Source organism: Xaviernesmea oryzae, from assembly GCF_900109605.1.
GTDB classification, from domain to species: Bacteria; Pseudomonadota; Alphaproteobacteria; order Rhizobiales; family Rhizobiaceae; genus Xaviernesmea; species Xaviernesmea oryzae.
Genome location: NZ_FOAM01000003.1, coordinates 1 through 115343 on the forward strand (window position 1 = coordinate 1; position 115343 = coordinate 115343).

104 protein-coding genes and 3 tRNA genes are annotated in these 115343 nt (G+C 63.2%); 40 read left to right on the forward strand and 67 right to left on the reverse strand.

All coding sequences use genetic code 11. From position 1 onward, the window contains the following. From BMX61_RS03625 to BMX61_RS03640, 4 genes are all read left to right on the forward strand, one after another. On the forward strand, positions 1-243 hold a 243-nt coding region (locus tag BMX61_RS03625), incomplete at its 5' end, for a chemotaxis protein CheW (protein ID WP_170854896.1). 21 nt (positions 244-264) lie between these two features. Beyond that, positions 265-1116 carry a CheR family methyltransferase gene (locus BMX61_RS03630; protein WP_075628898.1) on the forward strand — a complete coding sequence of 284 codons (852 nt, stop codon included), beginning with the start codon at positions 265-267 and terminating at the stop codon, positions 1114-1116. Positions 1117-1120: 4 nt separating this feature from the next. Then, complete coding sequence (locus BMX61_RS03635) at positions 1121-2221, forward strand: protein-glutamate methylesterase/protein-glutamine glutaminase (RefSeq protein ID WP_075628899.1); 1101 nt, start codon at positions 1121-1123, stop codon at positions 2219-2221. Between the two features lie 257 nt (positions 2222-2478). After that, entirely contained in the window at positions 2479-3171 is a 693-nt protein-coding gene (locus BMX61_RS03640) for a ParA family protein (RefSeq protein WP_075628900.1), read from the forward strand. A 136-nt stretch (positions 3172-3307) separates the two neighbouring features. Here BMX61_RS03640 and BMX61_RS03645 read toward each other — a convergent pair whose 3' ends face one another. From BMX61_RS03645 to BMX61_RS03770, 27 genes are all read right to left on the reverse strand, one after another. Beyond that, positions 3308-5041 (reverse strand): hypothetical protein, encoded by a 1734-nt coding sequence (locus tag BMX61_RS03645; protein ID WP_092742295.1) that lies wholly within the window; start codon positions 5039-5041, stop codon positions 3308-3310. 148 nt (positions 5042-5189) lie between these two features. Then, the gene (locus tag BMX61_RS03650; protein WP_075628901.1) at positions 5190-5876 is read right to left on the reverse strand and encodes an ABC transporter ATP-binding protein; all 687 of its coding nucleotides are present in this window, start codon (positions 5874-5876) and stop codon (positions 5190-5192) included. Between the two features lie 13 nt (positions 5877-5889). Further along, positions 5890-7197 carry a lipoprotein-releasing ABC transporter permease subunit gene (locus BMX61_RS03655; protein WP_075628902.1) on the reverse strand — a complete coding sequence of 436 codons (1308 nt, stop codon included), beginning with the start codon at positions 7195-7197 and terminating at the stop codon, positions 5890-5892. Between the two features lie 15 nt (positions 7198-7212). Further along, on the reverse strand, positions 7213-8541 hold the full coding sequence (proS, locus tag BMX61_RS03660; RefSeq protein ID WP_075628903.1) for a proline--tRNA ligase: 1329 nt from the start codon (positions 8539-8541) through the stop codon (positions 7213-7215). Between the two features lie 620 nt (positions 8542-9161). Continuing rightward, on the reverse strand, positions 9162-9431 hold the full coding sequence (locus BMX61_RS03665) for a DUF1467 family protein (RefSeq protein ID WP_075628904.1): 270 nt from the start codon (positions 9429-9431) through the stop codon (positions 9162-9164). Between the two features lie 67 nt (positions 9432-9498). Continuing rightward, positions 9499-9924 (reverse strand): methylmalonyl-CoA epimerase, encoded by a 426-nt coding sequence (mce, locus tag BMX61_RS03670; protein ID WP_075629189.1) that lies wholly within the window; start codon positions 9922-9924, stop codon positions 9499-9501. A 5-nt stretch (positions 9925-9929) separates the two neighbouring features. After that, positions 9930-11600, reverse strand: a complete 1671-nt coding sequence (locus tag BMX61_RS03675; protein ID WP_075628905.1) for a ribonuclease J — start codon at positions 11598-11600, stop codon at positions 9930-9932. A gap of 112 nt (positions 11601-11712) precedes the next feature. Then, a complete protein-coding gene (locus BMX61_RS03680; RefSeq protein WP_075629190.1) occupies positions 11713-12453 on the reverse strand; it encodes a biotin--[acetyl-CoA-carboxylase] ligase in 741 nt (246 codons plus the stop codon). A gap of 23 nt (positions 12454-12476) precedes the next feature. Continuing rightward, a complete protein-coding gene (gene nuoN, locus BMX61_RS03685) occupies positions 12477-13919 on the reverse strand; it encodes an NADH-quinone oxidoreductase subunit NuoN (RefSeq protein WP_075628906.1) in 1443 nt (480 codons plus the stop codon). A gap of 19 nt (positions 13920-13938) precedes the next feature. Beyond that, a complete protein-coding gene (locus BMX61_RS03690; RefSeq protein ID WP_075628907.1) occupies positions 13939-15453 on the reverse strand; it encodes an NADH-quinone oxidoreductase subunit M in 1515 nt (504 codons plus the stop codon). Continuing rightward, complete coding sequence (gene nuoL, locus BMX61_RS03695) at positions 15453-17450, reverse strand: NADH-quinone oxidoreductase subunit L (protein WP_075628908.1); 1998 nt, start codon at positions 17448-17450, stop codon at positions 15453-15455. The genes BMX61_RS03690 and nuoL overlap by 1 nt, the downstream gene beginning before the upstream one ends. Before the next feature lie 8 nt (positions 17451-17458). After that, positions 17459-17767 carry an NADH-quinone oxidoreductase subunit NuoK gene (gene nuoK, locus BMX61_RS03700; protein ID WP_075628909.1) on the reverse strand — a complete coding sequence of 103 codons (309 nt, stop codon included), beginning with the start codon at positions 17765-17767 and terminating at the stop codon, positions 17459-17461. Between the two features lie 27 nt (positions 17768-17794). Then, positions 17795-18409, reverse strand: a complete 615-nt coding sequence (locus tag BMX61_RS03705; protein WP_075628910.1) for an NADH-quinone oxidoreductase subunit J — start codon at positions 18407-18409, stop codon at positions 17795-17797. Positions 18410-18614: 205 nt separating this feature from the next. After that, complete coding sequence (gene nuoI, locus BMX61_RS03710) at positions 18615-19106, reverse strand: NADH-quinone oxidoreductase subunit NuoI (protein ID WP_075629191.1); 492 nt, start codon at positions 19104-19106, stop codon at positions 18615-18617. A 67-nt stretch (positions 19107-19173) separates the two neighbouring features. Next, positions 19174-20217: an NADH-quinone oxidoreductase subunit NuoH gene (nuoH, locus tag BMX61_RS03715; protein ID WP_075628911.1), complete on the reverse strand. Its 1044-nt coding sequence runs from the start codon at positions 20215-20217 to the stop codon at positions 19174-19176. A gap of 18 nt (positions 20218-20235) precedes the next feature. Beyond that, positions 20236-22314 (reverse strand): NADH-quinone oxidoreductase subunit NuoG, encoded by a 2079-nt coding sequence (gene nuoG / locus BMX61_RS03720; RefSeq protein ID WP_075628912.1) that lies wholly within the window; start codon positions 22312-22314, stop codon positions 20236-20238. Positions 22315-22400: 86 nt separating this feature from the next. Continuing rightward, positions 22401-23231, reverse strand: a complete 831-nt coding sequence (locus BMX61_RS03725; RefSeq protein WP_083639560.1) for a hypothetical protein — start codon at positions 23229-23231, stop codon at positions 22401-22403. A gap of 4 nt (positions 23232-23235) precedes the next feature. Continuing rightward, positions 23236-24540 carry an NADH-quinone oxidoreductase subunit NuoF gene (gene nuoF / locus BMX61_RS03730; RefSeq protein WP_075628913.1) on the reverse strand — a complete coding sequence of 435 codons (1305 nt, stop codon included), beginning with the start codon at positions 24538-24540 and terminating at the stop codon, positions 23236-23238. Positions 24541-24544: 4 nt separating this feature from the next. Beyond that, entirely contained in the window at positions 24545-25348 is an 804-nt protein-coding gene (nuoE, locus tag BMX61_RS03735; protein ID WP_075628914.1) for an NADH-quinone oxidoreductase subunit NuoE, read from the reverse strand. A gap of 16 nt (positions 25349-25364) precedes the next feature. Next, on the reverse strand, positions 25365-25535 hold the full coding sequence (locus BMX61_RS24590) for a hypothetical protein (protein ID WP_170854897.1): 171 nt from the start codon (positions 25533-25535) through the stop codon (positions 25365-25367). After that, positions 25535-26725 carry an NADH-quinone oxidoreductase subunit D gene (locus BMX61_RS03740; RefSeq protein ID WP_075628915.1) on the reverse strand — a complete coding sequence of 397 codons (1191 nt, stop codon included), beginning with the start codon at positions 26723-26725 and terminating at the stop codon, positions 25535-25537. The genes BMX61_RS24590 and BMX61_RS03740 overlap by 1 nt, the downstream gene beginning before the upstream one ends. Then, positions 26722-27177, reverse strand: a complete 456-nt coding sequence (locus BMX61_RS03745; RefSeq protein ID WP_075628916.1) for a GFA family protein — start codon at positions 27175-27177, stop codon at positions 26722-26724. The genes BMX61_RS03740 and BMX61_RS03745 overlap by 4 nt, the downstream gene beginning before the upstream one ends. After that, a complete protein-coding gene (locus BMX61_RS03750; RefSeq protein ID WP_075628917.1) occupies positions 27177-27782 on the reverse strand; it encodes an NADH-quinone oxidoreductase subunit C in 606 nt (201 codons plus the stop codon). The genes BMX61_RS03745 and BMX61_RS03750 overlap by 1 nt, the downstream gene beginning before the upstream one ends. Positions 27783-27793: 11 nt before the next feature. Next, positions 27794-28372: a NuoB/complex I 20 kDa subunit family protein gene (locus BMX61_RS03755; protein WP_075628918.1), complete on the reverse strand. Its 579-nt coding sequence runs from the start codon at positions 28370-28372 to the stop codon at positions 27794-27796. After that, entirely contained in the window at positions 28363-28728 is a 366-nt protein-coding gene (locus BMX61_RS03760) for an NADH-quinone oxidoreductase subunit A (protein ID WP_075628919.1), read from the reverse strand. The genes BMX61_RS03755 and BMX61_RS03760 overlap by 10 nt, the downstream gene beginning before the upstream one ends. Before the next feature lie 392 nt (positions 28729-29120). Beyond that, positions 29121-29197 (reverse strand) — tRNA-Asp (locus BMX61_RS03765). A 59-nt stretch (positions 29198-29256) separates the two neighbouring features. Further along, a tRNA-Asp gene (locus BMX61_RS03770) sits at positions 29257-29333 on the reverse strand. 459 nt (positions 29334-29792) lie between these two features. Here BMX61_RS03770 and BMX61_RS03775 point away from each other — a divergent pair. After that, positions 29793-29868: transfer RNA gene (locus BMX61_RS03775), tRNA-Val, on the forward strand. A 450-nt stretch (positions 29869-30318) separates the two neighbouring features. Here the strand turns inward: BMX61_RS03775 and BMX61_RS03785 are convergent. Together BMX61_RS03785 and BMX61_RS03790 are read right to left on the reverse strand one after the other, a co-directional pair. Continuing rightward, complete coding sequence (locus BMX61_RS03785) at positions 30319-30894, reverse strand: DUF4174 domain-containing protein (protein WP_234794591.1); 576 nt, start codon at positions 30892-30894, stop codon at positions 30319-30321. Positions 30895-30901: 7 nt separating this feature from the next. Continuing rightward, on the reverse strand, positions 30902-31168 hold the full coding sequence (locus BMX61_RS03790) for a hypothetical protein (protein ID WP_075628920.1): 267 nt from the start codon (positions 31166-31168) through the stop codon (positions 30902-30904). Positions 31169-31514: 346 nt separating this feature from the next. Here BMX61_RS03790 and BMX61_RS24245 point away from each other — a divergent pair, with 346 nt between their 5' ends. Next, entirely contained in the window at positions 31515-31940 is a 426-nt protein-coding gene (locus tag BMX61_RS24245; protein ID WP_139198872.1) for a hypothetical protein, read from the forward strand. Positions 31941-32011: 71 nt separating this feature from the next. Here BMX61_RS24245 and BMX61_RS03800 read toward each other — a convergent pair whose 3' ends face one another. Both BMX61_RS03800 and BMX61_RS03805 read right to left on the reverse strand, forming a co-directional pair. Beyond that, the gene (locus BMX61_RS03800; protein WP_075628922.1) at positions 32012-35542 is read right to left on the reverse strand and encodes an ATP-binding protein; all 3531 of its coding nucleotides are present in this window, start codon (positions 35540-35542) and stop codon (positions 32012-32014) included. Beyond that, a complete protein-coding gene (locus BMX61_RS03805) occupies positions 35542-36816 on the reverse strand; it encodes a metallophosphoesterase family protein (RefSeq protein ID WP_075628923.1) in 1275 nt (424 codons plus the stop codon). The genes BMX61_RS03800 and BMX61_RS03805 overlap by 1 nt, the downstream gene beginning before the upstream one ends. Positions 36817-37014: 198 nt before the next feature. On the opposite strand from BMX61_RS03805, the gene BMX61_RS03810 reads away from it, so the two are divergent. Then, on the forward strand, positions 37015-37479 hold the full coding sequence (locus BMX61_RS03810) for a MarR family winged helix-turn-helix transcriptional regulator (RefSeq protein WP_075628924.1): 465 nt from the start codon (positions 37015-37017) through the stop codon (positions 37477-37479). Between the two features lie 267 nt (positions 37480-37746). Here BMX61_RS03810 and hupB read toward each other — a convergent pair whose 3' ends face one another. From hupB to BMX61_RS03840, 6 genes are all read right to left on the reverse strand, one after another. After that, positions 37747-38019: a DNA-binding protein HupB gene (gene hupB / locus BMX61_RS03815; RefSeq protein ID WP_075628925.1), complete on the reverse strand. Its 273-nt coding sequence runs from the start codon at positions 38017-38019 to the stop codon at positions 37747-37749. Positions 38020-38334: 315 nt separating this feature from the next. Further along, a complete protein-coding gene (gene lon / locus BMX61_RS03820) occupies positions 38335-40755 on the reverse strand; it encodes an endopeptidase La (protein WP_075628926.1) in 2421 nt (806 codons plus the stop codon). A gap of 564 nt (positions 40756-41319) precedes the next feature. Continuing rightward, entirely contained in the window at positions 41320-42597 is a 1278-nt protein-coding gene (clpX, locus tag BMX61_RS03825; protein ID WP_075628927.1) for an ATP-dependent Clp protease ATP-binding subunit ClpX, read from the reverse strand. Positions 42598-42898: 301 nt separating this feature from the next. Further along, on the reverse strand, positions 42899-43534 hold the full coding sequence (gene clpP / locus BMX61_RS03830; protein WP_075628928.1) for an ATP-dependent Clp endopeptidase proteolytic subunit ClpP: 636 nt from the start codon (positions 43532-43534) through the stop codon (positions 42899-42901). A gap of 158 nt (positions 43535-43692) precedes the next feature. Then, positions 43693-45252 carry a phospholipase D family protein gene (locus BMX61_RS03835; protein ID WP_075628929.1) on the reverse strand — a complete coding sequence of 520 codons (1560 nt, stop codon included), beginning with the start codon at positions 45250-45252 and terminating at the stop codon, positions 43693-43695. Positions 45253-45291: 39 nt separating this feature from the next. Further along, on the reverse strand, positions 45292-46188 hold the full coding sequence (locus BMX61_RS03840; RefSeq protein ID WP_234794601.1) for an endonuclease/exonuclease/phosphatase family protein: 897 nt from the start codon (positions 46186-46188) through the stop codon (positions 45292-45294). Between the two features lie 208 nt (positions 46189-46396). Between BMX61_RS03840 and BMX61_RS03845 the strand changes: the two genes are divergently transcribed. Beyond that, the gene (locus BMX61_RS03845) at positions 46397-47650 is read left to right on the forward strand and encodes a cytochrome P450 (protein WP_075628930.1); all 1254 of its coding nucleotides are present in this window, start codon (positions 46397-46399) and stop codon (positions 47648-47650) included. Positions 47651-47819: 169 nt separating this feature from the next. Continuing rightward, entirely contained in the window at positions 47820-48194 is a 375-nt protein-coding gene (locus tag BMX61_RS03850; RefSeq protein WP_075628931.1) for a hypothetical protein, read from the forward strand. Here BMX61_RS03850 and BMX61_RS03855 read toward each other — a convergent pair. From BMX61_RS03855 to BMX61_RS03865, 3 genes are all read right to left on the reverse strand, one after another. After that, entirely contained in the window at positions 48184-48537 is a 354-nt protein-coding gene (locus tag BMX61_RS03855; protein ID WP_075628932.1) for a cupin domain-containing protein, read from the reverse strand. The two genes, BMX61_RS03850 and BMX61_RS03855, sit on opposite strands and share 11 nt — an antisense overlap. 10 nt (positions 48538-48547) lie before the next feature. Next, entirely contained in the window at positions 48548-49828 is a 1281-nt protein-coding gene (locus BMX61_RS03860; RefSeq protein WP_075628933.1) for an O-acetylhomoserine aminocarboxypropyltransferase, read from the reverse strand. Positions 49829-49946: 118 nt separating this feature from the next. After that, positions 49947-50375, reverse strand: a complete 429-nt coding sequence (locus BMX61_RS03865) for a CoA-binding protein (protein ID WP_075628934.1) — start codon at positions 50373-50375, stop codon at positions 49947-49949. Positions 50376-50761: 386 nt separating this feature from the next. Between BMX61_RS03865 and BMX61_RS03870 the strand changes: the two genes are divergently transcribed. Further along, on the forward strand, positions 50762-52123 hold the full coding sequence (locus BMX61_RS03870; protein ID WP_075628935.1) for an esterase-like activity of phytase family protein: 1362 nt from the start codon (positions 50762-50764) through the stop codon (positions 52121-52123). Between the two features lie 92 nt (positions 52124-52215). On the opposite strand, the gene BMX61_RS03875 is transcribed toward BMX61_RS03870, so the two are convergent. The 5 genes from BMX61_RS03875 to BMX61_RS03895 all read right to left on the reverse strand — a co-directional run bounded on the left by BMX61_RS03875 (position 52216) and on the right by BMX61_RS03895 (position 59782). Beyond that, a complete protein-coding gene (locus BMX61_RS03875) occupies positions 52216-53520 on the reverse strand; it encodes an MATE family efflux transporter (RefSeq protein ID WP_234794592.1) in 1305 nt (434 codons plus the stop codon). 414 nt (positions 53521-53934) lie between these two features. After that, the gene (gene ppx / locus BMX61_RS03880; protein WP_075628937.1) at positions 53935-55455 is read right to left on the reverse strand and encodes an exopolyphosphatase; all 1521 of its coding nucleotides are present in this window, start codon (positions 55453-55455) and stop codon (positions 53935-53937) included. Between the two features lie 12 nt (positions 55456-55467). Then, the gene (locus BMX61_RS03885) at positions 55468-57666 is read right to left on the reverse strand and encodes an RNA degradosome polyphosphate kinase (RefSeq protein ID WP_075628938.1); all 2199 of its coding nucleotides are present in this window, start codon (positions 57664-57666) and stop codon (positions 55468-55470) included. Positions 57667-57796: 130 nt separating this feature from the next. Beyond that, positions 57797-58477: a DnaA regulatory inactivator HdaA gene (hdaA, locus tag BMX61_RS03890; RefSeq protein ID WP_075628939.1), complete on the reverse strand. Its 681-nt coding sequence runs from the start codon at positions 58475-58477 to the stop codon at positions 57797-57799. Positions 58478-58627: 150 nt separating this feature from the next. Beyond that, on the reverse strand, positions 58628-59782 hold the full coding sequence (locus BMX61_RS03895) for an AI-2E family transporter (RefSeq protein ID WP_083639561.1): 1155 nt from the start codon (positions 59780-59782) through the stop codon (positions 58628-58630). A gap of 274 nt (positions 59783-60056) precedes the next feature. On the opposite strand from BMX61_RS03895, the gene purM reads away from it, so the two are divergent. From purM to BMX61_RS03910, 3 genes are all read left to right on the forward strand, one after another. Beyond that, positions 60057-61127 (forward strand): phosphoribosylformylglycinamidine cyclo-ligase, encoded by a 1071-nt coding sequence (gene purM / locus BMX61_RS03900; protein WP_075628940.1) that lies wholly within the window; start codon positions 60057-60059, stop codon positions 61125-61127. After that, on the forward strand, positions 61124-61738 hold the full coding sequence (gene purN / locus BMX61_RS03905; protein WP_075628941.1) for a phosphoribosylglycinamide formyltransferase: 615 nt from the start codon (positions 61124-61126) through the stop codon (positions 61736-61738). The genes purM and purN overlap by 4 nt, the downstream gene beginning before the upstream one ends. A gap of 267 nt (positions 61739-62005) precedes the next feature. Continuing rightward, positions 62006-62869, forward strand: coding sequence for an omptin family outer membrane protease (locus BMX61_RS03910; RefSeq protein WP_075629194.1), 864 nt, complete (start codon positions 62006-62008; stop codon positions 62867-62869). Between the two features lie 138 nt (positions 62870-63007). Here BMX61_RS03910 and BMX61_RS03915 read toward each other — a convergent pair whose 3' ends face one another. The 3 genes from BMX61_RS03915 to BMX61_RS03925 form a co-directional block, all read right to left on the reverse strand. Beyond that, positions 63008-63829: an alpha/beta fold hydrolase gene (locus BMX61_RS03915; RefSeq protein ID WP_075628942.1), complete on the reverse strand. Its 822-nt coding sequence runs from the start codon at positions 63827-63829 to the stop codon at positions 63008-63010. 89 nt (positions 63830-63918) lie between these two features. Further along, on the reverse strand, positions 63919-64515 hold the full coding sequence (locus BMX61_RS03920; protein ID WP_075628943.1) for an NUDIX domain-containing protein: 597 nt from the start codon (positions 64513-64515) through the stop codon (positions 63919-63921). After that, entirely contained in the window at positions 64512-66647 is a 2136-nt protein-coding gene (locus BMX61_RS03925; RefSeq protein ID WP_075628944.1) for a molybdopterin-containing oxidoreductase family protein, read from the reverse strand. The genes BMX61_RS03920 and BMX61_RS03925 overlap by 4 nt, the downstream gene beginning before the upstream one ends. A 68-nt stretch (positions 66648-66715) precedes the next feature. Between BMX61_RS03925 and BMX61_RS03930 the strand changes: the two genes are divergently transcribed. The 4 genes from BMX61_RS03930 to BMX61_RS03945 all read left to right on the forward strand — a co-directional run bounded on the left by BMX61_RS03930 (position 66716) and on the right by BMX61_RS03945 (position 69647). Then, positions 66716-67594 (forward strand): 23S rRNA (adenine(2030)-N(6))-methyltransferase RlmJ, encoded by an 879-nt coding sequence (locus BMX61_RS03930; RefSeq protein WP_075628945.1) that lies wholly within the window; start codon positions 66716-66718, stop codon positions 67592-67594. 158 nt (positions 67595-67752) lie between these two features. Next, entirely contained in the window at positions 67753-68163 is a 411-nt protein-coding gene (locus BMX61_RS03935; RefSeq protein WP_075628946.1) for a hypothetical protein, read from the forward strand. Further along, entirely contained in the window at positions 68160-68918 is a 759-nt protein-coding gene (locus BMX61_RS03940) for a ribonuclease T2 family protein (protein ID WP_075628947.1), read from the forward strand. The genes BMX61_RS03935 and BMX61_RS03940 overlap by 4 nt, the downstream gene beginning before the upstream one ends. A 138-nt stretch (positions 68919-69056) precedes the next feature. Then, on the forward strand, positions 69057-69647 hold the full coding sequence (locus tag BMX61_RS03945) for a glutathione S-transferase (protein ID WP_075628948.1): 591 nt from the start codon (positions 69057-69059) through the stop codon (positions 69645-69647). Positions 69648-69754: 107 nt separating this feature from the next. Here BMX61_RS03945 and BMX61_RS03950 read toward each other — a convergent pair whose 3' ends face one another. Next, the gene (locus BMX61_RS03950; protein ID WP_075628949.1) at positions 69755-70393 is read right to left on the reverse strand and encodes an outer membrane protein; all 639 of its coding nucleotides are present in this window, start codon (positions 70391-70393) and stop codon (positions 69755-69757) included. A gap of 445 nt (positions 70394-70838) precedes the next feature. On the opposite strand from BMX61_RS03950, the gene uvrC reads away from it, so the two are divergent. The 4 genes from uvrC to BMX61_RS03970 all read left to right on the forward strand — a co-directional run bounded on the left by uvrC (position 70839) and on the right by BMX61_RS03970 (position 74408). Beyond that, the gene (gene uvrC, locus BMX61_RS03955) at positions 70839-72872 is read left to right on the forward strand and encodes an excinuclease ABC subunit UvrC (protein ID WP_075628950.1); all 2034 of its coding nucleotides are present in this window, start codon (positions 70839-70841) and stop codon (positions 72870-72872) included. A gap of 204 nt (positions 72873-73076) precedes the next feature. Beyond that, entirely contained in the window at positions 73077-73667 is a 591-nt protein-coding gene (gene pgsA / locus BMX61_RS03960; RefSeq protein ID WP_092742336.1) for a CDP-diacylglycerol--glycerol-3-phosphate 3-phosphatidyltransferase, read from the forward strand. Continuing rightward, positions 73664-73924: a molybdopterin converting factor subunit 1 gene (moaD, locus tag BMX61_RS03965; RefSeq protein ID WP_075628951.1), complete on the forward strand. Its 261-nt coding sequence runs from the start codon at positions 73664-73666 to the stop codon at positions 73922-73924. The genes pgsA and moaD overlap by 4 nt, the downstream gene beginning before the upstream one ends. A gap of 16 nt (positions 73925-73940) precedes the next feature. Further along, positions 73941-74408 (forward strand): molybdenum cofactor biosynthesis protein MoaE, encoded by a 468-nt coding sequence (locus BMX61_RS03970; RefSeq protein ID WP_092742338.1) that lies wholly within the window; start codon positions 73941-73943, stop codon positions 74406-74408. Between the two features lie 551 nt (positions 74409-74959). Here the strand turns inward: BMX61_RS03970 and ndk are convergent. Next, positions 74960-75382 (reverse strand): nucleoside-diphosphate kinase, encoded by a 423-nt coding sequence (ndk, locus tag BMX61_RS03975; RefSeq protein WP_075628953.1) that lies wholly within the window; start codon positions 75380-75382, stop codon positions 74960-74962. A gap of 135 nt (positions 75383-75517) precedes the next feature. Next, entirely contained in the window at positions 75518-76207 is a 690-nt protein-coding gene (locus BMX61_RS03980; protein ID WP_075628954.1) for a glutathione S-transferase family protein, read from the reverse strand. Between the two features lie 148 nt (positions 76208-76355). Here BMX61_RS03980 and BMX61_RS03985 point away from each other — a divergent pair, with 148 nt between their 5' ends. The 3 genes from BMX61_RS03985 (at position 76356) to BMX61_RS03995 (ending at position 80105) form a co-directional block, all read left to right on the forward strand. Then, entirely contained in the window at positions 76356-76871 is a 516-nt protein-coding gene (locus BMX61_RS03985) for a DinB family protein (RefSeq protein ID WP_407703736.1), read from the forward strand. Between the two features lie 107 nt (positions 76872-76978). Continuing rightward, positions 76979-78076, forward strand: a complete 1098-nt coding sequence (locus tag BMX61_RS03990) for a GGDEF domain-containing protein (RefSeq protein WP_139198874.1) — start codon at positions 76979-76981, stop codon at positions 78074-78076. Positions 78077-78248: 172 nt separating this feature from the next. After that, complete coding sequence (locus tag BMX61_RS03995) at positions 78249-80105, forward strand: ABC-F family ATP-binding cassette domain-containing protein (RefSeq protein ID WP_075629197.1); 1857 nt, start codon at positions 78249-78251, stop codon at positions 80103-80105. 15 nt (positions 80106-80120) lie between these two features. Here BMX61_RS03995 and BMX61_RS04000 read toward each other — a convergent pair whose 3' ends face one another. Then, positions 80121-80963, reverse strand: coding sequence for a GNAT family N-acetyltransferase (locus tag BMX61_RS04000; protein WP_075628956.1), 843 nt, complete (start codon positions 80961-80963; stop codon positions 80121-80123). A 178-nt stretch (positions 80964-81141) separates the two neighbouring features. On the opposite strand from BMX61_RS04000, the gene BMX61_RS04005 reads away from it, so the two are divergent. Further along, positions 81142-82068 carry a Gfo/Idh/MocA family protein gene (locus BMX61_RS04005; protein WP_075628957.1) on the forward strand — a complete coding sequence of 309 codons (927 nt, stop codon included), beginning with the start codon at positions 81142-81144 and terminating at the stop codon, positions 82066-82068. Positions 82069-82316: 248 nt separating this feature from the next. Here BMX61_RS04005 and BMX61_RS04010 read toward each other — a convergent pair whose 3' ends face one another. Both BMX61_RS04010 and BMX61_RS04015 read right to left on the reverse strand, forming a co-directional pair. Continuing rightward, positions 82317-82766 carry a DNA polymerase III subunit chi gene (locus BMX61_RS04010; protein WP_075628958.1) on the reverse strand — a complete coding sequence of 150 codons (450 nt, stop codon included), beginning with the start codon at positions 82764-82766 and terminating at the stop codon, positions 82317-82319. A gap of 7 nt (positions 82767-82773) precedes the next feature. After that, positions 82774-84285 (reverse strand): leucyl aminopeptidase, encoded by a 1512-nt coding sequence (locus BMX61_RS04015; RefSeq protein WP_075628959.1) that lies wholly within the window; start codon positions 84283-84285, stop codon positions 82774-82776. A gap of 487 nt (positions 84286-84772) precedes the next feature. On the opposite strand from BMX61_RS04015, the gene BMX61_RS04020 reads away from it, so the two are divergent. The 7 genes from BMX61_RS04020 (at position 84773) to rsmA (ending at position 93332) form a co-directional block, all read left to right on the forward strand. Next, complete coding sequence (locus BMX61_RS04020) at positions 84773-85564, forward strand: phosphatase PAP2 family protein (protein ID WP_083639564.1); 792 nt, start codon at positions 84773-84775, stop codon at positions 85562-85564. Between the two features lie 194 nt (positions 85565-85758). Continuing rightward, a complete protein-coding gene (gene lptF / locus BMX61_RS04025; RefSeq protein ID WP_075628961.1) occupies positions 85759-86925 on the forward strand; it encodes an LPS export ABC transporter permease LptF in 1167 nt (388 codons plus the stop codon). Beyond that, a complete protein-coding gene (lptG, locus tag BMX61_RS04030; RefSeq protein ID WP_075628962.1) occupies positions 86922-88004 on the forward strand; it encodes an LPS export ABC transporter permease LptG in 1083 nt (360 codons plus the stop codon). The genes lptF and lptG overlap by 4 nt, the downstream gene beginning before the upstream one ends. Next, positions 88004-90328, forward strand: a complete 2325-nt coding sequence (locus BMX61_RS04035) for an LPS-assembly protein LptD (protein ID WP_075628963.1) — start codon at positions 88004-88006, stop codon at positions 90326-90328. The genes lptG and BMX61_RS04035 overlap by 1 nt, the downstream gene beginning before the upstream one ends. Before the next feature lie 171 nt (positions 90329-90499). After that, positions 90500-91444 (forward strand): SurA N-terminal domain-containing protein, encoded by a 945-nt coding sequence (locus tag BMX61_RS04040; protein WP_075628964.1) that lies wholly within the window; start codon positions 90500-90502, stop codon positions 91442-91444. A gap of 11 nt (positions 91445-91455) precedes the next feature. Next, complete coding sequence (pdxA, locus tag BMX61_RS04045) at positions 91456-92499, forward strand: 4-hydroxythreonine-4-phosphate dehydrogenase PdxA (protein WP_075628965.1); 1044 nt, start codon at positions 91456-91458, stop codon at positions 92497-92499. Next, positions 92499-93332 (forward strand): 16S rRNA (adenine(1518)-N(6)/adenine(1519)-N(6))-dimethyltransferase RsmA, encoded by an 834-nt coding sequence (gene rsmA, locus BMX61_RS04050; protein WP_075628966.1) that lies wholly within the window; start codon positions 92499-92501, stop codon positions 93330-93332. Before pdxA ends, rsmA begins: the two co-directional genes overlap by 1 nt. Before the next feature lie 77 nt (positions 93333-93409). Here rsmA and gmk read toward each other — a convergent pair whose 3' ends face one another. The 7 genes from gmk to fabD all read right to left on the reverse strand — a co-directional run bounded on the left by gmk (position 93410) and on the right by fabD (position 100727). Next, the gene (gene gmk / locus BMX61_RS04055; RefSeq protein WP_075628967.1) at positions 93410-94084 is read right to left on the reverse strand and encodes a guanylate kinase; all 675 of its coding nucleotides are present in this window, start codon (positions 94082-94084) and stop codon (positions 93410-93412) included. A 2-nt stretch (positions 94085-94086) separates the two neighbouring features. Next, positions 94087-94974, reverse strand: coding sequence for a YicC/YloC family endoribonuclease (locus BMX61_RS04060; RefSeq protein WP_075628968.1), 888 nt, complete (start codon positions 94972-94974; stop codon positions 94087-94089). 317 nt (positions 94975-95291) lie between these two features. After that, positions 95292-96470 carry an endolytic transglycosylase MltG gene (gene mltG / locus BMX61_RS04065; RefSeq protein ID WP_075628969.1) on the reverse strand — a complete coding sequence of 393 codons (1179 nt, stop codon included), beginning with the start codon at positions 96468-96470 and terminating at the stop codon, positions 95292-95294. 484 nt (positions 96471-96954) lie between these two features. Then, positions 96955-98217 carry a beta-ketoacyl-ACP synthase II gene (gene fabF, locus BMX61_RS04070; protein WP_075628970.1) on the reverse strand — a complete coding sequence of 421 codons (1263 nt, stop codon included), beginning with the start codon at positions 98215-98217 and terminating at the stop codon, positions 96955-96957. Positions 98218-98485: 268 nt separating this feature from the next. Further along, positions 98486-98722 carry an acyl carrier protein gene (locus BMX61_RS04075; RefSeq protein WP_075628971.1) on the reverse strand — a complete coding sequence of 79 codons (237 nt, stop codon included), beginning with the start codon at positions 98720-98722 and terminating at the stop codon, positions 98486-98488. A gap of 309 nt (positions 98723-99031) precedes the next feature. After that, entirely contained in the window at positions 99032-99769 is a 738-nt protein-coding gene (fabG, locus tag BMX61_RS04080; protein ID WP_075628972.1) for a 3-oxoacyl-[acyl-carrier-protein] reductase, read from the reverse strand. Between the two features lie 16 nt (positions 99770-99785). Then, a complete protein-coding gene (gene fabD, locus BMX61_RS04085) occupies positions 99786-100727 on the reverse strand; it encodes an ACP S-malonyltransferase (protein WP_075628973.1) in 942 nt (313 codons plus the stop codon). Positions 100728-101037: 310 nt separating this feature from the next. Between fabD and BMX61_RS04090 the strand changes: the two genes are divergently transcribed. The 5 genes from BMX61_RS04090 (at position 101038) to rplI (ending at position 104855) form a co-directional block, all read left to right on the forward strand. After that, on the forward strand, positions 101038-102081 hold the full coding sequence (locus tag BMX61_RS04090) for an aldo/keto reductase (RefSeq protein ID WP_075628974.1): 1044 nt from the start codon (positions 101038-101040) through the stop codon (positions 102079-102081). A gap of 334 nt (positions 102082-102415) precedes the next feature. Then, a complete protein-coding gene (gene rpsF, locus BMX61_RS04095; RefSeq protein ID WP_075628975.1) occupies positions 102416-102874 on the forward strand; it encodes a 30S ribosomal protein S6 in 459 nt (152 codons plus the stop codon). A 15-nt stretch (positions 102875-102889) separates the two neighbouring features. Next, a complete protein-coding gene (gene rpsR, locus BMX61_RS04100; protein WP_075628976.1) occupies positions 102890-103138 on the forward strand; it encodes a 30S ribosomal protein S18 in 249 nt (82 codons plus the stop codon). A 152-nt stretch (positions 103139-103290) separates the two neighbouring features. Beyond that, a complete protein-coding gene (locus BMX61_RS04105; protein WP_092742340.1) occupies positions 103291-104259 on the forward strand; it encodes a DUF2232 domain-containing protein in 969 nt (322 codons plus the stop codon). A gap of 17 nt (positions 104260-104276) precedes the next feature. Then, the gene (rplI, locus tag BMX61_RS04110) at positions 104277-104855 is read left to right on the forward strand and encodes a 50S ribosomal protein L9 (protein WP_075628978.1); all 579 of its coding nucleotides are present in this window, start codon (positions 104277-104279) and stop codon (positions 104853-104855) included. Positions 104856-104990: 135 nt separating this feature from the next. On the opposite strand, the gene BMX61_RS04115 is transcribed toward rplI, so the two are convergent. The 3 genes from BMX61_RS04115 to BMX61_RS04125 are packed head-to-tail and all read right to left on the reverse strand — an operon-like array spanning position 104991 to position 108317. After that, on the reverse strand, positions 104991-106106 hold the full coding sequence (locus BMX61_RS04115) for an HlyD family secretion protein (protein WP_075628979.1): 1116 nt from the start codon (positions 106104-106106) through the stop codon (positions 104991-104993). A 28-nt stretch (positions 106107-106134) separates the two neighbouring features. Then, positions 106135-107829, reverse strand: coding sequence for an MFS transporter (locus BMX61_RS04120; protein WP_075628980.1), 1695 nt, complete (start codon positions 107827-107829; stop codon positions 106135-106137). Continuing rightward, positions 107826-108317 (reverse strand): MarR family winged helix-turn-helix transcriptional regulator, encoded by a 492-nt coding sequence (locus tag BMX61_RS04125; protein ID WP_075628981.1) that lies wholly within the window; start codon positions 108315-108317, stop codon positions 107826-107828. The genes BMX61_RS04120 and BMX61_RS04125 overlap by 4 nt, the downstream gene beginning before the upstream one ends. A gap of 524 nt (positions 108318-108841) precedes the next feature. On the opposite strand from BMX61_RS04125, the gene BMX61_RS04130 reads away from it, so the two are divergent. Next, the gene (locus BMX61_RS04130) at positions 108842-110341 is read left to right on the forward strand and encodes a replicative DNA helicase (RefSeq protein ID WP_075628982.1); all 1500 of its coding nucleotides are present in this window, start codon (positions 108842-108844) and stop codon (positions 110339-110341) included. 94 nt (positions 110342-110435) lie between these two features. On the opposite strand, the gene BMX61_RS04135 is transcribed toward BMX61_RS04130, so the two are convergent. The 3 genes from BMX61_RS04135 to BMX61_RS04145 all read right to left on the reverse strand — a co-directional run bounded on the left by BMX61_RS04135 (position 110436) and on the right by BMX61_RS04145 (position 112447). Beyond that, positions 110436-110738: an AzlD family protein gene (locus BMX61_RS04135; RefSeq protein ID WP_075628983.1), complete on the reverse strand. Its 303-nt coding sequence runs from the start codon at positions 110736-110738 to the stop codon at positions 110436-110438. Then, the gene (locus BMX61_RS04140) at positions 110735-111433 is read right to left on the reverse strand and encodes an AzlC family ABC transporter permease (RefSeq protein ID WP_075628984.1); all 699 of its coding nucleotides are present in this window, start codon (positions 111431-111433) and stop codon (positions 110735-110737) included. The genes BMX61_RS04135 and BMX61_RS04140 overlap by 4 nt, the downstream gene beginning before the upstream one ends. A gap of 153 nt (positions 111434-111586) precedes the next feature. After that, positions 111587-112447, reverse strand: a complete 861-nt coding sequence (locus BMX61_RS04145; protein ID WP_075628985.1) for an AraC family transcriptional regulator — start codon at positions 112445-112447, stop codon at positions 111587-111589. A 104-nt stretch (positions 112448-112551) separates the two neighbouring features. On the opposite strand from BMX61_RS04145, the gene alr reads away from it, so the two are divergent. Further along, positions 112552-113724 carry an alanine racemase gene (alr, locus tag BMX61_RS04150; RefSeq protein WP_075629198.1) on the forward strand — a complete coding sequence of 391 codons (1173 nt, stop codon included), beginning with the start codon at positions 112552-112554 and terminating at the stop codon, positions 113722-113724. A gap of 174 nt (positions 113725-113898) precedes the next feature. Beyond that, positions 113899-115299, forward strand: a complete 1401-nt coding sequence (radA, locus tag BMX61_RS04155) for a DNA repair protein RadA (RefSeq protein WP_075628986.1) — start codon at positions 113899-113901, stop codon at positions 115297-115299. Positions 115300-115343 lie beyond the last annotated feature (44 nt).

A 115343-nucleotide genomic window follows, 5' to 3' on the forward strand; every position in this document is an offset into this window, starting at 1 on the left:
CCCATCGCCGACAAGATGCTGGCGCTGGGCCTCGTCGCCGACAAGGTCTTCGAGGTCACGCCCTTCCGTCACGATGCCATCGAGACGGCGCCCGATATCGGCGCCGCCTGGAACTGCGACTATATCCGCGGCGTCGTGCGCCGGCCGAGCGATTTCGTCATCATCATCGATCTCGCCCGCCTCTTTTCCGACAGCGCCCCCGCCATCACCGCCGCCGCCGCCCCGCAGCGCGCGGTTGCCTGATCCCGTTGAGAAAGTGCCACGGTGAGTGAAGCAGCAGTTCGTATCTCGGCCGACGACCGCTTGAGCCAACAGAATTTCAATCGGTTATCGACCTTCATCTTCAAATATAGCGGCATCAAGATGCCGCCGAGCAAGATCACCATGCTCGAAGGGCGTTTGCGCCGCCGTTTGAGGGCGACGGGCTATTCGAATTTCGACGCCTATTGCCAATATCTGTTCAAGGGCGACGGGCTGGAAAGCGAAACGATTCACCTGATCGATGCCGTCACCACGAACAAGACGGACTTCTTCCGGGAGTCGAACCACTTCGACTACATGGCCTCGGACGTTCTGCCGCATTTCAAGGCGCTCGGAACGCGCAAGCTGCGCGTCTGGAGTTCGGCCTGCTCGATCGGCGCCGAGCCCTATACGCTGGCCATGGTGCTGGAAGATTATCGCCAGCAGCAGCGCGGCCCCGACTATCAGATCCTCGCCACGGATCTGTCGACGGACGTTCTGCAGAGAGCGCGCAAGGGCATCTACAGCAGCGACATGGTGGTGCCTGTGCCACGCGCCATGCGCAGCCGCTATGTCATGACCGCGATCGACCCGGAACGGGACGAAGTGCGAATCGTGCCGCAGCTCAGGGCCAATGTCGGCTTCATGCGGCTGAACCTGATGGACGAGAGCTACCGCGTCGGCGAGCCGATGCACATCATCTTCTGCCGAAATGTGCTGATTTATTTCGACAAGAAAACCCAGCAACATGTGCTCTCGCAGCTCTGCGAATGTCTGGCGCCGGGCGGCTATCTGTTCATCGGTCATTCCGAAACAGTAGCAGGCTTGACCCTTCCCATTCGCCAGATCGCCAATACCATCTTCATTCGGGAGTAGACGCTTGGGCGGCAAAATCCGCGTTCTGATCATTGACGATTCGGCCAGCGTTCGGCAGACGCTGACCTCCGTCCTCCAGTCCGACCCCGCGATCGAAGTGATCGGCGCGGCGGCGGACCCCTTCATCGCCGCAAAGCGCATTCAGGACGAAGTGCCTGATGTCATCACGCTCGATGTCGAAATGCCGCGCATGGATGGCATCACCTTCCTGCGCAAGCTGATGTCGCAGCGCCCGATTCCGGTGGTCATGTGCTCGTCGCTGACGGAGGAAGGCACCGAAACGCTGATGCAGGCGCTCGAAGCGGGCGCTGTCGACGTGATCTTGAAGCCGAAGATCGGCGCGGCCGATCATCTGGCCGAACAGGGGATGCGCATCTGCGAGGTCGTCAAAAGCGCGGCGCATGCGCGCATCGGCACGCGGCGTTCCACAGTCTCCGCCCGGTCGAGCAGTGCATCTGCATCCGGCCCGGCCGAGAAGCTGACCGCCGACGTCATGCTGCCCCCACCAAGCGGCAAGGCCATGGCGCGCACGACGGAAATGGTCGTCTGCATCGGCGCCTCCACCGGCGGCACCGAGGCGCTTCGCGAGCTTCTCGAACGGCTTCCGGCCAATTCGCCGGGAATTGTCATCGTCCAGCACATGCCGGAGAAATTCACGGCCGCCTTTGCCAAGCGCTTGAACACGCTCTGCGAAGTCGAGGTGAAAGAGGCGCAGGACGGTGATCCCGTGCTGCGGGGCCATGTGCTGATCGCGCCCGGCGACCATCATCTCCTGTTGGAGCGCCAGGGCGCGCGCTATCATGTCTCCGTGCGTCAGGGTCCACTCGTGTCGCGCCATCGTCCATCCGTCGATGTGCTGTTCCGCTCGGCCGCCCGCTCTGCCGGCTCCAATGCCATGGCGGTGATCATGACCGGCATGGGCGACGACGGCGCGCGTGGCATGCTCGAGATGAAGCAGGCCGGCGCCTACACGGTTGCGCAGGACGAAGCGACCTCGATCGTCTTCGGCATGCCGAAGGAAGCCATTGCCCGTGGCGGCGTCGATAAGATCCTCGGCCTGCCACTTCTGGCCAGCGAAATCCTTGCCGAAGATCGTCGCCGCTGACTGAACGCTCCGGCCGGTACGCCCGAGAGGTGCGCCGGCCGGCCTTCTCCTGCCAACAGCGCTGCTCCATTCTGCCACACCTCCCCTGCTCCGCCCCCTCCCAAGCGACATGCCTTTGGCATTCCTTTTGCCATCGCTTCGCTGTGTTAAGCCTCAGGTAACCATCAGAGTCGACAATTGTGCACTAGCACCATCAGCCTGCATGCAGTGTGGCTGAGCAAGCGACGCAGGCTTGCGGGGATGCGCTGGAGAGTACGATGCCCGTCATTACCTTCGCCAATTCAAAAGGCGGCGCCGGCAAGACCACGGCGGTCCTGCTGCTGGCTACGGAATTCGTCCGGCGCGGCTACCGGATCTGCATCATCGACACCGACCCGCAGCGCTGGATCTCTCGCTGGTTCGAAATGTCCGAGCCGCAGCCCAATCTGACGGTTGCAACCTTCGTGTCCCTCGGTGCGCTTCAACGCACCATCGAGCAATATCGGTCGAGCTGCGATTACATCATCGTCGATCTCCCGGGCGCCCAGTCGCCTTTGCTGGCGACCGCGCTCGGCATGTCCGATCACGTGCTGATTCCGATTCAGGGCAGTTCGATGGACGCGCAGGGCGGCGCCCAGGTCATCGAGCTGCTGAGCTATCTCGACCGCAAGGCCAATATCCGCATACCGCATTCCGTGGTGCTGTCGCGCGTCAATCCGATGGTGACGACGCGCGCGCTGCTGGCCGTCAAGGCGCTTCTGGCCGAGCGGGAGGTCAATCTTCTGCAGACACCGATCATCGAGCGCTCGGCCTTCCGCGATATGTTCGAATACAGGGTGTTTCTGCATCAAATGCAGCCGGAGCGGGTCAGCAATCTCGCCAAGGCGATCCAGAATGCCGAAAGCTTCGCCAACGAGGTGGAGCTGCTTGTGCCCTTGCGCCGGCAAAGCCAGGCTGCCAGCGCAGCCTGACGGCTCTCGTCACAGACGCGATGTGCCAAGCGGCTAAAGCGTCTCGCGATCTTTTAGATTCGCGCTCGATGCCTAGGCACTCGTTTTGCCGTATGTCGATCTCGCAAAACTGCGACACGGCTTTGCGCGACATGCTTTAGAAAAGCGCATCGTCGAACAGCTCTTCATCCGTCTTGGCAGCCGTCTCGATATGCGCTTCCACCGCGCCACCCGGCAGCAGGCTGAGATGGATCTGCCGCTCCTGCACCATGGTGTAGATCGAGAAGATGCGGTTACCAAGCGCTTCGGCGGCAGGTGGCAGCGCCTCCGGTAGGCCGTTGCGCTCGACCACTCCGCGGGCAATCTCGGCCGAAGCGGCGAGAACTGCGCCGAGCTTGCTCTCGAAATCCAGCGAATTGACCGCGGACATGATGCGGGAGAACACCGCATCCCCCTGCCGCGTCACCTCCTGCAGCCCGCCATCCATTGCCTGGGAGGCAGCGCCGATCGAGACGAGCGCATCCTTCAAGGGCGACGCGACGTCGTGCGTTTCCGTTGCCGTCTGGCGCTCCAGCAGCGTCGATGCAACGGACTGGACGGCTTGCATGCAGGCCATGACCGCATCGGCGGGCTCTTCCAAGCGGCCGGCAAAGGTGCGCAGCTCGCCGCTGACGACGTTCACCGCACGGCCGGCATCACCGAGACGCGAGCAGCGGAGATTGGAGTTCAGTGCCATATAGTGAATGTCGGTCTTGATGCCGCGAACGACCTCGATGCCGCTCAAGAGCACGCGCACACCCTCGCTGACGCGGTGCACGAGCGTATCGGACTCCATGCCGCGTTTCTGGATATCGGTTGCGAGGCCAGCCGCATGGCCGATATCGCGCTCCATGGCCTTGAGGATGTTCTTCTCGGACTGAACGTTGAAGGCACCGAGCCGCTCGCGCTGCGACAACATCTGCGAGGCATCGGTGGCAAAGCTGGCAATGGTGGTGGCGATGCTCGCGCATTTGCCGCGAAAATCCTCCACCATCTCGTCCAGCTGGCCTTGCGCCAGCGCGAAGACGGCGCGCTCCAGATCATGACGCTCGTCGTCCGTCAGCCCGGCGCCGTCGGCAGAGCCGGTAAACTCATCCAGGATCGCAAAGGCTTCCTGGACATGCTCGATGCGCTGACGGGTGATGTCGCCAATCTGCAGCGCCGACAAGACGGTGGCAATCTTGCTCTGGACGATGTTTGCGATCGCGCGAACATCGTCGGCAATATCCGACATATCCTTGTGTTCCTGCGTCAGCAGGCCGGCGCTACGGTCAAGACTGGAGACGATCGCCGGCACGGTCGACCGGAAGTCGGTCAACACGCTGTCACTGAAGGATTTGGCCTTGTCGAGCTCTCCGCTCATAGTGCCGACCTGTCGGGCGAAACTGTCGATTTCGCTCGCACCAGACTGGATGCGCTCGCGGATCTCATCGGCGAACCCGGAAAATTCCTCGATGCCCGCACCCGTGATCTTCACGGAGATGGCGAAGGTCCTGAGATAGCGGAAGGTTTCGCGCATGTCCTCGACATGGCCCACCGTTTCTCCGCAGACGCGGGCAATTTCGTCAAACGCGTTCTGCCGCGACGCCGCCGTTTCCGGCAGGGCAGCGAGATCGGCAATGGCCTGGCGCAGATCGCGGATCGTGGCAGCCGTGGTTTCGCCGCCCAGCGTACCCGTGAATTGATCGAGCGTGGCGATCAGGCTGCCGACGATTTCCATCACGGAAACCAGCGTTTCGCCCGCTTTGAGGAAGCATTGCTCGATATGGGCCTGCGATGCGGACAGCTTGTCAAGAAGCGCCGCACGCGGACTGTAAGGGCTCAGGTCATCCCTGCGTGCTGCTAGAACCACGATGACACTCCGTCGTTAACGGTGCCATCCTAAAGGCCATTTCGAAATTCGAGGTAAATGCACAAACCGCAATCAAATCAGATGCCGAAGACGGTTACCCGTTTTTAAACCCGCCTCCCGACAGACGGGCAATTCCGCGTCGCGACCTTCAGTCCAGTTCGACCACCTGGCCATCCTCGATCGTCACACGGCGGTCCATCAGGCGGGCGAGATCATAATTATGCGTGGCGATCATGGCCGCAAGACCTGATTGCTTGACCAGGGCTTTGAGCGCCTCGAAGACGTAGCCTGCCGTTTCCGGATCGAGATTGCCGGTCGGCTCGTCGGCCAGCAGCACGAAGGGCGCATTGGCGACCGCGCGCGCAATGGCGACGCGCTGCTGCTCGCCGCCTGAGAGTTCCGAAGGGCGATGGTCGGCGCGGTGGCCGATGCGCATATAGTCGAGCAGCGCTGCGCCACGCTCGCGCGCCTCCGCCTTGGACAGGCCGCCGATCAGCTGCGGCATCATGATGTTCTCGATGGCCGTGAATTCCGGCAGGAGATGATGGAACTGATAGACAAAGCCGATCTCATGGCGGCGGACGCGCGTGCGCTCCTCGTCGCCAAGCGTGCCGCAGGAGCGGCCATTGATCAGCACATCGCCAGCATCCGGGCGTTCCAGCAGCCCGGCCAGATGCAGAAGCGTCGATTTGCCTGTTCCAGACGGCGCGACGAGCGCGACGGTTTGGCCGGCATTCAGGCGAAAGTCCGCCCCCTTGAGGATCGACAGAGCCTTGTCGCCCTGGCTGTAGTGCCTTTCGACGGCCGAAAGTTCGAGTACCACGCGCGCGGCCATGCTTCGTATCACCTTATTCGTACCGCAGCGCCTGGACCGGATCGAGCCGCGAGGCCCGCCAAGCCGGGAAGATGGTGGCCAGGAAAGACAGACCGATAGCCATGGCAACGACCGACAGGGTCTCGCCTGGGTTCATTTCGGCCGGCAACTGGCTGAGGAAATAGAGCTCCGGGTTGAAAAGTGTCGTGCCGGAGACCCAGGAAAAGAATTGGCGGATCGACTCGATGTTCAGACAGACGACAATGCCGAGCGCAACGCCCGCCAGCGTGCCGACAATGCCAATCGCCGCACCTGTCATGAAGAAGATGCGCATGACCGAACCGGCCGAAGCGCCCATCGTGCGCAGGATCGCGATATCGCTGCCCTTGTCCTTCACCAGCATGATCAGACCGGAGACGATGTTGAGCGCGGCCACCAAGACGATCAGGGTCAGGATCATGAACATGACGTTGCGCTCCACCTGGAGGGCGGAGAAGAAGGTCTTGTTGCGGTCGCGCCAGTCGGTGATCAGGATCGGCCGCCCTGCGGTATCCTCCACCGGCTTGCGCAGGCTATCGACCATATCGGGCTTCTCGACGAAGATCTCGATCGACTGGGCGATGCCCTCGGCGTTGAAATAGAGCTGAGCTTCAGAGAGCGGCATGAAGATGATCGAGGCATCATATTCCGACATGCCGATCTCGAAGATCGCCGAGACGGTGTAAGATTTCACGCGCGGATTGACACCCATCGGCGTGACATCGCCCTCCGGCGCCACCAGCGTGATGGTGCCACCTGCTTGCAAGCCCAGCTGATCGGCCATGCGCGAACCGATCGCCACGCCTGTGCCATCGGCATAGGCCTTGAGATCGCCGGAGCGGATATGGCCAGAGACGGCCGACATCTTGCCGAAATCCTCCGGCCGCACGCCGCGCACCAGCGCGCCGGTGCCCGCCCCGCCGGTGCCGGAGGCAAGCGTCTGCCCCTCAATCATCGGGATCGCCATGGTCACGCCCTTTATGCCCGAAAACTTGGCGGCGAGATCGGCGTAATTGTCGAGCGGGCCGTCGAGCGGCTGGACGATCATATGACCGTTGATGCCGAGAATGCGCGAAATCAGCTCGGTGCGGAAACCGTTCATCACCGCCATAACGATGATCAGCGTCGCCACACCGAGCATGATGCCGATGAAGGAAAAACCGGCGATAACCGAGATGAAGGCTTCCCGGCGGCGCGAGCGCAGATAGCGCCACGCCACCATGCGCTCGAAAGCGGAGAAGGGTCGGCTCGACGGTCGCTTGGCCGCCTCGTCCGCCGTGGTGTCTGCTGGGACAGCCGTCATCGCGTCATTGTCCTATTATCGTGTGGCGCCGAGTTTGGCGATGACCGCGTCGATCGGCAGGGTCTCGCGCTCGCCGGTGCGGCGGTTCTTCAGTTCCACCTCGCCGGCGGCAACACCGCGCGGCCCGACGATCACCTGCCACGGCACGCCGATCAGGTCGGCCGTCGCGAACTTGGCGCCGGCGCGGTCGTCGGTGTCGTCATAGAGCATGTCGAGGCCGGCGGTGCCGAGTTCGCCATAAATCTTGGTGCTGGCGGCATCGCAGCCGGCATCGCCCGCCTTCATGTTGATGACGACGGCATCGAACGGCGCGACGGATTGCGGCCAGATGATGCCGTTCTCGTCATGCGAGGCTTCGATGATCGCCGGCACCAAGCGGGTCGGCCCGATGCCGTAGGAGCCCATGTGAACCAGATGTTCCTTGCCATCGGGACCAAGCACCTTGGCGCCCATCGGCTCGGAATATTTCGTGCCGAAATAGAAGATATGGCCGACTTCGATGCCGCGCGCGCAGACGCGCTCGCCTTCGGCAATCGCGTCGAACGCAGCGGCATCATGCATTTCGGACGTTGCGGCATAGCGCGAGGTCCATTTTTCGAAGATGCCCTGAAGGGCTGCCACATCGTCGAAATCGGTGTCGATGCCGGGAATGTCGAAGTCGACGAAATCCTTGTGGCAGAAGACTTCCGATTCGCCGGTGTCGGCCAGGATGATGAACTCGTGGCTATGATTGCCGCCGATCGGGCCGGTATCGGCGCGCATCGGAATGGCGCGCATGCCCAGCCGGTCGAAGGTGCGCAGATAGGCTACGAACATCTTGTTGTAGGCATGCAGCGCCGCTTCGCGGGTGAGATCGAAGGAATAGGCGTCCTTCATCAGGAATTCGCGCGAGCGCATGGTGCCGAAACGCGGACGGATCTCGTCGCGGAACTTCAGCTGAATATGATAGAGATTGAGCGGCAGATCCTTGTAGGACTTGACCGAGGACCGGAAGATGTCGGTGATCATCTCCTCATTGGTCGGTCCATAGAGCATCGGCCGCTCCTGGCGGTCCTTGATGCGCAGCATTTCCTTGCCGTAATCGTCGTAGCGCCCGCTTTCCTGCCAGAGCTCGGCTGACTGAAGCGTGGGCATCAGAAGCTCGATGGCACCGGAGCGGTTCTGCTCTTCGCGGATGATGGCGTTGACCTTGTCGAGAACGCGCTTGCCGAGCGGCAGCCAGGAATAGATCCCCGCGGACTGCTGGCGGATCATGCCCGCGCGCAGCATCAGCCGGTGCGAGACGATTTCCGCTTCCTTCGGATTTTCCTTCAGGATCGGCATGAAGTAGCGGGACAGGCGCATGAACAGGGTTCCAAGGTTCTTCGGCAGCGGCCTGCGATCCCTCTTCATCGGATCGAAGCACGCTCAGACGGGTTTGCACGAGGTCGGCCGCCGAGAGGCTTCGGACGGCGACGCATCGGCGTTCTTAAACGGTTCGCGCGGCGAAGAAAACCCGCCAGGATGCGCCTTCGCTTGGTCCTTGCGTGGCATCCCCTCACGGCGTGCCGAAGCGCCTAGCTTGTTTCGGCACGCTGTCGAACCCTCGCGAAACGGCGAAATTACGGCGTTTTCCCGCTTGGGGAAATTTTTCCGAGGATGTCGCAATTTTGCAAAAAAGCGCGTGACAGAGCTTAATCTTTGGGCTAATTTCGGCTCACAAAACAGGCAGGGAGAACAATTTCTTGCCGACTTTCGCGGTCAAGTCTTGGGAGGATAAGATCTTAGGCGCGCTCGCCCGCTGCCGCCGGTAACGGAAACGGATCACGCGAAACTTAGAAAACAAGGCTTCTGGCCTTGTTTTTTTTTGCGCGTCTGACTGCGCTGTTTCATCCGGTGGAGCAACAGATCGACGAGGGTCGGCCCTCCGTAATTCTGGCTATGGCTCGCCCATCTCCCAGCTCGGAAAGTCGTCGCTGCGATGCTCAGTAAAACACGGGCGCGAAGCGGGGAATCGAATCGACGCTCAGTCCGTAGACATGCATCAGGACGTAGAAAACGGTCTGGATCAGCGCGGCCAAAATGGTGGTGGCGCCGAACACCTTCAGGGCGTTGAAGCGTGCCGGCGCGCTTTCGGCGCTCCCGCGCACCACCTCGTGCTCTTCGGCCTGGCTGCGCATGCCCACGGGAAGCACGACGAAAAGCGTCAGCCACCAGATCACGAAATAGATGGCGATGATCGAAAAGATCGGCACGGCACCCTCCCCGGCAGCGCGGCTTCTCCGCCTTTGAATGGCGGCTACGCGCCGAACCTATCCCGCTTCAAGCCTCTGCGGAAGTGGGCTTTACCTCTTCAAGCTCGATCAACACGCCGAAGAAATCCTTCGGGTGCAGGAAGAGAACAGGGCGCCCGTGGGCGCCGATCTTCGGCTTGCCATCGCCAAGAATGCGCGCCCCCTCAGAGACCAGACGGTCTCGCGCGGCCAGCAGATCGCCCACTTCGTGGCAGATGTGGTGCAGACCGCCTGTCGGGTTGCGGGCAAGAAAGGCGGCGATGGGCGAGGCATCGCCCCATGGCTCGAGAAGCTCGACTTTGGTTGGGCCGCATTCGACGAAGGCGACCGTGACCCCGTGGTCGGGAAGCACCTGCGGAGCGCTGACATGCGCACCGAGGCGATCGCGATAGCGCGCCATCGCCTCGGCAAGATCGGGCACGGCGAGCGCGATATGGTTCACCGGTCCCAGCATGGACATCAGCCGACCTTGTTGACGAAGACCGTGACGACTGGCTTCTTGCCCCAGACCTCATGGACGGTGCCACGCACAGCACGGCGCACCGCCTCCTGCACCAAAGCGAGATCCTTGCGCCTGACCTTCGGAATGCTTTCGACGGCGCTGACGACAGCGTCGTAAAGCGTGTCCTCCATGTCTTCGCCCTCATCGTCATATTCGGGCAGACCGATCGGCACGACGACGGGATCCACAGCAATATCCAGCCGCCCGTCCAGCATGAGATTGACGGAGACATGACCGGCGAAGGAGAGCTTGCGGCGGGCGCCGATGCCCATCTCTTCGAAATCGCCGATCAGTGATCCGTCCTTGAAGATGCGCCCATGTGGCGCCTCACCGACCACCGTGGCCGGACCTGGCGCCAGACGGAGGATTTCGCCGTTGCGCAAGCGCGGTACCTCGGCAATACCGGATTGCCGGGCAAGCTCGGCATGGGCGGTCAGATGCGCGGCTTCGCCATGCACCGGCACCAGCACCTTCGGCCGGACCCACTCATACATCTGACGCAGCTCGCTGCGGCGCGGGTGGCCCGATACGTGCACCAAAGCGTCCGAGTCCGTCAGGCAGATAATGCCCTGCTCGATCAGCCCGTTCTTGATATCGCTGATGGCCTTTTCGTTGCCCGGAATGGTGCGCGACGAAAAGATCACGGTATCGCCGGCGGAAAACGCCACATTGCGCATTTCGTCGCGCGACAGCTTCGCCAGTGCCGCACGTGGCTCACCCTGGCTGCCGGTGAGGATTACCACCACCTTCTCGCGTGGGATATAGCCGAAATCCTCCTCATCGATGAAGGGCCCGACCCCTTCCATCAAACCGACATCGCGGGCCACGGCAACAACGCGCTTCATCGAGGAGCCCATCAGCAGCACCTCGCGCCCAGCGGCCTCGGCGGCGCGGGCGACGGAGCGGATGCGGCCGACATTGGACGAGAAGGTGGTGATGGCCACGCGCCCCTCGGCCGCTTCGATCAGCTTCGTCAGGCTTGCGGCCACCTCTTCCTCGGAGGGCGACACGCCATCGCGCAGAGCATTGGTCGAATCGCACATCATCGCCAGAACGCCCTGATCGCCGAGCGCGCGCAGACGGACCTCGTCCGTCAGCGGACCGAGAGAGGGCTGAAGATCGATCTTCCAGTCGCCGGTGTGAACGACCGTGCCGAGCGGCGTGCGGATAGCCAGAGCCATGGGCTCGGGGATCGAGTGATTAACGCCGATCGCCTCGACCTCGAAGGAGCCGACCCTGATCGTATCGCCCTGCTTGAAAATCGTCACCGGGATTTCCGAGCGGCTGCGCTCGAATTGACGCTTGGCCTCCAGCATGCCTGCCGTGAACGGCGAGGCATAGACCGGCACGTTAAGCCCGGGCCAGAGGTCGTTCAAGGCGCCATAGTGATCCTCATGCGCGTGGGTGATGACGATACCCTTGAGCGTCTTGCGCTCCTCGGCCAGGAAGCGGATGTCCGGCAGCACCAGATCGACGCCCGGCAGTTCCGGGCCCGGAAAGGTGACGCCGCAATCCACCATCAGCCATTCGCGTTTGCTGGGCGGGCCAAAGCCGTAGAGCGCCAGATTCATGCCGATCTCGCCAACCCCGCCGAGCGGCAGGAAGACCAGTTCATCCTGTTTGGTCATGGTAACGTCTAAAACCTTTCTCAGCACCGCGGACGGCTTGGCCTATGCCCCGCCGAACGCGCCTGATGTCATTCCCATCTCTTTGCCTGCGCCGGGCGCCAAGCCATGTCTTTTAGTGGAAGAACACGTCGCCGGCCGAAATCAGCCTGTGCGCGCCGCCGTCGTCGCGCAGGACGAGTTGTCCTTCCTCGTCAATATTCTCAAAGGTCCCGGACAAAGAGCCGTTCGGCAGATTGACCGTGATGCGCTCGCCGATTCCGGCCGCGCGGCTGCGCCAGGCCGCCACGATGGCGCGAAGTCCTTCACCGCGATTCCAGAGCGAGAGACCTGCCGCCATGGAACGGTAAAGATGCGCAAAAACCTCGTCCGCCGACAGCGTACCACCAAGTTCGCGAATCGATGTCACGGGATAAAGGCCATGATCGGGCGCCTGCGCCACATTGATGCCGATCCCGGCGACCACGGCGCGCCGGCCATCGGGCAGTTCCTCGCTTTCCAGCAGGATGCCGACGGCCTTGCGTCCTTCGATCAAAATGTCATTGGGCCATTTGATGCGCGCTTCGATGCCGAGCGGGAGCGCGGACGCGACAGCTTCATGCGCGGCGAGCGCTGCCACAAGCGGCAACGACTGAAGGGCGAGGAGCGGCGCCGGCTCGATCAGCAGCAGCGACGCATAGAGATTGCCATCAACCGAAGTCCAGGCGCGGCCGCGCCGGCCACGGCCTGCGCTCTGCCGCCGCGCGGTGATCCACAGATGACCCGGATCGCCCGCGCGGGCAGCGGCCAAGGCCTCGCTGTTGGTCGAGGGGATCTCGTCAAACGCAAGATGGCGGAACCGGTCCAGCTCCGCCATCTTCAGGTTTCGGTCAAGGCGCGTCAAAAGAACGTCCGCGCTGCCGCTTCCGCTGCCGCACCCAGCGGCCCGCCGATCAGCAGGTAGCCGATCAGGAACAGGCCGGAGAGGCTGTAGACAAGACGCAGCGACGCTTCCGGACGTGCGAAGCTGCCCTTCGCGTCATCGAACCACATCAGCTTGACGACCCGCAGATAGTAGTAGGCACCAACCACGGAGGCGAGCACGCCGATGATCGCCAAGGCATAGAGATGCGCCTGGATCGCCGCCAGGAAGACGAAGTACTTGGCGAAGAAGCCGGCGAGCGGCGGAATGCCGGCAAGCGAGAACATCAGCGCGGTCAGCACCACGGCCATGAAGGGGTTGGTCTGCGACAGGCCGGCGAGATCGCTCACATTTTCGACATGCTCGCCATCCGGCCTGCGCATGGCCAGGATGCAGGCAAAGCTGCCCAGCGTCATGACCATGTAGATGACCATATAGAGGATCACGCCCTGGACACCCTGCAGCGAACCGGCGGCGAGACCGACAAGCGCATAGCCCATATGGCCGATCGACGAATAGGCCATCAGGCGCTTGATGTTCTTCTGACCGATGGCCGCGAAGGAGCCGAGCAACATCGACGCGATCGAAATGAAGACGATGACCTGTTGCCAGTCCGTGGTGATCGGCTGGAAGGCGATGATGACCACACGCACGATCATGGCGATGGCCGCGACCTTTGGTGCACTGGCGAGGAAGGTGGTCACCGGCGTCGGTGCACCCTGGTAGACATCCGGCGTCCACATATGGAACGGAACTGCGGAGATCTTGAAGGCGACACCCGCGAGGATGAAGACCAGGCCGAAGATGACGCCGAGCGAACGTCCGCCCGAGGACAGGAAGGCGGCGATCTCCGGGAAGCCTGTCTGGCCGGTGAAGCCGTAAACCAGCGACATGCCATAGAGCAGCATGCCTGATGACAGCGCGCCGAGCACGAAATACTTCAGGCCGGCTTCGGTCGAGCGTACGTCGTCACGGTTCATCGCGGCGACGACATAGGCCGCCAGCGACTGCAGTTCCAGCGCCATGTAGAGCGACATCATGTCATTGGCCGAGATCATCAGCATCATGCCGAGCGTGGCCAGCAGGATGAGCACCGGATATTCGAACCGGTTCATATTGTAGAGCTTGGCCTGTCCTGTGGTCATGAACAAGGCGATGGCTGAGCCAAGCAGCGCCACGAGCTTCATGAACCGGGCAAAGGGATCGGCCAGGAAGGCGCCGCCATAGGCCACGCCCGAACCGTTCATCGACAGCAGGACAATACCGGCCAGGGCGATCACGCCGATGGCCAGCCAGTTGACGAGGCCCGTGGCCTTCTCGCCGAGGAAGACGCCGACCATCAAGAGCGCGAGCGCGCCGATGGCCAGAATCAGCTCGGGCAGCGAAAGGCCAAGGCTGGCATAAAGTGCTTCAACAGTCATTGCGGTCCCTGCCCCGTCGTCAGTTCGTCGTCGCCGCGGCGACGGTGGGCGCTGCAGACAGCGCCGCATTATAGGTATTGACCAATTGCTCCACGGAGGCCGCCGTCGCGTCGAAAATCGGCGCGGGATAGACACCGTAGAAGATGGTGAGCACGACCAGCGGATAGAGGATGACCTTCTCGCGGGCCGACAGATCGAGCAGCGACTTCAGGCTATCCTTCTCCAGCGCGCCCCAGATCACGCGGCGATAGAGCCACAGCGCATAAGCCGCGGAGAGAATGACGCCCGTTGCGGCGAAGAGTGCCACCCAGGTGTTGGCGCGGAAGGCGCCGAGCAGCGTGGTGACTTCGCCGACGAAGCCGGAGGTGCCGGGCAGGCCGACATTGGCCATGGTGAAGACCATGAAGGCCACGGCATATTTCGGCATGTTGTTGACGAGACCGCCATAGGCCGAGATCTCGCGGGTATGCAACCGGTCATAGACCACGCCGACGCAGAGGAAGAGCGCCGAGGAAACGATGCCGTGCGACAGCATCTGGAACAGCGCGCCCTGCACGCCCTGCATGTTGGCCGCGAAGATGCCCATCGTAACATAGCCCATGTGGGCGACCGAGGAGTAGGCGATCAGTTTCTTGATGTCCTGCTGCATCATCGCCACCAGCGAGGTGTAGATGATGGCAACGACGGAGAGCGTGAAGACCAGCGGCGCGAGATGCGCGGAGGCCAGCGGCAGCATGCCGAGCGAGATGCGCACCATGCCGTAGCCGCCGAGCTTCAGCATGACGCCCGCCAGAATGACGGAGCCAGCGGTCGGTGCCTGTACGTGCGCGTCGGGCAACCAGGTGTGAACCGGCCACATCGGCATCTTCACGGCGAAGGCGGCGAAGCAGGCGAGCCACAACCAGGTCTGCATGCCGGCCGGGAAGCCGAACTTCAGAAGCTCGGTCATGTCGGTCGTGCCGGCCTGCCAATACATCGCCATGATGGCGAGCATCATCAGCACCGAGCCGAGCAGCGTGTAGAGGAAGAACTTGTAGCTCGCATAGACGCGATCCTTGCCGCCCCACACGCCGATGATCACGAACATCGGGATCAGCGTTGCTTCGAAGAAGACGTAGAACAGCACGATGTCGAGCGCGACGAAGACGCCGACCATGACGATTTCCAGAAGCAGGAAAGCGATCATGTAGGACTTGATGCGCTTTTCCACCGACTGCCAGCTCGCCAGCACGCAAAAGGGCATGAGGAAGGTGGTCAGGATGACGAAGAGCATCGAGATGCCGTCGACGCCAAGATGGTAGGAAATGCCGGTGCCGAGCCAGGCATGCTTTTCGACCATCTGGAAGCCGGGATTGCTGTTGTCGAAGCCGATCCAGACGAAGAGCGAGACGAGGAACGTGACCACTGTGGTGGCCAGCGCAATGTTCAGCACATTGCGACGGCCGGCCGGGCTCGCATCATTGGTCAGAAACAGCAGCGCGACGCCCACGAGCGGCAGGAAGGTGACCGTCGAGAGAATGGGCCAATCGGTCATCACAGGGAACTCCCCAGCATCATCCAGGTAACGAGGGCCGCGACGCCGATGAGCATCACGAAGGCATAGTGGTAGAGATAGCCGGTCTGCAGACGCACGACGCGGTCGGTGACGTCCAGGACACGCGCGGCAACGCCGTTCGGGCCGAAGCCATCGATGACGCGGCCATCGCCTTCCTTCCACAGGAAGGTGCCGATCCACTTGGCCGGACGAACGAAGATCCGGTCATAGAGCTCGTCGAAATACCACTTGTTGAGCAGGAATTCGTAGAGGCCGCGATGTTGGCGAGCGAGCGCCTTCGGGGTCTCGGGCGAGTGGATGTACATGTACCAGGCGGTGAACAGGCCGAGCGCCATGGCGATGAAAGGGCTCCACTTCACGAGCGCGGGCACATGGTGGAACTCTTCCAGAAGCTCGTTCTCCGGCAGCGTGAACAACGCGCCCTGCCAGAACTCCGCATATTCGTGGCCGAAGAAATGGCCTTCGAAGAGCGCACCGGCGAGAAGCGCGCCGACAGCCAGGATGAAGAGCGGCACAAGCATCACCATCGGGCTTTCGTGCACATGGTGCATCACCTCGTGCGAGGCGCGCGGCTTGCCATGGAAGGTCATGAAGGCCAGGCGCCAGGAGTAGAAGCTGGTGAAGCAGGCGGCAACCACGAGAAGGGTGAAGGCAAAGCCCGAAAGCGCATTATGCGAGGCATAGGCGGATTCGATGATCACGTCCTTGGAGAAGAAGCCGGCGGTACCGATCATCGTGCCGGGAATGCCGACGCCGGTGAGCGCGATCGTGCCGATGAACATCATCCAATAGGTGATCGGGATATGCTTACGCAGCCCGCCCATGTGGCGCATGTCCTGCTCGCCATCCACAGCGTGGATGACCGAACCGGCGCAGAGGAACAGAAGTGCCTTGAAGAAAGCATGCGTGAACAGGTGGAAGACGGCGGCGCCATAGGCGCCGATGCCGAGCGCGACGAACATGTAGCCGAGCTGCGAGCAGGTCGAATAGGCGATGACGCGCTTGATGTCGTTCTGCACGAGGCCGACGGTCGCGGCAAAGAAAGCCGTGATCGCACCGACGAGGACGACGACCGTGCGGGCATCCGTGCTCAGTTCGAACAGCGGCGACATGCGCGCAACGAGGAAGACGCCGGCGGTGACCATGGTCGCGGCGTGGATGAGCGCCGAAACCGGGGTCGGACCTTCCATCGCGTCGGGAAGCCAGGTGTGCAGCAGGAACTGCGCCGACTTGCCCATCGCGCCGAGGAACAGCAGCAGGCAGATGCCGGTGACAGCATGGGCGCGATCGAGATGCATGCCGAAGAGCGTGATCACAGGCTCGACGGAGGCAGACGCGCCTTCGGCTGGCAGATAGGTCTTGGCGGCAGCGAAGATCGTTTCGAAACTGACCGAGCCGAACAGGACGAAGATGCCGAAAATGCCGAGGATGAAACCGAAATCGCCCACGCGGTTGACGATGAAGGCCTTCATGGCGGCGGCGCTGGCCGAGGGCTTCTGGTACCAGAAGCCGATCAGCAGATAGGATGCCAGACCCACGCCTTCCCAGCCGAAGAACATCTGCAGCAGATTGTCTGACGTCACCAGCATCAGCATGGCGAAGGTGAAGAGCGAGAGATAGGCGAAGAAGCGCGGCCGGTGCGGATCGTGGTGCATGTAGCCGATTGAGTAGAGGTGCACGAGGCACGACACCGTGTTGACCACCACGAACATGACGGCCGTCAACGTATCCACGCGGAACGACCATTCGGTATCGAAACCGCCTGTCTGGATCCAGCGCAGCACATGGACCCGCAGCAGTTCCGTTTCGCCGAGCGCGACATGGAAGAAAATGATCCACGAGAAGACGGCCACGAGGATCATCAGACCCGTCGTGACATATTCGGAGGCCTTGGCGCCGATCGAGCGGCCGAACAGGCCGGCCGTCAGGAAGCCGATCAGCGGCAGGAAGACAATGGCTTTGATAATCGTTTCCATGGCCCAGATCAGCCCTTCATCATGTTGACGTCTTCGACCGCGATCGAGCCGCGGTTGCGGTAGAAGACGACGAGAATTGCAAGGCCGATCGCCGCTTCAGCCGCCGCCACTGTTAGAATGAACAGCGCGAAGACCTGACCCGTGAGGTCATTGAGAAAGGCGGAGAAGGCCACCATATTGATGTTCACCGCGAGCAGGATGAGCTCCACCGACATCAGGATGACGATGATGTTCTTGCGGTTGAGGAAGATGCCGAAAACGCCCAGCGTGAAGAGGATGGCGCTGACGGTGAGATAATGGGAGATGCCGATTTCCATGGCTTTATCTGTCCTCGGGCTCGCGCGTCACAAGCCTTGGCCGGGCCGCACCTTGACCACCTGGACGGCGGTTTCGGGCGTGCGGCCAACCTGCTGCGAGATATTCTGGCGCTTGATGTTCGGGCGATGGCGGAGCGTGAGCACGATCGCGCCGATCATGGCGACGAAGAGCACGAGCCCGGCGATCTGGAAGAAGTAGATGTAATGGGTGTAGATGACGTCGCCGAGAGCGGCCGTATTGGTCCGCTGGCTGAGAGCGGGGATCGGCATCGGCACGGTCTTGGCAATCTCCGGCGAGAATACACTGCCAGCCACCACGATGATCAGCTCGGCCGCGAGGATGAGGCCGACCAGGGCACCGATGGGCGCATATTCCAGAACGCCGGCCCTCATCTGCGCGAAGTCGACGTCGAGCATCATGACCACGAAGAGGAAGAGCACCGCGACCGCGCCGATATAGACGACGAGGAGGATCATCGCCAGGAACTCGGCGCCTGTGAGCAGGAAGAGCCCGGCAGCGTTGAAGAAGGTGAGAATGAGAAACAGAACCGAATAGACCGGGTTCCGCGCCGAAACCACCATGAACGCCGACGCGACGGCGATAAAGGCGAATAGATAGAAAAAGAGAGTCTGCAGACCCATGACCGGTGCCTTTTCGTCTTCCCCCGCAGCCGAGGTCTCGCGCCATTTCTGAGGAAATGCGCTTAACCTGCTGCAAACGTTCAACCCCGCCATGAAGCCCGGCGAGCTCTGCCCGCCTACCTGACCTCACGGCGCGGCCGGAGCCCGATGCCCCGGCTTGCGTTCAAACCTGCGGCCGCCTCATGAACCAGCGGTCGCGCCGCTCTTAGCGGTAGGGCGCATCCATGCCGATGTTGCGCGCCACTTCGCGCTCCCAACGGTCGCCGTTGTCGAGAAGCTTGGCCTTGTCGTAATAAAGCTCTTCGCGGGTCTCGGTCGAGAACTCGAAGTTCGGACCTTCCACGATCGCATCGACGGGGCAAGCTTCCTGGCAGAAGCCGCAATAGATGCACTTCACCATATCGATATCGTAGCGCACCGTGCGGCGGGTGCCGTCGTTGCGGCGCGGGCCGGCTTCGATGGTGATCGCCTGCGCGGGACAGATCGCCTCGCACAGCTTGCAGGCAATGCAGCGCTCTTCGCCATTGGGATAACGACGAAGCGCGTGTTCGCCGCGAAAGCGTGGGCTGACCGGCCCCTTTTCATAGGGGTAGTTCACCGTCGCCTTCGGCTTGAAGAAGTAGCGCATCGACAGAAAGAAGGCGCCGACGAACTCTTTCAGGAACAGGGAACTGGCGGCTTGGGAAAGACCGGCCATCATCAACCTCCAAAGCATCCGGCGCTGACGCGTCCGGCAAAATAGGCCGCGAGGGGCAAGCGGGCCATCAGGCCCACCCGCCAAGCTTCAGCGTCACGGCAACAAGGAAGACCATCACGAGCGAGAGGGGCAGGAAGACCTTCCAGCCCAGCCGCATCAGCTGGTCGTAACGGTAGCGGGGCACGAAGGCTTTCACCATGGCGATCATGAAGAACACCAGCGTCGCCTTCAGCACGAACCAGATGATGCCGGGCACCCAGTTCAGGAACCAGACGTCAACCGGCGGCAGCCAGCCCCCGAGGAAGAGAATCGTGGTCAGCGCGCACATCAGACAGATGGCCGCATATTCGCCCAACATGAACATCATATATGGCGTCGAGCCATATTCGACCATGAAGCCGGCCACCAGCTCCGATTCCGCTTCGACGAGGTCGAAGGGCGGGCGGTTGGTTTCTGCGAGCGCCGAGATGAAGAACACGATGAACATCGGGAACAGCGGCAGCCAGTACCAGTCCAGGAACGAACCCGGAAGCCCGATCATGGTGCCCAGACCATCGCGCTGCGAATTGACGATATCCGTCAGGTTCAGCGAGCCGACGCACAGCAGGACGGTGACAATGACGAAGCCGATCGAGACTTCGTACGACACCATCTGCGCTGCCGAACGCAGGGCCGAGAGGAAGGGATATTTCGAGTTCGACGCCCAGCCACCCATGATGATGCCGTAGACTTCCAGCGAGGAAATCGCGAGCACATAGAGGATGCCGACATTGATATTGGCGATGACCCAATTTTCATTGAGTGGCACCACCGCCCAGGCTGCCAGCGCCAACGTCACGGTGACGAGCGGCGCCAGCAGGAACAGCACCTTGTTGGCGCTTGCCGGAATCACCGGCTCCTTGACGACGAACTTCAAAAGGTCGGCGAAGGACTGGAACAGGCCGAAGGGGCCGACGACATTGGGCCCGCGGCGCAGCTGAACCGCCGCCCAGATCTTGCGGTCTGCGAGCAGGATATAGGCGATGAAGATGAGCAGAGCGACCAGAAGCAGAAGCGTCTGGCCGATCATGATGGCCGCCGGCCATACATAGGTCGAGAAAAAGCCGTCCATGGTCCTATTCCCCCGCGCTTATTCCGCCGCGGCCTTGAAATTGTTTCGCGCCAGGGCCGAACATTCGGCCATGACGGCCGACGCGCGCGCGATCGGGTTCGTCAAATAGAAGTCTTTCACCGGCGACGCAAACGCCGATTTCGCCATCGCACCGGCTTTTTGTGCAAGCGCTTCGATTTCGCCCGGAGCGCTCGCCGCGATCGCGTCGATGTCGGCGAAATGCGGGTAATCGCCATAGAGCTTGCGACGCAGCTCGGCGAGCGAGTCGAACGGCAGACGCTTGCCCAGCACGTCAGACAGCGCGCGCAGAATCGCCCAGTCTTCGCGTGCATCGCCCGGCGCAAAGCCTGCCCGGTTGCCCATCTGCACGCGGCCCTCGGTGTTTACCCAGGTGCCAGACTTTTCGGTATAGGCCGCGCCGGGCAGGATCACATCGGCGACATGCGCGCCGTTGTCGCCATGCGAGCCGATATAAACGGTAAAGCCGCTCTTGCGCGTCAGATCGACTTCATCCGCGCCGAGCAGGAACAGCACCTGGCTCGACGCGACGATGTCGGCCGCCGTGCGGCCGGCCTCGGCCGGAACGAAACCGAGATCGAGCGCCCCAACGCGAGACGCCGCCGTGTGCAGAACGGCAAAGCCGTTCCACTCTGCCGTAACGGCACCGACCGCGGCTGCCAGCTTTGCGGCCTGGGCGAGAACGGCGGCGCCGCCCTCCCCTGCCAGAGCGCCTTGGCCGATAATCACGAGCGGGCGCTTGGCGTTCTTCAGCACGTCAAGGAAGCTGCCATTGCCGGCAACCAGATCGGCCAGCGTGTCCGTGCCCGCGCCCAGATAGCTGTAGTCGTAGCGCAGTTCGGTGGCTTCGCCGATCACGCCGATCGGGAAATTGCCTTGACGGAAGCGCTTGCGCAGGCGCGCATTGAGAACCGACGCCTCGTAGCGCGGATTGGCGCCGATAATCAGCGCCGCGTCGGCCTGCTCGATCCCCAGGATGGTCGGGTTGAAGAGGTAGCTGGCCCGGCCGAGCGAGGGATCGAGTGCAGCGCCGTCCTGGCGGCAGTCGATATCGGTGCTGCCCAGTGCGGCCATCAGACGCTTCAGCGCATAAATTTCTTCCACCGATGCCAGATCGCCGGCAATCGCGCCGATGCGCTGAGGTTGCGCGCCGGAGACGGCGGCCTTGATGGCAGCAAAAGCCTCCGACCAGGTTGCCGGCTGCAGGCGGCCGTCCTTCTTGACGTAGGGGCGGTCCAGACGCTGGGTCTTCAGCCCGTCCCAGATAAAGCGGGTCTTGTCGGAGATCCACTCCTCGTTGATCTCTTCATTGACACGCGGCATGATGCGCATCACCTCGCGGCCACGCGTATCGACGCGGATGGCCGAGCCGAGCGCGTCCATCACGTCGATCGATTCGGTCTTGCCGAGTTCCCAAGGGCGCGCGTGAAAAGCGTAGGGCTTCGATGTCAACGCGCCGACGGGGCAGAGATCGACCACATTGCCCTGAAGCTCCGAGGTCATTGCCTGTTCGAGATAGGTGGTGATCTCGGCATCCTCGCCGCGGCCGATCAGGCCGAGCTCGGCAATGCCGGCCACTTCGGTGGTGAAGCGGACGCAGCGTGTGCAGTGAATGCACCGGTTCATCACCGTCTTCACCAGCGGGCCGATATATTTGTCTTCGACGGCGCGCTTGTTCTCATTGTATCGCGTGGAATCGACGCCGAAGGCCATGGCCTGGTCCTGCAGGTCGCATTCGCCGCCTTGGTCGCAGATGGGGCAATCCAGCGGATGATTGATCAGCAGGAATTCCATCACGCCTTCGCGGGCCTTCTTCACCATCGGGGTGGTGGTGAAAACCTCAGGCGCCTCGCCATTCGGGCCGGGGCGCAGGTCGCGCACGCCCATGGCGCAGGAGGCCGCCGGCTTTGGCGGGCCGCCCTTGACCTCGATCAGACACATACGGCAGTTGCCGGCGACCGACAGCCGCTCATGGAAACAGAAGCGCGGAACTTCGGCGCCGGCTTCCTCGCACGCCTGCAGCAGCGTGAAGTGATCCGGAACCTCGATTTCTTTTCCGTCGACTTTCAGCTTGGCCATTTTCGTATTTGATCCTGTGCTTCGTTCGCCCGCTCGTCCGCCGGCCAACCCACCCTTGCCCGCCTCGTCAAAGGCCCGACAAATCCTTAATTCTTTATCAGCGCCCGGGCCTGCTCGACCCAGCGGTCCCGCACGATCCGACCGGATACACCGAGCTGCGCATCGACACGCGTCACATCGTCTTCGCTCCAGCCGGCAATTTCGGCATAGCGCGTAACGCCCAGGCCATTCAGAACCTGCTCAAGCTTCGGACCGATCCCCGAAATCCGCTTCAGGTCATCGGCTCCGCCCTTGGCGCCGCGTCGGCGGGCTGGCGAGGTCGTCTTGGCCGGAGCCCCTTTGTCCACAGCGGGACTGTCAGAGGCCGTCTTGGCTGACGCGGCTTTCGCCGCCGACCCTGCCGAAACAGGCTTTGCCCGGCTAGACTTCGGCACCGCAACGGTCTCTGCCGCGGGCGCAGAAGCCTGCGTCGGCGCGTCCGAAACGGCCTCCGACGCCGGCACTGCGACAGGCGCGACCGCATCCTCGGCTGCCTGATCCGCTACCACGCCGTCAGCAGCCACCTCTTCGGCAGCTCCAACGGCATCAGAAGCGGTCTGCTCGGGCTCGGCGGGGGCCTGTCTCGCACTTGCCGAAGCCGCACGGCGGCTCGGTTCGGTCATGCCCTGGATCGCGCCCATCATCAGCCCGGCAAGCTGGCTGGTGACGCCGAGACCGACAGCAGTGGCCGCCGCGAAGGCGGCCACGGGATTTTGCATCAGCGGCGACATCTGCAGGCTCGGCATCTGCTTCAGCCAATCGGCCAAGGCGGAGATATCCTGGTTCACTTGCGCGGCATTCAGCGATTCCTGGCCCGGGGGAAGATCATCGCCCGCCCGACCGGCTTGCTGTTCCTTGTCCTCACCGGCCTTGGCCATCGCCTTACTCCGCTGCCTGCATCACCGCCCCATGAGGGGTCGCGTTCCGGGTGAACTCGTCGATCCGCTTTTCCATTTCCGGACGGAAATTGCGGATCAGACCCTGGATCGGCCAAGCGGCCGCGTCCCCAAGCGCGCAGATGGTATGACCCTCCACCTGCTTGGTCACGTCGAACAGCATGTCGATCTCACGCTTTTGCGCGCGACCCTGAACCATGCGCTCCATCACGCGCATCATCCAGCCCGTGCCTTCGCGACACGGCGTGCACTGGCCACAGCTCTCATGCTTGTAGAAAGCCGCCAGCCGCCAGATCGCCTTGATGATATCCGTCGACTTGTCCATGACGATGACGGCGGCCGTGCCGAAGGACGACTTGACGTCGCGCATGCCGTCGAAATCCATCGGCGCGTCGATCATGTCGGCGGCCTTGACCACCGGGCAGGACGAGCCACCAGGAATGACTGCAAGCAGATTGTCCCAACCGCCGCGAATGCCGCCGCAGTGTCGCTCGATAAGTTCGCGGAAGGGAATGCCCATGGCTTCTTCGACCGTGCAGGGACGGTTGACGTGGCCGGAGACCATGAACAGCTTCGTACCGACATTGTTCGGCCGGCCGATGGCAGAGAACCAGCCGGCGCCACGGCGCAGGATGGTTGGCGCGACGGCGATCGACTCGACGTTGTTGACCGTGGTCGGGCAACCATACAGGCCCATATTGGCCGGGAATGGCGGCTTCAGGCGCGGCTGGCCCTTCTTGCCCTCAAGGCTTTCGAGCAGCGCCGTTTCCTCGCCGCAAATGTAGGCGCCGGCGCCGTGATGGACGAAAATGTCCATGTCCCAGCCGTGCTTGTTGTTCTTGCCCAGCAGGCCCGCATCGTAGCATTCGTCGATGGCGCGCTGCAGTGCCTCGCGCTCGCGCATATATTCGCCGCGCACATAGATATAGGCGGTGTGCGCGCCCATGGCGAAGCTCGCGATCAGGCAGCCCTCGATCAGCGTGTGCGGATCGTGGCGCATGATGTCACGGTCCTTGCAGGTGCCAGGCTCCGACTCATCGGCGTTGACGACGAGATAATGCGGGCGCCCGTCGCTTTCCTTCGGCATGAAGGACCACTTCAGGCCGGTTGGGAAGCCGGCGCCGCCGCGGCCGCGCAGGCCGGAGGCCTTCATCTCGTTGATGATCCAGTCGCGACCCTTTTCGAGGATCTGCTTGGTGCCGTCCCAGTGGCCGCGGCTCATGGCGCCCTTCAGCGACTTGTCGTGAAGGCCGTAGAGGTTCGTAAAGATGCGATCCTGATCCTGCAGCATGGGCTTATTCCTTGGCCTTGTCGGCGTTCTCGCCGGAGACATCAGCGCTTGCCTTGGCACCTTGCTTGTCGGTGGCCGGCGTCTTCAGCTTCGGATCGGTCTCCTCCGCATCGGCATTGGCGCGGCCGGCATTGGCCGGCGGCAGGCTGACGCCCGGCTGGGCGCTGCCCTGGGCGGAAGAGCCGGCGCTGGACGTCGGCGCCTCCGTCAACGTCGTCAGGCCACCCTCGGGCGCAGAATAGATGCGCTCGATCTGCGGACCCGGCTTGACCGAAGCACCCTCGCCCGCTTCGAAACGATCGATGATCTCTTCGAGCGCTTCGACGGTCAGATCCTCGTAGGAATCCTTGAAGATCATCACCATCGGTGCATTGACGCAGGCGCCCTGACACTCCACCTCTTCCCAAGACAGCGTGCCGGCTGCATTCGGCGTCAAGGGATCATGATGGATGCGATGGCGGCAGAGATCGATCAGCGCTTCAGACCCGCGCAGCATGCAGGGCGTGGTGCCGCAGACCTGGACATGTGCCCGGGTGCCGATCGGCTTGAGCTGAAACTGCGTGTAGAAGGTCGCCACTTCGAGGACGCGGATATAGGGCATGCCGAGCATGTCCGCGACATGTTCGATAGCGGCCTTGGTCACCCAGCCGTCCTGTTCCTGCGCGCGCATCAGAAGTGGAATCACCGCCGATTGCTGGCGTCCTTCGGGATATTTGCGAATCGTGGCTTCGGCCCAGACGGCATTGTCCGCACTGAAGGAGAAACCCTGCGGCTGGAGGCTTTCCTCGGCTAGTCGACGAACAGACATTCTTCCCGCACCTTCATCAGTTTCTCGATCCGGCCGTCGCAGCGCTCACGAGAGCGAAGGGGCCGGCGGCGTTGCTGGCGCGGCTGGCTGCCGCGTCGGAATTCTGGCTGCTGTCAGCAGCTTCGGCCAAGAGCCGATCGAGCGCCTGCAGGACGAAGCGGCGCGCGGCAACGGAACGAGGGCGCATCAGCGGTCGACCTCGCCGAAGACGATATCGAGCGAGCCGAGAATGGCCGAAACGTCGGCCAGCTGGTGCCCCCGACAGATGTAATCCATCGCCTGGAGATGCGCGTAGCCTGGCGCGCGGATCTTGCAGCGGTAAGGCTTGTTGGTGCCGTCGGAGACGAGATAGACGCCGAATTCGCCCTTGGGCGCTTCCACAGCGGCATACACATCGCCCTCGGGCACATGGTAGCCCTCGGTATAGAGCTTGAAGTGGTGGATCAACGCTTCCATCGAGCGCTTCATCTCGCCACGCTTCGGCGGAACCATCTTGCCGTCGAGCGAGGAGACCGGTCCGGTCTTGGCATCGCCCAGCAGGCGGTTGACGCATTGGCGCATGATCTTCACCGATTCGCGCATCTCGATCATGCGGATCAGGTAGCGGTCGTAGCAGTCGCCGTTCTTGCCGATCGGAATGTCGAAATCGAGATCGGCGTAGCATTCATAAGGCTGCGATTTGCGCAGATCCCATGCCGCGCCGGAGCCACGCACCATAACGCCCGAGAACCCCCAGGCCCATGCGTCATCCAGAGACACCACGCCGATATCGACGTTGCGCTGCTTGAAGATGCGGTTGCCTGTCAGGAGCGTATCGATGTCGTCGAGCGTCTTGAGGAACGGGTCGAGCCACTTGCCGATATCCTCGACGAGCTGGTGCGGCAGGTCCTGATGGACGCCGCCGGGGCGGAAATAGGCGGCATGCATGCGCGCGCCGGAGGCCCGCTCATAGAACACCATCAGCTTTTCGCGCTCTTCGAAGCCCCAGAGCGGCGGCGTCAGCGCGCCCACGTCCATGGCCTGCGTGGTGACGTTGAGCAGATGCGACAGGATGCGGCTGATTTCGGAATAGAGAACGCGGATCAGCTGCCCGCGGATCGGAACTTCGGTTCCCGTCAACCGTTCGACGGCGAGCGCGAAGGCGTGCTCCTGATTCATCGGCGCGACATAGTCGAGCCGGTCGAAATAGGGCACGGCCTGCAGATAGGTCTTGGCCTCGATCAGCTTCTCGGTGCCGCGGTGAAGCAGGCCGATATGGGGATCGACGCGCTCGACGATTTCACCGTCCAGCTCCAGCACCAGGCGCAGAACGCCGTGGGCGGCCGGATGCTGCGGGCCGAAGTTGATGTTGAAATTGCGGATATTATGTTCGTTCATCTTGAACCGTCCCGGTGTTCGGGCTGCTGATCGCCGGAAAATGCCGCGACCACTTCGGCCCCGGTCATCATCGTCGTCGTGTTGGCGAAGGCGTAGAAGTCAGGCTTTTCGTCTATGAAGACCTGCGCCTTGAAGCGCACATCCGTTTGATCGTCGAGCGCATGGGCAGACACCGTCCAGTGGCGTCCATCGCGCATGCGCCAGAACAGGCTCGACCCGCATTCGCCGCAGAACAGGCGCTCGGCCCAGTCCGACGAGGTATAGGCCTTGAGCGCTGCCTGATCAGCAAAGACCGGCGCCTCGCATGGCAGAACCATGAAGGCACCGCCGGTCCACCGCCGACAGGTGGCACAGTGGCAGGCATGCAGACCTGTATCGGCACGAAGCGTGAACCGCACCGCACCGCACAGACATTTGCCGGACCGCTCCGCCCTGTCGCGCGCCTCGCTCATCAGTTGGCTTTGGCCTTTTCATCACCGGGAAGAACGTAATCCGTTCCTTCCCAGGGCGAGAGGAAATCGAAATTGCGGAACTCCTGACGCAGCGCCACAGGCTCGTAAACGACGCGCTTGGCTTCGTCATCATAGCGCACTTCGACATAGCCCGTCATCGGGAAGTCCTTGCGCAGCGGATAGCCTTCGAAGCCATAGTCCGTCAGGATGCGGCGCAGGTCCGGATGGCCGGTGAAGAGAATGCCGTAGAGGTCATAGGCCTCGCGCTCGAACCAGTCGGCACCGGGATAGACTGCGGTTGCCGACGGCACCGGCTCGTCCTCACCGGTCGAGACCTTGACGCGCACGCGCAGGTTTCTGGTCGGCGACAGCAGGTGATACACGACGTCGAAGCGCTCTGCGCGCTGCGGCCAGTCGACGCCGCAGATATCGACGAAGTTTACGAACCGACAGCGCGGATCGTCGCGCAGGAAGGTCAGCACCGGGATGATCGCGTCACGCGTGGTCACCACAGTCAAATCGCCAAAGGCGATATTGGCCGAAAGCACCCGCTCGCCCAGCGCCTCGCGGATCGTGCCGGCCAGATCGTTCAAAGCTTCGATCATTGTTCCAGCCCCTAGCGCTCGATCGTGCCCGTGCGGCGGATCTTCTTCTGCAGCAGAAGCACGCCGTAAAGCAGCGCTTCTGCCGTGGGAGGACAGCCCGGCACGTAGATATCCACCGGAACGACGCGATCGCAGCCGCGCACCACCGAGTAGGAATAGTGATAATAGCCGCCGCCATTGGCGCAGGAGCCCATGGAGATGACGTAGCGGGGCTCCGGCATCTGGTCATAGACCTTGCGCAGAGCAGGCGCCATCTTGTTGGTCAGCGTGCCGGCGACGATCATGACGTCGGACTGGCGCGGGCTGGCGCGCGGCGCGAAACCGAAGCGCTCGACATCGTAACGCGGCATGGATAGCTGCATCATCTCGACGGCGCAGCAGGCCAGACCGAAGGTCATCCACATCAGCGAGCCCGTGCGGGCCCAGTTGATCAGTTCGTCGGTCGAGGTGACCAGAAAACCCTTGTCGGCGAGTTCGTTGTTAATCTCGCCGAAGAATGCGTCGTCGCTGCCGACAGGCTTGCCGGTATTGGGATCGATAATCCCCTTCGGCTGCTGTGCGACGAGCGTGTTGCCGGTTGCTACTCCCATTCGAGCGCTCCCTTCTTCCATTCATAGATGAAGCCGACGGTGAGGACACCGAGGAACACCATCATCGACCAGAAGCCAAACCAGCCCATGCCCTTGAAGGCCACAGCCCAGGGAAAGAGGAAGGCAACTTCCAGATCGAAAATGATGAACAGGATGGACACCAGATAGAAGCGAATGTCGAACTTCATGCGCGCATCGTCGAACGCGTTGAAGCCGCATTCATAAGCGGAAAGCTTCTCCGAGTCGGGCGCCTTGAAGGCCACGGCGAAAGGCGCGACGAGAAGCGCAAGACCGATCACCAGCGATATGCCAATGAAGATGGCAATCGGGATATAGGAACCAAGAAGGTCTGTCATTGTCTGTGTGTCCCTGCCCGCGGGGAAAACGCCAGATGGCGCCAAATCCTCAAGGAGACCGCAAGGCCGAAAGATGATGTTGCAACGCCCCGTCGTTACCGCAGCCGCTGCCCCCGCGCAAGTCTCGCGTCGGGTTTTAACGCCGCATCTGAACGGTGGATCGACCCAGCTGGGCCGATGTGCACCAGCCACATCATAGAGGGGAAGTTTATGCTTACGCATGTCATGGCTGGAGGGGTGAAGTTCAAGGGCCGGCAATCGGGCCGTACGTCAGCAGACATTGCCATCAGAGCCCGCCCATGAAGAGCCTCGTAGGCCCGCACATTCAATCTGAGGATGCGACATCAGGTCGCAGCATCCTGCGCGGATAGACTTGGCGAAGATGGATGACATGGCGCGAGTGACGGGGCTCGAACCCGCGACCTCCGGCGTGACAGGCCGGCACTCTAACCGACTGAGCTACACCCGCGTATTGTCGTCATGGCCATGAGGACCACACAAGATCCAGAGACTGGATCCGAAAAGAAATGGCGCGAGTGACGGGGCTCGAACCCGCGACCTCCGGCGTGACAGGCCGGCACTCTAACCGACTGAGCTACACCCGCGCATTGAGCAAGAAAAACAGAGATTTAGCTCAGCCCTTCCTGACCGGTGCAGCACCGCTGTCCCGATGAGCGGCTGTCTAAGGCGTTCCCCTGACGGTGTCAAGCGACTTTGAAGACAAAATCGTGACGGGCGACGTCGACAGATCTTCACGCCGGGCTTCCGGTCGATCCCGCCTCGTATCGCGGATGGCGATGTACCGGCAGCTGTGGCTTCGATCGGTGCCGCCCCACCGTAAACCTTGTCTACTGCGACGGCGATGTCAGGAGCACGTCCATAAGACGGAGCCTCGATTGGCGCGTTGTGGAGGCAGCCGCATCCCGGCGCGACTCCAGTTGGAGCCCATCAACCGTTCCATTTGTCCACAGGCAGTGAGGGCCACGTCAAAAAAATGATAAAAAGCAGCGAACCCCTCTTGCGGTTTTTTCTGCCGTCGAATAGATCACAGCCACCAACGCGGCGGGCGATTAGCTCAGTTGGTAGAGCGCCTCGTTTACACCGAGGATGTCGGGAGTTCGAGTCTCTCATCGCCCACCAGATCTTCCTAGTGTATGATGCTTCAAGGCCCTGTTATGACAGGGCTTTATGCATTTTTGGGATTAGCGAAAATCCCTCACCTTTCCCGAGTAAGGCCGATTGTTTCCTTGAGCAAGTTGCTGCTTAGCACTGACCGTGTCTGCCTTGCGGCACGACAGAGGGACCTGTTCGGCTGGCGCAATATACCTCTGTCGCGTACAATTTCCCTGTCGCGTATACGGCCGATGAGTTTCTCGCCCTTGAAAGTTTAAACCTGTAGCGGCGGCTCGTCGTTCTCATCCGGATTTGGGGTCGGCGCCTCATCTGGAAGCCGATCTGGCTCCGGCTCGGTGATTGGCGGCATGGGCGGGACGGCGGGGGGAACGCCAGGGGTCGGGCTGGGCGTCGGTTCACCTGGGATTTGGGCCTCGATCAGGCTCATGCTGTGTCCCTTTCCTTAGAATCTGCGATTCAATGGCGCATTTCGTTCTGCCGCATCGGCATCTGGTCGATCCGTTCGAAAATATCGCTGGGCTCAACCAGTCGGTCGATCAGTAATTTAACAGTGCCGTCCTTGCCGATCAAAGCCAGGCCGAAAAAGCCGGGCGCGACATCGAGATCCTGTCGGATGGCCTCGGCACTGAGCGCGTCGCCGGCGCCGAACAACGCGCGTACATGGTCTCGCCCGACAGACAACAACACGAGATCGCGCGAGCGCAGATCCTCCGGATCAGCCAGGAATCGTCGCGCCTGCTCAGTCGCCTGAACGTGGTCGTCATCTTCGAAGATCGCGATGACCCGATATTTCCACTCGAAATCCCGCAGGCTTGCGCCGCTTTCCACCGGATCGGATCCGACTCCCAACACTTCCGCTACGAGCGATTTGAACATGTCTTCACTCCTCTGCCTGATGGGGCGCTCCTGAACCCGTACATCGATACCCACGACGGCGGCGGACGTCTGCTGCGTACCGAACACAGCCGCCGCTGGCATCGTCAGCGATAACAGGCCGACCAGCCTGATCAGCCGCATGGTCGCGACGGGCATAGCAAACTCAGTCTATCGCCGAGCCTTGTGCACCCAGACGCTCATGGGCGAGATTTCGAATGGCCTCTTCCGCCTCATCGCGGGACCAACCCTCGGCTTGCGCCGTTTTGACCAGCGCGTCAGCGGACTGGGGCAGGTCGGGGCCGATGGCAGTTGCAAGAGGCAATGTGCCATCAGCGACGAGTTTTTCGAAGGCGGGGCGAATCGCCTCCTCGCAGCCCTGAGCGCGGGCGCTGGCAGCCAGCATCGAGGTAGCAGCGGCGGGTGACGTCATCGGAAGGCTTCCTTATGGTCGTGATGAGGACGCCAGCGCAGCCTGCGTTCACGTCCGACATACGGCGGTGTGTCATGGTTTTCCGATGGTCAAACGACCGCTCGCTGCGCTTTGTTCCGTCTGCACCAAGGCGCAGGTCGGCACGTGCCCTGCGGCGTCGCGCAAACGTTTCGCCGATCCTTTTGGCGCATTGCCGCAAACAGGCGATGACGCGTCCGTGAGGAGAGTTGGTTAGGTGTTTTGCGCCATCGCGCTTATCGTGACGGTGAAGGGGCTCGACCCATCGTCACACGCATCCGCGACGATCCGCTGACCTCGGGCAGGCTGCCCTGCGGTCTTTGACGGAGTGGCGCGCCTTGCCGACGCCAGCTTCGCGCAAGCTTGGGGGCGCGACATTGGCGATTCGCAGGATCTTCATGCGCCCAATCGATTCGGCAATGAGCGGACAGAGACAGGACTGACATGTGGTCAGCGGTTGGACCGTCTCAACGGACACATCAATTCTGGAGCATCGGATTGTCCCGGAAGCCGGTTCCCACTTTCCGGTCCGATGCATGAGGGGGACGAAGCCATGGTTCATAAAATGAATGACCGCAGGCAGAGCGAAGAAACCCGTTTGGAAGGACGCAGCCTGGACCAGTTGATCGCGGACTGCCGCGAGGATGGCGAAAGCCTTGGCCAGCGGCTGCATGTCTTCGATGCAGGCATTTTCGACCGTGCGCTTCTCGATGCCCTGGTGAAGGAAAACCGGAAGGCTGACAACAAAGGCTGACGCGACGTTCCGACCAGGCCCCTCGACCCGGCCAGACCTGCAAAAGCTCCCAGATTCACCGAAAGCAGGTTTTACAGCCTGTGCAATTGCACATCCGGGCAGACAGAGCGCGCGATCTCGCAGAGATGTTCGTGATGCGTCAGGTAGATGACCTGGCCCTTTAGCGCCATGTCGCCCATCAACCGGAAGGCGTGGCCGGCCCGCCGGTCGTCAAACGTCTCCATGATGTCGTCGGCGATAAAGGGCAAGGGATCGCGCAGTTCGGCGGTCTCGTGATAGCCAGCGATTCTCAGCGCCAGATAGAGCTGGAAGCGCGTACCCTTGGACAGGTCCTCGGCAAATTTCGTGGCGCCTCCGGCAGCCCGCGCGAACAGGACCTCCTTGCCTTTGGCCCTTTCGCTGCCCAGCCCTTCATAATCGCCGCCGCTGATGGCACTGAACGCTTGCGAGGCGCGCGCCAGCATGGCGCTGCGGTGGCGCTCGCGATAGAGGCGAAGTGCCTCTTCGCCGGCCAGAATGCCGGCCCGCAGCCGCAGGTAACGCAGCGCCCTCGCCTCGATGTCGGCCAGAACGGTCCGGCGCTGCTCCTCCAGATGCGCGGCGGCATCGCTGCCGGCAACGGCCGCCAGCGCCTTTTCCGCCGCGCGCCGGGCAACCAGTGCCTCGCCCGTCTCGCTCTCCGCATCGGCCAGACGAACCTCCAGCGCCGCGCGCTCTTCGGCAAGCGCCGTCCTGTCGAGCGCCTCCAGCTGCGCCTCGGCGTCCTCAGGGCGATCCACCTGCAGGCGCCGGCAGAGGTCGCCTTCCGCCTCACTGAGGCGCTGGCGTAGATGATGGCGGGTCTTGACCGCGTCCAGCCGGGTCGCAACCTCGCTCAGGCTTTCCGCATCGAAGAGGCGCAGCATCTCACGCTTCAGCGCATCGTGGCGATTCTGATCCTCCAGCAACCGCGCTTCGGCCTCCTCCTGCCGCCGCGCCTCCTCCTCCAGACGCTCGCCCAGACGCTCGGCCTCCTGCGCGACCTGCAGCCGGCGGCGCAAGGCGTCGAGCACGCTCAGCGGATCATCACCTTGGCCCATCGGCTGCAGGCGTGCCACGGCCGCACGGAAGGCGGCGCGATCGGCCTCCATGGCGGCAATCCGGTGGTCGAGATCGGCAAGCTTCACGGCCAGCGTCTCCGCCTCCTGCAGCACGCCGAGCAGCGGCAGAACCAGATCCGGCGGCGGAACCGCCGCGTCGCCCGGCTCGGCGCCAGCCGGCATGATCCAATCCAGAACGGCAGCCTGGGCCAGCGCACGCTGCCAATCAGTCTCCCAGCGTGCCTGTTCGGCTGAGGCGGCCTCATGATCCTCCCGCCGGCTTTCCAGAAGCGCCCGCGCGCTTTCCGCCGCCTCGCGTGCGGCCCTCTCGTCCCGCGCTTTATCCTGCGCGGCAGCGAGGCGACGCTCGGCAAAAGCCAAGAGTGCGTCGAAGCGCGACGGCAGAGCATCCTGTACGAGCGGGCTACCCTGCCCGCCCAGTGAGTCCGCACGCAGCAGGAGCGGCAGCAAGGCCTCGCTCAGGGCGGCGCGCAGGCCGTCCTCTTCCCGGGCGGCCTGCGTCCCTGCGCGGCGTGCGTCAATCAGCGCGGTGCGGGCGGCAAGCGCCTCCACCCGTCGTATCAGCCATGCGTCCAGCCGTGCCGGCGGCAGAGGCTTATCCAGGCCGCAAGCGCTGCAGGCAGACACCACCTCGTCATCGATTCGCGCCTGCTCTTGCCGGAGGGTCGCCAGTCGATCCTGGAGAGCCTGGCGGCGGGCCTGTTTGTCCCGCTTGGCTTCCGTCAGGTCGCGCAGGCGCGAGAGCTCGGCAGCATGGGCAAGCCGAGCCGCAACCGCCTCGTCATCCTCGGTCAAGGCGGCGCGGAAGCGTGTGGCAGTCTGCCGGTCAAGCGCATCTTCATGCGCTTGCCATGCGGCTTCGCGCGCTGCCCGCAGCCGCGCTGCCGCCTCATCCTCCACCAGTCCGCCACGGCTGGCGAGCGCATCGGCGCGCGCCGTGTCGGCGGCGAGATCCGCATCGATGTCCCCCAGACGCGCCTCGACCCTCAGACGCTCTTCTTCCAGGCTCGCCGTCCGCAGGCGCCAGCTGGCGACCTCCTCGGCAGCGGGCACGCCAAGAGCCGCCAGATCCTCCGGCGATCCGGCAAATGGCGACAGCGCCGCCAAACGCTCGGCAAGCTGCGCGCCCTCGGTCTGCGTCCGCCGTTCGGCTTCCTGTCGGCGCAGTGGCGCATCGCTGGCGCGCGCGGCGGCCAGCGCCTGCTTCAGCCGCTCCACCAGCTCGTCATCCACGCTGGCTGCCTCGGTTTCATCCTTGCCGCTCTGTACCGCCTGCCGAACGGCCTTCTCGGCAGCCGTCAGTTCGCGTCCGCTGGCCGCCACCCGTTCGGCCAGCTGGGCATGGCGGCGGGCAAGCGCCTGCAGGCGGGCAAGCTCGGCGGCGGGCACGATCAGCCGTGTCACGGCCACATCCTCAGCCAGTCCCAGCCGTGCGCGCACGATCGAAAGGTCGGCCAGCACGCGCTGGCGTTCGCTGACACGCACCGGCAGGTCTTGCGCGGCGGCACGCTCGCGCGCATCGAGATTGTCCTGCGTGAGCGCAGCCAGGCCTGCGGCAAGGCTCAGGGCGTCTGGGTCGCGCACCAGCCCCTCCATTGCCGCCTCGATCCGGGCGCGCGCTGCCTCGCTCTCCGCCAGGCGCGTGGCCAGCGCCACCTCCTCGCGCAGCAGGCCCGGAAGCTCCGAAAACCAGTGGCTCGGCGGCTCGGGAAGCTCGGCATAGGCCTCAAGCTCCTCCCGGCCGGCCTTCAACCGGGCAAGGATCGGCATGGCATCGATGGCGGCCCGGCAGTGCTCAAGCGCCGCCTGGAGGCTGGCGCGCGCAGCCACGGCGCGCTCATGCGCCTCCGTTGCCACATCCCGGTCGCGACGCAGATCCTTGAAGGCGCGGGCGGTAACGTCGAGCGCGGTCTTTTCCTGGCGCAGCCGGTCGAGCCGGTCCTTCAGCTCGCCCAGCTGATGCTTGCGCCCCTGCGGCTTGTAAAAGCTGTCGGCCTCGTTCTTCAGCGCTTCCAGCGCCGCGGCCGTATCCGGCAGGCCGGCACTCGCGGCAAAAAGCAGAGTGCCGAGTTCACCCTCGCTCTTCAAAATAGCATCGCCGCCCTTCTCGATCGTGTCATCATCGAGCGAGAACATCATGCGATAGCTGTCGCGATCGATCCCCGCCAGCGCCGCGGCAAAGAGGCCATCGGGCAAAGGCCGGTCGGCGGCATCGATCAGCGTGTTCTGTGCCCGCTTGACCCGGAAGACCTCCTGCGTGCCCACACCGGTTTCGATAATGCCGCCGACACGCATGGCTGGATAGGGATGCAGGAAGCCATAGGCGCTACGGGCCTCGATCCCGAAAAGAAGATCGAGAAAGCCGTTGAACAGCGTCGACTTGCCGGCCTCGTTCGGGCCGTAGACGATGTGCAGGTCCGCGCCCTGTCGGCGCGTGCCGAAATCCAGGCGCCGGTCGGTGAACTTGCCGTAGCGGACGAGATCGAGACGATTGAGGCGCATCAGGTAGGCTCACCGACGCCGCTGCCCGAAAGCGCGGCGAGAACGTCTTCTGCGCCCTGGATGGCCAGCATGGCCGTGAGATCTGCCGCCGCCGCTTCCTCGGCCACGAAGCGCTCACGCAACTCACGGGGCAGCTGGCCGAGAAAATCCTCGAACAGGACCTCTACCTCGCGGCGAAAGCCAGGTGCGGTGAGCACATCCTCGCGCATCAGCCTGCCAAGTTCCTCCACCGGATCGGCGCCGACGGAATTAGACCCTCCGGCGCCGGTGCAGGCGACCTCGACCGTCTCGATCCACAGGCCGTTGCGGCTGGCGGCCAGATTGACGGCCTCACCCAGCAGAAAATCCGGATCGCGGCGCAAGCGGGCGGCGAGTGGTGTCGCTCCGCTCAGCATCAGCCGGGCTATCACCTGGCCTTCGGCATGCAGATGGCGCCCGGCATCCAGGGCTCGGCCTATTGCCTGGAGCGCACCGCTCCAACTTTCCACGCCCGTCAGGTCGATCGAGATGCGTTCGAAGGCCGCCGTGCCGATGCGCCGTTCCTCATGGGTGAGTGTTCCGTCCTCGCCCACCGTCACCAGCGTGACCGACTTGCCGCCGGCTTCGTTGATGTCGCGCCCTTGCGGCATGCCGGGCATGACGATCAGCGGCTTTTCGCAATGAACCTGGCGCAGATGCACATGGCCGAGCGCCCAATAGTCGAAGCCGTGACCGATCAGCTCGCTTAGCGAGCAGGGTGCATAGGCGTCATGGCCGGGCGCACCGGCCAGGCTGGTATGCAGCATGCCAATATTGATCGCATCGGCGAAAGGCGGTTGGAAACCCGGAAGCAGGCTCTCCGGCGCGTGCGGATTGTCGAAACCGACCCCATGCACATAGACCGGACGGCCATTGGCAAGCGTGGCAGCCTGAACCGCGCGCTGCTTGCCGCTGAAGAGGTGGACATTATCGGGGAAGGTCAACTCGCGCTTGATCGTGGAGGCGGAGTCGTGATTGCCGCGAATGACAAAGACGCGAATACCCTGAGCGTCCAGCCGACGCAACTCGGCCGATAGAAACAGCGCCGTGTTCATCGAGGTCTGCGCGCCGTCATAGAGATCGCCGACGATCAGCAGGGCATCGACATCCTCGGCCAGGCAAAGATCGACGATGGCCGAAAGCGCCGCGCGGGTCGCGCCGCGCACGAGATCGGATAGATCGGCATTCTTGAGCGCGAGACTGGAAAGTGGGGAATCGAGATGGAGATCGGCGGTGTGGACGAAACGAAAGGGCATGGTGGCCTTCTCCCCCGGAGGGGCCGATTCTGCTGCAATCATCCGCAAGCTTGGCGAGGCTCAGACCGCGGATGGAAGTCGTCGTTTAGAGCGTTTTCCGCCGTCCCTGTCAAACCTCGGTGAAGACGGGCCCTGCTGCTGGCAGAGAATGCAAAACGCGCTATTTGACAGGGCGGTCCGGGTGTAGAATGAGAAGATATGAAAAAGGCTTTCGACGTTTCCGACAAGCTGTTCGAGCTCTACCACCGTGTTCATCGGCTTCTCAACGAGTCGATGACCGAGGAAGGCGTTTCGCTCGCACGCAGCAAGTTCCTCTTCTATCTCTGTAAGCTTGGCCCCTGTCGTTCGACCGACATCGCCGACGCACTGAAATTTGCACCAAGGACCGTCACCGAGGCGATCGACGGGCTGGAGCGCGATCGGCTCGTCGTCCGCCAGCCCGATCCGGATGACCGCCGCGCCAAGATCGTCTCGATCACGGAAATGGGTCGCCAGGCGCTCGAAGCCGCCGAAGGGCCGCGCAAGCAGATGATCGGCGAACTTTTCGCAACGCTCGACGATCGTGAGCTCGACCAGCTGCACGAGATCGTCGGCAAGCTGGTGATCAAGGCCGAAGACATGCGCGCCAAGCGCAAGGATGAGATCAGCAGCGCAGCCGAATAGGCGCTTTCTCGCAAGGTCCGGGCCATTCGCTCCGGGTCAGCCGCGTCCTGAACCTATGCGCTGTGGGCAGATCCTGACCGCCATCGCAATGCCTTTGTGCGCGCTCCTCCGACTCTGCCATCTGCTTTTTCTCAAAGCGTCCGGACGGGACGTGGGTGAGGCCCATAAAAAAGGCCCGGCGCGAGGCCGGACCCTGATTGTCTTCCACCGAGCGGTGGGGCGTCGAGCGCTTCGCCATACCGCTGCGCAGTACGGCGTAAGTCCGCTTTAGTTGACAGCGTCCTTCAGGCCCTTGCCGGCCGTGAACTTCGGCACGTTGCGGGCGGGGATGTCCACCTCGGCGCCGGTCGACGGGTTGCGGCCCTTCGAGGCTTCGCGGTGGCTTACGGTGAAGTTGCCGAAACCGACGAGACGGACGTCGCCGCCATTCTTCAGTTCGGCCTGGATGACGTCGAACAGGGCATCGACGGCCGAGGCTGCATCATTCTTGGAAATGCCGGCTTTGTCGGCCACGGCAGACACGAGCTCGTTCTTATTCATGTTTCCACCCTTTCATTCGGTTCGAAACGGTTTTGATCGCGCGGCCGCATGATCTCCTCCAAAGGAAGGGACCACGTGCTGCGTCAGTGCTGGGCGACTGCCCATTGGCGATAGTCCGGGCTTCTCAACCTCGGGACACTGCCACACAGGCGGGCGGCGCATCGTCGCGAACCGCCCGTCTTGGCAACCCAATCAACCCGAATGTGCCGGAATGCAAGGCTTTGAGGGCAATAATCATGAAAAAGACCGGCCAAAGGACCGGTCTTTCACAAAAAAAGCCGTGAGGAGAAGCGGGCGAGCCCGCCCCTCCAGGCTTTAGTGGGCGAAACCGGCGGAAGCCTCGTCCGCATCGGCAGACGGCTTCATCGCCGCGGCCTGCTTTGCGGGGCTCCACTCGATGGCTTCAGGCATGCGTGTCAACGCATGCTGAAGCACCTCGCCGATCATGGAGACCGGAACGATTTCCAGCACGTTCTTCACATTGTCCGGAATATCCGCCAAGTCCTTGGCGTTTTCTTCCGGGATCAGCACCTTCTTGATGCCGCCGCGCAGGGCCGCCAGCAGCTTCTCCTTCAGGCCGCCGATCGGCAGAACCCGGCCACGCAGCGTGATCTCGCCGGTCATCGCCACGTCCTTGTTGACAGGAATACCGGTCATGATCGAGACGATGGCGGTGGCCATGGCGACGCCTGCCGACGGACCGTCCTTCGGCGTTGCGCCTTCGGGAACGTGCACGTGGATGTCGTTGCGTTCGAACATCGGCGGCTCGATGCCGAAATCGATGGCGCGCGAGCGGACATAGGAGGCCGCTGCCGAAATCGATTCCTTCATCACGTCCTTCAGATTGCCCGTCACCGTCATGCGGCCCTTGCCGGGCATCATCACGCCTTCGATCGTCAGAAGTTCACCACCGACTTCCGTCCAGGCCAGACCCGTGACCACGCCGACCTGATCGACACGCTCGGCTTCGCCATGGCGATAGCGCGGCACACCGAGATAATCGGCAATGTTCTCGCCGGTGACCTCGACGCGTTCGCTCTTGCCCTTGAGGATTTCGGTGACGGCCTTGCGGGCGAGCTTCATCAGCTCGCGTTCGAAGGAGCGTACACCGGCCTCACGGGTGTAGTTCTGGATCACGGCGCGCAGGGCATCGTCAGAGACCGCGAACTCCTTGACCTGAAGCGCGTGGTCGGCGATTGCCTTGGGCAGCAGGTGGCGCCGCGCAATCTCCAGCTTTTCCTCTTCGGTATAACCGGCGATGCGGATCACTTCCATGCGGTCCATCAGCGGAGCCGGGATGTTGAGCGTGTTGGCCGTCGTGATGAACATCACGTTCGACAGATCATACTCAACTTCGAGATAGTGGTCCATGAAGGTCGAGTTCTGTTCCGGATCCAGCACCTCGAGCAGGGCCGAAGACGGATCGCCCCGGAAGTCCTGGCCCATCTTGTCGATTTCGTCGAGCAGGAAGAGCGGATTGGACCGCTTGGCCTTCTTCATCGACTGGATGACCTTGCCGGGCATCGAGCCGATATAGGTGCGGCGGTGACCACGGATCTCGGCCTCGTCACGCACGCCGCCGAGCGCCATGCGCACATATTCACGTCCGGTCGCCTTGGCGATCGAGCGGGCGAGTGAGGTCTTGCCGACGCCGGGAGGGCCGACGAGGCAGAGAATCGGGCCCTTGATCTTTGCCGAGCGCGCCTGCACTGCGAGATATTCGACGATGCGCTCCTTGACCTTGTCGAGGCCGAAATGATCTTCGTCCAGGACCTTCTCGGAGAGAACGAGATCGGTCTTGATCTTGGACTTCTTGCCCCAGGGAATCCCGGTCAGCCAGTCGAGATAGTTGCGCACCACGGTGGCTTCCGCCGACATTGGGCTCATCTGGCGCAGCTTCTTCAGCTCGCCATCGGCCTTTTCGCGGGCTTCCTTGGAGAGCTTGGCCTTGTTGATGCGCTCTTCCAGTTCGGCCATCTCGTCGCGGCCTTCCTCGCCGTCGCCGAGCTCCTTCTGGATCGCCTTCATCTGCTCGTTCAGGTAATATTCGCGCTGGGTCTTTTCCATCTGGCGCTTGACGCGCGAGCGGATGCGCTTCTCGACCTGCAGGACCGAAATCTCGCCTTCCATGAAGCCAAGCGCCTTTTCAAGGCGCAGCTTGACGCTGGTCGTCTCAAGCATTTCCTGCTTTTCGACGATCTTGATCGAGAGATGCGACGCCACGGTGTCGGCGAGCTTGGAATAGTCCTCGATCTGACTGGCGGCGCCGACGACCTCGGGCGAGATCTTCTTGTTGAGCTTCACATAGCTTTCGAATTCGGACACGACAGAACGGCTGAGCGCCTCGATCTCGACCGGATCCTCAGCGGGCTCTTCCAGCGCATGCGCATAGGCCTCGTAGAATTCCTCGCGGCGGGTGTATCCATCGATTTCGGCGCGCGCGCGGCCTTCCACCAGAACCTTCACGGTCCCGTCGGGCAGCTTCAGCAGCTGAAGAACATTGGCGATGGTGCCGACCTGATAGATGGCCGAGGGCTCCGGATCGTCGTCACTGGCATTGATTTGGGTGGCAAGCATGATCTGCTTGTCGGTACCCATGACCTCTTCCAGCGCGCGGATCGACTTCTCGCGTCCCACGAAGAGCGGCACGATCATATGCGGGAACACCACGATATCGCGCAGCGGCAAGACCGGGTATGTCGCGCTATCCGTTGCCGGAGACGTCTTTTTGGTCATTTCAGTTCCTTTCCGACCCGTTTCCAGGCCAATGCCAATGCGCATTCAAGGTGCGCCGGCTTATCAACTTCCTAGCAGAAGTGGCGTGTCCAAAGCCCGCTTTCAACCCTTTGCCGGCTCCCCGCTTTTGTCCGCGCCAACTTCTCAACCACGCTTGACCCAAGCGACGATTAGACGGGAGCGAACTAGCCTCAAGCTTGCCATGCCGCTCGCCTGACGCATCAACTTCGCGAAGGCCGAGGCGGGAGGCGTTCACAACGGCCGAAGACAGGCCGGGACGTCGTTACGCCATCATCGCGCCCATGATGAAATAGCGCAACCGCTCATTTGCGTGCGGCGCCCCACAGGCAGCACCAGCCCGCACCCATCCCGATTCTCGTCCCTTGTCGAGGCGGAAAACGGCTTCCAAGGCATGCTTGGTCGATCAACAAAGGCGCAAGAGATCCTCCGCCATCGCCGAAGCACGACATAGGCAGGCCCCTGCCCGTCAAGTGATTCGAAACAGTGTATAAACGGAAAAGGCCCGCACGATGGCGGGCCTCTCCTCAAGATTAGCGAGTGATCTCAGGCCGACACATTGGCCTTTTCGTCCGTCCGCTCCGAGTAGATGTAAAGCGGACGGGCCGAGCCCTTGACCACCTCGTCGGAGATGACCACCTCGCGCACGCCTTCCAGCGTCGGCAGCTCGAACATGGTGTCGAGCAGGATCTTCTCCATGATCGAGCGCAGGCCGCGCGCGCCGGTCTTGCGCACGATCGCCTTGCGGGCGATTTCGCGCAGCGCATCCTCGTGGAAGGTCAATTCCACATCTTCCATCTCGAACAGGCGCTGATACTGCTTGATCAGCGCGTTCTTCGGCTCGGACAGGATCTGGATCAGCGCTTCCTCATCGAGATCCTCCAGCGTCGCCAGAACCGGCAGACGGCCGATGAATTCCGGGATCAGGCCGAATTTTACCAGATCTTCAGGCTCGAGCTCGCGCAGGACTTCGCCAACCCGGCGATCCTCCGGCGCACGCACCGCCGCACCGAAGCCGATCGAGGTCTTCTCGCCACGCGCCGAGATGATCTTGTCGAGACCGGCAAAGGCGCCGCCGCAGATGAACAGGATGTTGGTCGTGTCCACCTGCAGGAATTCCTGCTGCGGATGCTTGCGGCCACCCTGCGGCGGAACGGAAGCGACCGTGCCTTCCATGATCTTCAGAAGCGCCTGCTGCACGCCCTCGCCCGAGACGTCCCTGGTGATCGAGGGATTGTCGGACTTGCGCGAGATCTTATCGACTTCGTCGATATAGACGATGCCGCGCTGCGCCCGCTCGACATTGTAGTCGGCAGCTTGAAGCAGCTTCAGGATGATGTTTTCGACGTCCTCGCCGACATAGCCAGCTTCCGTCAGGGTCGTCGCATCGGCCATGGTGAAGGGCACATCGATGATGCGGGCAAGCGTCTGGGCAAGATAGGTCTTGCCGCAGCCGGTCGGCCCGACCAGCATGATGTTGGACTTCGCCAGCTCGACATCCGAGCCCTTGGAGGCATGGGCGAGACGCTTGTAGTGGTTATGGACGGCGACCGAGAGGATGCGCTTGGCCTGCTGCTGGCCGATGACATATTCGTCGAGGACCTTGATGATCTCCTGCGGCGTCGGAACGCCGTCACGGCTTTTCACCATCGAGGTTTTGTTTTCCTCGCGGATGATGTCCATGCACAGCTCGACGCATTCGTCGCAGATGAACACCGTCGGCCCGGCAATGAGCTTGCGCACTTCATGCTGGCTCTTGCCGCAAAACGAACAATAAAGCGTATTCTTGGAGTCGCCGCCGTTGCTGCCGCTGACCTTGCTCATTTCAATTTCCTTCCAGCACGCCCGACGCCCTCAAGGGGGCGCCGCGGACACTCAAACCGCTCCGAAGGCCGACGCCCGTATGCGGGGCATCGGCGAACAGGGCCTTGGGAGCACGAACCGGCTTCAAACGCGACGTCCGAGTCCGGCGGCAACGAATCTCCCCCACCGAAACCGATATGCTAGGAACAGACATTCAACATAGCATTAACGGCGGATATTAGCGTCTTCGTTCAGCGGATAAAGCCCTTTGAGGGCTAGAATTGTGTCACAATTACATCTATCCGCGAACAAAGAGCCCGGATCAGGCCGCTGGCGGCGCTGCCTCCATCGCTTCGCGCGATGTGATGACCTTGTCCACAAGCCCCCAGGCCTGCGCTTCGTCTGCGGCCATGAAGTGGTCACGGTCGAGCGTCTGTTCAACCTCCTCGTAGGTCCGGCCGCAGTGCTTCACGTAAACGTCATTCAGCCGGCGCTTCATCTTGATGATGTCGCGTGCATGGCGCTCGATGTCGGAAGCCTGTCCCTGGAAGCCGCCCGAGGGCTGGTGAACCATGATGCGGGCGCTCGGCAGGGCGAAGCGCATGTCCTTATGGCCGGCGGCCAGAAGCAGCGAGCCCATGGAGGCGGCCTGACCGATGCACAGCGTCGAAACGGCCGGCTTGATGAACTGCATCGTGTCGTAGATCGCCATGCCGGCGGTGACAACGCCGCCCGGCGAATTGATATAGAGGGCGATTTCCTTCTTCGGGTTTTCCGCTTCCAGGAACAGGAGCTGGGCGCAGACGAGCGTCGACATGTGATCTTCCACCGGTCCAGTCAGGAAGATGATGCGCTCTTTCAGAAGGCGGGAATAGATGTCGTAGGAACGTTCGCCGCGATTGGTCTGCTCGACGACCATCGGCACCAGGGCCATTGCGGTATCAACGGGGTTTTTCATGTCTAGCCTTGTCAATGAGGCGCGCGACCGGTTCACGCGCCGGGAATCATGAATCTGTCTCCTCCTCTACATAAAGGTCCTCACACCCCCACTTCAAGACGCCACCCGCGCATAACGTTAATCGCCCTTGACCAGCACCGTCCGCATTGGAGGCGGACTCACAATTGCGATTCGATCGGCAGCACGCCGATGACCGCGGCGATCGCCCAGCGCCAGAAACCCGCCTCCGGCTCCCGGCGCAGCCTACGTGCACGGTGCGCCTGCTCGTCGCTCCAGATCAGCTTGCGCCCCTCCAAAGCCAGGCGAAAGCTGTTGACCGGCGCCGTCTCCGCCGTGAAGATCGCATCGATGTCGGCGATCAGATCCGGGCAGGTGATCAACACGCCCATTTCGGTGTTGAGCGAGGCCGAGCGCGGATCGAAGTTCATCGAGCCGACAAAGCCTGTGCGTCCATCAAGCGTGAAAGCCTTGGTGTGCAGGCTGGCATGGCGCGAGCCGAACAGAGACAGCCGCGCCTTCTCATTGGGCTCCCGCTCGGCCTTGAGCTCATAAAGACGCACGCCGGCTTTCAACAGCCGGCGCCGGTAATTGGCATAGGCGCCATGGACGGCCGCGACATCGGTGGCCGCGAGCGAATTGGTCAGGACCGATACCTGCGCGCCGGCCTGCGTCAGCGCCGAGAGTTCCTTCACCCCGTTCACCCCCGGAATGAAATAGGGTGAGATGATCCGCAGATGCGTGCGCGTCTGACGAATCACCGGCATCAACACGTCCATGAGCCAGTTTTGCCGCCGCGCCATATGGGCTTTTTCCGGAGGGTCGGCTACCATCCGCACCTCGCTGGTCCAGCGCAGCGGCCCGGTGCCATGGAACAGGCCGGCCTCCTGCGCGAGCCGGTCGACATGATCGAGATAATGACGCGCGGCCTTTTTTCGCACGATCCGCGCGAGCTTGCGGCGCAGGCGGGGAAGATAGTGGCGGCGCGGCGTGCGCAGCGCGCCGATGGGCAGCACCACCGGGCTGTTCCAATAGGCGTCGAAAACGTCGGACGCGTCCTCGGCCATGCTGCCCAGCATCCACATGTCGAGATCACGAAAATTCGCCTGTTCGGCCGCGTCGAAATAGGCATCGCCAATATTGCGTCCACCGGCAATGGTCACGCGCCCATCGGCGATCCAGGCCTTGTTGTGCATGCGCCGGGTGGCGCTCAAGGGGCGCGCCATCATCTCCAGCCCGCGCCTGAGCCGATCGGTGCGTGCCCGGCTGGGATTGAACAGCCGGACCTCGATGTTCTCATGTGCGTCCAGAGACAGGCAGAAGGCATCGTGCAGGCCGGCATTGATGTCATCCAGCAGAAGCCGCACCTTGACGCCGCGATCGGCAGCGGCCAGCACTTCCGCCGCCAGCAGCCGGCCTGTCAGGTCCTTTTTCCAGTAGTAATATTGCAGATCGAGGCTACGGCCAGCGCGACGGGCCGAGAGCGCACGGGCGGCAAAGGCATCGACATTGTCGATCAGCAGAGCCACGCCGTTTTCGCCCTCATGCGCATCGAGAAGCGGCGCGGCGAGCCGGTCGATCTCGGTCTGGTCCTCAAGCGGCGGCAGCGCGCGCGCCGGCTGCCCTTGGGGCCGGCGGCCGAAGCGACCCCAGGCATAGATCGCCGAAAGGCCGACCAGACCGACCACAAGACCGGTGAGGATCATCAGGATCGTCAGCATGGTGTCGAACCCAGCATCGTCACGGCATCGCCATCCATGTCAGGGCGCAGGCGAGGATGATGCGCCCTGCCCTGGCGAAGCATCGCCCGCGCCTCCCTCATGCGCCTGCCCCTCTCGCACCGGCGCGAGGCCGAGCGACTGCAACGCTGCGCCGAGATCGATACGAGCCTTCAGCGGGAGGTGGTCCGAGGCAATCCGCGCCAGCGGCGACTGGTGCGCCTCGACATGGGTGACGAGCGTGTGCGGACTGCCCATGACCCGGTCAAGCGCCAGGAGGGGAAAGCGCGACGGGAAGCTCGGCACGGCCGATATCGAATGATCGAAAACGGGATCGAGAAGGCTCAGCGCCGAACGGCGGCCGATTCGCCATTCGTTGAGGTCGCCGATCAAGAGGGTCGGCCGCGCATCGCCGCTTCTCAGTGCATCGACGATCGCGCGTGCCTGCTGGCCCCGCGAATGCCGAAGGAGACCGAAATGCGCGGCGATGATGCGCAAGGGGCCGATCTTCAGGTCGAGATCGACCATCAGCGCGCCGCGCGGCTCGACGCCCGGCAGCTTCAGCTGCTCCACGCGCCCGACCACGCCTTCGCGCAGCAGCAGGACATTGCCGTGCCAGCCATGGCCCTTGGGCGAAAAGGCAGCAATCGGCACGGACACGAGATGGCAATCGCGCCGCAGCCGCTCCAGATCGAGCAGGCCAGCGCGCTCGCCAAAGCGTTGGTCGGCTTCCTGCAGGGCGACAATATCGGCGCCGAGCTCGCAGATCACGTCGATGATGCGGCCCGGATCGAAACGCTTGTCCACGCCGACGGCTTTGTGAATGTTGTAGGATGCGATCATGAGATCGCCACGCGCTTCGACCGCATCACGCCCGGCCAGCGGGACACGCCGGGCGCGAATGGCCTGCACAAGACCCTGCCGCAAGGTTTTCGGCATGGCAGGCTGATGCCCGCCCGTCGGCTGATGGCGCGAATTCCGGCGGTCGGAGGGGATGGGCGGCTCGGACGGCATGGGGATGGCTCTGTGACTTTCCATGGACGCTACGAAGAGATAGACCATCGAGGCGGGCTGGCAAGACGGCAGACGCCGAGTGGCAGATCCGCGCCGCCAGATACCCGCCTGTTCGCTTGCAAGAGAATGCCGGATGCCCCACGATTTCGTCCCGCCTTTCCGCCTGAAGGCCGATAGCCCCACGCTGTCGCTCGACATTCACGATCCCCGCTTTTATGCCGATCCCTGGTCGACCTATGCGGCGCTGCACGCAAGCGCGCCGCGCTTCTTCTGGGAGGAGGAAGGCAAGTGGTTCTTCGCGGCCTATTCCGATGTCAATGCGCTGCTGCGCGACCGCCGCTTCGGCCGGCAAATCCTGCATGTGGCAAGCCGCGAGGAACTGGGCCTGCCCGAACCGCAGCCGCATCTGGCCGATTTCGACCGGATCGAATCCTTCTCCCTGCTGGAGCTGGAGCCGCCCGCGCATACAAGGCTTCGAACGCTCGTCAACCGCGCCTTCGTTTCGCGCCAGATCGACAAGCTCTCGCCGCGCATTGCGGCGCTGTGTCATCAGCTGATCGACGGCTTTGCCGGCAAGGGCGAGGTCGAGCTGCTGAAGGCCTATGCCGAAATCATTCCAGTGACGATCATCGCGGAGATGCTGGGCGTGCCACAGGAGGCGGCACCGGATCTCTTGGACTGGTCGCATCGCATGGTGCGCATGTATATGGCCCGGCCGACGCGCGAGACCGAAGACGACGCCAATCAAGCATCCGCCGATTTCGCCGCCTATCTCGCCGGCATCATCGACTGGAAGCGCCAGAACCCGGCCGATGACCTCCTGACCCAGATGATCACCGCAGACCGCGACGGCCAGCGCCTCAGCGAGGAGGAGCTGATCTCGACGGCCGCTCTTCTGCTGAATGCCGGCCACGAGGCGACTGTGCATCAGATCGGCAATGCGGTGGCGCTGATCCTGTCGCAGGACGCCGATCCGGCCGCGCTGTTTGCCGACGACCGCACCACGACACTCACCGTCGAGGAATGTCTTCGGCGCGCAGCCCCCTTGCATCTTTTCCAACGCATTGCCTTGGAAGACGTCGTGCTGGAGGACGGGATCGCGATCAAGCGGGGCGAGCGCATCGGCCTTCTGCTCGGCGCGGCCAATGTCGATCCCCAGCGCTTCACCGACCCGATGGCCTTCCGCCCCGACCGAGATGAAGGCGCGAACCTGTCCTTCGGCGCCGGCATCCATTTCTGCATCGGCGCGCCGCTTGCCAGGCTGGAGCTGAAAATCGCTTTGCCGATCCTCTTTCAGCGCCTGCCCGGCCTGCGTCTGAAGGCGGCGCCCGAGGTCAAGGACAGCTTCCATTTCCATGGACTGGAGCGCGTCGAATTGGTGTGGTAATTTTATTTTCTTTGAAATTACTGGTTTGACTCTGACGAAACTTATGAACGAGCAAATTTTACAAGCGCTGCCATGACAAATGTATTCGAATCTAATTTATATCTCATCTATATCTTATTGCGACAGGTTATATTCAAAATAAATTGGGCTAATACAGGACGATGGTCTCATGGCAAGGAAAATCCCCACTTCTCCAGCCTTCAAGATATTCGCGCTCCAGATGATCCAAGACTACGAAATGCTTGGATCGATGGATGATGTCATTCGTTTTGGTCTTCGCGGCGTTGCCTCGCGAAGTAAGGAGTTCATACCTGAGTTGACTGATTATCTCAGAACGATACTGGAGCCGTCGGTCAGCGATGCTGAACTGGCCCATCTCTGGAACTCATCCAACGAAGCTTTTTTAGTAACCGATCGCGGTGCACGTTGGTTTTTTCGACGTATACTTGGGATTCTTGAGGAGGATGCACCAAACGGGGTGCTTAAACAGAAACTTGCCAACCCCCAGCCGGTGCATCGTCGCCACGCCAAGGCTAAGCCCTGATCACATAATCCTTCCGCGTGGTCTCGATCACCTCCCAGACGCCCTTGAAGCCGGGGCGCAGGATCATGCTGGCGCCGGCCTTCAGCTCGAAGGAGGTGCCGTCGTCCGAGGTCACCCGGGAATGGCCCGAGAGGATGTGGAAATATTCCCACTCCTCATAGACGATCCGCCAGGCGCCGGGGGTCGCTTCCCAGATGCCGGCATAAAGGCCACCTTCGGCCTCCTCCAGGTTCCAGGTGCGAAACTGCGGATTGCCTGAGACGATGCGATCCGCCGCTGGCGCGCCGGTCTCGGGCGCGACAGTGTCGGGATCGAAGGTGAAACCGAGCAAGCCGATGGTCATGGTCTCGTCCTCACGCCTTTTCCAGGGCCTGATTGAGATCAGCGATGATGTCGGCAAGATCCTCGATACCGATGGACAGGCGCACGACATCCGGACCGGCACCGGCCGCCACCTGCTGCTCCGGCGTCAACTGGCGATGGGTTGTGGAAGCCGGATGGATGACCAGAGAGCGGGTATCGCCGATATTGGCAAGGTGCGAAACCATCTCCAGCCCCTCGACGAAGCGTTTGCCGGCCTCATAGCCGTCCCGCAGGCCAAAGGTGAAGACCGCGCCGGCGCCATGGGGCGCATAGCGCTGCTGCAGGGCGTGGTTGGGGTCGTCCTCCAGACCTGCATAGCGCACCCAGCCGACCTTGGGATGCTGCTTGAGCCAGCGGGCGACGCCGAGGGCATTGTCGCAGTGACGCTGCATGCGCAAGGGCAGCGTCTCGATGCCGGTCAGCAGCATGAAAGCGTTGAAAGGCGAAATGGCCGGGCCGAAATCGCGCAGGCCGAGAACACGCGCGGCAATGGCGAAGCCGACATTGCCAAAGGCCTCGGCCAGCACCATGCCGCCATACTCGGCACGCGGCTCGCTCAGCGCCGGGTAATTGCCCGAGGCCGCCCAGTCGAACGTACCGCCATCGACCAGGATGCCGCCCATGGAATTGCCGTGCCCGCCCATGAATTTGGTCAGCGAATGGACGACGATATCGGCGCCGTGCTCGAGCGGGCGCACGAGATAAGGGGTCGCCATGGTGTTGTCGACAATAAGCGGCAGGCCGTGGCGATGGGCGATGTCGGCAATCGCCGCGATGTCCACGAAGGTGCCGCCGGGATTGGCCAGGCTTTCGATGAAGATCGCCCGTGTGCGTCCGTCGATCTCGGCCTCAAAGCTCTCGGGCGCATCGGTGTCGGCCCAGCGGACCTGCCAGTCAAACGACTTGAAGGCGTGGGCGAACTGGTTGATCGAACCGCCATAAAGCCTTCTTGCCGCAACGAAATTATCGCCGGACCGCAGCAGCGTGTGGAAGGCGAGCAGCTGCGCCGCATGGCCTGACGCCACCGCCAGCGCTGCCGTACCGCCCTCCAGCGCGGCCACCCGTTCTTCCAACACGGCTTGGGTCGGATTGGTGATCCGCGTGTAGATATTGCCGGCGGCTTGCAGACCGAACAGCGCGGCAGCCTGGTCCGTATCTTCGAAAACGAAGCTCGTGGTCTGGTAGATCGGCGTTGCCCGCGCACCCGTCGTCGGGTCCGGCTGCGCACCGGCATGGACAGCCAGCGTGTTGAACCCCGGGTTCGTGGCCATGATGTCTTCTCCTCTTTCGTTCTCAGGACGACATCATGGACCTTTGTGCGCCTGCCGGTCAAAGCGGGTTAGCCCGCTCATCCACAGACAGGCAAGGGAAAGGCGGCCAGCGGCGCGCTCAGAGCCCGAGCCGGGGGATCTCGATTGCCGGGCAGCGATTCATCACCACCTCGATCCCGCCGGCCTCGGCTTTAGCGGCCGCCTCGTCGTCGCGCACGGAAAGCTGACCCCAGATCACCTTCGGCCGCGGCTCCAGCGCCAGCGCCTCGTCCACCACGCCGCCGAGCTGATCGGCCGCGCGGAAGACATCGACCATGTCCACGGGCTCGGCAATGTCAGCGAGCGTCGCAACCACGGTCTGACCAAGGATGGTCTTGCCTGCCTGGCCCGGATTGACCGGGATGACCCGATAGCCGCGCGACAGGAGAAAGGCCATGACGCCATGGCTCGGCCGTGCTGCATTGGGCGAGGCGCCGACCAAAGCAATCACCTTGGTGTCCTTCAGGATCCGCGCCAGTGTCTCGTCGCTATAGTGATCGTGGTTCATTGCTCCCTCCTCATCAACCCGGCAAAGCGGCCCAAGCCTTGCGCCACAACGCTGCGCGCAGGCCTGCCCAGCCACTTTAATCTGGGGTGGATGGCCGGCAAGATCCAGCCGCGGCGCCGCGGCATGTCCACTCCCGACATGCCGTCGCGAGATCTGGCCGTTCATGGAAATTTCACGCAAGCATGACCGTCCCGTCACGCAGCAGGCTTAGAGCGACCGGATGAAGGCCCGCACGGGCTTTCAAGACGCCGAACCAACCCCTTGTTTGCGCACACGATCTTCCGTTGCAACCAGTTTGTCCGGATAGGCGCGCGTGCTGAATGCCGGGTTTGCCAACCTCTCGGATCGTCTCCCATCAGTCGCACCATCCTAGTCAGGGTCACCCGATGAAATCCCTCCTTTTATCCGCCAGCCTTTTTGCATTGGCCATCGCCTCTGCTGCCCATGCCGAGGAAAAGGCATTTCCCGCCAAGCTCGCCGCCCAGGTGGTCCTGCCTGCCAATACGATCATTCCGGCGCCGGCCGATGCGCCGGACTTTCTGAAGACCGCCGCCAAGTTCACGACGCCGGATCGCAAGCGCGCCCAGGGTTTGGGCACCGTGCCTGGCATGGACGGCATTCACCCGACAGGGCTTTCCATGCCCTTCGACGGCCAGGCCGTGCAGGGTCTTTCCGGCATCAAGACCATGGCGGACGGCACCTTCTGGACGCTGACCGACAATGGTTTCGGCACCAAGCTCAATTCCGTCGATGCCATGCTGATGCTGCATCACGTCAAGCTCGACTGGACCAACGACAAGTTCGAGCGGATGAACACCGTCTTCCTGTCCGACCCGAAGAAGATCGCCCCCTTCCCGATCGTCATGGAGGGTGCCGAGAAGCGCTATCTCACCGGCTCGGATTTCGACCTGGAATCCATCCAGCCGGTGGCCGACGGTTTCTGGCTGGGTGAAGAGTTCGGCCCCTATCTGCTCAAGGTCAATCTGAAGGGCGAACTGGAAGCCGTCTATCCGACCACCGTCGACGGCAAGCCGGTCATGTCGCCCGATAACCCGACGCTCACCCTGCCCTCAGACCCGACCAAGCCGCTGCCGGCCGGCTTCAACCTGCGCCGCTCCAACGGCTTCGAAGGCATGGCGATGTCGAGGGACGGCTCCAAGCTTTATGCGCTTCTGGAAGGGCCGATCTATCTCGGCGACGGCAAGTTCGAGCAGGTGGACGGCCAGAACGCGCTACGCATCGTCGAATTCGATACGAAGGCCAAGGCCTGGACTGGCCGCAGCTGGCTCTATCCGCTTTCGGCCGGCGGCACGAATATCGGCGACTTCAACCTGATCGACGCGACTACCGGCCTCGTGCTGGAGCGTGACGGCGGCGAAGGCACCGCCGACAAGGCCTGCGCTGACCCGGCCAAGCCGCAGGTCGATTGCTTCGAAAAGCCGGCCAAGCACAAGCGTGTCTACAAGATCGAACTGACCGATGAGAATGTCGGCAAGGCTGTGCGCAAGATCGGCTATATCGACCTGATGAACATTGCCGACCCTGACAAGAAGGCCAAGCAGGGCACGAAGGATGGCATCTACACCATGCCCTTCGTCACCATCGAGAATGTCGACGTGGTCGACGCCACGCATATCGTCGTCGGCAACGACAACAACCTGCCCTTCTCGATCGGCCGCTTCATCGACAAGCCCGATGACAACGAGATGGTGCTGCTCGATGTGGGCGATTTCCTGACCGCGAAGTAGGTCTCGACTTCCAAACGCAATGACGTGCCCGGCCACCTCGGTCGGGCACGTCGCATTTGGAAAGGCGGCGTGGATCGGGATCCTGTGCCGTTTTAGGGCCGAAGACCAAGCTCCGCCGTGGGCGCACGTAATTTTAAGGTGGCGAGAAGCAGAATGAGGGCGATGGCTGCTGCTAGGAGATCCGCCACGGGATAGGCCAGCCATAAGGCCTCGCGCCCCCATTGTGTCCGAAAGATCAAGATCAGGATCGGCAGGAGAACGAGCGGTTTGGCCGTGGTGAGCAATGCTGCGTGGACGGGCTGGCCAGTCGCCTGAAAATAGAAGCCGAAAACCAGCACCGGTCCGGACAGCAGATAAGCCGCCGACATCGGCTGAAGGAGCCTGCCGACCTCGGCAATCATGACGGGATCGCTGATGAAAGCAGCGCCGATCACGTCGCCCCGGGTCAGGAAGAGTAGCTCCATGCCGCAACCATAGAGGAAGGCAACCAAGATCGCGATTCTCAACCCCTGTTTCGAACGGTCATGCAGGCCGGCGCCGATATTGTTGCCGACAATGCTCTGCATGGCCATTGCCAAGGCGAGCGCCGGCAGAAAGGCGAAGCCGAAAAGGCGGGTGACGATCCCATAGGCCGCGAGCGTCATGCCGCCATCCGCGCGATCCCCGGTCTGCAGCGAAAGAACGACGATAGAGGCCGAAAGCATCATGCCGACAAAGCCGAGGCTGACCGGCAGGCCGAGCGCGATGATCCGTCCCCAACCCGCACGCCAGCTCTTTTCGTGCAGACTGGAAAGCCTCAACCTCGCCCGCAAGACGAGGCGACGCTCGACCAGGAGGACAAGTGCTGCCGATTGGGCGAGAACCGTCGCTAGTGCCGATCCCGCGACACCCAGGCCAAGCACCCCGACGAAGACGAAGTTCAAGGCGAGATTGACGACGGTCACCCCTACAGAGAGCGCAGCCATCATCCCCGCACGCCCCTCGCTTCGCCAGGCATCGACATGGAGGCCGACGAGGAACTGGACAGGCGTTCCCAAAACGGTAACGGCCAGGAAGGTCCAGACCATCTCCGCCAGCCCTTCGCCGCTGCCAGCGGCAAAGCGGGCGAAGTCCCATCCGCCTATCAGGAAAATCCAGATCAAGACTGCGGCGATAGTAAGCGCGAGCCCATGGGCTCCGGCGAAAGTCGCCATGGCGTCTGCCTCCGCGCCTGCGCCCAGCTGGCGGGCAAGGAGGCTTGCCATTCCCCCACCGACGAGGGACGCCAGAGCAATGGTCGCCATGACCACCGGAAAGGCAGTGCCGACAGCGGCCATTGCCTGCGTGCCGGCGAAGTGGCCGAGAAACATGGCATCGGCCACACTGAGCAGGCCGTTCATCATCATGATCGAAAGCATGGGAAAGGCCGTGGCCAGAAAGAGCCGCGGCACGGAACCGGTTAGATACCGGTTATCAGGTGATTGTCTTATCGACATCACTCACTCCTGCGAACAGGCATTTCGACAGGGAGATGGGGAGCCTGCATTGCCCACCAGCGAAATGCGCAAGGGTGAGACGGTTCAATGTCGCTGGCTTCACCGTGGACATATGTCCGCAGGCGGCGGGCGCTCAGAGCCCTAGGTCCGATCAATCACGACCGGGACGACCTGTCAAGCTGGACACGGCGTTGCGTCTTTTTCAGAGGCGGCCTGAGTGAGAGAACTGCGAGCTTACGCGTTCCGTGCAACCGGCGCCGGCCTTGCGACATATGCCGACGCTAGCAACACTGGGGTGGCAGGCAAACCGCTTGGAACGGCTGCCTGCCTATGTGCCTATTCGAAACGGAAGGCCATCTTCTTGCCGGCCAGCTTGGAGAGCTGCTGCAGGCGTCCGTCCAGACGCTCGCCGGAGAACGCGTTGTAGGCCGCTGGGACCACGAAATCGACGGCGCCGTCCTCGTCTTTCGACGCTTCCAGCCGCAGATTGCGCACCACGCCCGGCATCGAGGCCGAGAAGAGATAGAGAACGCGGAGCAGGCCACCTAGCACGCGGGCGCGGTGCATCAGCCTGGGCGTGGCGATGGTGGCAAGCGGCCCGGTGGCGTCATCGTCGCGAACGCCTTCGAAGCGATAGTAATTGGCAAGCGCGATATAGGCGCGGCCGGCATGACTGATGCCGGAGAAGGTCGAGTGCGCGATGATGTTCAGCGCCTGCAGCCCGCGATAATCCGGATGCGCGCGCCAGCTGATATCGGCGAGCAGGCAGGCGGCGCGGCGGTAGCGGCTCTCCTCCTCCGTCTCGTCGATGTCGAGATGGGCGATGGCCGTTCCGGTCCAGTCCGCCAGTTCGCGGGCATGCTCCGGCGAGCGGGCGCGCAGGATCGCCAGCTCATTGGCCGCCGCAAGCAGCGGATCCTCCTGCTGCATGGAATCCGACAGCAGCGAATAGAGATAGCCTTCGCGCACGCCGAGCGCCGAAAAGGAGATCTGCGAAGGCTTGGCCGCGAGGATCGCCTCCTGCAGGGTCACCGCACCGAAGGGAATGAGCATGCGGCGGCTTTTGGAGATCGCGGCGTATGCAGGCTCCTTGGAGTCCTTGGATTCGGCCACTTCCGAAAGGAAGCTCATCGCCTCCGCATAGGGGATTTCATAGCCCTGCATCATATGCAGCGGATAGCCGCGCAGTTCCATATGCAGCTTGGCAATGGCACGCCAGGTGCCGCCGACGGCATAGAAAGTGCGACCCTCGCCGACCTTCAGCACCTCGGCATCCTTGAAATGACGCTTGGCATAGTTGCGCGCCTTGGAGACGGAGCCCCCGGCATGTTCCGACAGGCGAATGCCGCCGAGCGGCAGCGTAATGCCCTTGCCGATCGCACGTCCCCGCACATCCACCAGCTCCAGCGAGCCACCGCCGAGATCGCCGACGATGCCATCGGGATCGTGATAGCCGCTGATGACGCCCAGCGCCGAATAATAAGCCTCCTCCTCGCCGGAGAGGACGCGTACGGGATGATGCAGAATGGCTTCGGCCCGGCGGATGAAGTCCGGTCCGTTTGAGGCATCGCGCGCTGCAGCCGTGGCCAGCACGAAGGTGGTCTTCGCGCGTGCCTGCACCGACAGCGCCCGGAAGCGGTGCAGCGCGGCAATCGCCCGTTCGACACTGGCCTCGTCCATGCGGCCTGTGGCGTCGATTCCCTTGCCGAGACCGCACATCACCTTCTCGTTGAAGAGAATGGCCGGCGCGCGATTCAGCCCTTCATAGACAACCAGTCGAACGGAGTTGGATCCGATATCGACGACGGAAACAGGGGCGATTCCCGGAAGGCGCCCCTGAGCTTCTGATTCCACCATGCAGGCCCAATTTTACTTTCTACGGTCGCTTTTCCAGCCGGCGATGACCTTTGGCGCGCTGGACTTCAGAGCCTCACCGCGCCCCGACAGGCTCGGATTGGTCATGAAATAGACCTGTGCATTGAACGGTTCGGAATCCTTGGACACGGCGATGCGTCGCGACGTTCCGTCCTCAAGGATCTCGTAGCTCTGCTGGTTGTCGATCAGATTGGCCAGCATGATCTGCGAGAGAACCTGTTCGTGCACCGTCCTGTTCGTCAGCGGCACAAGGGTTTCCACCCGCCGGTCGAGGTTGCGCGGCATCATGTCCGCCGAGCCGATATAGACCAGCGCATGTTCGGAGGGAAGCCCATGGCCATTGCCGAAGCAGAAGATGCGGCTGTGCTCGAGGAACCGGCCGACGATCGACTTGACGCGGATATTCTCCGAGAGGCCCGGAACCTGCGGGCGAAGGCAGCAGATGCCGCGCACGACGAGCTCCACCTCGACGCCCGCGCGGCTGGCGCGATACAGCGCATCGATGATGTCGGGATCGACGAGCGAATTCATCTTCATCCACACGGCAGCAGGCCGGCCGGCCTGGGCGTGAACGATCTCCTCCTCGATATGCTGGAGAATGCGCGGGCGCAGCGTATAGGGCGAAATGCCGATCTTCATGTCCGGCTCGGGCTCGCCATAGCCGGTGATGAAGTTGAAGATATTCGCCATGTCATGGCCGATCGCCGGATCGCAGGTGAAGAAGGACAGGTCCGTATAGATCTTGGCGGTGATCGGGTGATAATTGCCGGTGCCGAGGTGGCAGTAGGTGCGCAGGCGGCCATCCTCACGGCGCACCACCATCGACATCTTCGCATGGGTCTTCAGCTCGATGAAGCCGAAGACCACCTGCACGCCGGCCCGTTCCAGGTCGCGCGCCCAGCGAATATTGGCTTCCTCGTCGAACCGCGCCTTGAGCTCGACCAGAGCGGTGACCGACTTGCCGGCCTCGGCGGCATCGATCAGCGCACGAACGATCGGGCTGTCGTTCGACGTGCGGTAGAGCGTCTGCTTGATCGCCAGCACATCGGGATCGCGCGCAGCCTGGTGGAGAAACTGCACCACGACGTCGAAGCTCTCGTAGGGGTGGTGGACGACCATGTCCTTTTCGCGGATCGCGGCGAAGCAGTCGCCGAAATGCTCGCGGACGCGCTCGGGAAATCGAGCGTTGTAGGGCGGAAAGCGCAGATCGTCGCGCGGCGCCTTGGCGATTTCCGACAGCGTGTTGAGGGCAAGAAGCCCCGGCAGAACGGCAACGCGGTTCTCCGGAACGCCAAGCTCGGAAATGACGAAGCGGCGCAGTTCGATCGGCATTTCCGAATCGATCTCGATGCGGATCACCGAGCCGCGGCGGCGGCGCTTCAGGGCCGTTTCGAAGAAGCGCACGAGATCCTCTGCCTCGTCGAGGACTTCGATATCGCTGTCGCGGATCAGGCGGAACGTACCGGCGCCGCGCACCTCATAGCCGGGGAACAGGCGATCGATGAACAGGCCGACCACATCCTCCAGCGTGATGTAGCGGACGGTCGATTTCACATCCGGCAGGCGCACGAAGCGGTCGAGCGCGACCGGCAGGCGCAGAAGCGCAGTCATGTGCTCGCGCTCGGCCTTGCTGACCAGCTGCAAGCCCATGGTGAAGCCGAGATTGGGGATGAAGGGAAAGGGATGCGCAGGGTCGATCGACAGCGGGGTCAGCACCGGGAACATGGTCTGTTCGAAGGTGGTCTCCAGCCAGACACGGTCCTCGCGCGAGAGCGAGACCGGCCGCACGATCAGAATGTCTTCTTTGGCGAGATATTGCTGGAGAACGGCGAGCGAGGCCTGCTGCTCCATCTGCAGATTGGTGATTTCCTTGAGGATCTCGTCCAGCTGCTCGGCCGGCGTCTTGCCGTCGGGCGATCGCACGACGACGTTCTGCCGCACCTGGCCTTCGAGGCCAGCGACGCGCACCATGAAGAATTCATCGAGATTGGCCGCCGAAATCGACAGGAAGCGCACACGCTCCAGAAGCGGATGGGCTGGATTGAGCGTTTCCTCGAGAACGCGGCGATTGAACTGCAGCCAGGAAAATTCCCGGTTGATGAACCGGGCGGGGCTCGTCATCAGATCCAGCGCCTCGTCTGCAGGCTTGCTGGCTTCAGCGGCGGGCGCCGCGGCGGCGGATGACGTATCCATAGGCCGTTTCAACTCCTCTTTATGCGCAAGGCTGGCCGCAACATGGCCTTTGCCTCACGCCTGTTCCAACGCTCAATCACTTGCTGCGTGTCTACGCGACTAGCGAAGTTTGGCAACCGTTCTGTGACAGTCAATCCACCGCGTCGCGTCCAGCGGCAGCGCCGAGCACTTCGGCGATCAGGGCGCGCGTGATGCGGCTCGACCGCGCCAGCGCCAGGCAATCGATCTCCTCGACGAGGCGCCGCGCGGCATCGAGCGAGCGTTCCATGCGCGCCACCATGTAATCCACCAGGCGGTCATCGACGGCGAGCTGGCGGTCGGAAAACAGCTTGATCAGTACCTGCGACAGCAGGAGATCGTCCGGCGCGCCGAGCGGCACGACGGTTGCCGCCTTCAAGCGCGAACGCAGATCGGGCAGCGAGACCGCCCAGGCTGCCGGCAGCTGCCGGGCCGTCATCATCAGCGCGGTGCCATTCTGGCGCACCGTATTGATCAGATGGAAGAGCGCGGTCTCGTCGAGCGTGCCGCGATCGGCATCCTCGAACAGCACGGGGCGCTGGCGTCCCGCCTCCCCGACATCGCCTTGCGGACGCAGCCGTTCCGCGCCGCTGACCTCAGCCCAGATCGCGGCCAGATGCGACTTTCCAGAACCGGCGGGGCCGGTCAGCACGGTCACAGGCGATGGCCAGCGCGGCCAGCCATCAATCAGCGCGACGGCGGGCGCAATGGCCTCGGAGACGATGAGATCCTCGCGCCCGGTCTGCGGAGCGGGCGCGAGGTCGAGCGGAAGCTGTTCGGAGATGCGGGTCATGTCGATTTCGTTCTTCGCCCGAAATTGCGGTCAAGATCAGGCCGGAGCGCGTCTATAACACAGACGCGGGAAAGCGAACGCGGGCCGGAGAGCGCAATCCCCGATTTCCAGAGGCATCGACAGCCGCCCGTCTCTCGCTGCGCGTGGGTCTCAGTCACCCTTCTTGCGGAAATCCAGATCCGGCTCGATCAGGAAACCGCCATGGGGCGCACCGATCGTCTTGGGCGGACCGTGATAAAGCGCGCTGTCGAGATAGCGCGACAAGGCGAAACGCACGAGAACGCCAATGGCGGCCGCCAGCGGCACGGCGACCAGAAGTCCGACGAAGCCGAACAGCACACCGAAGGCCAGCAGCGCGAACATCAGCCAGACCGGATGCAGCCCGACGCTGCTGCCGACGAGCTTCGGCTGGAGAATATTGCCTTCGAGGAACTGGCCGCTGAAGAAGATGCAGGCGATTACCGCCACCCAGACATAATCCGGCCAGAACTGCACCAGCGCGACGCCGACGGCCAGCACCAGGCCGACCATGGAGCCGACATAGGGCACGAAGCTGATCATGCCGGCGAACAAGCCAATCAGGAGCCCGAAATTCAGGCCGCTGATGGACAGCAGCACGCCATAATAAAGGCCAAGGATCAGGCAGAGCGAGCCCTGGCCGCGCACGAAGCCGGCAATTGAGAGATCGATCTCGCGCGCCAGGCTGCGCACCGTCATCAGATGCTGGCGCGGAATCCAGCTGTCGACCTTGGCGACCATCCGGTCCCAGTCGAGCAGCAGATAGAAGGCGACGACGGGCGTGACGATAAAGAGCGAGAGGATGTCGAGCAGCGCCAGGCCGGAATTCCACAATTGCTGAATGAGCGTCGCAAGGAAACCGGCTGCCTGCTGCAGAAGCCGCACGGAGTTCTGGCGGATATCCGGCAACTCGGCGGCGATCCAATCCGGCATCCAATGGCTGTCGGGGCTGGTCAGCATGGTCTGGAGCGTCACGACGTAGTCGGGAATCTTGACGATGAAATCACCCGCCTGGGTGAAGACGATCGGCAGGATGACGATGAGCGACAGGACGAAGATGACGAGAAAGCTGACAAGGATGACGATGGTCGCCATCATCCGGCTCAGGCCCCAGCGCTCCAATCGGTCGGCAACCGGATCGAGGAAATAGGCGAGCGCCATGCCGGCAAAGAAAGGCAGCAGGATCGAGCGGAAGAGAAACAGGAAGACGATGAAGATCGCGAGCACCGCGCCCCAGAAGATCGCGTGCCGCTTGAACACCTGGCCTTGTTGCTTCACCTCGGTCATCGGGCAGTCGGTCCTCTCAAGGCGTTAGCGGCGGCAGGCACGCCCGGCATGGCCGAGCACATCCCGGCGGCTGCGACAGGCGCTGCCTGTCCTCGGTCAGGCTTGACCGCGATTCGGGCGTTTTTTGGCGGGAAAGCCTGCTTGGCGGGCCCTCGACGCTTGCAGGATGTCGGCTTCCATGCCAATCGCAGGCACATGTTACGGTTTTAGGAACAGGCCGCGCCTTTTGGCAACAGCCATGCGTGGCGCGCCTTTTGGAAATGGAGCGAAAACCATGAGCCAAGCCGGAAAGAACGGCCTGACCTACAGCGACGCCGGCGTCGATATCGATGCAGGCAACCTCATGGTGGAAAAAATCAAGCCCCATGTGCGCTCGACCCGCCGGCCCGGCGCCGATGGCGAGATCGGCGGTTTTGGCGGCTTGTTCGACCTGAAGGCGGCAGGCTTCAGCGACCCGGTGCTGGTGGCCGCCAATGACGGCGTTGGCACCAAGCTGAAGATCGCCATCGACGCCAATCATCATGACGAGGTCGGCATCGATCTCGTGGCCATGTGCGTCAACGATCTCGTGGTCCAAGGCGCCGAACCGCTTTTCTTTCTCGACTATTTCGCCACCGGCAAGCTCGACCCCGATCAGGGCGCGGCGATCATCGCGGGCATTGCCGCGGGCTGCCGCGAGGCGGGCTGCGCCTTGATCGGCGGCGAAACGGCAGAGATGCCCGGCATGTATCAGGGCGGCGATTATGACCTGGCCGGCTTTGCCGTCGGTGCGGCCGAGCGCGGCCAGCTGCTGCCGGCAGCCGATGTCGAAGCAGGCGACATCATTCTCGGCCTCTCCTCCTCCGGCGTCCACTCCAACGGTTTTTCGCTGGTGCGCAAGATCGTTTCGCTGTCCGGCCTGGCCTGGGATGCGCCCTGCCCGTTCGGCGAGGGCACACTGGCCGAACGCCTGCTGACACCCACGCGCATCTATGTGAAGCCGCTGTTGAAGGCGATCCGCGAAACCGGCGCGATCAAGGCGCTGGCGCATATCACCGGCGGCGGCTTTCCTGAAAATATTCCGCGCGTTCTACCCAAGCATCTCGCTGCTGAGATCGACCTCGATGCCGTCAAGGCGCCGGCCGTGTTCTCCTGGCTTGCGCGAACCGGTGGCGTCGAAGCGAAGGAAATGCTGCGCACCTTCAATTGCGGCGTCGGCATGATCGCCGTCGTCTCCCCCGACGAGGCGGAGGCTGTCGCAGCCGTCCTGTCGCGTGAAGGGGAGACCGTCTTCACGCTGGGCCGCATGGTGGCGCGGGAAGACGGCGGGGCCGGCACGCTCTACAAGGGCACGCTCGCTCTATGAGTTCGGCCTCGTTGACCGACAACGCGCGCGCCCGCGTCGTCGTGATGATTTCGGGCAGCGGCTCCAACATGGTGGCGCTGGCCAAGGCTGCTGCCGAGCCGGGCTTTCCTGCCGAAATCGTCGGCGTGATTTCGGACAAGCGCGCAGCCGGCGGTCTGGCCAAGGCCGAGGCGGTCGGCCTGCCGACAGCCGCTCTGGAGCGCCGCGATTTTGACAGCAAGGCCGCGCACGAGGCGGCCGTGCTGGAGACTCTGGAGCGCTTTGCCCCCGATCTGATCTGCCTGGCAGGCTATATGCGGCTGCTCTCCGGCGCCTTCATCCAGCGCTATGAAGGCCGCATCCTCAATATCCATCCTTCGCTTCTGCCGCTCTATCCCGGGCTTCATACCCATGCCCGGGCAATCGAGGCCGGCGAAGCCGAGGCAGGCTGCACGGTGCATTTCGTCACCGAAGGCATGGATGAGGGACCGGCCATTCTGCAAGCGCGCGTGCCGGTGCTGCCGGGAGACACGCCGGAAACGCTGGCGGCGCGCGTGCTCGTGGAAGAGCATCGTATCTATCCGAAGGCGCTCGCCCTCGTGGCCGAAGGCGCCGTGCGCATGCCGCGCTGAAGGATGGGCCGAATGCCGATCAGGCGCAGGCGCGCGCCGGTTTCGTTCAGACAATGCGTAAACAAAGGCGATATGAATCTGCAATCGCCCTCATAATTTTTCTGTCTCGTTTCGGAAATATACAATCGCCCACATCTTGCTGAAAACATCAGCAAGATCTTATAGTCTCGCTGTTTCGAGCGAATAGGTTTGGCCTCTATGCGTCCCACGCTTTTCCTGGCTTTTCTACTGACCGCCAGCGCCGCATGCGCAGAAGAGCCGGACACAGTGCAGCCTGCGGTGACGGTCACAGGCGAATTGGGAATCATCGACCTGCGCGCCGGCGAATTCGTCTATGACGGCGGCGACAAGCTCAGCCAGCTAAACTGGCACAGCCGCTACGCCCTGCTGACGACATTCGGGGCCGAGGCCGAGCTTGACAAGGACTGGACGCTCACCGGCCGTCTGCGTCTCGGCAGCGAGGGCGATGGTCATATGGTCGATTACGACTGGATCGGGCCCTTTGCGACGGATGGCAGCATGTCGAGCTGGAGCGATCGCTCGATCTCGCCCGATACGCGGCTGTCGCATTATGTCGATGTGTCGCTGGAAGCCAGCCGCCGCTTCGCATCCTTCGGCGACACGACGCTATCTGGCTTGGGTGGCCTGCGCTATACCGATGTGAAGTGGGACGCCTATGGCGGCGGCTATATCTATAGCGGATCCGGATTTCGCGACTCGGTCGGACATTTTCCGGAAGGCCAGCGCGGCATCAGCTATCGCCAGAAGATCCCGGTTCCATATGTCGGAGTGGAAAGTGAAACCAAGGCAGGACCTGTGACCTTGAAAGCTAGGGCCGGACTTGGGATGAGCCTTGGGATCAACGACATCGACGACCATTGGGCCCGTCAGCTTCGATTTGAGGACAAGATGGCCCCGGCCCCTGTGGCGATGCTCGGCCTGACGGCGGACTATGCACTGACCGAGAGGGTGTCATTGAGCCTGAGCGGCGACTTCGAGACTGTTGCCAGACGGCGCGGCAGCACTGACATCACGGACATGAAGACGGGCGAACAGTTTTTCGACAGCGACACCGCAGGTGCAAGCTTTCACAGTCTGTCGCTCAGCGCCGGATTGAAGGCGCGTTTCTGAGCCTGTCGAGAGCGGAGGCCCTCCGCTGTTGTTGGCTGTGTCGCGCTGGCAAAAAAAAGGCGGCCACCTTTGGGATGACCGCCTTTCTCTTTTCTTGATGCAGAGGCTCGCCTCGTCGAGGAGGCAAGCCACGCGTCATCAGCTCCGCAGGAAGGCGAGCAGATCGTCCGTCAAACGCTCCTTGTGCGAGGCGAAGAGGCCGTGCGGGCCGCCATCATATTCGATCAGCGTGGAGCCAGGGATGGCGCGTGCAGCGGCGCGCGCGGACGCATCGATCGGCACCGTCTGGTCGCCCGTGCCATGGATGATGAGCGTCGGCACACGGAAGGCGGCGAGATCGGGGCGGAAATCGGTGGTGGCGAAGGCTTCGGCGCAGGCCAGCGTCGGCTTGAGGCCAGCCATCATCGACTGGTTGACCGACCAATCGACGACTTCGTCGCTGACATTGCCGGTGAAGATGCCGACGCCATAAAAGGTCTTCATGAAGCTGGCGAAGAAATGCGCCCGATCTTCCAGCATGCCCTCGGTCATGCCATCGAAGGTCGATTGCGGCGTGCCCTCGGGATTGTCCTCGGTCTGCAGCATGTAGGGAACGACGGAGGCGATAAGCGCCACCTTGGAGACGCCCTTGCCGCCATGGCGGGAAAGATAACGGGCAACCTCGCCGCCGCCCATGGAAAAGCCAAACAGGGCCGCATCGTTTAGGCCCTTGGCCTCCATGACATCGGCCAGATCGTCGGCCAACGTGTCATAATCGTAGCCCGTCCAGGGCTGATCCGACCGGCCAAAGCCCCGGCGATCATAGGCGATCGCCCGAAAGCCTTCCTTTGCTGCCGCATAGGCGAAATCATCCCAGGTGTCCGACGTCAGTGGCCAGCCATGCAGCAGCACGACCGGACGCCCCTCGCCCCAGTCCTTCACATAGAGTTCGGTCCCGGAGCGGGTCTTGATCCTGGTCATTAGCAGGTCCTTTGTTAGAAATGGACCTGTGAAACGCTGGGCGTTAGCGCTTGTTCCGTGAAGAAGACGTGACAGCGGGTTGAAGACAGTCAGGCCCTCAGGCTCTCCCGGTTCATCGCCGCCCATTGCAGGAGGATCACGGTCTTGGCGTCACGGATTTCGCCCGTGCCGATCATCGCCAGCGCCTCTTCGAGCGGCAGCTCGATGCGCTCGATGTCCTCATCCTCTTCCGCCAGACCTCCGCCCTCTTCCGGGCGATCCTCGACATCGATCAGCGCCGCGAAGAAATGCAGGATCTCGGTCACCGAACCCGGCGACATGAAGAGCTTGAACAGCGGACGGACAGAATGAACGTCATAGCCGGTTTCCTCCGCCACCTCGCGGCGAATGGCTTCGGCCGGATTGTCGCCATCAAGCAGGCCAGCTGGCGTTTCCAGGAGGAAGCCATCATCCTCGTTAACATAGGCCGGCATACGGAACTGGCGCACGAGCACCACCACGTCGCGCTTGGGGTCGTAGAGCAGGATGGTCGCGCCATTGCCCCGGTCATAGGCTTCGCGCTTGAGGATCTTCTCCTGCCCGTTCGAGCCGACATAGCGGAAGGTGATATTGCGCAGATGGTACCAGTTCTTGGAAAGCGTCTCGTCCTTGAGGATTTCGACCTTCACATTCTTCAGCTTGCTCATGCGGCCTCGTCACGCGTCAGGGATACGCGGTTGTCGTGAAATGCAGCGCCGCCATAGGGCGCCACAGGGTCGGCGCCCGTCAGCACGTTGATGCCTTCGCCGTCGAGATGCGCGCTGTTCGGCCACAGTCCTTCGGCCACCAGCACGCCGGGGCGCGCGCCGCCGCCGATGTCGGCATGCAGGCGGATCGTCCCACGCGAATTGCTCAGACGGACGATGTCGCCCTCGGCAATGCCGAGACGTGCTGCATCCTGCGGATGGATCATCACCGTCGGCCTGCCCTCCTTCTCCATCGAAGAGCGCGTCTCCGCGAAGGTGGAATTGAGGAAGGAACGCGCCGGCGAGGTGGCGAGCCGGAAGGGATGAGCGGCATCCGGCGCTTCGATCAAAGCGGCATGATCGGGGAAGCTTGGAAGCTCCTGATGCGGACCCAACAGGCCGACGGAAGCCGGCGGCCTGTTCGGCGCCGGCGTTGCCGTCCAGTCTGCGCGGAAGCGGAAACGGCCATCGGGGTGGGCAAAGCCGTTGAGGAAATGCGCGGTCTCGAAATCCGGCTGCACGTCCAGCCAGCGAACCTCTTTCAACGCCTTGAAGCTGGAGCCGGACGGCGCAAGAATCGCGTCGATATGCTGGCGCTCGCTGAGGCCAAAGCCCGGACGATCGGCAACGCCAAGCCGCTTGGCCAATTCCTCGATAACGAAGAGATTGGTGCGCACCGTCTCCGGCGGCTCGACCAGTTTCGGCCCAAGCAGGATGTGCTGGTGGCCGCCGCCGCGATAGAGATCATCATGTTCCAGGAACATGGTGGCCGGCAGGACGATATCGGCAAGCGCGGCCGTATCGGTCATGAACTGCTCATGCACGGCGACGAAGAGATCCTCGCGCAGGAAACCCTGGCGCACCAGCCGCTGCTCCGGCGCGACATTGGCCGGATTGGTGTTCTGGATCAGCAGCGCCGTGACCGGCCCGCGCCCTCGCAGGGCCTCAGCATCTCCGGTTAGCACCCGGCCGATCTGCGACTGGTCGAGCATGCGGATATCGGGATCGACCATGGCCGAGCCGACGAGCATGCGCTTGTCCAAGCGGAAGATATCGTTGTTGGAATGGAAGGCGCCGCCGCCCTCATGCTGCCAGCTGCCGAGCACGGTGGCGAGGCTGGCTGCGGCATGGATGGCGACCGCGCCATTGCGCTGGCGGGTGAAGCCATAGCCCAGGCGGAAATAGCTGCGCTTCGTGGTGCCGACGAGCCTTGCGAAGGCCTCGATTTCCTCGACCGAAAGACCGGTGATCGCGGCGGCCCATTGCGGTGTGCGGCTTTTCAGATGTGCTTCCAGCCCGTCGGAATCGTCGGCAAAGCGCGCCATATAGGCGCGGTCGGCGTAACCGTCGCGGAAGGCGATATGCATGGCGGCGCAGGCCAGCGCCCCGTCGGTACCGGGCTTCAGCACCAGGCCGAGATCGGCCTGCTTCACCGTCGGGCTGTCATAGATGTCGATGACGACGATCTTCGCGCCGCGTTCCTTACGCGCCTTGACCGCATGGGTCATCACATTGACCTGGGTGGAGACGGGATTGGTGCCCCAGATCACCACGCAGTCGGATTTCGCCATTTCGCGTGGGTCGGGCCCACGCAGCGCGCCGGTCGCCATGGTCATGCCGGTCCAGGCGGGGTTGGTACAGATCGAGCCGAAAAAGCCGGAATAGCGCTTGGCATGGCGCAGCCGCTCGATCGAGTCGCGCTGCACCTGCCCCATGGTGCCGGCATAGAAATAAGGCCAGACCGCCTCCGAGCCGTGGCGCATTTCCGCCTTCAGAAAGGCTTCGGCAATCTCGTCCAGCGCCGCGTCCCAGCCGATCTCCTGCCATTGGCCGCCGCCCTTGGCGCCCTTGCGGCGCTGGGGCACCATCAGCCGGCCGGGATGGTAGATCCGCTCGGCATAGCGCGCGACCTTGGCGCAGATGACGCCGGCCGTATAGCTGTTGGCGGCGGCGCCCCTGACCCGGCCGATGCGGCCATCGGACATCAGGTCCACATCCAGCGCACAGGCCGAAGGACAGTCATGGGGACAGACGGTGTGGCCGGTGGCCGGCCGAATGGGGGTCGCAACGTTCATGGCTTTTCTATAGGACAGGCAGAAAGCGGCGCAAAGGCAGCGCTTGTCACCATGTCAAGATTTCATCGGGCCGATCACAAAAGCGAATGAATTACCGTCACATCTACCATGCGGGCAACTTCGCCGACGTGCTGAAACACGCCGTGCTGGCCCGGCTCGTCACCTATCTCAAAGCCAAGGACAAGGCCTTCCGGGTGATCGACACCCATGCCGGCATCGGCCTCTACGATCTCTCCCAGGAAGAGGCGCAGAAGACGGGCGAATGGGCCGACGGCATCGGCCGGCTGCTGGCCTCGCCTTTGCCGCCCGAGGCCGAAGCGCTGCTTGCCCCCTATCTCGATTGCGTGCGCGCGCTCAATCCTGACGCGACCGACGGCCGGATCACGCTCTATCCAGGCTCGCCCAAGCTGACCCGGATGCTCCTGCGCCCGCAGGATCGGCTCTCAGCCCTGGAGCTGCACCCCACGGATGCGGCAACGCTCGCCGATCTCTTTGCCGGCGACTACCAGACCCGCGTGACCGAGCTCGATGGCTGGCTGGCGCTTGGTGCCCATCTGCCGCCCAAGGAAAAGCGCGGCCTTGTGCTGGTCGATCCGCCTTTCGAGGAGGCGGGCGAGTATGAGAGGCTTGTGTCCGGCCTCGCCAAGGCCTGGCGCCGTTTTCCCGGCGGCACCTATTGCCTCTGGTATCCCTTGAAGCAGGGCGCGCCGATCACCGCTTTTCACGAGGGGCTGAAAGAGCTTGAGATCCCGAAGATGCTCTGCGTCGAACTGAGCGTGCGCAGTGACCGGGAAACGACCGGCCTTTCCGGCTCGGGCGTGATCCTCGTCAATCCGCCCTTCACCCTGAAGGACGAGCTTGCCGTGCTTCTGCCTGTGCTGAAAGAGCGCCTGCGCCAGGACCGTTTCGCCTCCGCCCGCACTTTCTGGCTGCGCGACGAGAATGGGCTGGCGGGGCGAGGGTAAAGTCGACACGCGCAGGCAGGCTTGACGAAGCGCAGCGCGCGCAGCACGTTGCGCGCCGAATGCCTTCTGCCGCCCTCGGTGCACATGGGCGGCCCGTCTGTTCCTCATGCGCGCGGCTCCGGGTTTCCAGGGCGGCCGTCAGCCCTTTATGGATGCCGATGCGGATTGCCCCCCTCCTCTTGTCAGCGCTTCTGGCCGGCCTTGGTTTCTCAAACGGGGCGCAGGCTCTTGCCGCAGGCGATCCGCCGAGCGCATGCTTCGAGGCATGGGTGCTGAGCCGGATCGCGGCGGACCAGGACGAACGGATTGCGCAAGGGAAGGACGATGTGAGGATCACCGGCTTTGGCGCCATCGGCAGGCGCGGGCTTCGGCCCCACGAACCCGGCCAGCCCTTTCGCGAATTGTGCGAGGCTCAGGCCAATCTGGCGGATGGCACCCGGCAGCCGATCTGGTTCGAGGTCGAGACGCAGGCCGGCGGCGCCGTGCGCGAGGCGCCCAAGGTCGATTTCTGCCTTCGCGGCCACGATCCCGACCATGTCTATGGCGACGACTGCCGGAGCCTGCGATGAGGCGACGTATCGGCTTGGCGCTGGCGCTGGTGGGCGCAGGCCTGCTTGCAGCCTGCGGGGACGACGAGGCCGGCCAGGCACAGCGGGGCAACACGCCGATCCTGCAGGCGCCCGCCTCGGGCAAGCGTGCCGAGCAGAGGGTGGAGGAACGCGCCGCCGAGCCACGCAGAGACCTGCCGGCCGGCGGTGATTTCGATTTCTACGTGCTCGCCCTTTCCTGGTCGCCGAGCTGGTGCCTGGACAATGACCCCCAGGCGAAAACCGGCCAATGCAAACAGGGCATGCGTGGCCTTCTCGTCCATGGCCTCTGGCCGCAGAACGACATGGGCTATCCGCAGTTCTGCGCGAGCAGCGAACCGGAGCGTGTGCCCGAGGCGCTGGGCCGCCAGCTCTTCGACATCATGCCGCCCGCGCTGGGACTGATCGGCCACCAGTGGCGCAAGCATGGCAGCTGCACCGGCCTCAGCCAGGCGGACTATTTCGCCACGCTGCGCAAGGCCCGCGAAAAGCTGCGCCTGCCGGAGAGCCTGCAGCCCCGCGCAAGCGACCGGCCGGACAGTGCCGCGGCGCTGGAAGAGGCCTTGACCGAGGCCAATCCCGGGCTGACGCGCGAGGCGATCGCGCTTGATTGCGATAAATCGCGGCTTGAGGAAATCCGCATCTGCATGACCAAGGATCTCGGCTTTCGCGCCTGTCCCGAGCTCGACCGCAAGGGCTGTCGCGTCCCCCGGCTGGATGTGCCCGCGCCGCGCTGACGCCGGGGCGGCGCTCCTGCAGGGTGTCTCACCTTGATTTCTGGAACGACCACGGCCGTTCCGAACAGCCTTCTGATGCCCCTTTTTACGGGATGGACACCTGATCCGTCCCTCCCCGCTTCTGCCCAAGGATTTCAGATGTACCTGCTCTATTCTCCGGCATCGCCTTTTTCGAACAAGGTGCGGATGGCCGCCCATTATCTCGGTCTTCCGGTCGAACACCGTCTCACCGATACGAGCGCCAATCCGCCCGACCTGATCGACAGCAATCCGCTCGGCAAGATCCCGACGCTGGTTCTGGACGATGGCAGCTCGGTCCATGACAGCCGCGTGATCATGCATTTTCTCGATCGGGAAACGGACGGCGGGCTCTACCCGCGCCGGCACGACAAAAGGCTGAAGGCGGACATGCTGGAGGCGCTGTGCGACGGCATTTGCGATAGCCTGCTGGCCATTGTCTACGAAAAGCGCTTCCACCCGCCGGAAAAGGTGCATCAGCCCTGGATCGACCGACAATGGGAGAAGGTGATCCGCGCGCTCGACCTCCTGAATGCCGACCTGCCGAAGCCGGACGCCAAGCTTCACGGCGGCCATTTCGCACTCGCCGCCACGCTGCGCTATCTCGACCTGCGTTTCGAAGGCCAATGGCAGGGAGAGCGCCGGAAGCTTGTGAAATGGCCGAAGAAATTCGTGGAATACTTTCCGGATTACGATCGGTTCAAGGCTTGAAGGGAATGCACTTGCCCAGGCAATCAGCCAGGACATTGTAGCGTGAATATAAAAAGGCCGGCGGATCGCTCCGCCGGCCTTTTCTGATTCCAACCTGTCCTGATGGATCAGAACTTCACGCCCATGCCGACGCGCACGGAGTGCTCGTCATAGCCGGAAGAGAAGTTGCCGGCCGGAACCTTGAAGGTTTCCTTGCCGTAGTCGGTGTAGCGATATTCGACGCGGGCGGTGATGTTGTCGGTGACCATGGCTTCGGCACCGGCACCGGCCGTCCAGCCGATCATCGTGTTGCTGTCGGATCCACCGGCCTGCTTGGCCTTGACATCGGCAGCGGCGACACCGGCGGTGCCATAAACCAGAACCGGGTTCAGGTCATAGCCGACGCGACCGCGGATCGAGCCGTTTACGCCCTGCTCCATGGAGCGCTGCGACGTCTTGGCATCGGTATCCTGATAGTTGATGTCGGCTTCAGCACCGTAGACGATCTTGCCGCTCTGCATGTTGTAGCCGCCATAGAGGCCGCCACCGAAGCCGGCAGCGGTACGGTCGCCCGTGCCCTTGAACTTGCCATGATCCCAGTTGCCGGTGCCACCGACATAGGCGCCGGACCAGTCCTTGGCGGCAGGTGCGGTGAAGTCGGCAGCCGGAGCGGCCGGAACCTCATCGATCGCATCAGCTGCGTGAGCGAGAGAGAAGGAAGCCAGCGACAGGGCGGAGGCGGCGAGAGTGGTGACGAGAATACGCATACAAAGTCTCCTTTCGACCCGATAGCCCGAACCGCCGACAGCGATTGTCCGGGATTGGAACACATGACTGAGCCCGCTCGGTTGAGAGTGAAATTGCTGTTCAAATGCGGATTCACAAGAGCCGAATTGTGATCATTTCGCGGCGAAGCCATGGCCCAAAAGCGATGTTGCGACCCAGCAACAGGAGGATTTTTAACCATAATTTCAAGATCAGTCAGAATGAACGCTTTGCTTCCAAATCCGTTCGACTTGGTCGGCCAAGGTTTACTCTTTGGCAAGTTTTCCTGAGCCCGCCGCTCTTGCAGGCCTGCAGGCGAGGTTGCGCAGCGGCCTCCCCCTCGCCCGATTTTATTCCTATATAGAGGGCTGAAACGGATTCGGGCTGCAAGGGCCCCGGCCGCCGGCAGATGCGCCTGGGCGGCCTCAATTCCCGGAGAGCGAAGGCATGAGCGGGCGACAGCCCATCGATGGCGGGATCCTCTATGATGAGAATGCCCGCGACGACGACGAGATCATGGACGAAGCGGACGCGGCGGAGGAGCCCGCGCGCGTCCTGCCCGCTATCGAATGGGTGGAAGGCGGTTCGCAGGAAAACGGCCTGCGCGGCGCGGCGCTGATCGGCGAGTTCGTCAAGCGCCTGCCCAACAGCCCCGGCGTCTATCGCATGTTCAATGAGGCGGGCGACGTTCTCTACGTCGGCAAGGCACGCAGCCTGAAGAAGCGGGTGAGCAACTATGCACAGGGGCGCGGCCATTCCAACCGTATCGCCCGCATGGTGCGCGAAACCGCGCATATGGAATTCGTCACCACCCGCACCGAGATCGAGGCGCTGCTGCTGGAGGCCAACCTCATCAAGCGCCTGCGCCCGCGCTTCAACGTGCTTTTGCGCGACGACAAGTCCTTTCCCTATATTCTCCTGACCGGCGACAGCCGGGCGTCGGCGCTGTACAAGCATCGTGGCGCGCGCAGCCGCAAGGGCGAATATTTTGGCCCCTTCGCCTCGGCCGGCGCCGTGGGGCGCACGATCAACTCGCTGCAGCGCGCCTTTCTCCTGCGCACCTGCACTGACAGCGTCTTCGAAAGCCGCACGCGGCCCTGCCTCTTGCACCAGATCAAGCGCTGCGCCGCGCCCTGCACCCATGAGATTTCCGATGCCGATTATGCGGAATTGGTGGACGAGGCAAAGGCGTTTCTCTCCGGCCGCAGCCAGGCCGTGAAGGCGCAGATCGCCTCGGCGATGACCGCGGCATCCGAGGAGCTGGATTTCGAACGGGCAGCGCTTTATCGCGACCGCCTCTCGGCACTGAGCCATGTGCAGGCCCATCAGGGCATCAACCCCTCCGGTGTCGAGGAAGCAGATGTCTTCGCCATCCATCATGAAGGCGGCATTTCCTGCATTCAGGTCTTTTTCTTCCGCACCGGACAGAACTGGGGCAACCGTGCCTATTTCCCAAAAGCAGACCCCTCGCTGACGCCGGCAGAGGTCCTGGCCGCGTTTCTGGCACAATTTTACGATGACAAGCCCTGTCCCCGTCAGGTGCTGCTCTGCGAGGCCGTGGAGGAACAGGACCTGCTGGCCGAGGCCTTTACGGAAAAATCGGCCTACAAGGTTTCGATCCAGGTGCCGCAGCGTGGCGAGAAAAAGGATCTGGTCGATCATGCCGTGGCCAATGCCCGCGAGGCGCATGGCCGCAAGCTGGCGGAAACCGCGTCGCAGGCGCGGCTTCTGGAAGGCTTCGCGCAGACGTTTGCCCTGGAGCGCATCCCGCGTCGTATCGAGATCTACGACAATTCCCACATCATGGGCACCAATGCGGTCGGCGGCATGGTGGTGGCCGGGCCCGAGGGCTTCGTCAAAGGGCAGTATCGCAAGTTCAACATCAAATCGACCGACATCACGCCCGGCGACGACTTCGGCATGATGCGCGAAGTCATGACGCGGCGCTTCGCGCGCCTCTTAAAGGAAGAAGGCAAGCCGGACCGCCCTGCCGAGCCCGGCGAGGACGCGCCTTTTCCCGCCTGGCCCGATGTGATCCTGATCGACGGCGGCCAGGGGCAGATGTCGGCCGTGTGCGCCATTCTCAAGGAGCTCGATATCGAGGATTGCGTGGTCGCCATCGGCGTGGCCAAGGGCGTGGACCGCGATGCGGGCCGCGAACGCTTCTTTCCGCCCGGCCGGGACGCCTTCACGCTGCCGCCGCGCGACCCAGTGCTCTATTTCATCCAGCGCCTGCGCGACGAAGCTCACCGCTTCGCAATCGGGTCGCACCGTGCCCGGCGGAAAAAGGAGATGGTCAAGAATCCGCTCGACGAGATCGCCGGCATCGGGCCGACGCGCAAGCGCGCCCTGCTCCATCATTTCGGCACGGCCAAGGCCGTCTCGCGCGCCGGAATCAACGATCTCATGGCGGTGGAAGGCATTTCCGAAGCCGTTGCCCGGCTGGTCTACGATCACTTTCACGAAGACGGCGCGCGCTGATGTCGGCAGTTTATGGGGCTTGCGTCCGCGGACGGAAAGGGTCAGGGATGGGGTAAGGTTTCGTCCGCGACAGGAGCAGGACGCATTTTAGCCGTCATTCACGTGACAAAGGTCATAGGGATGACGAAACGGCAGGAACTGATTGACCCGCAGTTTCGCGCTTTTCATTTCGGGCCGATTTCGATGACAGATTCCCCAGCTTCCATGCGCACAACCAAGCTCGTCTACTCGATCCCAAACCTGCTCACCTATGGGCGCATCCTCGCGGTGCCGCTCATCGTCCTGTGCTTCTTCATCGAGGGAAAGCTGGCGAGTTCGGATTTTGCGCGCTGGACGGCGCTGGTGCTCTTCGCGATCGCCTCGATCACCGATTTCTTCGATGGCTATCTCGCCCGTATCTGGAAGCAGACCTCCAATATCGGCCGCATGCTCGACCCGATCGCCGACAAGCTGCTGGTCGCCTCCGTGCTGCTGCTGGTAGCTGCCGATGGCACGATCGCCGGCTGGTCGATCTGGGCCGCGATCATCATCCTGTGCCGTGAAATCCTGGTTTCGGGCCTGCGGGAATATCTGGCGGCGCTGAAGGTCAGCGTCCCCGTCACCCGCATCGCCAAGTGGAAGACCACGGTGCAGATGCTGGCGATCGCCTTTCTGCTGGCCGGGCCGGCCGGCGACAAGGTACTGCCCTACACGACCGAGATTGGCATTTTCCTGCTGTGGCTGGCCGCGGCGATCACCCTTTATACCGGCTATGACTATTTTCGCGCCGGGCTCAAACATGTGGTGAACGAATGAGAACGGTGGATCTGGTTTACTTCTCCTGGGTGCGCGAGCGCATCGGCCGCGGCGAGGACCGGATCGAACTGCCCGAGACGGTGAAGACCGCAGGCGACCTGATCCGCCATCTCAAAGGCCTTGGCGACGATTATGCGAGCGCACTGGAGCATGAAAATGTCATCCGCGTCGCCTTCGACCAGGAGCATGTGGACCATGACGAGCCGATCGGCGGCGCGCGCGAGATTGCGCTGTTCCCGCCGATGACAGGCGGCTGAGCGCGCCATGGCGGGGATTGCCGCGTCGCTTACGGTTCGGGTTCAGGCGGAGGTGTTCGACACCGCCGCCGAGATTTCGCTTTTGAGTGCGGGCCGCAACGATATCGGCGCGGTCGTCAGTTTTTCCGGGCTCTGCCGTGACGAGGGCGGAACGCTTGAAGCGCTCGAGCTGGAACATTATCCCGGCATGGCCGAAGCCGAAATCCGCCGGATCTGCGCTGAAGCGATCCGGCGCTTCGATCTTCAGGGCGTCACCGCCATCCATCGCTATGGCAAGATCGCGCCTGGTGCGCCGATCGTGCTTGTCGTCGCCGCCTCGTCGCATCGTCAGGCAGCCTTTGACGGCGCCAGTTTCATCATGGATTTCCTGAAGACCGGAGCGCCCTTCTGGAAGAAGGAACATCGCGTCGACGGTGGTAAGGGCGACTGGGTCAGCGCCAAGGATGCGGACGACAGCGCCCGCGACCGGTGGCGGCAGCGTTAAAGCACGACGCCTCGCCTTGGCTGGTCTGTCATGACCCGGAACGCCTGTCATCGTGCGAAGGCCCCATCGCGTGCCTAATGCGCGATATGGGGCCTTCGCCGCCGGCCGGTCACGACGCCATGACGCCTTCCGTGCGTGGAAGACGTCATCCTCGTGGTCGCTCCAGCCGAAGCATGTGAGTTGTGCGCGACGACAAACAGCCAGATGTGCACTTGACACGACGCAGAGACGGATCTGCAGCGGCCGCGCGGAGTTCGACCTTCGAAGAGACACCGTATTTTTGGAAGCGACGCATCACCCATTTGGGTGGCGCCATGCATTTTCCTCGCGGCCATCCAGCTTTCGAGCTCGGAGGCATGCGCTGAGCACCCAGCGCCATGGCGTCGCTGCCGCGCAAACGCAAACAGCCGGAGCCTTGTCGGCTCCGGCTGTTCGGACAATGCATGATCCTGGATCGCAATCGATGTCAGGAAAAGAGGCCGCTCTGTCAAAGCTTGACAGGATCGCCTGCCGACCAATGCGCCTCCACATGGAAACGCTGGCGGAGAGGATCAGCCGACGATTTCGGTCTGCGAGAACCAGTAGGTGATTTCCTCGGCAGCGGTTTCCGGGGCATCGGAACCATGGACCGAGTTTTCGCCGATCGACAGGGCGTGGGTCTTACGGATCGTGCCTTCGGCAGCATTTTCCGGGTTGGTCGCGCCCATGATTTCGCGGTTCTTCAGGATGGCGTTCTCGCCTTCCAGAACCTGAACCACGGTCGGACCCGAGGTCATGCCGGCAACGAGGTCGGCGAAGAAGGGACGATCCTTGTGAACGGCATAGAAGCCTTCGGCTTCGCGCTGGCTCATCCAGACGCGCTTGGAAGCGATGACGCGCAGGCCGGCGTCTTCGATCATCTTGGTGATCGCGCCGGTCAGGTTGCGCTTGGTCGCGTCCGGCTTGATCATCGAAAAGGTGCGTTCAACCGCCATTGTGCCTATTCCTTGAGGTTTTGATGGGCTGGGCTTCCATAGCGAGCGCCGCGCCGCAAGACAAGAGGCGCTGGGCACCGGCAGTGATGCCAAGGGCGTGGCGGCCATCGCCCACCCCATCCATCAGAGCAGGGATCAGGCGGCAGCCACCGAGTGCCCGAGTCCATCATGCAGATCGAGGCAGCGTTCGAACCAGGCAAGAACAGGATCGTCGGCGGCAAGCGCCACGCTGCCCGTGGCGATCCGCAACCATTGCAGCGCGCCGAAGACGATGTAATCGGCAAAGAGCGGGCTTTCTCCGCCGATGAAGGGCTGGTAGCCGAGCGTGCGGCGCAAGGGGTCGAGCCGGCCGGCAAAGGCAGCGCGCTCGGCCTCGCCATCGGCCGCCACCTCTTCGAGCGAGCGTCCGAAGGCCTTCTCGCGGCTGGCGCGGAAATAGGCTTGGTCCTCCTGATCCAGCAGGTCGTGAATCTTCAGGATCGCCATGCGCACGATGGCCGGATGCACTGTCATCTGCGACCAGCTTTCGATGAGGCGCGCTTGTGCCTGGGCCTGGGGTCCGCCAAACAGGGTGGGCCGGTCCGGATAGGCTTGGTCGAGGTAGGCGGCGATGGCGAAGCTGTCGACCACGCGGGTGTCACCATCGACCAGATAGGGAACGGTGCGCGTTTCTCCCTGCTCGATCTTGGGAATGGCCGTGAAGGGCACGGCCGCGAGCCGATAATCCAGCCCCTTATGGCCCATGGCCATCATTGTCTTCCACACATGCGGCGAAAACGGCCGAGCGGCATCGCGCCCGCAGAGGCCGTAGAGAATACGCGTCATCCTGAAGTCCCCCGGGGAAAGGCTGGTCGGATCAGCTTGAACAGAAGCGTCTCAGCGAATCCAATCAAGAAATTTGATCGCCGGCATCACCCTATCCGATGGGCACCCAGCCTATCGTCCGACCTCATCGCAGGAGATCAGCATCATCATGATAAAACAACAATTCCGCATGCTCGCCGCCTACAATGCCTGGGCCAACCAGCGGCTCTATGCCGCCGCCGGCGCCCTCGATGAAGCGGCCTATCACACCGACAAGGGCGCCTTCTTCGGCTCGCTTCACAACACGCTGACGCATCTCGTCGTCGCCGACCAGATCTGGCTCCACCGTTTCACCGGCACCGGCGAAAGCCCGAAAAGCCTTGCCGCCATTCCCTATCCGGACTTCGCTTCGCTCAAAGTCGCACGCGAGATCGGTGACCAGCGCCTCGCAGCCTATGTCGACGCACTCGACGACGATCTCGACCGGATCGTCACCTACAGGGCTTTGTCGCTCGACCAGACGATCAGCCAGCGGCTCTGGCCGCTGCTTGTCCACATGTTCAACCATCAGACACACCATCGCGGCCAGGCCCATGCCACGCTCACCGCTCTGGGCGGCCCAAGCCTGGTTCTCGACATTGCCTATTTCCTGAACCAGCCGGAGCATGCGCATCTCGTGGCATGATGCCGCGCCACGGTCAGTTGCAGCGCTGGCAATCTTCACCCAAGCTTGGCTGTCTAGGCTCCGCCCGGATTTTAAAATGACCAGACGGTAGGACGAGGGATCAGACGGTGACAGCTTCGGCATTCGATATGGATGATGCGCGCAAGGCATCGCCGCATGCGGCCGTGGTCAAGGTCGGCCAGGTGCTCGCGCAGCTGAAGATCGCCCCCTCGCCGCGCAATTACGAGCTGATCTTCGAAGCCATGTCGGGCGAAAATCCGGATCTGGCCGCCGAGATCCTCGCGTTGGGTCATCAACCGCCCCAGGCGCATCTCGATGAGATCGGCATGCGCCACAAGCTGCCCGGTCATCTCTCCCTGGTGATCGACGCCACCCGCGCTCAGGCAGCACAGACCATCCAGGCGCTGGATCAGCCGCTGAGCGACAGTTTGACCGTGCGCGATCAGCTGGGCCAGCAGCTTCACCGCTTTCTCGACAGGCTGGACCGAGACCCCGTGGCCGGCATGTCGGAATTTGCCGACGAGGCACGCGCGCTCCGGCGCATGGTGGCGCAGCTGCGCGACAAGGAAGAGCGCGTGGCGAGAGCGCTCGACGAGACGGCGCAGGCACTCGATGCCTTCAACACCGGCATTGCCGAAGCGCGGCGTATGGCGCTGCGCGATTCACTGACCGGCCTTCCCAACCGCATGGCGCTCAGCGTCAAGCTGGCCTCCGTTTTTGCACATGACGACCAGCGCCGCACGGCTGCGCTGATGCTGCTGTCCGTTGGCGGGCTGCGCGATGTTGCGCTCCAGGCCGGGCGCCCGGCTGCCGAACAGGCGCTGCGGCTCGTGGCAAACTGCATGCGCGAAATGGTCAAGCGCGATGACTTCATCGCCCGCAATGCCACCGATGTTTTCGCCCTGGTGGTATTCAACGTGACCGAGAGCAATGCCCTGTCGATTGCGTCCCGCATCAAGGAAAAGATCGAGGCCCTGCCCGCTCTGCCGGGTGTGAGCGGTGCCGGACCCTTGACGGTCACCGGCGGCGTGGCCGTCAGCACCCATGCCCAGCACGCTACACACCTGCTCGCACAGGCGGAAGTGGCACTGAAGAACGTGCGCGCCGACACGCCAGGCGGCATCCTCGCCTGCACGCCGGCCCTCAGCGCCAGCCTGATCCGCACCTATGCTGCCCATGTGGTGCGCAATTCGGCTTCGGCCTAAGACGTTCCGCAACGCATCTCGACTGCTGCGGCCTCTCTTACCTTCACCGCACGCTTCCGACAGGGGATCGGAGTGGAGGTGAACGCAGGCCCGGGCAAGCGCGATGCGCTTTCGAGCACCGCGCATCGCGCTCCGTCTTGTCTTGATGAGCGGATTCGGCCAAAAGGCCGGTATGATCACGATCAGCAATCTTTCCGCCCGCATCGCCGGCCGCCTCCTGATCGACGGCGCCCATCTTGCTTTGCCTGAAGGCACCAAAGCCGGCCTCGTCGGCCGCAATGGTGCCGGCAAGTCCACCCTGTTTCGCATCATCACCGGGCAGATGGACAGCGAAAGCGGGTTCGTCTCGATTCCCCGACATGCGCGCATCGGCCAGGTGGCGCAGGAGGCTCCGGGCACTGAAGAACCTCTGATCGAGATCGTGCTCAAGGCCGACAAGGAGCGCGAAGCGCTGCTGACGGAGGCGACGACCGCGACCGACCCAAACCGCATCGCCGACATTCAGACCCGGCTGGCCGATATCGGCGCGCATTCAGCCGAAGCCCGCGCGGCGAGCATCCTCGCCGGCCTCGGTTTCGACCACGAGGCGCAAGCGCGGCCGGCCTCCTCCTTTTCCGGCGGCTGGCGCATGCGCGTGGCGCTGGCGGCCGTGCTTTTTTCCGAGCCCGACCTGCTGTTGCTCGACGAACCGACCAACTATCTCGACCTCGAAGGCACGCTCTGGCTCGAAGACTATATCCGCCGCTATCCGCATACGGTGATCGTCATCAGCCATGACCGCGATCTGTTAAATACAGCCGTCAATTCGATCATCCATCTGGAGCACCAGAAGCTCACCTTCTATCGCGGCTCCTATGACCAGTTCGAGCGGCAGCGCGCCGAGGCGATCGAGCTGCAGAACAAGGCGCGCGTGAAGAACGAGGCGCAGCGCAAGCATCTGCAGAGCTTCATCGACCGCTTCAAGGCCAAGGCGACGAAAGCCCGCCAGGCGCAAAGCCGGGTGAAGGCGCTGGAGCGCATGGGCACGGTAGCCGCTGTGATCGAAGAGCACGTTCAGGGCTTTTCCTTCCCCGATCCGGAAAAAGAGGCGGCTTCACCGATCATCGCCGTGGATAGCGGCGCGGTCGGTTACGAGCCCGGCAAGCCGATCCTGACAAAGCTCAACCTGCGTATCGACACCGACGACCGCATCGCCCTGCTCGGTTCGAACGGCAACGGCAAATCGACCTTCGCCAAATTCATCTCCGGCCGGCTGGAGCCGATGGCCGGCTCCGTGAAAATCGCGCCGGGGCTGAAAGTCGGCTTCTTCGCCCAGCACCAGCTCGACGACCTGATTCCGCAGGACAGCGCGGTGGAGCATGTGCGCCGGCGGATGGTCGGCGCGCCCGAGGCCAAGGTGCGCGCCCGCGTGGCGCAGATGGGTCTTGCCACCGCCAAGATGGAAACGCCGGCCAAGGATCTTTCCGGTGGGGAAAAGGCACGCCTGCTGATGGGTCTGGCCGCCTTCGATGCGCCGAACCTCCTGATTCTGGACGAGCCGACCAACCACCTGGATATCGACAGCCGCAATGCGCTGATCCAGGCGCTCAACGAATATTCCGGCGCCGTCATCCTGATCTCGCACGACCGGCACCTGATCGAAGCCACGGCCGACCGCCTCTGGCTCGTGCGCGACGGGACGGTGTCGAGCTTCGACGGCGATCTTGAGGATTATCGCAACCTGATCGTCACGACGACCAAGCCCCGCAAGGCGAAGGCCGAGCCGGTGCGCGAGGAGGAGAAGCCGCGTGAAAAGCGCGCCAATCCCGTGGTGATGAAGAAGCGTGCGGACGAACTGCAGGTGCTGATCGGCAAGATCGAGACGCTGATCAAGGGCATCGATACCGAGCTTGCCGACCCGCAGACCTATGCAAAGGACCCCAACCGGGCGGGCGATCTCGCCAAGGCCCGCGTCAACGCCGCGCAAAAGCTCGCGGCGGCGGAAGAGGAATGGCTGACGCTTTCGATGGAGCTGGAATCGCAGGGCTGACGCCGCGCGAACCGATCATCCGAGTTCGAAGGTGGTGATGCCGTATATCCGGGGTAGCGCCATATCGGGCGCGGGGCCACGATACATGCGCGCGGTCTCGAAGACGCCGATCATGTTGTACCGGGCGCATAGATCCCGCGCGGCGGAATTGGGTTCGGGACTGTCCAGGTAGATCAGCCCGCCGCCGGTGCTGGCCACCAGCTTGCGAAAGATCAGGTCCGCCGTGGTGTCTGAATCAGCAAAGAGCGGGCCGATCTTATGCCCCTCCCGGCAGGCACGGATCGTGCCGTAGCCGGCCACCGCCGTTCCCCTGAGATAGGCGAAGCTCAGCCGGACCTCGGAAGGCTTGAGCCATTCCTTCAGAAACGTTTCGCGCCGCACGCCCGATAGTCGTTCATCATAGTCGATGATCGCGGGCACCAGCACGGGCGCCACCTCGACCAGTTCCTTGCCCGGTGGCTCCGCGCATGTCACCTCCCCGCCATAGCGGAAATTCGCATGGGAATAGACGAAGCCCGAACGGGCGTAATTTTCCTGCTGGGCAACAACGCCATCGAGCCCGACCGTGCGCTCACCGACGGCCGAAAGCCCATAGTGCCAGAGCGCATAGCCAATGCCCTGGCCACGAAAATCGGGATGCGCCATGTAGAAGCCGAGAAAGGCATAGGTCTCGCCGAAGCGCACGACCGACAGCGCGGCGGCCAGCGTGCCCTCTTCTTCGGCCACGAAGAAGCCGTTGGGATCGGCCACCCAGAAGGCCGAGGCATCGGCAAGTCCGGGGTTCCAGCCCTCGCGTGCGGCCCAGTCGATGATCGTATCCAGTTCGTCGCGACGGGCTTGGCGAAGGAGCGGGGCCATGGTCTTCCTCTCATGCAGGCGGACGGCTGAAACCTAGAGCAGTCGATGCCGCAGGCAAAGGTGCAAGCTTTTCATAAGCCATTCGGGAACAGGCGCAAAAATCCCGGGAGGGGCGACTTGCCCATGGCGCGCTTTCGGTTAAGAACAAAGGCATTCATCATACTTTTGGAGGAGCCAGATGGATCCCATTACCCTTGCTGTGGTCGGTGTTGGCAAGATCGTGCGTGACCAGCACCTGCCGGCCATCGCCAAGAACCCTGATTTCAACCTCATCTGCGCCGCCAGCCGGCATGGCAAGGTCGAAGGGATCGACAATTTCACCTCCATCGAGGCCATGCTCGACGCCGTTCCGACGCTGGAAGCCGTGTCGCTCTGCATGCCGCCCCAGGCGCGCTACCAAGCTGCCGTGACGGCGCTGTCGGCCGGCAAGCATGTCTTTCTGGAAAAGCCGCCTGGCGCGACTTTGAGCGAGGTCGTCGACCTCAAGGCGCTGGCAGCGGAAAAGGGTGTCACCCTCTTCGCCAGCTGGCATTCGCGCTACGCACCTGCCGTCGAGGCGGCCAAGCGTTTCCTGGCGGGCACGCGCATCCGCACGCTGAAGATCGAGTGGAAGGAAGACGTGCGCCACTGGCATCCGGGCCAGGCCTGGATCTGGGAGGCCGGCGGTCTCGGTGTCTTCGACCCCGGCATCAATGCGCTGTCGATCGTCACCCACATCATGCCGAAGCCGCTCTTCGTCACCAAGGCGGTTTTGGAATTCCCTGAGAACCGGGATGCGCCGATCGGGGCCGAGATCAACTTCGCCAATGCCGACGGCGTCGAAGCCCTCGGCGAATTCGACTGGCGCCAGACCGGCCCGCAAAGCTGGAACATCACGGCAGAGACCGATGCCGGCCATATGCTCCTCTCCCATGGCGGCTCGCGGCTTGCCATCGACGGACGCGAGGAGGACCATGGGCCGGAAGCGGAATATCCCTCGCTCTACGCCCGCTTTGCTTCGCTGGTGCGCGGCAAGCAGTCGGACGTCGACCTCGCACCGCTGCGGCTCGTCGCCGACTCGTTCATGCTCGGCAAGCGCAAGGTGACCGAGGCGTTTCACGATTGATCAACAACGGCCACGGCGGCCGATGCGTCGCCGTGGCCGTTCGCGCGATTTGCACGCTTGTGGCGATCGGATTTTGGTGCTGCACACTTTCCAGACGAAGACCGGCGCTACAGCGAAGAATGGCTGGCGGTAGCGGCTCAAGTGGCGGAAGGCGGCACGATGAAGATGGAGATGGCGGCCTGACGTCAAGCCTAGCCTGGTTCAGCCGCTTCTCGATCTCTACGAAAGCAGGCGAAGTTCTGCACGCCTCACGCCTTCTTCATCCAGCGTCCATCCGCATTTTGCTGCCAATAGGTCAGCGCATGGCCGGCGTCTTTCAGCCGCTTCCATTGCCCACGGGCGCGCTCCAACTGGCCGGCATCATATCCGTCGAACATGATCACCACGCGCTGATAGGCGTCGAGCGGCGGAGGTTCGGCACCGCCGGTGACGAAGCGAACCTCCGCGCCATTTCCATTGCCCTCTCCCGCCGTCAGCAGAATGGGCTGGTCGGCCGCATGCGGCCCGTCCTCCAGCCCATGCGGCAGAAAGCTTTCCGCGCGATAGGTCCATAGATGCTCGTCGAGGCTCTCGCAGGCTTGCGCCTCCGCGAGTTGGAGCACGACCTTCCAGCCGCGCTCCAGGCTCTTTTCGAGGAGCGGCGGCAGCGCGTCCTCGAGCTTGGACTCCGTCAGGTGGTAGAAGAGGATCTCCGTCACGCGCGCGTCACGCCTCCGGCTTCGCGTCGGTCTCGCAGGACTCGCGGACAAAGGCATCGAGCAGGCGCACGCCGAAGCCCGAGCCCCAGGACTGGTTGACCTCGTCAGTCGGCGAGCCCATGGCCGTGCCGGCAATGTCAAGATGCGCCCAAGGCGTGTCCTTGACGAAGCGCTTCAAGAACTGCGCCGCCGTGATCGAGCCGCCATAACGTCCGCCGGTGTTCTTCATATCGGCAAACTTGCTGTCGATCATCTTATCATAGTCCGGGCCGAGCGGCAGACGCCACAGCCGCTCCTGCGTGAGCCGGCCGGCGGCCAGCAGTTGGTCGGCCAGCGTATCGTCATTGGAAAACAGCCCGGCATGGTGATGGCCGAGGGCAACCATGACGGCCCCAGTCAGGGTCGCCAGATTGATCATCAGCTTCGGCTTGAAGCGGTCGTTGCAGTACCAGAGCGCATCGCAGAGCACGAGGCGGCCTTCGGCATCGGTATTGATGATCTCGATCGTCTGGCCGGACATGGAGGTCACGATATCGCCCGGACGCTGAGCATTGCCATCGGGCATGTTTTCCACCAGGCCGAGAATGCCGATGGCGTTGACCTTCGCCTTGCGCGCGGCGAGCACATGCATCAGGCCAGTGACGGCGGCCGCGCCACCCATGTCGCCCTTCATGTCCTCCATACCCGCGCCGGGTTTGATCGAAATACCGCCGGAGTCGAAGACCACGCCCTTGCCGATGAAGGCGACGGGCGCTTCGCCCTCGGCGCCGCCCTTCCAGCTGAGGATGACGAGGCGCGGCGGCCGCGAAGAGCCCTGGGCAACGCCGAGCAGAGCGCCCATGCCGAGCGGCGCCATCTCCGCCTCGGTCAGGATTTCCACCTCGACACCGAGCTCAACCAGCTCCTGGGCGCGCGCGGCAAATTCGACCGGACCCAGCACATTCGGCGGAAGGTTCACGAGATCCCGCGCCAGGAACACACCGTCGCTGACGGCGCGGCCGGTCTCGGCGGCGCGTGTCGCTTCGGCCGCCGCAGCGGTGACGATGGTCACACGTGCCGGCGCCTTCGGCTCGGCCGCGTCGTCCTCATCCTTCTTCTTGGTCTTGTAGCGGTCGAAGCGATAGGCGTTCATTTCCATGCCGAGCGCGAAATCGGCGGCCGCCTGGGCGCTGATCGGAACGCTGGCGACATCGAGAAACACGGTGACGCGCTGCGCGCGCTTGAGCTTGGCGGCCGTGGCGCCGCCAGCCTTCAGCCAGTCATGCGCCGTCATCGTTTTGGCATCACCGAGACCGACCACGAGAAGGCGGTCCGCCGGCGAACCCTGCGGCGCTACCACATCGAGAACGGACAGCGCACGCGCCTTGAACGACATCGCTTCCGCCGCGCGCGCCAGCACGCCGGCCGGATCGGCCTCAGCCGCGCCTGCCGCCGGCCCGCCCTTTGCCATTAGGCAAACCACGGTACCGCCATCCAGCGTGGCATGATCGGCGAAGGTGAATTCGAAACTCTGGGCCATGTTTGCTCCATTGTCCTGCGTGATTTTCGCGGGAGCCAGCGTCTGGCATCCGGCTTGATGCGATTCTTGGTCTCTCTCCCCATAGCAGGCCGCGGCGGGAAATCCGAACGGGGATCGCCATCAAAACGCCGTGCGGCGTCGAAGGACACACGACAATCTGGTCGGGCCTTGGCAGGGCGGCGCGACAGATCCTTCGATCCCGCAGGTCTTTCACTCGGAGCGTGGGCACAAGCTGTCATGCGCCTGTCAGCAGCCAGGATTTCCGCTTCCGACACATGAGAATTTCATGGAATTGTGATGAAGCCGAGCTATGGAAGACAAATGGAGCGCTCGAATCGGGCCGGGGCAAGCCGCGACATCTATCGTCTGATCCTGCCGGATCGGCATGGACGGATGAAGCCGTCAGCCTTGCCAAGGGCAGTCGCGCGCTCTCGTCTTTTTCACGTTCCGGCATCGATCGACCCTCGGCCCCTCTCTGACTATATCCATGACGCACCCCAACTCCATGATGCCAATTTCGTCTCGCCCGAGCTTGGTTCGCGGCGCCGATCGCGACCTGATCCTTGGCCTCGGGCTTGCCTGTCTGTGGACGGCGACGCTGGAGATGTTCCACATCGTTCCGGCTATCGATCTCTGGATCCAGCATCTGTTTTTCAGCCCTGTCCCCTGCCCCGTCGGCAGCCGTCTGGATGCCATCTGCGGCAGTTTTCCGATCGGCGATGTGGCGGCTCTCCAGACGGTGCGCAAAGTGCTTTTCGACCTGCCCTTCGTCGTTACCGGGCTGGTGCTCGTGACGCTCGCCTGGGCCGTGATCCGGCCTGGCCGTTTCTCGATGCCGGCCCTGCGCGACATGGCCGCGCTGCTGGCGACCATGGCCATTGGGCCCGGCCTGATCGTCAACGTCTTTCTCAAGAGCTATTCCGGCCGACCGCGGCCGATGCAGACCGATCTCTTCGGTGGCGACATGGGCTTCATGGCGGCCGGCCAGTTCGGCGGCGCCTGCCATGACAATTGCTCCTTCGTATCAGGCGAAGCGGCGGGCGCGGCCTGGTTGGTCTGTGCGCTGGTGCTGCTGCCCACGCCGTTGCGGCGCAAGGCGCTGCCGATCGCTCTCGGCATCGCCGTCTTGACCAGCCTGCTGCGGGTGGTCTTCGGGCGGCATTACCCGTCCGACGCCCTGCTCGGCTTCCTGCTTACCTTCGTCGTCTTCCAGCTCGTGCGGCTTGGCCTGCGCGCGCTGCCCCTGCCCGCCTATCCGTCACCAAAAAGCCACCAATAAGGAAAATTGGAAGGCGACAGGTCCGGCTTCGTTGCGGCGCACACCCGATCCGGGTTATGGCCATGCGACGTGATGACGTCGAGAGATCGGGGGCAAACGATCCCATATCGTCGTTGTCGCATCGCCCGCCGCGCCGGCTAAGGCCCGGCAGCGGGCCTTCACGCATGATGCGGGCAGGTGCAGTTAAGGCCGGAATGTCGATTCTCGAAAGCTATATCCTGCGGCGCGTCCTCCAGATGTTCCTCACCGCGCTCTTGCCGGTGCTGGGCATCATCTGGACGACGCAGGCCCTGCAACGGATCAATCTGGTCACCGATACGGGCCAGTCGATCGGCGCATTCCTGCAGCTGGCGACCTTGATCCTGCCGACGGTGATCCCGCTCGTGCTGCCCTTCGCCCTGGCGATCGGCATTACCCAGACGCTGGGCACGATGAACAATGATTCGGAACTGACGGTGATCGAGGCCGGCGGCGGCGCCCGCAGCATCGTCCTGCGGCCGATCCTGATTCTCGCGGCTGCTCTCTGCCTCGTCTCGTTCTTCGTCGATAATGTCATCGAACCCATGGCGCGCCACAGGGTGCGCGAGATGATCGCCAGCGCCAACGCCGACCTTCTGGGTTCGATCGTTCAGGAAAACACCTTTCGCCGGATCGGCGACGATCTCTATATCCAGATCGCGGGCCGGCGTGGCGGTGGCGTGCTGACCGGCATTTTCGTGGCCGATTCGCGCGATCCGGCCGTCGAGTTCATCTATTATGCCCGAGAGGGCGCTGTGGACGAGAAAAGCTCGGCATTGGTGATGAAGGATGGCGAGGTGCATCGAAAGCTGCCGGATGGCGGCGTGTCGATCATCAAGTTCGACTCATACGCCTTCGACCTCACGGAAATGACCCGCAAGGCCGGCAATGCCACGCTGCGCGCGCAGGATCGCACGCTGGGCTATCTGCTGCATCCCGATCCCGAAGACGAGCAGTTTCAGCGCAAGCCGCTGACCTTCACGGCCGAACTCCACCGCCGTCTGACGGAGTGGACCTTTCCCATGATCTTCGCGCTCGTGTCGCTGGTGGTGGCCAGCGATGCGCGCTCGCACCGCGAAGCCCGGCTTCATCCGACGGCCAGCGCGCTGCTCTTGGTGCTGCTGTTCCGCTGGATGACCTTCTACAGTGCGAATGGCGCCGAAGACACGCCGTATTTCATACCGCTGATGTATCTCATCCCGATCGCGACGGCCATCTTGTGCATTCGCCAGCTCTTCGGCAGCAAGCGGCTGACCTTGCCGCGCAAGCTGCAGGACAAGACGGCGGATCTGGCGGCGCGTGCGCGCAAGATTGGCGGCACGCGCGAGGAGCCGCGCTCATGATGCCGAAAACCCTGCAGCGCTACTTCTTCCGGCGCTATGTGATCACCATCCTCTGGTTCCTGCTCGGCATCTTCTCGCTGGTCTTCATCATCGACTTCAGCGAACTGTCCAATCGCATGGCCAATCTGCCAGGCTATACGGTGTCCGGCGCGCTGTTGATGACGGCGTTTCGTATCCCGATGATCCTGCAGCAGACCGTTCCCTTCGTCGCCCTGTTTGCCGGGATGACGACGCTGATCGCGCTCAACCGGCGCTACGAGCTGGTGGTCACGCGCGCCGCAGGTGTGTCTGTCTGGCAGTTCCTGCGGCCGTTCATCGTCGGCTCCCTGCTCTTCGGCCTCGCCTGCCTGGCCGTTCTCAATCCCCTCGCGGCCTGGGGTGCCGGCAAGGCCGAACAGCTGGAGGCTGACTGGGGCTCTTCCTCCTCGCGCACATCGCGCTCGATTCCCTGGCTGCGCCAGATTCATGGCGACGAGGACGTGATCATCGGCGCGCGCGCGGTCCAGGACGAGGGGCGCAGCCTGGGCGTGGTCACCGTGATTCATTTCGATCAGCAGGGTCGCATCGCCTTCCGCCAGGACGCGCGTAGCGCTAGGCTCGAAGATGGTTACTGGTTGCTGAACGATGTTCTGGAAACGCGCAACGGCGTTCTGCCGAAGAAAATGGCGACGGCACGGCTCGCAACCGACCTGAAACCGGAATTTGTGCAGGAAACCCTGTCAAAACCAGACAGCATCCCCTTTTATGCGCTGCCCCGCAAGATCGAGATCGCCCAATCATTCGGGTTTCCCATCAATGGGATGTTAACGCAATTTCACGCCATGATGGCGATGCCGCTGCTGCTGGTCGCCATGACGCTGATCGCCGCGAGCGTGTCGTTGAAATTTAGCCGGTTTAACCAAAGCCGGTCAGTGATTCTCGGTGGCATCCTGGCAGGCTTCGTGCTTTATGTCGTCACCGTGCTTGTGAAAGCATTTGGGAGCAGCGGCATCGTTCCTCCCTTCGTCGCAGCCTGGCTGCCCGTCGTTGTTGCGATGGCTCTGGGTTCGACGATTCTGTTGCATCAGGAGGATGGCTAGTGCCGGGCGCCAACCGTAAAGTACAACGCCTCTGGGCCGCCCTGCTTCTGTCGAGCACGTTCCTTGTGCCCGCGCTTCCCGTTATGGCACAGCAAAGCGGGAATGATGCAGCAGCGCTGGCGGCCACCGTGCCGGCCGACGCCAAGATGCTGCTTTCGGCCAATGAGCTGGTCTATAACAAGGATGCCGATCGCGTCATCGTGCGCGGCGCCGTCCAGATCAACTATGGCGGCTACCAGATGGTTGCCCGTCAGGTCGAATATAACCAGAAGAGCGGGCGAATCATTGCGACCGGCGAGATCGAGCTGATCGAGCCGTCGGGCAACAAGGTCTATGCCGACCATATGGACGTCACCAGCACCTTCTCGGACGGTTTCGTTCAGACGATGCGGGTTGAGACGACCGATCTGACCAAGCTCGCCGCCGTCAATGGCGAGCGCCGCAATGGCAATGAGTTCATTCTGAATCAGGCCGTCTACACGGCCTGTACGCCCTGCGCGACCGATCCGAACCATCGCTCGCTGTGGAACATCAAGGCCGAGCGGATCATCCAGAACGGCACGACGCACACCATCCGCCTGGAGAAGGCGCATTTCGAGCTGTTCGGCCAGCCGATCATCTATCTGCCGGCCATCGAAGTGCCGGATCAGACCGTCAAGCGCCAGAGCGGCTTTCTCTTCCCGCGCTTCCGCTACACGCAGAAGCTCGGCTTCGGCGCTTCGGTCCCCTATTACTGGGCGATTGCGCCCGATATGGACGCCACCGTGACCGCGACGGGGCTGACCCGTCAGGGCTTTCTGCTCGAGGGCGAATTCCGCCAGCGATTCGAAATGGGCGAGCACGTCCTGCGCATGGCCGGGATCAGCCAGATGAATCCGGAAAGCTTTACCTCGGGCACCGAGGATGCCGATCATACGCAGCGCGGCATGATTGCGTCCAAAGCCGATTTCCAGTTCAATCCGCGCTGGTCCTTCGGCTGGGACGTGCTGGTCCAGAGCGACAACAACTTCGCCAAGACTTACGACCTCTCGACCTTCGACGGGACGACGCTGACCAACCAGGCCTATCTGACCGGTCTCGGCGATCGCAATTACTTCGATCTGCGCGCCTTTTACTTCGATATCCAGGATGCCGATCCGAGCAGCGCGGCCGAAAACCAGCAGGCAATCGCGCAGGTGCTGGACTATTCGGCCACGGCGCCCAATCCGGTGGCCGGCGGCGAGCTGAGCGCGACGATCAACCTGACCAACATCAAGCGCAACCGCCTGGATGCCTACACGGTGGCGAACGACGAGCGTTTCCGCGGCCTTGAGGGAACCGACCACCGCCTGACGGCGGAGCTGGAATGGAAGAAGCAGATCGTCGTGCCCGGCGGGCTGGTGCTGACCCCCCTGCTTGCCGCGCGCGGCGATGCCATCGGCATCAATGTCGATCGGCCGGTCGGCTATTCCGGCGATTTCACCAATGACGACGCGGTCACGCGCGGGATGGTCACGGCCGGGCTGGAAGCCCGCTATCCCATGCTGTTCACCACACCGCACAGCTCGCATATTCTCGAACCGATCGCGCAGATCTTCGTGCGTCCGAATGAGCAATATGCCGGCGGCCTGCCGAACGAGGATGCGCAGAGCTTCGTCTTCGATGCCACCACCCTGTTCGACCGCGACAAGTTCTCGGGCTTCGACCGGATCGAAGGCGGCACGCGCGCCAATCTCGGCATCCGCTACACCGGCACGCTGGGCAATGGCTATGGCGTGCGTGCGATTGCCGGCCAGTCTTACCAGCTCGGCGGCGTCAACTCCTTCGCAACGGACGATCTGGTCAATGCCGGCGCCAATTCGGGGCTGGAAACCGACCGGTCGGACTATGTCGCGTTGGTTGGGCTCGATGCGCCCTCCGGCTTTACCGGCAGCTTCTCCGGCCGCTTCGACAAGGACGAATTCTCGCTGAAGCGCACCGACCTTTCGGCCGGCTATGAAGGCATCCGCTGGCAGACGGCGGTCACCTACACCAGCATCAAGGCACAGCCGCTTTACGGCACCAATTACGACCAGGACGAAATCAAGACGGCTGCCTCCTACCGGTTTCAGGATTACTGGTCGGTCTTCGGCTCGGTCACCTACGACCTCAACTACAATGTCGTGACGCGTAACAGCCTTGGTATCACCTATGACGACCAGGATACGGTCTTCTCGCTTGTCTACAAGAACGAGCGCGATCCGGACCAGCAGCTGGCCAACGACTGGTCGATCGGCGCCCGCATCTCCTTCCGCACGCTGGGCGACATCAATGTCGGCGATGCCTCGTTCAAGGACCTGGACTGAGACCGGGCCGGCCGGCCTGAACCCGCATCGGGGTTGACAGCCGGCCTTGTCATCATTCGGCCGCATGGTTTATGCAAAAGCCGGGCCTGACGCGCGATCTTCGGCGGGGCCTTGCCCGGCCGGACATGCGCCGTACCGGGCGCAGGCAAAAGAAAAATCCAAGGAGGAGGCATGGTGGCGATGAAGAAGGTCATGCGCATCGGTTCTGCACTGATGCTGGCAGCGGCGCTTTCGCTTTCATCCGCCCCGGCGAGCCATGCCGCGGGGGGCACCGGCATTGCGGTTGTCGTCAACGGATCTCCGATCACCACCGGCGACGTGGCCAAGCGTGTGGCCTTCATGCGGCTGCAGAAGGCGACTGGCGGGGAAGCCGCCGCCCGGCAGCAGCTTGTCGACGAAGTGCTGAAGCGCCAGGAGGTGCTGCGCGTCGGCATGTCGGTCTCGACCGATGATGTAGACGCCGCTGTCAAGCGTTTCGCTGCCGGCAACAAGCTGACCTTGCCGCAGCTGACCATGATCCTCGACAAGGCCGGCGTCGGCCTCGATCATTTCAAGCAATACGTCGCCATCAGCATGAGCTGGCCGCGCGTGGTCAACGCCCGCTTTGGCGGCGGAAAGCGCTTGTCCAACGAAGAACTCGTCAAGCGCATGCAGGAAAACGGCGGCAAGAAGCCGGTGACGACAGAATATTTCCTGCAGCAGATCATTTTCGTCATCCCCGAGGCCAAGCGTAATGCCATCCTCGGCAAGCGCCAGGCTGAGGCCAACGCGTCGCGGTCGAAATTCCCCGGCTGCGAGCAGTCCAAGGTCTTCGCCGCCACCATGCTTGATGTCTCCGTGCGCAATCTTGGCCGGATGGTCAGCCAGGAATTGCCACCTGAGTGGAAGCCGTTGATCGAGAAGACCGAGGAAGGCCGTGTCACCGAGTCGCGTGTGACCGACAAGGGCGTGGAATATCTTGCCGTCTGCAGGAAGCGTGAAGTGTCCGACGACATGGCTGCCGAAATCGTCTTCCGCGCCGAGGATCTCGAGAGCAAGAAGAAGGGCGACGAAGATCCTAACGCCGTCCGCTATATTGAGGAACTGCGCAAGAAGGCGCAGATCGTCAACAAGTAGCAGGCACGACGATGACCGACGCGACCGTGGCGCCGCTGGCCCTGACCATGGGCGACCCCGCCGGCGTGGGCCTCGACCTGACCCTCGCGCTCTGGGCAAGCCGGGACAGGCTCGGCCTTCCTCCCTTCCTTCTGATCGGCGACCCGCAGGCACTGGCCGAGCGCGCCGCCCTGTTGCGCCTTTCCGTACCGGTTCGCGTCGCGACACCGGGCAATGCGGCTGACATCTTTGCTGATGCCCTGCCGGTCTTGCCTTCGATCTGCCGCCAGCCTGTCGTGCCCGGCCAGCCGGACTCGTCGAATGCGGAAGCGGTCATCGGCGCGATCCGCGAAGCCGTGGCGCTGACGCTTTCTGGCGAAACCGCCGCCGTCGTCACCAATCCCATTGCCAAATCTGTGCTCTATGCCGCGGGCTTCGGCTTTCCGGGCCACACGGAATTTCTGGCGGATCTCGGCGAAAGGGCGGTGGACGCACCGCTGCTTCCGGTCATGCTGCTGGCAGGGCCAAAGCTCAAGGCCGTACCGGTGACCATCCACATTCCGATTGCCGACGTTCCCGCCGCGCTGACGCCTGATCTCCTTGAGCGCACGATCAGGGTGACGGCGCGCGATCTCATGACGCGTTTCGCCCTGCCCTCGCCCCGGATTGCCATTGCCGGCCTCAATCCGCATGCAGGCGAAAGCGGCACGATCGGCCGCGAGGACGACCAGATCATCCGCCCTGTGATCGAGGCGCTTGCGGCGGAGGGAATTCAGGTCTTCGGGCCGCTGCCGGCCGACACCATGTTCCACGACCGGGCCCGCGCCAGCTATGACGTGGCGATCTGCATGTATCATGACCAGGCGCTCATTCCCGCCAAGGCGCTCGGCTTCGACGACAGCGTCAATGTCACGCTCGGCCTGCCCTTCATCCGCACCTCGCCCGATCATGGCACGGCCTTCTCGCTGGCAGGCACAGGCGAGGCCCGCCCCGACAGTTTGATGGCCGCGCTCCTGTTGGCGCGGCAGCTGGCAGACAACAGCCATGCGGCTGGCACATGGAAGGCAAAGTCCTGATGGCGGCAATCGACGGACTGCCGCCGCTGCGCGATGTGATCGCGCGCCACGGGCTCGACGCGAAAAAGGCGCTCGGCCAGAATTTCCTGCTAGACCTCAACCTGACCCAGAAGATCGCCCGCACGGCGGGGCCGCTCGAAGGCGTGACCGTGTTCGAGGTCGGACCCGGCCCCGGCGGCCTGACGCGCGCCATTCTCTCGCTCGGCGCGGCCAAGGTCATTGCCGTGGAGCGCGATCCGCGCTGCCTTCCGGCCCTCGCCGAGATTGCCGATCATTATCCGGGCCGGCTCGAGGTGATCGAAGGCGATGCGCTGAAGACGGATTTCGACGCATTGGCCGCCGGCATCGACGGCCCGGTGCGCATCATCGCCAACCTGCCTTACAATGTCGGGACGCAGCTCCTCGTCAACTGGCTGCTGCCGCGCCAATGGCCGCCCTTCTGGCAGTCGCTGACCCTGATGTTCCAGCGCGAAGTCGGCTTGCGGATCGTCGCGGACGCCGATGACGATCATTATGGCCGGTTGGGTGTGCTCTGCGGCTGGCGCACGCAGGCGAGCATGGCTTTCGACGTGCCGCCCCAGGCCTTCACGCCGCCACCCAAGGTGACCTCAAGCGTCGTGCACCTGATCCCTGTGGCAGAGCCGATGCCCACACGGGCAGAAGCCCTTGAACGCGTCACCGCCGCCGCCTTCGGCCAGCGCCGCAAAATGCTGCGCCAGAGTCTGAAGTCGCTCGGTGGAGAAACCCTGCTTGCCAAGGTGGGTATCGATCCGCAGCGCCGTGCTGAGACGCTATCTGTGGATGAATTCGTGATGCTGGCAAACGCCTTGTAAAAGCCACCAGGACGCTTGACGACAGTCTTCAAGGCGCCCGTCTCAGGGATTTATCATCCTGAACGGATGACTCCGGATCACGTCAAAACCGGCACTTCGTCCAGCAAGCCCTGAATGAACGGCACGAGGCCCGGCCGGCGGATTCGGCGCAGGCGTTCGGCGGCGACGATGGCCTTGACCGAGGCGAAGGCACGGTCGAGATCCTCGTTGACGACAAGATAGTCGTATTCGTTCCAGTGCTGGATCTCTGCCCGCGAATTGGCAAGGCGGGTGGCGATGACCTCGGCCGTGTCTTCCGCGCGGCGGTGCAAACGCGATTGCAGTTCCGCCATGGTGGGCGGCAGGATGAAGATCGAGACGATATCGTCGGGCATCTTCTGCTGCAGCTGTTGCGCGCCCTGCCAGTCGATGTCGAAGAGCATGTCGCGGCCTTCGGCCATGGCCTCTTCCACGGGCTCGCGCGGCGTGCCGTAGAAATTGCCGTGGACCTCCGCCCATTCGAGCAGGGCATCGGTCTGGCGCAGCCCCTCGAAGTCGCGGATCGTCTTGAAGAAATAATGCCGGCCGTCGATTTCGCTCGGCCGGCGCTGGCGGGTCGTCACGCTCACCGAAATGCTCATTTCCGGATCGTCTTCCAGGAGATTGCGGGCAATGGTCGATTTGCCAGCACCTGAGGGCGAGGAGATCACCAGCATCAGGCCGCGGCGCGGGATGCGGACCTTCGACGTCGTGGAGGGGGCGGCAGGGCTCATGACTACTCCAGATTCTGAACTTGCTCGCGGAACTGGTCGATCACGACCTTCAGCTCCACGCCGGACGCGGTGACGGCGGCCGAGGAGGATTTCGAGCAGATCGTATTCGCTTCCCGGTTAAATTCCTGGCAAAGAAAATCAAGCTTGCGGCCGACAGGCCCGCCGGCGGCAAGCAGGGCGCGCGCGGCGGCGACATGGGCGCCCAGCCGGTCGAGTTCCTCGCGGATGTCGGCCTTGGCTGCCAGCAGCGCCACTTCAGCATGAAGCCGGTCGCCATCGAGCGTCGCGGCATGCTCGCTCAGAAGCGCCAGTTGCTGCATCAAACGAGCGGAAATGCCGGCGACGGACCGCGAGGGATCGGCCTCGATCGCCTCGACCAGCGTGATGATACGGCCAAGCTGGGCATCGAGAACGGCATGAAGCGCGGCCCCTTCGCTTTCGCGCATCGCCGTCAAGGCGCCCAGCGCGTGGGCAAAGCCGGCGAGAACGGCGGCGTCCCGCGCCGCGCGCTCCTCCACACTGTCTTCGCGCTCGCGAAATTCGACGATACCGCGCAGGCTCAGAATCGTATCGAGCCGCAACGGGGCGGGATCGATGAGATCGCCGAGTTCGCTGCGCAGCCGCTCGATGGCTGCCAGCGCATCGCGGTTCACCACGGGCTCGGCGGCCTGTTCCAGCCCGCTGAGGCTGAGACCAATCTGCAGATTGCCGCGCGAGAGAACCTCACCCGCCATGCGGCGGATATCCCCCTCTAGATGCTCGACACCGCTTGGCAGGCGCAGGCGCAAATCGAGCCCCTTGCCATTGACCGAGCGCATTTCCCAGGCCCAGCGAAAGCGCCCGGTGGTGCCCTCGCTGCGGGCAAAGCCGGTCATGGATTGTAGCGGCATCCTCTGATCCTTCCTGTGGCCCCTCGCCGGGACATGGTCTTCACACGGGCAATCTCTTCAACATCGTGCCATGCGCCCATGCGTCATGCTCCTCTTCAATCGAGTCGGGTCTCGACAGGCAAGGATGCGGTCGGGAAGTTTTTACTTATCCTGACCGGATCGATGCAAGATGCGGGGTCGCATGAACATGCAAACGGCCGGCTTGAAGACCGGCCGCAGGCTCGTGGCATATCGTGCGGAAAGCACAAAGGCTCTGCAAGACCATCGCGCGACCGGAGACGCCACCGCACGGCGCTTCGGGGACGGCCACCTCGGGCCTATTGGGCCGGCACGGTGCCTTCGGGCTTGGCATCCGGAGGGAGGTTGCGCTGGGCCTCCAGCTTGCGCCAGCGACGGACATTGGCATTGTGCTCGTCCAGCGTCGCGGCAAAGACATGGCCGCCCGAGCCATCGGCGACGAAATAGAGATCGCCGGTGCGCGAGGGATTGGCAACAGCCTCAAGCGCCGCCCGTCCGGGATTGGCGATCGGGGTCGGCGGCAGGCCCTTGATCATATAGGTGTTGTAGGGGGTGTTCTTATCCAGATCGGACTTCAGGATCGGCCGGTCGGCAGGCTTTCCAGCGCCACCGAAAATCCCGTAGACGATCGTCGGGTCCGATTGCAGCCGCATGCCCTTTTCCAGTCGGTTGAGGAAGACAGAGGCAACGCGCGAGCGCTCATCGGCAATGCCCGTCTCCTTTTCCACGATCGACGCCAGGATGACGAAATCGTTGCGTGACTTCAGCGGCAGGTCGGGATCGCGCTTGGCCCAGATCTGCTCGACCAGCGTTTCCTGCGCAGCGCGAGCCTGGGCGATGATCTCCGCCCGCTTCGTGCCGCGGGAGAATTTGTAGGTATCCGGCCTCAGCGAGCCCTCCGGCGGCAATTCGCGCGGCAGATCGCCTTCCAGAACGGGGTCGGCGGCCAGCCTGTCAAACATCTGACGCACGGTCAGCCCCTCCGGCAGGGACGCAGAATAGAGGATGGACTTGCCCGATTTCAGGAGCTCCATGATCTCCTGCATCGACGCGCCGGCCTTGATCTCGTATTCGCCGGCCTTCAGCGTCTCCTTGTCGAGATAGGCTTCCGACATGAAGCGGAAGACACGGGCATCCGAAACGATGTTGCCGCGCTCCAGATTGTTGGCAATCTGCACGATGCTCGCGCCATTGGGCACGATGAAATTGGTGTTCGCCGTCAGCGGGCCACGCGCTTCGTAGCTCGACATGGCGTAATACAGCGCGCCAGCGGCCGCAGCCGTCAGCAGCACCACGACGGTCATGACGAAGTTCAGGAAGATGACCAGCTGGCTCTTGGCCTTTTTCGACCGCCGGGGCGGCTGGGGCACCTTTTCCGGTCGCAGGGCCTCATTGGGCGATTTCGGCACGATGCGCCCCTGGCTTGCCGCATTTTCACGGCTCGACGGGGCAGCGCTGGTCTCGGTTGCGTCGCTCACGAATATCCTGACCCTGGAGTTCGCGTCCTTCCTACGCCGCGCCCCGATGCGAACTCCAACAGAACAGGGCAAGACGGTCTTGCCGGCGCCAAGAGGGCAGGAACTGCCCGGATGGCCGCGCCGGCATCGGCGTGAGATCGGTGACACATCACCATGCGCGAAGCGCACGCCACTGAATCGCCTTTGGCGTCAGGTGGCGGAGATTGACCCGAGCAATGCGGCAAAAACAGGATGCCGCGCGAGCATTCACACTTCAGCTCTGTTTTGCAACAGGGATTCACCCTTTATCAGCCATCTTTCGAAGCTGCAGCGCAAAACGCGTAGAGTAGCCTCACCGATGTGGATCACCAAGGCGACGTGCCCTTGTGCCCGGTCAAGCACGCCTGCCCGTGAAGCAAAAAGGGCCCCAGCGGAGCCCTTCTGGTCTGGATTAGCCAGTTCCGCTAGACCGACGCGCTTTTAGAAGCCGGCTCTAGCGAAGGCGTTACGCCTCGTAGCGGCGCAGCACCAGCGAAGCATTGGTGCCGCCGAAGCCGAAGGAATTCGACAGGGCGACATTGATCTCCCGCTTGCGCGCCTGATGCGGCACGAGATCGATGGCGGTCTCGACATCGGGATTGTCGAGGTTCAGCGTCGGCGGGGCGACATTGTCGCGAATGGCGAGGATCGAGAAGATCGCCTCGACCGCGCCGGCAGCGCCGAGAAGGTGACCGATGGCGGACTTGGTCGAGGACATCGAAATCTTCGAAGCGGCCGGACCGACCAGCCGCTCGACGGCGCCGAGCTCGATCGTGTCGGCCATGGTCGACGTGCCATGCGCGTTGATATAGTCGATATCGGCTGCGGCAAGCCCTGCCCGCTTCAGCGCCATCGACATGCAGCGATAGGCGCCATCGCCATCTTCAGACGGTGCGGTGATATGGAAGGCATCGCCCGAAAGGCCGTAGCCAACCACCTCGGCATAAATCTTGGCGCCGCGCGCCTTGGCGTGCTCCAGCTCTTCGAGCACGACGATGCCGGCGCCCTCGCCCATGACGAAACCATCACGGTCGCGGTCATAGGGGCGGGATGCCTTCAGCGGATCGTCATTGTGCTGGGTGGAGAGCGCCTTGCACGCGGCGAAGCCGGCCATGGCGATACGGCAGATCGGCGATTCCGCGCCGCCGGCCACCATCACGTCGGCATCGCCGAGCATGATCAGCCGCGCCGCGTCGCCGATGGCATGGGCGCCGGTGGAACAGGCCGTGACCACGGCATGGTTGGGGCCACGCAGCTTGTGGCGGATCGACACCTGGCCGGAGACGAGATTGATCAGGCGGCCGGGAATAAAGAAAGGCGAAATGCGCCGGGGGCCTTTGTCGCGCAGCGTATGCCCGGCTTCGACAATGCCTTCGAGGCCGCCAATTCCCGAACCGATCAGCACGCCGGTGGCGATCTGGTCCTCATCGGTCTTGGGATGCCAGCCGGCATCTTCAAGCGCCATGTCGGCGGCGGCCATGCCGTAAACGATGAACGGATCGACCTTGCGCTGTTCCTTCGGCTCCATCCACTGATCGGCATTATAGGTGCCGTCGGAGCCGTCGCCGAAGGGAATGCGGCAGGCGATCTTGGCGGGAAGATCCTCGACCTCGAACTCCGTCACCTTGCGGGCGGCATTGCCGCCGGCCAGCAGTCGGGACCAGGACACCTCGGTGCCACAGCCAAGCGGTGACACCATGCCGGTTCCGGTGATGACGACGCGTCTCATTCTTCGCGATCCACCCTTGAAAGCTTGTAAGATCATGGGGCCGAAGCGGTCCCGAAACGGCCAAGGCCGAGCTCTGGGAGAGGCTTAAAACAGGCAGGCCCGGATGTCGAGCGCAGTGGCGGCAGGCATGCCGCAATGGTCTTGTCACAGACCGGAAACAGGCGCGCAGGGGTTGCGGCCAAGCCTCATTCCGGCTCCATGGCGCCAAGAAGGCGGGATGCAACGCGCCCCGCCTTCATCGATGACAAGAACGGAAAGGCGATCGGCCTTAAGCCTGTGCCTTCTCGATGAACTTGACGGCGTCGCCGACCGTCAGGATCGAGTCAGCGGCATCGTCAGGAATCTCGACGCCGAATTCTTCTTCGAAAGCCATCACGAGTTCGACGGTATCGAGCGAGTCCGCGCCAAGATCATCGATGAAGCTGGCACCCTCGGTTACCTTTTCAGCATCGACGCCAAGATGATCAACAACAATTTTCTTCACGCGTTCTGCAATATCGCTCATGTCGGATTTCCTCGACCTTTGTTTCTCTCGTCGACGACATGATGTCGCCGCAAGTTCGTTAACGCCTAAGGGACCGGCATGGTCCCATGGGCAATCGTTCCACGCGGAAGAGCGGCAAAAACGCAACTGCCGAAGCGGCGTATACTTCACATCTTCCATCGGCCGCCCAAGGCAACCACGGCCCGCTTAACACGGTTTAACTTCCCCGCAAAGCCGGAAAATCAACGTTTGCTGCTTGCTCAACATTGAATTTGCGCGCTTTCTCAGACAAAGCCCGCACGCGGCACCGGCCGCTTGCGGGCAATGCCTTCAGATCATCGCCATGCCGCCATTCACATGCAGCGTCTGGCCGGTGACATAACCGGCCTCATCGGAAGCGAGATAGACGGCAGCCGCCGCGATATCCCCACCCTTGCCCATGCGCCGCATCGGGATGGCGCCCATGATCGCTTCTTTCTGCTTGTCGTTGAGCTTGCCGGTCATGGCGCTCTCGATGAAGCCGGGGGCGATGCAGTTGACCGTGACGTTGCGGGTGGCGATCTCCTGCGCGAGCGACTTTGAAAAGCCGATCATGCCCGCCTTGGAGGCGCAGTAATTCGCCTGGCCCGGATTGCCGGTAACGCCGACGACCGAGGTGATGTTGATGATGCGGCCATGGCGGCGGCGCATCATCGGGTGGGTGAGCTCACGCGTCAGGCGGAAGACCGCCGTCAGGTTGACCTCGAGAACCGCATCCCAGTCCGCATCGCTCATGCGTACGAACAGGCCGTCCTTGGTAATACCGGCATTGTTGACGAGAATGTCGACGCCATCCAGGTCGCTCTCGGCCTTCTCGCCCAACGCCTTCACCGCGTCGCGGTCGGACAGATCCGCTGGGAAAATGTGAACGCGCTCGCCCAGCTCGGCAGCCAGCGCCTCCAGCTTTTCCTGCCGTGTACCGTGCAGGCCGACGGTGGCGCCGAGCTGATGATAGGCGCGGGCAATCTCCTCGCCAAGGCCGCCGGTGGCACCGGTGACGAGGGCCTTGCGGCCGGTCAGGTCAAACATGGTCATCTTCCTTCACTCACGTCAGGCTGTTGAGCACCGCTTCGATCTCGGCGGGCGACGAAAGGGTCTTGGCGGCAAGCGCCTTGTCGATGCGCTTGGCAAGGCCGGTCAGCACCTTGCCGTTTCCGACCTCGTATAGCTCGGTCACGCCATTGGCCGCCAGCCAGGCGACGCTTTCGCGCCAGCGCACCTGGCCAGTCACCTGTTCGACCAGGAGATCGACGATCTCGTCGGCGCTCGTAACTGGCGCGGCGCGGACATTGGCGATCAGCGGCACCACGGGATCATGACGGGGAACTTCGGCCAGCGCGGCGCGCATGGCGTCGGCCGCCGGCGCCATCAATGCGGAATGGAACGGCGCGGAGACCGGGAGAAGGATTGCCCGCTTGGCGCCCTTGTCCGAGGCGAGCGCCGCCGCCTTCTCGACCGCGGCCTTGGCGCCGGAGATGACGATCTGTCCGCCGCCATTGTCGTTGGCGATCTGACAGGGACCTTCGGCACCGGCCTGCGCACAGATCTCGGCCAAATCCGCATCTTCAAGGCCGATCACGGCGGCCATGGCGCCGGTGCCCACGGGCACGGCCGCCTGCATGGCATTGCCGCGAATGCGCAGGAGACGGGCCGTATCGGCCAAAGAAAAGGTGCCGGCTGCGCAAAGCGCCGAATATTCGCCAAGCGAATGGCCGGCGACATAGGAGACGCGCTCGGACAGATGATAGCCGCGCGCAGCCAGCACACGAATGATGGCGATCGAGACCGCCATCAGAGCGGGCTGGGCATTGGCCGTCAGCGTCAACTGATCTTCCGGCCCGTTCCAGATGATGTCGGACAGCTTTTCGCCGAGCGCATCGTCGACCTCGGCGAAAACGGCGGCGGCCTCGGGATAGGCATCGGCGAGATCTTTGCCCATCCCGACGGACTGACTGCCCTGGCCAGGGAATGTGAAAGCGAGGCTCATCGTGGATCTGGCTCCTTTTTGCTCTCCATTGACATTCCCAGGCAGCGAGTCAAGCGCCTGGACTGCCAGTTTCCCCGGCAGTGGCGCGGTGAGAGACGCGCGATTGCAGCTTGCAAATCGTGTCATGGCGGATAATTTCAAGCGCGCCGGCCGGCTTGCGGGTGGCCGGCTCCTGCCCTCGCGCCGGCCGGACTGCGGCACCGGCGTCGCCGCCACATCGCCTGCGCCTTAGCGCATCAGCCCTTGACCCGTTCGGCCGCCACGCCCTTCCCAGGCGCTCCCAAAGCGGCCTCTCTCCCAAAGGTACGCCATGAAAACGCATCGACTCGGCCGCACCGACCTCGTCGTCTCCGAAATTTGCCTGGGCACCATGACCTGGGGCACGCAGAATACGCCCGACGAAGCCTTCCGCCAGATGGATGCCGCGCTGGAGCGCGGCGTCAACTTCTTCGATACGGCGGAACTTTACCCCACCACCCCGCCCGGCCCCGAAACCTACGGCGACACCGAGAGCATCATCGGCGACTGGCTCGCGACCCGCCGGCGCGACGAGATCGTTCTGGCAACCAAGGTAGCCGGGCCTGGCCGCGACTATATTCGCGGCGGCGCGCCGATCACGCCTGCCTCGATCGATGCCGCGCTGGAGGCGAGCCTCAAGCGCCTGAAGACCGATTACGTCGATCTTTATCAGCTGCACTGGCCCAACCGGAAGCATTATCACTTCCGTCACGCCTGGACCTATGACCCCTTCGCCGACGACAAGGCCGACCGGGCGCGCGAGGAGATGGAAGAGAGCCTCACGGCGCTGGACCGGCATGTGAAGGCCGGGCGGATCCGCGCCATCGGCCTGTCCAACGACACCGTCTGGGGTACGCAGACCATGCTGACGTTGGCCGAGACGAAGGGCCTGCCGCGCGTCGCGACCGTGCAGAACGAATATAACCTGCTCTATCGCGCCTTCGACCTCGACTTCGCCGAACTCTCGCGCCACGAGAATGTCGGGCTGCTTGCCTATTCGCCGCTCGCCTCCGGGCTTCTCACCGGCAAATATCTTGATGGCGCCCGGCCGGAAGGCAGCCGCCTTGCCATCAATGGCGACCTCGGCGGGCGCTACACGCCGCGCCAGGAGCCGGCCGTCAAAGCCTATGTCGCGCTCGCCCGCGCCCATGGCCTCGACCCCGCCGCCATGGCGCTTGCCTTCTGCCTGACCCGACCCTTCATGGCCTCGGTGATCATCGGCGTGACGACGATGGCGCATCTGGCTGTCGCCCTCGATTCGGCGGACCTCAACCTGTCCGACGAGGTGATGGCCGGCATCGCCGCCATCCATCGCGATTACCCAATGCCGATCTGACGCCGCGCAACCGGATCTTTCAGCAGACGACGTCCCAAGGCCTCGCCCCTTCGCAATGCGGCGAGGCCTTGCTTTTTCCCGAAAGGCGCGTATAAGCCGCCCTGTTCGAAACGCCCGGTCTTCTGGCTGGTGGCTGAACGGAGGGCCGATCGGCGCCGGGACATCCGTCCTGACACCGTCGACAAGGACCACAAGGTCCAAGCCTCCCGTGTCTCCGCTCTCGACCGTCTCGATACCAACTTCTTTCTTGCCGGCTCTTGAGAGCCCTTAAGAACAGTCGTTGAGGCTTAGCCGCCGAAACCGGGTGTGATCAAAGCAAGAAAGGCAAGCCTCAATGGCTCTTTATGAACATGTGTTCCTGGCACGCCAGGACATTTCCGCACAGCAGGTCGATGCCCTCGTCGAGCAGTACAAGGGTGTGATCGAAGCCAATGGCGGCAAGGTCGGCCGGGTCGAAAACTGGGGCCTCAAGTCCCTGACCTACCGGATCAAGAAGAACCGCAAAGCCCACTACGTGCTCATGGACATCGACGCTCCGGCACCGGCCGTTCATGAAGTCGAGCGCCAGATGCGCATCAACGAAGACGTCCTGCGCTACATGACGATCGCCGTTGAGAAGCACGAAGAAGGTGCTTCGGCCATGATGCAGAAGCGCGACCGCGACGACCGTCCGCGCCGCGATGGCGACCGTCCGGATCGTGGCTTCGGCGACCGTCCCCGCCGCGATGGTGGCGACCGCCGCGATGGCGACCGTGAAGACCGTCCGCGCCGCCCGCGCGAAGACCGCGCTTAAAGGAGTTTCGTGATTATGGCTGACATTTCCTCCGCTCCGGCACGCCGCCCGTTCCACCGCCGCCGCAAGACCTGCCCCTTCTCGGGCGCCAATGCACCGCGGATCGACTACAAGGACGTCCGTCTTCTGCAGCGCTATATTTCCGAGCGCGGCAAGATCGTACCGTCCCGCATCACGGCCGTTTCCCAGAAGAAGCAGCGCGAACTCGCCCAGGCGATCAAGCGCGCCCGTTTCCTCGGCCTGCTGCCCTACATCGTTTCCTAATTGAAACATCCAGGGCGGTGCTTCGGCATCGCCCTGGCTTCTTGATCTCCCTTCCGCGATGGGCGCGGTTCGGAACCGGAGCGTAAAGCTCCCAGAAATCCCATGTTGGGGAGCATGCCTCCCCTAACTGCGAGATGCAGGACAGCGACCCCGTGACGAACCTCAACCGGACATCCCTGCTGGTCGGCCTTTTGGCCGGCGTGACCGCAGCGTTTCTGTCGCTGGGGGCCAACACGCCGTCTGCTTTCGCCATCGTGCTCTACGCAGCCTCCGCTTTGCCGGTGCTGATCGCCGGCCTCGGCTGGGGCAATGCGGCAGCCATTCTCGCTGTCGCGTTCGCCGGCGCCATCTGCAGCCTGGTCGTCTCGCCGCTCTTTGCCCTTCTCATTCTCGCGGTCACGCTGGTGCCGGCCGCCTGGCTCAGCCATCTGGCCAATCTCGGCCGCCCGGCGGAAGAAATCGGCGGCCCGGCCGGCGCGCTCGCCTGGTATCCGCTCGCCGACATCCTCACCCAGCTTGCCGTGCTCGTTAACATCGGCATGATCATCGTCGGCACCGTGATCGGCTATGACGGCTCGGCCTCCGAACGGATGATCGACATGATCGCCGATACGCTGCGGGAACGCGATCCGCTTGCGACGCCGGACCCGGCCGCGCTCGACCAGATGAAGGCGCTCTTCACGCTGATGCTGCCGCTGGTGCAGGGCGCGATCTGGGTGCTGATGCTGTTTGCCGCCTATTACGTCGCCAGCCGCATCGTCCAGACCTCGGCCCGCAATTTGCGCCCGCGCGAGGACATGCCCTCGGCGCTGCGGATGAACCGCTATGCGATCTTCATCTTTCTCGCCGGCCTGGCGATGACCTTTGCCGGCGGCATGGCGGCGATCATCGGAGCGCTGCTGTGCGGAACCTTCGGCGCAGGTTTCCTGATTGCCGGCTTTGCCGCATTTCATTTCCGCACGCGCGGCAAGTCCTGGCGACTGCCGGTGCTGTGGCTCGCTTATCTCTCGGTCGTGCTCTTCACCGTGCCGATCATCTTCTTCCTCGTTTCCGGCCTTGTAGACACGCGGCGCGCCATCGCCCTGTCGCCGGCCGGCTCCCCTTCCAAAGAAACCGACTGATCGAAAGGAACAGACCCATGGAAGTCATTCTGCTGGAACGTGTGGCCAAGCTTGGCCAGATGGGCGAAACCGTCAAGGTTCGTGACGGCTTTGCCCGCAACTTCCTCCTGCCCACCGGCAAGGCCCTGCGCGCCAATGCCGCCAACAAGACGCGCTTCGAAAACGAGCGCGCCCAGCTGGAAGCCCGTAACCTCGAGCGCAAGAGCGAAGCTCAGGCCGTCGCCGAACAGCTCGACGGCAAGAGCTTCATCATGGTTCGCTCGGCTGGCGAAACCGGCCAGCTCTACGGTTCGGTCGCAGCCCGCGACATCGCCGATGCGATCGGCGCCGAAGGCTTCACCATCGGCCGCAACCAGGTCGACCTCAACCAGCCGATCAAGTCGATCGGCCTGCATGAAGTCACGCTGCACCTGCACTCCGAAGTCGAAGTGAAGGTCTCGATCAACGTTGCCCGCTCCGTCGAAGAAGCCGAGCGTCAGTCCAAGGGCGAAAGCCTGACCTCCGCCGACGCCATCTATGGCGTTGACGAAGACGCGCTGCGTCCGGAAGACTTCTTCAATCCTGAAGCCGAATTCGACGGCGACGACGAAGAATAAGACGCAAAAAGGCGGCGCTTCAGCCGCTTTCCCCTAACCTGCAAGAGCGCCGATCCGAATCGATCAGATCGGCGCTTTTGTTTTCCGGGCGCAGGCATTTGCCTGTTCGTGGTCGTTGCGCCCCGACCGACGATGCTAACGCCGAACCGGTCCGGTGCCGCCGGAAACGATGGCCGGGCCGTTGCCGCTGGTCTCCGCAAAAGCGGGATCGGGCGTTGCCGCCTTGTCCACCCGGACGATCACCGACAGGCCTGGCGCCAGCCGGTCGGCCAAGGCCTGGCCCGGCTCGATGGCGATGCGCACCCCGAGCCGCTGCGCCACTTTCGTGAAGTTTCCGGTCGCGTTATCGGGCCGGATGACCGCAAATTCCGAGCCTGCCGCCGGCGAGAAGCGCTCGATATGGCCCGAGAGCACTCGATGTTCGAGCGCGTCGACGCTGAAGGTCACAGGCTGGCCGATTCGCATGCCATCGAGCTGCGTTTCCTTGAAATTGGCGATGACCCAGAGATCACGCGGCACCACGGACATCAGCTGCGTGCCGGTCGTCACATATTGCCCGATCCGCACGCCGACCTCGCTCACGCGTGCATCGCGCGGCGCTGTGATGCGGGTGTTGTCGAGATCGATCCGGGCGAGTTCGACCGTGGCCTTCGCGCCTTCGACCGCCGCTTCCAGCGAACTGCGATTGACGATGATCGTTGCCAGATTCTGCTTGGCAACTTCGACTGCGGCGCGGGCCTGCGCCGTGCTGGCGCGCGCCTGTTGCAGGGTCGCCTCGGCCTGCTCGACCTCGCTTGTGGCCGCGATCGAGCGGGCGTTCAATTGCTCGGCGCGCTGGGAGGCGAGCTCCGAGCGCCGCTCGGCCGCCTGCGCGCCGGAGACCTGTGCTTCGGCAGAGGTAATATTGGCCCGGGCGGATGCCTCCTGCTGACGCGAATTGGCGAGTGCCGCTTCCTGTCCCTGCAACGTGGCTTCGGCCTGGGCGAGCTTCTGCCGGTAGATCCGGTCATCGATGCGCGCCAGCACCTCGCCCTGCTTGACGAGCTGGTAGTCGTGCACCGGCACTTCGACGACATAGCCGCTGACCTGCGGGCTCATGGTGGTGACGAAGCCCCTGACATAGGCGTTGTCAGTCGTTTCCACCGAGGTGACGAAGGGGGGCAGCCGCCAGGCATAGAGCACCAGCAGCACGCCGGCGATGCCGGCGACCAAAGTGAGGATGGTAACGGGAGAGCGAAACAGCTTGGACATGGGACAGACTTAACGGTTGAAGGGCAGCCTAGGCGGCGGGCCTTTGTACGGTGGAGGGAGACGGCGCGGCGGCAGAGGCCGCCTCAGCCTGATGGGTGGACGTGATCTCCAGCCGGACAGCCAGCGCGCTTAAGGCTCGATGGGCGAGAAGCACGACGAGGGACACCAGGCAGACCACGAAAATCAGGAAGAAGGTGTCGTTATAGGCAAGGATATAGGCCTCGCGCGTGGCCTGCTGGCCAAGCAGCTGCAAGCCTTCGGCTTTCAGGATTGCCGGATCGTTGATCACCTTGCCATAGGTTGCCGACAGCTGGGACACGCGGTTTGCCACCTGCGGATTGGACAGCACCAGATGTTCGACCAGATGGTTGGAGTGGAACTTCTCGCGGATGGTGACGAAGGAGCCGAGTGCGGCGGATGCCATCAGGCTGCCGATGCTCTGGGTGAACAGGAAGATGATGATGAAGTTCACGAGGAAGGGCGCGCCGCGTGAAAAGGCTGCCGTCATGCCCCGCGCCATGGCAGGCGGCAGAAACATGGCAGCCCCGGCCGAGATCAGCGCCTGGCTCAGATACATCTGCTCCGGCCGCGTGAGCGAGGTCGACTGGCTGTCGAGAAAGGCACCGGTGCCGATCAGAACGAGCGCGATCACATGGGCGATGTCGGAATGGCGGGTCGTCATCAGCGCCGCGCACACCAGGCCGCCGATGACGGAGCCGACCATGATCAGCGCATAGAGGCCGATGGTCTGATCGTTGAGCAGGCCGATCTGTTGGAACAGGCCTGATGCGGTGGTGCTCTGTTCCGACGAGACGGTGCGGAAGACGATCAGGACGGCGGCGAGCATCATGTTCTGCCGGCTGAAGACCCAGCGCAAATCGAGAAAGGGCGATTCGCGGTTCAGTTCGATCACGCCGAAAAGGGTGAGCAAGCCGATGGACGCGGCAAGCGTGACACCCAGCCAAGGCGCCTCCAGCCACCAATAGAAGCGGCCCAGCGCCAGGACGACGGCGAGGCAACCCAGCCCCGTGGCCAGGATGAGATAGCTCAGGAAATCGAGGGGGCGGATGACCTTGACGCGCGGCGGCGGCGTCATCGGCAGGAGGTAGATGAAGGGCAGCGCGACAAGAGCGAGGCCCATTTCCAGCGTGTAAAGCGCATGAAAGCCGCCGAGATCCATCAGATGCGGCGAGATCACCCGCGCAAGCGGCGCCGACAGCAGCGTGTTCATCAGCGCGAGACTGAGGCCGAGCGTCAGCTTTCGCTGGGGCGCGAAGGGTTCAAGCATGAACAGGATGCCGATGGTCGACAGAGGCGCGGCGGCACAGCCCGAGAGAAAGCGCACCACCAGCGCCGAATGATAATCCGACACGAAGAGATTGGCGGCCGATGCCAGAACGAAGCAGATGATGCCGAGCTCGGCGAAAGGCCTGAGGCCGAACTGGGCGCGGATCTTGAACAGGGCGACCGAGAAAGACGCATAGGGCGCCATATAGACCGCCTGCAGCCAGGCCAGCTCCGTGGTGGTGGCCGAGAAGGAGCCCTGAAGCTGATAGATATTGGCGCTCAGCAGGTTCATGCCGAGGCCCTGCGTCAGAAACATCAGCAGCGAGCCGAACATATAGAGCGCGGCACGCTGCGGCGACATCAGCAAAGTGCCGCCATCAGGTGTCGGTGCGGCCGGCACCGGGCCTGACGTTGCGGTTGTCGGAACGGCGCTCATCGGCTTGCCTCCGCCTGGGCCGCGTCGCCCTGCGCTTCTTCCCCCTGTGCCTCTTCCATAAGATTGAGATTGCCGGCCATTCGGCTCAGCAGGTCCAGCGCCTGGTCGCGCTCGCCGGGCGCAAAGCCGGCAAGCACCCGCGCACGGACCTCGCCGGCGATCTCCTCCACCTCTTGCGCCATCGTGCGGCCATGCTCCGTCAGATAGAGGCGCTTGGTGCGCCGATCGCCCTCCTCCGCCCGCCGCTCGATCATGCCCTGCTGCTCCAGCCCATCGAGCAGCCGCACCACGGTTGGCGTCTCAACGTCGAGCGCATCGGCAAGTTCCCGTTGCGACAGGCCATCGCCCAGCAGCAGAATGAACAGCGTGCGGGCACGCGACAGCGTCAGCCCGAGCGTGCGCACCCTGGCATCAAAGGTGGAGCGCAGCTTGCGATTGACGAGAGAGAGCGCGTCGAAAAGCGCGCGATCGAGAGCTTTGCGTTGCATAGGTCGAATTTCGTTAGCACCCTAATGGTATGGCCTATATTTGTCAGTTTTTCTGATTATATCAAGATCTGACGATCATATGTTCCGCGCTTTATATGCATGGCAGGCCTGCCAGTGGCGCAGGCATCAAGGTAAGCCGAAACGGAAGAAAGGACGTGAAGCCGGGACACGATTCGGGTATGACAGCCGTCAAGTGGCGTCCCGTCACAATCGTCGTCTCGCACAGGTTTGGCTGTTGAGCCTGTGGAGAGCGGTCATGATCGGGACGAACCCCAATTCGGGCTTTGCCGGCCATGCGCCGCACCGCTACCCTTTTTCGATGCCGGTATGACGGAGCGGTTGAGCGCGGCCTGTAAAGGCTCGCTGGTGCGCGGCTCATATCGGTTGCTCATCAGCCCGGATGCGGCAATGGAACGGGCTTGGCCGGCCGACGGCTGGACCGAAAAGACTGTGAATGTGCTCCCATCTTCGCCCTGCCGCCTGGCAGATGCGGAGCTTGGGTCGCCTTGCGAGGAGGATCAGAGATGAACGAAGCAACCCGGCGCCTGCAAGCAGTCGCCAAGGAGCAGGCCTCTCCGCTGCACCGCGAGGCTCCCAACAATATCGAGGCCGAACAGGCGCTCCTGGGCGCCATCCTCGTCAACAACGATGCCTATTATCGTGTCTCGGACTTTCTGAAGCCGGTCCATCTTTACGAGCCGCTGCACCGCAGGATCTTCGAGGTGGCGGGCGATATCATCCGCATGGGCAAGATCGCCAATCCCGTCACCATCAAGACCTTTCTGAAGGACGAGAAGGTCGGCGAACTGACCATCTCGGAATATATGGCGCGGCTGGCCGGCGGCGCCGTGTCGATCATCAATGCCGAGGACTACGGCCGCGCGATCTACGACCTCGCGCTGCGCCGCTCGCTGATCACCATCGGCGAGGACATGGTCAACATCGCCTTCGACGCGCCCTTGGACATGCCGCCGCAAAGCCAGATCGAGGATGCGGAGCGGCGCCTGTTCGAACTGGCGGAGACCGGACGGTATGACGGCGGCTTCCAGTCCTTCAACGATGCCGTAGCGCTCGCCATCGACATGGCCGGCGCCGCCTTCGAGCGCGATGGTCATCTTTCGGGCATATCCACCGGCATCATGTCGCTCGACAGCAAGATGGGCGGGCTGCAGCGCTCGGACTTGATCATCCTCGCTGGCCGACCCGGCATGGGCAAGACCTCGCTCGCCACCAACATCGCCTACAACATCGCTGCCGCCTACGAGCCGGAGGTGCAGCCGGACGGCTCCTTCAAGCCGAAAAATGGCGGCGTCGTCGGCTTCTATTCGCTGGAAATGTCCTCCGAACAGCTCGCCACCCGTATCATTTCCGAGCAGACGGAAGTCTCCTCCTCCAAGATCCGGCGTGGCGATATTTCCGAGGCGGATTTCGAGAAGCTGGTGGCCTGCGCCCAGATGATGCAGAAGGTGCCGCTCTATATCGACCAGACCGGCGGCATCTCCATCGCCCAATTGTCGGCCCGCGCCCGCCGGCTGAAGCGCCAGCGCGGTCTCGACGTGCTGGTGGTCGACTACGTTCAGCTGATGACCGGTTCCGGCAAGTCGAATGAGAACCGCGTGCAGGAGATCACCCAGATCACCACCGGGCTCAAGGCGCTCGGCAAGGAGCTGAATGTTCCGATCATCGCGCTGTCCCAGCTGTCGCGCGCGGTGGAAAGCCGCGAGGACAAGCGGCCGCAACTCTCGGACCTGCGCGAATCAGGCTCCATCGAACAGGACGCCGACGTCGTGCTCTTCGTCTTCCGCGAGGAATATTACGTGAAGAACATGGAGCCGCGCGACGAGTTCGACCCGAAATACGAAGAGTGGAAAATGCAGATGGACAAGGTCAAGGGCACGGCCGACGTCATCATCGCCAAGCAGCGCCACGGGCCGACCGGCACGGTCAAGCTCGCCTTCCAGTCGGAATTCACCCGCTTCACCGATCTGGCGGATCCGTCCTTTACGCAATACGAGGAGCATTGAGCCTAGGACGCCAGCTGCTCGGTAAGGAGAGCGCCCCACATTGCCCGGCAAAGAGGCGCGCAGGACGGGGCTGATCTGGCAGGATGCGGCTGGTTCAAAGACCAACCGCCCTCAGAACTGCCACGGTTGCGACCCCCAACCCCGCTGCGGCCAGCATGGGCAGGCGCAGGGCGGCGATTGCCGTGAGGGCACAGGCGGTGGTTTCGGCCAGGCCTGTTGCCAGCGCGGTGGGCGCCACCACAGCCATCAGCACGGCCGGCGGCACGGTGTTGAGCGCACGCTCCAGGCGCGGACTGAGTGTCATGCGGCGCACCAGGAAGGCGCCAGCAAGCCGTGTCGCCAGAGTGGCCGTCGCCATGGCGAGAATGGCGGCCAGCGTTGCGGGATCGAGGCTCATGCCACGCGCTCCTGCTTGAACGATATGAGCGAGACCGCAAGCCCCGCAAGTGCCCCGGCGGCGATATACCAAGCCCCCGGCAACAGCGCATGGGTGACAATCGCGGCACTGGCGCTGGCAGCCAGAACCAGCCCGGTTTCCCGCCCCTTCCAGAAGCCCATCAAAAGCACGATGAAGACGGCCGGAAAGGCGAAGTCGAGCCCGAGCGGGCGGGTATCGCCGATCACGGCGCCGAGTAGCGCGCCTGCTGCGGTGGAGATCAGCCACATGCCGTAAAAAGGCAGCGAAAGTCCGAAATAGAAAGCCGGCGTCAGCACCATTCGCCGGCCGCGGGCTTCGGCCAATGCCCAGTTCTCATCGGCCATGAACGCGAAGGCGAAGAACTTCTGAATTGGGCTGAAGCGTGCCAATGCCCGCTCCAGCGAGGCGCTCATCAGGATCAGCCGGAGATTGACCAGGAGCGCGGCAAAGCCGAGCGCGGCCCAGGCCGGCGGATCGGTCCACAGATCCATGGCGACAAATTGCGATCCGCCGGCAAAGACCAGAGCGCTCATTGCCAAGGCTTCCAACGGCGAAAGTCCCTTGCCCACGGCCACGGCACCGAAGACCAGGCCGATGGGCGCGACGGCCACCACCATCGGCACAATTGTCCTCATTCCCGCGACCATCTCGCTGCGTCTTGTCGTCATCGTCATGAAAGCCTCCTGTGGCGGCGAGGCTTAGCGCGTGGGAAAGCGAGCGTCTTGAACGAAAGTGACGTGGCAGAGGCGCGCGCAGCCGGGAGGCTTCGGCATCATCCCCAGACCGGAGGGCCGATGACGGCACGATCGATGAGGCCGTCGGACGCTTTATCCGGCCCGATAGACAGCCGGTGTCAGACCAGTCCGGGCCTTGAAGTGGCGGGTCAGATGCGCCTGATCGGCAAAGCCGCAGGCGAGCGCCACCTCGAGCGGCGGCTTGCCCTGACGCAGCAGCTGGCGGGCAAAGCGGATGCGCAGGTCCGTCTGATAGGCATGCGGCGTGATGTAATAATGCCGGCGGAAGGCGCGGATGAGATGGGCGCGACTGAGGCCTGCAACCTCGGCCAGCGCCTCCAGTCCGATCTCCTCGGTGAAATGCGCGGCGATATAGTCCCGCGCCCGGGCGACGGCTTTGGGCTCGGCACCGCCAGCCGGTGTGAGGATGCTGCTGCCATGGCGCGCGAACATCGCCACCAGCACGCTGTAAAGGCTCTCCTCCCCCTCCAGCGCGCTCGCCCGCTGTTCCAGCGCGCTATGCGCCCGGTGAAAGGCGGCGGCCAGCGGCATATCGGTCAGCAATTGCCGGCCGAAGCTTGGCGTGCCGGCAAAGGCGCGACCGGTAACGTCCTCCAGGATCTTCGAGAAAAAGCCGATATCGGGATAGATCATCCGGTAGCGATAGCCTCCCGGCTCGCCCGGCTGCCCGTCATGCACTTCGCCCGGATTGATCAGATAGAGCGCCCCCGGCCCGGTCGATTCGCGCTCGCCCCGGATCATCGCCACCTGCGCGCCGGCCTCGATCGCGCCGATCGAAAAGGTGTCGTGCGCATGCGGTGCGAATTCATGGGTGACGAAGGTCGCCGCCATGCATTCCATATGGCCGAAACGCGGATCGCGCCAGAAGCGGGTCCGCTCCTTGCCCGATGTCGGCCGCGCTGTGGTCGCCTGCTCCTGGGAAACGATCTGCATGGGGTGAGAATATCGCCTGGCCGCATTTCCGTCTTGAACAAAAGTGATAGGGTCGGCGCAACACCACAGCCGAGACGCCATTCATGATCGAGGGCCATGACACCATGACCGACGCCTTTTTCGCCAGCGACGAGACCTTGTCCGACGCGGATGGATTCGATGCCGCCTGCCTGCGTGCGACCATCGACCTGGGTGCGCTGCGCGACAATTGGCTGACGATGCGCAGGCTATCCGGATCGGCGCGCACGGCCGCCGTCGTCAAGGCCAATGCCTACGGCCTGGGCATCGAAGCCGTAGCCGAGACGCTCTATGCCGCTGGCGCACGCGACTTCTTCGTCGCCAATGCCGAGGAAGGGGCGGAACTGCGGCCCTTCGCCCCGGATGCGCGCATCTTCGTTCTCGCGGGCCTCTGGCCCGGCATCGAGTCCGTTTTCCTGGATTATGGCCTCGTGCCGGTCATCAATTCCGAAGAGCAGCTCGCCTTCTTCATGGGCCTGCTGGCGGAGCACGGGGAGTATCCTTGCGCGCTGCATGTCGACACCGGCATGAACCGGCTGGGCCTCTCCTTGCCGGAGGCGCTGGCGCTTGCCGACGATCCTTCGCGCCCCGCAAGCTTTTCGCCCGTTCTGGTAATGAGCCATCTCGCCTGCGCCGACACGCCGGACCATCCCCTGAACGGTCGCCAGCTGGACGCATTTCGCCAGGTTTCAAAGGCGTTCGAAGGCGTGGATGCAAGCCTGGCCAATTCCGCCGGCGTGCATCTGGGCACTGAGTATCACTTCGATCTCACCCGGCCAGGGATCGCCACCTATGGCGGCCAGGCGGTGAACGGCGTTGCAAACACCATGGCGCCCGTGGTGACGGCCGAGGCGCGCATCCTCCAGGTGCGCGAAGCACGCGCCGGCGAAACGGCGAGCTATGGCGCGGCGGCGATGCTGACGCGGGACAGCCGCATCGCCATTGTCGGCGCCGGCTATAGCGACGGCTATCATCGCGGCGGTTCGGGCGCCGGTGTGCCGCTGCGTCAAAGCCTTCCCAAGGGTGCGCAAGGCTTTCTGCGCGGTTGCCGCGTGCCGCAGCTTGGCCGCATCACCATGGATCTGACCCTTTTCGACGTGACCGATGTGCCGGGCGCCAAGGCCGGCGACTACATCGAGCTTTTCGGGCCAAATCTCTCCATCACGGAGGCGGCCGCAGCAGCGGGCACGATCGATTATGAGCTTCTGACCAGTCTCGGCCACCGCTACGACCGGCTCTATCTCGATCCCGAGGACTGATCGCGCCGTCGTCGTCGATCTTTTCACCAGCACGGCTTGGAAAGAGATCGTCGCTCGTATACATGAGAACAAAACGAGATCGTATACCGATGCCATCTCCCACTCCTGCCCAGCCGTGCCGACTCTGCTGATGCGGATCGTCTCCGACACCTGTTGAAAAGCGTCGAGTTCCTTATGGCGAAAGCCCGCCCCTCCTTCATCTGCCAGAATTGCGGCACCGTGCATTCCCGCTGGGTGGGAAAATGCGAAGGCTGCGGCCAGTGGAACACGGTCATCGAGGAGGACCCGACAGCCGGCATCGGCGGCGGGCCGGGCAAGGTGCCGAAGAAGGGTCGGGCCGTGGCGCTGACCACGCTCGACGGCGAGGCCGAGGATGCACCGCGCGTGGCAACCGGCATTTCCGAGCTGGACAGGGCGACGGGCGGCGGCTTCGTGCGCGGCTCGGCGGTCTTGATCGGCGGTGACCCCGGCATCGGCAAGTCGACCGTGCTGATGCAGGCGGCTGCAGCACTCGCCCGCCAGGGGCACCGCATCATCTATGTCTCGGGCGAGGAGGCGGTCGCGCAGGTGCGGCTGCGCGCGCAACGCCTTGGCGCGGCCGACAGCAGCGTTCTCCTAGCCGCCGAAACCAATGTCGAGGACATTCTCGCCACGCTTTCGGACGGCAAGCGCCCGGATCTGGTAATCATCGATTCGATCCAGACCCTGTGGAGCGATCTCGTGGAAAGCGCGCCGGGCACGGTGACCCAGGTGCGCACCGGCGTGCAGGCCATGATCCGCTTCGCCAAGCAGACCGGCGCCACCGTCGTTCTCGTCGGCCATGTCACCAAGGAAGGCCAGATCGCAGGCCCCCGCGTGGTCGAGCACATGGTCGATGCCGTGCTCTATTTCGAAGGCGACCGCGGCCATCATTACCGGATCCTGCGCACGGTGAAGAACCGCTTCGGCCCGACGGACGAAATCGGCGTCTTCGAGATGAGCGACCGGGGCCTGCGCGAAGTCACCAATCCATCGGAGCTGTTTCTCGGCGAGCGCAACGCCAAGGCGCCAGGCGCTGCGGTCTTTGCCGGCATGGAGGGCACACGGCCGGTGCTGGTGGAAGTCCAGGCGCTGGTGGCGCCCACCTCGCTCGGCACGCCGCGCCGCGCCGTGGTTGGTTGGGATTCCGCCCGCCTGTCGATGATCCTCGCGGTGCTGGAAGCCCATTGCGGCGTGCGGCTCGGCAGCCATGATGTCTATCTCAATGTCGCCGGCGGCTACAGGATTGCTGAGCCGGCGGCCGATCTGGCGGTCGCTTCTGCGCTGGTTTCCTCGCTTGCCGGTCTTGCCCTTCCCCCCGATTGCGTTTATTTCGGCGAAGTCAGCCTGTCGGGGGCCATTCGACCGGTCGCGCATACCTCTCACCGCCTTAAAGAAGCCGAGAAGCTCGGCTTTGCACAGGCCGTCCTGCCCGCATCCTCGGCCGACCTTCCCAAAGGGTCCGCCCAGCGCTGGAGCGAGATGGAGAGCCTGCCGGATCTGGTGGCGCGCATCGCCGGATCGCGTGCAGCCCTTGCCCCCGCCGAGGAAGACTGACGCGGCCGCCCGTGCAAGCCTTTACCAAGGCGCCGCGCGGCTGG

Coding starts and splice junctions, on each gene's coding strand:
- BMX61_RS03640 (WP_075628900.1), top strand. CDS start 2,479: ATGCCCGTCATTACCTTCGCCAATTCAAAAGGCGGCGCCGGCAAGACC.
- BMX61_RS03650 (WP_075628901.1), bottom strand. CDS start 5,876: ATGGCCGCGCGCGTGGTACTCGAACTTTCGGCCGTCGAAAGGCACTAC.
- BMX61_RS03655 (WP_075628902.1), bottom strand. CDS start 7,197: ATGACGGCTGTCCCAGCAGACACCACGGCGGACGAGGCGGCCAAGCGA.
- proS (WP_075628903.1), bottom strand. CDS start 8,541: ATGCGCCTGTCCCGCTACTTCATGCCGATCCTGAAGGAAAATCCGAAG.
- mce (WP_075629189.1), bottom strand. CDS start 9,924: ATGCTGGGACCGGTGAACCATATCGCGCTCGCCGTGCCCGATCTTGCC.
- BMX61_RS03675 (WP_075628905.1), bottom strand. CDS start 11,600: ATGACCAAACAGGATGAACTGGTCTTCCTGCCGCTCGGCGGGGTTGGC.
- BMX61_RS03680 (WP_075629190.1), bottom strand. CDS start 12,453: ATGGCGGAGCTGGACCGGTTCCGCCATCTTGCGTTTGACGAGATCCCC.
- nuoN (WP_075628906.1), bottom strand. CDS start 13,919: ATGACTGTTGAAGCACTTTATGCCAGCCTTGGCCTTTCGCTGCCCGAG.
- BMX61_RS03690 (WP_075628907.1), bottom strand. CDS start 15,453: ATGACCGATTGGCCCATTCTCTCGACGGTCACCTTCCTGCCGCTCGTG.
- nuoL (WP_075628908.1), bottom strand. CDS start 17,450: ATGGAAACGATTATCAAAGCCATTGTCTTCCTGCCGCTGATCGGCTTC.
- nuoK (WP_075628909.1), bottom strand. CDS start 17,767: ATGGAAATCGGCATCTCCCATTATCTCACCGTCAGCGCCATCCTCTTC.
- BMX61_RS03705 (WP_075628910.1), bottom strand. CDS start 18,409: ATGGGTCTGCAGACTCTCTTTTTCTATCTATTCGCCTTTATCGCCGTC.
- nuoI (WP_075629191.1), bottom strand. CDS start 19,106: ATGGCCGGTCTTTCCCAAGCCGCCAGTTCCCTGTTCCTGAAAGAGTTC.
- nuoH (WP_075628911.1), bottom strand. CDS start 20,217: ATGGACGGCTTTTTCTCGACCTATGTATGGCCGGCGGCCATCATGATC.
- nuoG (WP_075628912.1), bottom strand. CDS start 22,314: ATGGCCAAGCTGAAAGTCGACGGAAAAGAAATCGAGGTTCCGGATCAC.
- BMX61_RS03725 (WP_083639560.1), bottom strand. CDS start 23,231: ATGGCCAAGGCCGGTGAGGACAAGGAACAGCAAGCCGGTCGGGCGGGC.
- nuoF (WP_075628913.1), bottom strand. CDS start 24,540: ATGCTGCAGGATCAGGATCGCATCTTTACGAACCTCTACGGCCTTCAC.
- nuoE (WP_075628914.1), bottom strand. CDS start 25,348: ATGTCTGTTCGTCGACTAGCCGAGGAAAGCCTCCAGCCGCAGGGTTTC.
- BMX61_RS24590 (WP_170854897.1), bottom strand. CDS start 25,535: ATGCGCCCTCGTTCCGTTGCCGCGCGCCGCTTCGTCCTGCAGGCGCTC.
- BMX61_RS03740 (WP_075628915.1), bottom strand. CDS start 26,725: ATGAACGAACATAATATCCGCAATTTCAACATCAACTTCGGCCCGCAG.
- BMX61_RS03745 (WP_075628916.1), bottom strand. CDS start 27,177: ATGAGCGAGGCGCGCGACAGGGCGGAGCGGTCCGGCAAATGTCTGTGC.
- BMX61_RS03750 (WP_075628917.1), bottom strand. CDS start 27,782: ATGATCGAAGCTTTGAACGATCTGGCCGGCACGATCCGCGAGGCGCTG.
- BMX61_RS03755 (WP_075628918.1), bottom strand. CDS start 28,372: ATGGGAGTAGCAACCGGCAACACGCTCGTCGCACAGCAGCCGAAGGGG.
- BMX61_RS03760 (WP_075628919.1), bottom strand. CDS start 28,728: ATGACAGACCTTCTTGGTTCCTATATCCCGATTGCCATCTTCATTGGC.
- BMX61_RS03785 (WP_234794591.1), bottom strand. CDS start 30,894: ATGCCCGTCGCGACCATGCGGCTGATCAGGCTGGTCGGCCTGTTATCG.
- BMX61_RS03790 (WP_075628920.1), bottom strand. CDS start 31,168: ATGACGTCACCCGCCGCTGCTACCTCGATGCTGGCTGCCAGCGCCCGC.
- BMX61_RS03800 (WP_075628922.1), bottom strand. CDS start 35,542: ATGCGCCTCAATCGTCTCGATCTCGTCCGCTACGGCAAGTTCACCGAC.
- BMX61_RS03805 (WP_075628923.1), bottom strand. CDS start 36,816: ATGCCCTTTCGTTTCGTCCACACCGCCGATCTCCATCTCGATTCCCCA.
- BMX61_RS03810 (WP_075628924.1), top strand. CDS start 37,015: ATGAAAAAGGCTTTCGACGTTTCCGACAAGCTGTTCGAGCTCTACCAC.
- hupB (WP_075628925.1), bottom strand. CDS start 38,019: ATGAATAAGAACGAGCTCGTGTCTGCCGTGGCCGACAAAGCCGGCATT.
- lon (WP_075628926.1), bottom strand. CDS start 40,755: ATGACCAAAAAGACGTCTCCGGCAACGGATAGCGCGACATACCCGGTC.
- clpX (WP_075628927.1), bottom strand. CDS start 42,597: ATGAGCAAGGTCAGCGGCAGCAACGGCGGCGACTCCAAGAATACGCTT.
- clpP (WP_075628928.1), bottom strand. CDS start 43,534: ATGAAAAACCCCGTTGATACCGCAATGGCCCTGGTGCCGATGGTCGTC.
- BMX61_RS03835 (WP_075628929.1), bottom strand. CDS start 45,252: ATGCTGACGATCCTGATGATCCTCACCGGTCTTGTGGTCGGTCTGGTC.
- BMX61_RS03840 (WP_234794601.1), bottom strand. CDS start 46,188: ATGCCGAAAACCTTGCGGCAGGGTCTTGTGCAGGCCATTCGCGCCCGG.
- BMX61_RS03845 (WP_075628930.1), top strand. CDS start 46,397: ATGCCCCACGATTTCGTCCCGCCTTTCCGCCTGAAGGCCGATAGCCCC.
- BMX61_RS03850 (WP_075628931.1), top strand. CDS start 47,820: ATGGCAAGGAAAATCCCCACTTCTCCAGCCTTCAAGATATTCGCGCTC.
- BMX61_RS03855 (WP_075628932.1), bottom strand. CDS start 48,537: ATGACCATCGGCTTGCTCGGTTTCACCTTCGATCCCGACACTGTCGCG.
- BMX61_RS03860 (WP_075628933.1), bottom strand. CDS start 49,828: ATGGCCACGAACCCGGGGTTCAACACGCTGGCTGTCCATGCCGGTGCG.
- BMX61_RS03865 (WP_075628934.1), bottom strand. CDS start 50,375: ATGAACCACGATCACTATAGCGACGAGACACTGGCGCGGATCCTGAAG.
- BMX61_RS03870 (WP_075628935.1), top strand. CDS start 50,762: ATGAAATCCCTCCTTTTATCCGCCAGCCTTTTTGCATTGGCCATCGCC.
- BMX61_RS03875 (WP_234794592.1), bottom strand. CDS start 53,520: ATGCTTTCGATCATGATGATGAACGGCCTGCTCAGTGTGGCCGATGCC.
- ppx (WP_075628937.1), bottom strand. CDS start 55,455: ATGGTGGAATCAGAAGCTCAGGGGCGCCTTCCGGGAATCGCCCCTGTT.
- BMX61_RS03885 (WP_075628938.1), bottom strand. CDS start 57,666: ATGGATACGTCATCCGCCGCCGCGGCGCCCGCCGCTGAAGCCAGCAAG.
- hdaA (WP_075628939.1), bottom strand. CDS start 58,477: ATGACCCGCATCTCCGAACAGCTTCCGCTCGACCTCGCGCCCGCTCCG.
- BMX61_RS03895 (WP_083639561.1), bottom strand. CDS start 59,782: ATGACCGAGGTGAAGCAACAAGGCCAGGTGTTCAAGCGGCACGCGATC.
- purM (WP_075628940.1), top strand. CDS start 60,057: ATGAGCCAAGCCGGAAAGAACGGCCTGACCTACAGCGACGCCGGCGTC.
- purN (WP_075628941.1), top strand. CDS start 61,124: ATGAGTTCGGCCTCGTTGACCGACAACGCGCGCGCCCGCGTCGTCGTG.
- BMX61_RS03915 (WP_075628942.1), bottom strand. CDS start 63,829: ATGACCAGGATCAAGACCCGCTCCGGGACCGAACTCTATGTGAAGGAC.
- BMX61_RS03920 (WP_075628943.1), bottom strand. CDS start 64,515: ATGAGCAAGCTGAAGAATGTGAAGGTCGAAATCCTCAAGGACGAGACG.
- BMX61_RS03930 (WP_075628945.1), top strand. CDS start 66,716: ATGAATTACCGTCACATCTACCATGCGGGCAACTTCGCCGACGTGCTG.
- BMX61_RS03935 (WP_075628946.1), top strand. CDS start 67,753: ATGCGGATTGCCCCCCTCCTCTTGTCAGCGCTTCTGGCCGGCCTTGGT.
- BMX61_RS03940 (WP_075628947.1), top strand. CDS start 68,160: ATGAGGCGACGTATCGGCTTGGCGCTGGCGCTGGTGGGCGCAGGCCTG.
- BMX61_RS03945 (WP_075628948.1), top strand. CDS start 69,057: ATGTACCTGCTCTATTCTCCGGCATCGCCTTTTTCGAACAAGGTGCGG.
- BMX61_RS03950 (WP_075628949.1), bottom strand. CDS start 70,393: ATGCGTATTCTCGTCACCACTCTCGCCGCCTCCGCCCTGTCGCTGGCT.
- uvrC (WP_075628950.1), top strand. CDS start 70,839: ATGAGCGGGCGACAGCCCATCGATGGCGGGATCCTCTATGATGAGAAT.
- pgsA (WP_092742336.1), top strand. CDS start 73,077: ATGCGCACAACCAAGCTCGTCTACTCGATCCCAAACCTGCTCACCTAT.
- moaD (WP_075628951.1), top strand. CDS start 73,664: ATGAGAACGGTGGATCTGGTTTACTTCTCCTGGGTGCGCGAGCGCATC.
- ndk (WP_075628953.1), bottom strand. CDS start 75,382: ATGGCGGTTGAACGCACCTTTTCGATGATCAAGCCGGACGCGACCAAG.
- BMX61_RS03980 (WP_075628954.1), bottom strand. CDS start 76,207: ATGACGCGTATTCTCTACGGCCTCTGCGGGCGCGATGCCGCTCGGCCG.
- BMX61_RS03985 (WP_407703736.1), top strand. CDS start 76,356: ATGATAAAACAACAATTCCGCATGCTCGCCGCCTACAATGCCTGGGCC.
- BMX61_RS03995 (WP_075629197.1), top strand. CDS start 78,249: ATGATCACGATCAGCAATCTTTCCGCCCGCATCGCCGGCCGCCTCCTG.
- BMX61_RS04000 (WP_075628956.1), bottom strand. CDS start 80,963: ATGGCCCCGCTCCTTCGCCAAGCCCGTCGCGACGAACTGGATACGATC.
- BMX61_RS04005 (WP_075628957.1), top strand. CDS start 81,142: ATGGATCCCATTACCCTTGCTGTGGTCGGTGTTGGCAAGATCGTGCGT.
- BMX61_RS04015 (WP_075628959.1), bottom strand. CDS start 84,285: ATGGCCCAGAGTTTCGAATTCACCTTCGCCGATCATGCCACGCTGGAT.
- BMX61_RS04020 (WP_083639564.1), top strand. CDS start 84,773: ATGACGCACCCCAACTCCATGATGCCAATTTCGTCTCGCCCGAGCTTG.
- lptF (WP_075628961.1), top strand. CDS start 85,759: ATGTCGATTCTCGAAAGCTATATCCTGCGGCGCGTCCTCCAGATGTTC.
- lptG (WP_075628962.1), top strand. CDS start 86,922: ATGATGCCGAAAACCCTGCAGCGCTACTTCTTCCGGCGCTATGTGATC.
- BMX61_RS04040 (WP_075628964.1), top strand. CDS start 90,500: ATGGTGGCGATGAAGAAGGTCATGCGCATCGGTTCTGCACTGATGCTG.
- pdxA (WP_075628965.1), top strand. CDS start 91,456: ATGACCGACGCGACCGTGGCGCCGCTGGCCCTGACCATGGGCGACCCC.
- rsmA (WP_075628966.1), top strand. CDS start 92,499: ATGGCGGCAATCGACGGACTGCCGCCGCTGCGCGATGTGATCGCGCGC.
- gmk (WP_075628967.1), bottom strand. CDS start 94,084: ATGAGCCCTGCCGCCCCCTCCACGACGTCGAAGGTCCGCATCCCGCGC.
- BMX61_RS04060 (WP_075628968.1), bottom strand. CDS start 94,974: ATGCCGCTACAATCCATGACCGGCTTTGCCCGCAGCGAGGGCACCACC.
- fabF (WP_075628970.1), bottom strand. CDS start 98,217: ATGAGACGCGTCGTCATCACCGGAACCGGCATGGTGTCACCGCTTGGC.
- BMX61_RS04075 (WP_075628971.1), bottom strand. CDS start 98,722: ATGAGCGATATTGCAGAACGCGTGAAGAAAATTGTTGTTGATCATCTT.
- fabG (WP_075628972.1), bottom strand. CDS start 99,769: ATGTTTGACCTGACCGGCCGCAAGGCCCTCGTCACCGGTGCCACCGGC.
- fabD (WP_075628973.1), bottom strand. CDS start 100,727: ATGAGCCTCGCTTTCACATTCCCTGGCCAGGGCAGTCAGTCCGTCGGG.
- BMX61_RS04090 (WP_075628974.1), top strand. CDS start 101,038: ATGAAAACGCATCGACTCGGCCGCACCGACCTCGTCGTCTCCGAAATT.
- rpsF (WP_075628975.1), top strand. CDS start 102,416: ATGGCTCTTTATGAACATGTGTTCCTGGCACGCCAGGACATTTCCGCA.
- rpsR (WP_075628976.1), top strand. CDS start 102,890: ATGGCTGACATTTCCTCCGCTCCGGCACGCCGCCCGTTCCACCGCCGC.
- rplI (WP_075628978.1), top strand. CDS start 104,277: ATGGAAGTCATTCTGCTGGAACGTGTGGCCAAGCTTGGCCAGATGGGC.
- BMX61_RS04115 (WP_075628979.1), bottom strand. CDS start 106,106: ATGTCCAAGCTGTTTCGCTCTCCCGTTACCATCCTCACTTTGGTCGCC.
- BMX61_RS04120 (WP_075628980.1), bottom strand. CDS start 107,829: ATGAGCGCCGTTCCGACAACCGCAACGTCAGGCCCGGTGCCGGCCGCA.
- BMX61_RS04125 (WP_075628981.1), bottom strand. CDS start 108,317: ATGCAACGCAAAGCTCTCGATCGCGCGCTTTTCGACGCGCTCTCTCTC.
- BMX61_RS04130 (WP_075628982.1), top strand. CDS start 108,842: ATGAACGAAGCAACCCGGCGCCTGCAAGCAGTCGCCAAGGAGCAGGCC.
- BMX61_RS04135 (WP_075628983.1), bottom strand. CDS start 110,738: ATGAGCCTCGATCCCGCAACGCTGGCCGCCATTCTCGCCATGGCGACG.
- BMX61_RS04140 (WP_075628984.1), bottom strand. CDS start 111,433: ATGACGATGACGACAAGACGCAGCGAGATGGTCGCGGGAATGAGGACA.
- BMX61_RS04145 (WP_075628985.1), bottom strand. CDS start 112,447: ATGCAGATCGTTTCCCAGGAGCAGGCGACCACAGCGCGGCCGACATCG.
- alr (WP_075629198.1), top strand. CDS start 112,552: ATGACCGACGCCTTTTTCGCCAGCGACGAGACCTTGTCCGACGCGGAT.
- radA (WP_075628986.1), top strand. CDS start 113,899: ATGGCGAAAGCCCGCCCCTCCTTCATCTGCCAGAATTGCGGCACCGTG.